Raw genomic sequence first — 115,343 nt, 5'->3', positions numbered from 1 at the left:
GCCGCGCCCAGTTCGACGTCCTGTACGTCCCGCCGGACGTCTGGCCGGACGAGGTCAAGCTCGACCGGCTCACCTACGGCTCACTGCTCCCGCATCTGCCTGCCGAGGAACGGCTCCCGGTGCTGGACCGCGAACGCGCCGGCTATGTGTCGTACTCCTACGAGCAGCTCGCCGCCGCGTACCGTACGGCGGGCGACGAGTCCGCCGCCCGCACCGTCCAGCTGGCCAAACTCCGCCGCCACCGCCGCACACTGCCCCGGTACGCCAGGGTCTGGGGCCATCTCCAGGACGCCACCGTCGGGTACGGCTTCCGCCCGATGCGCGCCGCCGGCTGGTTGCTGGCCCTGCTGCTCGTCGGCGCCCTCGCGTTCGCGCTGCATCATCCGCGTCCGCTGAAGACCGACGAGGCCCCCGACTTCAACCCCTTCTTCTACACGCTCGATCTGCTGATGCCGATCATCGGCTTCGGGCAGGAGGGTGCCTTCGCCCCGCAGGGCTGGTACCAGTGGCTCTCCTACCTGCTGGTCGTCACGGGCTGGACGCTGGCCACGACGATCGCGACGGGCATCACCCGCTCGCTGACCCGCCAGTAGCCGACGCCCTCAGGCAGGCGTCAGGCAGGCAGGGTCCGCCACTGTGGCGACGGCGCCGGGCGCGGAGAAGCCCGCCACCGTCACGGACCGCGTTCACGCACTCGGGCCACCGGCCTGCGGGTCAGCCCATCATCCAGGGCCGGAGCTTGTCGGGGTTGCGTACCGCCCAGATGTGCTGGATCCGGTCGTCGCCGACCTCGAATGCGTACACCCCCGTGGTGGAGCCCTCTCGCCGGACCATCAGGCCGGGCCGGCCGTTGACCGAACGCTCCAGAATCGTCGCGTCGTCGGGTGTCCTCTTGGCGATATCGACGAGGTAACGCGCGATCCGTTCGCCGCCTTCGACCGGGCGGAGCGCGGCGCTGACGATGCCGCCGCCGTCTGCGGTGAGGGTGGCGCCGGGGTCGAGGAGGCCGATGAGGGTGCCGATGTCCCTGGCTTCCCAGGCTTGTTTGAAGTTCCTGACCAGGCCGGCCTGGTGGGCTGCCGGGGCCTCGGGCGGTCCGGAGGCGCGGATGCGGCGGCGGGCCGAGGAGGCCAGCTCGCGGCATGCCGCCGGGGTGCGGCCGGTGATCTCGGCGATTTCGGCGAAGGAGTAGCGGAAGACGTCGTGCAGGATGAGCGCGACGCGCTGGGCCGGGGTCATCGATTCGAGTACGACGAGAAAGGCCATGCTGACCGACTCGTCCAGCGTGACCCGGTCGGCCGGGTCGGCCGGCTCGGCCGCGGCGCTGCCCGGCCGTCCGCCGATCCACCCGTTTCGGTCGGGCAGCGGCTCGGGGATCCATTCGCCCACGTACGTCTCGCGCCGGGCCCGCGCCGAGCCGAGCAGGTCCAGGCAGATGCGGCTGGCGACCTTGGTCAGCCAGGCGCCGGGCGATGCGATGGCGTCCTGTTGCTGCCGGGACATGGCGTACCAGCGGGCGTAGGTCTCCTGGACGGCGTCCTCGGCCTCGGCCAGTGAGCCGAGGAGCCGGTAGGCGAGATTGATCAGTTGACGCCGTTCGCTGATGATCGCGCTCAGGCCCGCGTCGGACCGGTCGTGTGCCGGCTCGGATTGGTCGTGTGCCGGCTCGGATTGGTCGTGTGCCGGCTCGGATTGGTCGTGTGCCGGCTCGGATTGGTCGTGTGCCGGCTCGGATTGGTTGGTCATGGTTCCGGAAGCTCCCTGGTCGGATCCGCCCTCACCCGTCCGACGAGACGGCGCACCGAATCGTCAGGTCGCCCCGCCTCCTGACATTACGGCGGCTTGTGTCGTCGTACCGCTCGAAGGATCACGCCCTTCAGGAAACTCAGGCGAGACATGAGGGAGAGACAGACCGATGAGCGACCTTGAGACCATCGCCGACCGGGTCGAGATCGAGGCACTGCGCGGCGAGTTCACCGATGCCGTGATGATGCGCGACTACGACCGTCTTGCGTCTCTGTTCGCAGCCGACGGCGTGTGGCGCATTCCCGAAGCCCATGTGGAGTTCACGGGTCCGCAGGAGATTCGTGCCGGGATCGAACGGCTGCAGCGTCAGTGGGAGTACTTCGTGCAGACCACGCACCCCGGCGCGATCCAGTTGGAGGGCGACACCGCGTCCGGCCGTGCCTACGTCCAAGAGCTCGGGCACCTGCGCGACGGCAAGTCGGGGTCGAACTACTCCCTGTACCACGACCGCTACCAGCGCACCCCGGACGGCTGGAAGTTCACGGAGCGCGTCTATGAGGTCCGATACCTCGACACCACGCCGTTGGCCGGCTCGGGTTCGTCGCCGGAGCCGTCCTGACCGCGTTCGAGAATTGCACCGCGGAGCACCGCCCTCGCGCCGCTCCCCCGCTGACCGTCGTCTGAAGCCCGGAGGCCCGCCCCGGCGGAGCAAGTCGAGCCGCTGCGGCCGGTAGCGACCCGCCCCGGCTCTCCGCCCGGGGCGGGCCGACCCGCCGGGTCCGTCGGCCCGCCCCGCGCTCAAGATCCACTGAAGGTTGGCGCGCAGCAGCCCGGCGCAGGTACTCGTCGATCAGCCACAGTTCCGGCAGGTGCTCCGGGTCCCGGGTGTAGCCGGCTGGCGACGGGAGGCGCGGCGGTCTTCATCCCCGTACGGGCTTCGCCGGTACGCAACGCCACGCGAGGCAGGCGGCGATCAGATAGGCGAGTGCGCCGATGGCCATGCTGGTGCGCGTTCCCGCGTTGTAGTCGGTGGCCGTGGCGAGCAAGGTGCCGCCCAGTGCCACGCCGGTGGCGCTGCCGATCTGGCGGGTGGTGTTGAAGAGTGCGGAGGCGGTTCCCGAATACGCCGCGGGCGCGGCGCCCATCACGGTGGAGGTCGAGCCGGTGAGGGCGAAGGAGGTGCCGAAGCCGGCGGCCATCATGGGCGCCACCAGGAGCGGGTAGGCCGGCTCTGATCCCGCCGCGGCCCAGCCCGCCAGCCCCGCCGCGGCGAGGAGCATGCCGGCGACCACCAGCGGACGATCGCCGGTGGTCCGGGCCAGCCGCCCGGACAGGACGGAGGCGAACATGGTCATCGCCACCGCCGGGAACAGGGCCACGCCGGTGCCGAGAGCGCTGAAGCCGCGCTGGTGCTGGAAGTCCAGGCTGGCGGTGAACACCATGCCGTAGAAGCCGAAGTTGAACAGCAGGCCGATCGCGGCTCCGCCGCTCAGCGCACGCGAGCGCAGCAGGCTCGGCGGCAGGGCGGGAGACCGGGCCAGCCGCTCGCGCACCGCGAGCGCCGAGGCGGCCATGACGGTCAGGCCCAGCCCGGCGAGTACGGCCGGATCGGACCAGCTGCGCCGTCCGGCCTCGTTGAGGGCGGCCGTAAGCAGCGCCACCGCCGCCACGACCAGGCATTGCGCCGGCCAGTCCAGGGCCCGGCCGGGGCGCCGCGGAGAGGGCGCCACATACCGCAGCGTCAGGAGAAGGCAGACCACTCCGACGGGCAGGTTGATGAGGAACACCCATCGCCAGCCGGCCGTGGAGACCAGCAACCCGCCCAGCAACGGCCCGGCGGAGGCCGCGATGCCCGCCATCGAGCCCCACAGCCCGAAGGCCCGTGAGCGCGCGGCGGGCGCCGGGTAGGACTGCTGCAGCAGAGCCAGGGAGCCGGGCACGATCAGCGCCGCGCCGAGCCCTTCCACGAGCCGGGCGACCACCAGGAACGGGGCGCTGGGCGCCAGCGCGCACGCGGCCGAGGAGGCGGTGAACACGGCCACGCCCGTGCAGAAGACCCGACGGTTCCCCAGCCGGTCACCCATCGCTCCGCCGGTCAACAGGAACCCGGCGAAGACCAGGGTGTACCCGTCGGTGATCCATTGGATTCCGGTGAGCGAGGCCGACAGGTCCCGGCCCACCACCGGCACGGCGACGTTGATGATCGTCACGTCCAGGATCACCATGAAATACCCGGCGCACACCGCCAGCAGCGGGGCCAATCGCCGTCGCCCCGGCCCCGGAGCCCCCGCAGGAGGGGGTACGGAAGCGCCGCCACCGGCCGTCTCCGCGAACTCCACGGTGCCCACTCCATCCCGTTCGCGGAGGATCTCTACCTAGCGGGCGGGGGAATGCCCTGGAAGGACAATAGCGACCCGTTAGTAGCAGTAAGTAGCAGTAAGTAGCAGTAAGTAGCAGTAAGTAGCAGTATGGAATCGTACGGTGCGTAGGGTTCGTATCGGGGTAACCGGGCTGTCTCGCCTCCGCCGCCGGGCGCGCCATCAACCTCGCGTCGGGTCGCCGCGCACCGTCCGACCCGGGCCGGACGGAGGCCGTGCGGGACATATCCTCGCCGGAGGGATGCCGAGGGGAGGATGGTTGAGGTGGCGGAGAGGTCAAGGGCCGGTGCGGCCGGTACGGAGGGCGCCGCCGCCCGCGGGGCCACCTCGATGAGCGCGCGGGCGCGGGAGGCCGTGCGGCAGCGCATCGTCGACCGCCGCTATGCGCAGGGCGTGCGCCTCGTCGAGCGCGAGGTGGCCGAGGAACTGGGCATGTCGCGGGTACCCGTACGCGAGGCGCTGCGCTCGTTGGTCGCCGAGGGGCTGCTGGAGCTGCTGCCCAACAGCGGCGTACGGGTGCGCACGCTGGCGCGGGCCGATGTGGACCATCTCTACGAGGTGTGGGAACCCCTCTCGGTCCAGGCGGCCCGGCTGGCCGCGCGGGCCGCGGCCGGTGATCCCGAGCGCCTGGCCGCGCTCGAGGCGACCCTCGGTCAGGCCGAACGGGCGGCCGCGGACGATGAGGGCGCGCGGGAGGTGGCGGCGCACACCGCGTTCCACGAGGGCGTCGTGGCGCTGGCGGGCAACCCGCTCCTCGCGCGCACGATGGAGCAGCTGAACTGGCAGCTCCAGCTTCTGTTCGGGCTGCGGGAGGAGCCGGCGCACATGCGGTCCCAGCACGCGGAGATGTTCCGGCGGATCGCGGCGGGCGACGAGGAGGCCGCGGCGGCCGTCACCCTGCTCCATGTGCGGGACAGCAGGGCCGTGGCGATGCGTTCCCTCTTCGGGCATGGCTAACCCTTTTTGTATACCAAAGGCCAGTGAAGCGACCGGACCGACGGGGATGCGGTAGGCAACTCCCCACTCCATCCCCACTCCCGTAGCCCATTTTTCGGCAGCCCTTGTCACCCTCAAAGGATTTGGTATACAAAACAGCCTACCCCCTGGACCGTACCTCCCCCTCCGAGGAGCTCCCATGTGTATTGACGCCGTACCGCCGCCCTCCCCCAGGCTGACCCGCCGGGGCGTACTCGCGGGTGCCGCGGCGCTGGCGGGCACCGCGGGTGTGAGCGGCGCGGCGCTCGCGACTCCGGCCTCGGCGGCCCCGCGGACCACCGCTACGCAGCGGAGCACCGCGCCCCGCGGGGGCAACCTCGTTCTCCGGGGCGGCACGCTGCTCGATCCGGCGACCGGTGACGTCATCGAGGACGCCGTCGTCGTCATCGAGGACGGGACCGTGCGCGCGGCCGGCGCCCGGGGAGAGGTGGCCACCCCCGAAGGCGTGACGGTGCTCGACGCACACGGGAAGTGGATCCTGCCGGGGCTGGTCGACGCCCATATCCACCTCAGCACCGTCGCCGAGGCCCGCGACGCGGTCCGCGGCGGCGCCACCACCGTCCGCAGCGGTTCGACCAGCTTCTACCAGGACATCGCCATAAGGGAGCTGGCCCGTCAGGTCCCGGCGCAGGCACCTCGGCTGAAGGCCGCGGGCGTCTTCGTCACGCCCGACCTGGGTGACACGGTGCTGGCCGATCCGGATCTCACCCCGCTGGCCCGTCTCCGGGGCGGTGTGCGCTCACCCGAGGCGCTGCGCCGGGTGGTCGAGGTGAACCTGGCGCGCGGCGCCGACGTCATCAAGACCCGCGTCAACGAGCGCGCCGGGCTGCCCGAGCAGGACCCACTCACCCAGGTGTACTCCTACGAGCAGCTGTCCGAGATCGTGGGCGCCGCGCGGCGCGGCGGCAAGGGCGTCCTGTGCCACAGCTACAGCGAGAAGGGCTGCCACGACGCCGTCACGGCGGGCATCCGCTCCCTGGAGCACGGCGTGTTCGTCGGCGAGCGCACCCTGCACGAAATGCGGCGCAGGGACACGTACTTCACCCCCACGCTCACCGCGATCGCCGGCCTGGTCGAAGAGTCCGACCCCGTGCTGGCCGAGCGGGGCCGCACCTATCTCCCGGTGCTCAAGCGTGCGGTGCGCGCGGCCCACGAGCTGGGAGTGCCGCTCGCGGCGGGCACGGACTCCTCGGGCGGGAAGGTCGACCGCATCGGCCGCGAAGTGGAACTGATGCGGGAGGCCGGCCTGCCGGCACTCGACGCGATCCGCACGGCCACGACGGGAGCCGCGCGGCTGCTCGGCCTGGACAAGCGGGTGGGCCGCCTCGCGCGCGGGTACGCGGGAGACGCCATCGTCGTGGACGGGGACCCGCTGGCGGACATATCGGTGCTGAAGAACCCGGTACGCGTCGTGCGCACCGGCATCCCGGTCTGACCGTACGGCCGCACCGCCCTCGCGCCGCTCCCCCGCGGCCCCTCCCCTTTCCCCTCTCCTCCCCCTTCACGTCCGAAGGAGCCCGCATGAGGTCGTCCTCCACCTCTCCTCCCGGGGCATCCCGGCGCAGCGTCCTCGCCGGTGGCGCGGCGGCCCTGTCCGCTGCGGCCGCACCGGCCCGGGCGGAGCCCGGCGCCGGCCCCCGGGGGCACGCCGACCGGCCCGCCCACGCCGTGGTCTTCCGTAACGTCCGTCCGAACGGCGCGCGGTCGCCCGTGGACCTCACGGTCATCGACGGCCGGATCACGCACCGCCCGGCGCCGCCCGGCGCCGACGTCGTCGAGTGCGACGGCCGCATCGCGCTCCCGGCGCTGGTGAACACGCACATCCACCCCGACAAGACGACATGGGGCGGCTCCTGGGTGTCGCGCAGGCCCGCACACACCATTGCCGACTACGCCGAGCAGGACGCCGAGCTCTTCCGCAGCCAGCACCGCTCCGTCGAGGAACGCGCCCACGGCCTGATGGCCCATGCCGTCACCCGCGGCACCCGGGCGATGCGTGCCCACGCCGACCTGGCCCCCGCCTACGACCTTGCCTGCGTCGAAGGCGTGGGCAACGCCCGCGAGCGGCTGCGGAACGCGCTCGACGTCCAGATCGTGGCGTTCCCGCAGCACGGCGTCATCCGCGCTCCCGGCACCGCCGAGCTGCTGGAGGAAGCCGCGCGCACCGGCGCGGTCGACATGATCGGCGGCATCGACCCGATCGGGTTCGACCAGGCCCTCGACGAACAGCTCGACCTGGTCTTCGGCCTCGCGGACCGGCACGGGCTGGGCGTCGACATCCATCTGCACGACCAGGGCAAGCCGGGAACCACGGCGCTGCGCGCCATCATCGACCGCACCCGGGCGCTGTCCTTGCAGGGGAAGGTGACCGTCAGCCACGTCTTCTGCCTGCCGGCCCTGTCCGATCGCGAACTCGGCGCGATCGCCGAGGACTTGGGGCAGCTGGACATCTCTTTGACGACGGTGGCGCCGTCCGACTCCCTCGTGCTGCCGATCGCGCGGCTGCGCGAGCACGGCGTACGCGTGGGCCTGGGCACCGACGGAGTACGCGACGCGTGGAGTCCCTTCGGCAACGCGGACATGCTGCACCGCACGCATCTGCTGGGCTGGGTCACCGACGTCCGCCTCGACGACGAGCTGACCGACTGCTACCGCGTGGGCGCCCACGACGGCGCGGACCTCCTGGGCCTTCCTCAGGTGGACTTCACGCCCGGCTCCCCGGCTGACTTCATCCTCGTACGCGGCGAGTGCCTGCCGCAGATCGTGGTGGACGTGCCCGAGCGCGACATGGTCGTCCACGGCGGCCGCGTCGTGGCCCGGAACGGGGAGCTGACCCGCCAGGTCCAGTGAGCCGGTTGTGCGTTCCCGAGCGGCCATGTGACGCGGCGGGCACGCTTGGGCCCCACTCCCCGGTGCTTGGGGGGTGGGGCCCGCGTCTGTTGGATTGCGTGTTCAGCGGGAATAGCGGAATCCGTTTCGGTATTCCGTGGGCGTGGTGTTCAGCTTCCTGCGGAACGCGCGTACGAGGGTGGCGGTCGTGCCGAAGCCGCAGGTGGTGGCGATGCGCTCCAAGGTGGCGTCGGTGGACTCAAGTTGGTTGCGGGCGAGTTCGACCCGGGCGGATTCGACGTAGGTGGCCGGGGTACAGCCGAGTTCCGCGGCGAAGATGCGGGTGAGCTGGCGTTCGCTGATGTGCGCGTACTCGGCCAGCTCCGGGACGGTCAGCGGCCGCTGCAGATTGCCCATGATGTACTGCCGCACGTCGTCGATACGCCGGGTCGTGGCGGCCGGCTCGGTGGGAACGCTGAACTGGCTCTGTCCGCTGGAGCGCTTGAGGAACATCACGAGCTGCCGCGCGACCCGCAGCGCGACCTGTTCGCCGAAGTCGTCGGCGACCAGGGCCAGGGCGAGGTCGAGGCAGGAGCTGATCCCCGCACCGGTCCACACATCGCCATCCCTGATGAAGATCGGATCGGCGTCGACGGTGACGTCCGGGTGATCGGCGGCAAGCTGCGCGGCCGTCGACCAGTGCGTGGTGGCGCGGCGCCCGTCGAGGAGTCCGGCGGCGGCCAGCAGATGCGCCCCCACGCAGACGGAGGTCACGCGGCGGGTGGTGGCGGCGAGGGCCTTCACCCGGGCGACCACGGCGTCGTCGGTGAGGGCTTGGGCGCGGCGCCGGTCATCGACCCGGACGGAGCCGGGGACGAGGAGCGTGTCGATGCGGTGGCCGGTGATGGCGTCGAAGGTGGTGTCGGGCAGGACGCGCACGCCGGCGGCGGTGGTGACGGGGTCCGGGGTTTCGGCGGCCAGGACGACGCGGTAGCCGGTGTCGGTGTCCATCTCGGGCTGGGTGAGGGCGAAGACTTCGGGCGGGCCGGTGACGTCGAGGAGGTCGACGCCGGTGAACAGGACGATGACGATCAGCCGTTCCATCTCGGCCGCCTTCTCGATGTCGGTTTCTGCACGCTGGATGACCTGGCAGACATTCTGGGTGGGTCATAGCGTGGCATAAAGCCACCGACGCGTGGCCACCTCTTTCCTTCAACCCCCGCCCTAGGAGGGCTTTTCCATGTCTTCGACGACCCTGCGCCGGCTCAGCGGCCTCACCGAGACCCCGGCCACGCTCGCGGACGCGACGCTGATCATGGTCGACTTCCAGAACACCTACACCCAGGGCGTGATGGAGCTGACCGGCTGGCAGGCCGCCCTGGACTCCGGCGCCGCGCTGCTGGCCCGGGCGCGGGAGGCGGGCACACCGGTGATCCACATCATCAACGACGGCGGCGAGGGCACCCCGTACGACATCCGCGCCGAGATCGGCTCCCTCCACCAGGCCGTGGCCCCGGCCGAGGGTGAGCCGGTGGTGGTCAAGGCCGTGCCGAACGCCTTCCACCACACCGACCTGGACGAGAAGTTCAAGGCCGCCGGTCGCCAGAACGTCATCATCTGCGGATTCATGACGAACATGTGCGTGCAGTTCACCGCCGAGGGCGCGTTCCTGCGCGGCTACACCCCGACCGTGGTCGCCGACGCCTGTGCCACCCGGCCCCTGAAGGCGGCCGGGACGGAGCTGACCGCCGAGCAGATCCACCAGGGCGCGCTCGCCACCGTCGAAGACCTCTACGGAGTCGTCGTCGCGAACGGTGCGTCCATGACGTGAAGCCGCGCGCTTCGGGCGCGCACGTAACACCACGGGGACGACGGCACGGGGGACAACGGGGTCGTCGGGGAGGGCGTCGCCCCGTATACGGAAGACTTCCGCCGTCGTCCGCCGCCGCCGCGCCTCCGGCGTGGATCAGAAGGCCGTATGGGCGAACCAGTGGTCGAGTACGGTCCGCTCACCCGAGACGTCGAACGCGCTCTCCTCGTACGACCGCCGGCCGTAGAGCAGCAGCAGGAGGTCCGCCGCCCGCCCCCGTACGGCCGCCTGCGCCTCGGCCGGCGCGGCGTCGGCGCCCGCCCGCGGCAGCAGGCGGAACCCGTCCGGCTCCAGCCGCACCCGCCACTCCTCGACGGTGTCGTCGGCGGCGTCCGTGCACCGGAAGGCGAGGGTCTCGCCGGTACCGCGCAGCTTCGTCACGGCCGGTGCGAAAAGGCCCGCATAGGGCAGGTTGACGAGGAACTCGTCCACCCCGTCCGCCGCCAACGCGTCGTCGATGCCCGGCTCCCGGCCGAGGGCACGCTCCGCGTCCACCCGGTGCACCAGCGTTTCGAACAGCATCCGGCGGGCCCAGAACCGTGCGTGCTGGTCCTCGCCCCAGGCCCACATCGCCGCCTGGGGATCCGTGTCCCGCAGTACGGCGGCCACCCCGGGTACGCCGTCAGCCACCCAGTCGGCGTACTCCGCCACGCGTTCCGGCAGACCCAGTTCCACGTCGCGGCTGCGCGGCGGCTCCTGCACCAGCCGGGTCAGCAGCGCGGAGAACCAGCGCTGCAGCGCTCCCACGTGCTGGGCAAGCTCGGCCACCGTCCAGTCGGGACAGCAGGGCACGGCGGTCGCCGGGTCCGCACCCTTGACCACCTCGGCGAAGAGCAGGGTCTCCCGCTCGATCGCCTTCCGGTAGGTGTCGTACGGCAAGGGGTGTCCCGCCCGGCTCGTCGTCGCCATCAGCTGACGCCTTTCTGTCCACAGCACGCATCCTGTCGTGATCAGTGTGGAGGCTGGAGTCCACTCGAAGGCAAATCCACCGCCGAGGGCGCGAGCTCGTGACACGCCGGTGCCTACGGTGCGGTGCCGGGGGCGTGGCGGCCTCAGTCGGTGAAGCGGCGGACGTAACGCTTCTGCCAGGGGGTTTCGACGGCGTGGCGGTCGTAGTTCCGGCGGACGAAGTCCACCGCCCGGCCGGCCGGCACTCCGTCCAGGACGGCGAGGCAGGCCAGGGCCGTGCCGGTGCGGCCACGGCCGCCGCCGCAGGCGATCTCGACGCGTTCGTCGCCGGCGCGGGACCATGCCTCGCCGAGGACGGCTCGGGCCTCGGTGCGGCTGCTGGGCAGCCAGAAGTCCGGCCAGCGCAGCCAGCGGGCCTCCCAGGGGACCTCGGGAGGCCGCCTACCGAGCAGATGGACGGCGTAGGTGGGCGTCGGTCCGGCGGGCAGCGGTCGGCGGAGCGCGCGACCTCGCACCAGGCGTCCGGAAGGAAGCCGCAGGACACCGGTGTCGGTCGCCTTCCAGGTCTCGGCCATCGGCTCACCGTAGCCGAGGGGCTCGCCGCGCGTCCCAGGTGTGCGTTCATGGCCGCCCGGAGCGGCGGCCGGAGTCCGGCTCGGCGTCCGGCGGCCTCAGGGGGTCGGCAGACGCATCGCCAGCAGGGGGCCGTGCTGCTGCGCCCCGTAGACGTCGCTTTCACCGACGTTCCCGGAGACGAGAGGGCGGCGCAGGTTGATCTTCACGGCCCGCGCCGGATCGTAGAAGATCGGCTCGCTGACGTCGTCGACGGGGACCCGGTAGAGCTCTGCCACCAGGGCGCGGTTGATGGCCCGTTGCCGTTTGACCAGGTCGTATTGGTCCTGGCCGGTGAAGATGATGTCGAGGGTGAGTTCGTACGGTCCCGAGTTCTTGCTGCGGATGACGTCGGCGAGTTCGGTCAGTGGCGCGGTCGACGGAGCGGTCACGACGGGTCTCCGGGGTAGTCGAGGTAGGTGATCGGGAACAGCGCGAGCGGATCGTCGGCCGTCATGAGGTGGTAGACGCTCCACTCGTAGACGGCGCCGGCGTGGAAGTCGGACGGGGAGTAGGGGAAGGCGAGATTGCCGGCCGTGGACAGGCGTCCGGGGTAGCCGAAGTGCAGCATCGTGGAGCGGGCGAAGCCGCAGAGGGTGTCGGCGAGGTCCTGGCTGTCGGCGACGGCCTCGATGACGATGCCGACCTCGTGGCCTGGTGGCCTGGGCGACGGTTCGAGCGGGCCCATGCAGCCGTCGGCCCCGTAGACGCGGACGAGCAGGTCGTAGCTGCCGGGCGGGATGTCGGGGAAGTTGTCCGCCACCCGGTCCCGTACGCCCTGGACGATCGTGTCGATCTCGCGGATGAAGAACGGGTCCCGGGCGCCGGCCACCGACACGGTGCGGTATCCGCGCAGCCGGGCGCCTTCGAGTTTGACCGCGAAGGGCTGAGCGATGTGGCGGGAGCCGGAGACGCGCACGCTGTGCTCGTCCTCCTGCGTGAAGACACAGTCGCCGAGGTCCAGATATCCGCCGGGCCCGGGCAGCCGGCAGGGGTCGCTCTTCTCGTAGAGGGTGTGCGCGGCCACCGACGTGGGGGTGCACCGTCGAGCCGGGTTCAAGGGCTCGAGGACGAAGTGGTCGCGGCGCAGCGTGCCGAGCATGCAGTCGCTGCCGCTGCCGGGCACGGCGGCGATTGCGGCGCACTCCAGGATCTTGCTCATATGCAGGGCCAGTCCCTCGTCGAAGCCGTGCAGCAGCGGCATCGCGGCGAACACCGCCGGATCGTAGGCGCGCCCGGCGAGGACCACGTCGGCGCCGCCGCGCAGCGCGGCCACGAGCGGCGCCGTGCCCATCTGCGCCACCAGGTGCGTACTGGCGTGGATGTCCTCGGCGGTGAGCTGCGGGCCGTGCGGGACCGCGTCGATCCGGCCGTCCCGCAGGGCCTGCAGGACGGTTTCCCGGTCGATGTCGGCGGGGATGACGGCCGCGCGCAGCCGGAGCCCCTGCCCGGCGGCGATCTCATCGACGATTCCGCGGAGCCACGCCAGGTGCGGGGCGGCCCCGGCGCCGCCCGCGGACCCGATGACCACGGGGATGCCCAGGCGCCGCCCGGCGCTGATCATCCGCTCCAGATCGCGCTTGACCGCCGTACGGTCGGTGAACGATTCTCCGGCGCCCAGGTAGTACGGGCCGGGGTCGCTGGAGCCGGCGTCGGCGGCGATGACGTGGGGGCGGCGGGCCAGCCCGGCTTCGAACGACGCGTCGGGGAATCCGTAGCCCAGGATCGCCGTGGCGGACAGCACCCGGATCTCGTCCATCGCGTCTCCTGAAGATGGTGGGGGGACGCCGCGGCGCCCTGGGGGCCACGGCTCGGTGCGGACAGACGCGCCGTTGGCGCGGCCAGCGAACAGTACGTCGTCGACGGCTCCGTTGCCGAGGCGATGAGGGGTAAGTCACCAGGTGCGTCATGAACCCGGGGCGAGGTGCTGCACCTGCCGCAGGAAGGTCGCGTTGTCGGGCGTACGCCGGACCCTGTTGAGCAGCGCCTCCATGTTCAGGCGCTCGTCTCCGGAGCGCAGGGCGCGTCGCAGGCGACCGGTGGCGGTCAACTCCGCTGTCGAGAGCATCAGTTCCTCGCGGCGGGTGCCGGAGGCGGTGATGTCGATCGCCGGGTAAATACGCTTTTCCGCCAGCGTGCGATCCAGGCGGAGTTCCATGTTTCCGGTGCTCTTCAATTCCTCGAAGAAGTAATCGTCGGCCCGGGACCCCGTTCCCACCAGGGCCGTGGCGAGAATGGTCAGCGATCCGCCCTCCTCTGCGCGGCGCGCCGCCCCGAAGAGCCGCTTGGGTCCGTGGAGCGCGGCGGCATCGACGCCTCCGCTCAGTGTTCTGCCGCCCGATGCGGCGGCATTGTTGTGCGCCCGGCACAGCCGGGTGAGGGAATCGAAGAGGATGACGACGTCCTGCCCGCGCTCGACGAGCCGTTTGGCGCGTTCCACCGACAGTTCGGCGAGTGCGATGTGTTCTGCCGGCGACCGGTCGAAGGTCGACGCGAGCACCTCCCCGCGTACGGAACGACGCATCTCGGTGACTTCTTCCGGCCGTTCGTCGACCAGTACCACCATCAGCCGGCACTCGGGGTGGTTGTCGGAGACGGCGGCGGCGATCTGCTGCAGCAGCACGGTCTTCCCCGTCTTGGGCGGCGCGACGATGAGCCCGCGCTGGCCCTTGCCGACGGGCGCGATGAGGTCGACGATGCGCGGCGTGCTCCCGCCTGCCGCGCTTTCGAGGCGAATACGGTCTCGCGGATGCAGGGGCGTGAGGTCACGGAAATGCGGCCGGCCACGCAATTCCTCCGGCGGACGGCCGTCCACCGACTCGACCTCCGTGAGCATCCGCAGCCGACCGCACCCGCCCTCGACGAAATCGCCGTTGCGGAGGCCGAATTTGCGGATCAAGGAGGCGGGAACCCGGACGTCATCGGGTGAGGAGAGATACCCCTTCCCGCGAAGAAAGCCGAGTGCCTGCTTTTCGTTGACGATGTCCAGGGCCCCGGCGGCCGCCACGTAGGGGTGCGCCGCGGTCGGCTCGGCGAGGGGGTCGGACGTCATGGTCATGGTCATGGATGTGGGTGTCCTCTCGGGACGGACAGGGGAAATGGACTCGCGTGCCGGAAAGCCCGGTGCGGGATGGCGGGGCGGTGAGATCACGCCCCGCGCGCAGCGGCCCGTCAGATGGGCCGGGAACCGGAAAGAGTGTTACGCAATCGCCTGACTGCGAGCGCCGATACGGCCATACATGGCCAGTGCTTCGGTAGGCAGTCGGTGCTGCGGGGATCGCCGGTCGAGAAGGACCGTTGCGCAGCGACGATACGAAGGGGAAGGGCGGAACCGGCACCGGAATCGGGTGAGTTCAGGCCCGCCTCTCTCGCACAGTACCACTTACTCGGCGCGGCGGGACCGGCAGGGATCGGCCGGAACGGCCCGGTGCCGGGGTGACGTTGGCACGTAAAGGGTCTGTTTCACCATCAACTACAACTTTACCGATTCTTGGTGTAGTTGAATCAAATTTCACTCCAGTCTCAAACGCACAGCGACGAACACCACACTCGGAATCGTCGCTTCCACGCGACAGGGCGAGAGGCAACAGCAAGATGACCAAAAGCCGAACGATCCGCTACGGAAGCCGGTTGGTGGCGCTGTCCACCGCGGTACTGGGCCTGGCCGCGGCAATGGCCGTACCGGCCGCCGCCGCGGATGACCAGCCCACCCGGGAGCAGCTGATAGCCGACTGCGCTTCCGGCGAGGGGAAGTGCAGCTTCAACGAGCCGAAGCTCGGCACGGCGTACCTCGGCGACTTCCACCAGGTCTCCAACTCCCTTTACAACTGCAGCACTTCCGACGCTACACAGTCGATGGGCTGGGCGGACACCGTGGGTTCAACGGACTCCGTGGGCGTCTCCGTCACGGTCGGCGGAAAGATCGCCGAACTCATCGACCTGAGTGTCACGGCGACCTACAGCCACACCTGGTCGAGTTCGCACACCGAGAACAGCTCCATGAACATGACGGTCAAGCCCGGTGAGGTGGGCTGGATCTCCCGCGCGCAGGTGATGCAGAACGTCTCGGGCACCTGGCAGACCCATTACGACAGCCCGAAGTGGGGGCACTACTTCTGGTACGTGCCGGACACGGTCACCGGCCCCGCGCCCAATGGCACGGACGGGCAGAGCAATGCGGTGATCGTCAAGACGCGCAAGATGACCACCGCGGAGCAGAAGTCCTGCTCGTCCGACGCGAAGCAGGGCCGGGCATTCGTGGTCAAGCGCTGACCACGGAGCCGGCCGGCTGAGCGCGGGCGCGGCGCGCACCGCACCGCCCCGCGCCGGGACTTCGCGAACCGGCGCGGGGCGGTGTTGCGGGGAATGCGGGCGGCCCCGTCACGTCTGGCTGCGCAGCGGCCCTTCGCAGTCGAAGTCCGCCGTGCCCGTCCGGCCGTCGGAGGAGACGCCCACCTCGCCGAACGAGCAGTTCATGTCGGCGAAGTTGTTGTCGCCGTCCGCGGTGCGGTCCAGCAGGGTGCCGTCGAGGGTCTCGGACATGTCCTTGAAGACGGCGTCGGCGTTCCCGGCGTCGGTCAGGTTTGCCGTGATGCGACCGGTGCAGGCAAACCGCGGGCGGTCCTGTGAGCCGGCGGGGTCGCACTCCGGCGTGATGCCGGTCTCCGACGCGAAGGACGTACGCACCTCGGCGGCCGACGCGTCGCGCAGATCGCCGACGGGGACGTACTTGGTGTCGGGCACGAACAGGTCGTCGACGTGCGCGATCTGCTCGTCCAGGAAGGAGTCGTAGGCGTCCTGCAGGCCCGTGTCCTTGCCGAGCCGGTCGCGCCAGGCGTCGAAGGCGGTCGGGTTGTCGGCGCGCAGGAGGCCGTACATCTCCTTGAGCAAGGCGGGGCGTTCGGTCCACAGGAACTCGAAGAACGTGCCCGCGTAGTTGTAGAAGCGGAAGCCGTCGCCGTCGTAGGTGGCGTGCAGCAACTGGTCCACGGTCATCCGCGGGCCGCCGTTCGCGGTGTCCGAGATGATGCCCTTCACGAGGGACTTGCGGACCTTGATGCCGTCGTCCCGGGTGCCGCCGTCGAAGAACTCCGCGGTGCCCTCGTCCATCGCCGTGGTCCGGTCGCCCTCGTACCACGGGCCCTCACCGAAGGAGCCCGGCACCGCCCAGCGGCCGTTGAGGTAGTGCGTGTACTCGTGCCGGAACAGCTCCTCCAGGGTGAGCGTGGAGTCCTGCGGGACACGGCGCTGGTACGTGTAGAAGGTCGCGCCGTTCTCGATGTACATGCCGCCGTTGTTGGTGCCCAGGCCGGTCAGGAGCGGCTGGAAGTTCTCGTAGTCCGCCCGGGAGGCGTACAGGACGATGTGCAGGGTGGAGTTGGTGTCGCCCGTCAGCGGGGCCTCGGTGCCGACCACGCGGTGGAACTGCGCCTTGACCTGCTTACTGGCGTAGTAGAGCTGATCGACGGTGTCCCGGTCGAGGGCGGTGCGCACCGCGATGCCGTCCGTCCCCTCCTTTCCGTACGTGTAGGTGTGGGTGAAGAGGCGCTTTTCGATGTCGTCCTTGCACACCTGGTAGGGGGCGCAGGCGTCGAACTCGACGAGCCAGGTGGCGGCCTTCGCCCAAGGGGCGCTCAGGTCACCGAAGTTGGTTGCGAGGGTGGCGAGGAGCGGGCCGAGGCCCGAGACGATCTCGTCGCGGAGTTGGTCGATCTGACCGATGCGGCCGTACTCGCCGACCGCGTCCCGCACCACCCAGGCGTTGTCGGTGTCCTTGAGGTGGGTGTGGTCGGCGAACGCCTTGAAGGCGGCACGGTAGGAGGGGTCGGCCGCGACGGCGGCACGGAAGTCGCTGTCCTTGTTGCCCGGGTAGACGCCCAGGTAGTTGAGGGAGAGCGCGGAGAGCGCGGCGCCGCCCCAGGAGGCGTCCCGGGAGGTGTCCGGGTGGGAGGCGTCCATGGTGGCCAACACCCGCTTGATGAGCGGCAGTTGATGCTGACGCAGGCCCGGGGCGCTCGCTGCGGTCAGGGCCTCCCGGAGGGTCTCGGCGTTGCTGCGGGTCACGTCGAAGGTGCGGCCGGCCGAGCCGAAGGCGTCGATGGCCTGGCGCATGGCCTCCACCGTCGGCGCGTCCGTGATGTCGATCTCGTCGTGCGAGAAGTCCTGGTAGGCGACCGCGTGGAGGTAGGTGAACATCTCCAGGAGGTGGGTGCCGTTCTTGCCGTCGTGGTCGGCGGCGAGCTGGGTGATCCGGCGGGAGACGGCCTGGACGTGCTCGTCCGACATGATGGGGATCAGGCGCCGGTCCCAGGTCCAGACGAGGGCACGCAGACAGTCGTCGGCGGTGACCGCCGGGTCGGCGAGGAAGTCGGCGAACTCTTCCGGGGACAGGCCGGTGACGCCGTCCAGGGTGCACGGCACGGCGGTCCCGTTGACCGTGGCGTGCGGCGCTGCGGTCTTCGCCTTGCCCTTCGGGGTGTGCGCGCCGGGGATGCGGCCGGCCGTGAGGCCGCCGGGGGCGGGTATCGCGCGGGCCGACGGCGCGGGCGCCTTGGCCAGGTGGTCGGCCCGGTCGAAGCGGTGCGGCGCGGGCTCCGCCGTGCCGGATGCGGCGACCGGAGACGCCGCGGTGGGGGGCGGGTACGGGGCCGGGGAGGAGACGGTCGCACAACCCGTCCCGGCGGCCGTGACGCAGAGCGTCACCGCGGTCGCGGCGGCGAGCAGAGATCTGCGCAGGGTTCTCGAAGCGAACACTCAGGACTCCTGTGGTGTGGGGGTGTGTGAAGGGTGCGCGGGACGGCGGCGCCGAAGCTCCAACTGCCCTGCTGCGTACGGCACTCAGGAGTGCAGATGCCGCACCATGTGATGCGTAAAGTAGTAATGTGACATTGCACTGACAACCCCCCTGCGGTCGGTTCGCGCCGTTGTTCGCGCCGTCACCGGTCCCCGCGTTCGCACCGTCACGCCTGGCTTGGATGCGCCGTACGCAGGCGTCAATTGATGCCCGGTCAGGAGATCCCTTGGCAACGCGAGTGCAATGTGAAATATTACTCATGTGCTCACGGGAAACTCTCCGGACCTCATCGTTGTCGGAGCGGGCGTCGTCGGCGCCGCCTGCGCCTACTACGCGGCCCGCGCCGGGCTCTCCGTCACCGTGATCGACCGCGGCCCCGTCGCCGGCGGGACCACGGGGGCCGGCGAAGGCAATCTGCTCGTCTCGGACAAGGAACCCGGCCCCGAACTCGACCTCGCCCTGCTCTCCACGGAGTTATGGCGGGAGCTGGCGGACGAGCTGCCGCCGGGGATCGAGTACGAGGCGAAGGGCGGCCTCGTCGTCGCCTCCGACGAACGGGGCGCGGCGGCACTGCGGGGCTTCGCGGGGCGGCAGGCGCGGGCCGGGGTCATCGCCGAGGAGGTGCCGGGCGACCGGCTCAGGGACCTGGAGCCGCACCTCTCCCCCGGCCTCGCGGGCGGCGTGCACTATCCGCAGGATGCGCAGGTGCAGCCCGCGCTGGCCGCCGCCCATCTGCTGCGCGCAGGGGGTGAGCGAGTACGGCTGCGACTCGGCGAGGAGGTCACCGGGATCCTCACCGGTGCGGGCGGGCGGGTGCGCGGGGTGCGGACCGCGGCCGGTGAGGTGCACGCGGCGCATGTGGTGAACGCGGCGGGTACCTGGGGCGGCGAGGTCGCCCGGATCGCGGGCGTGACCCTGCCGGTGCGGCCCCGGCGCGGCTTCGTCCTCGTCACCGAGCCGCTGCCGCGCGTGGTGCGGCGCAAGGTGTACGCGGCCGACTATGTCGCCGACGTCGCCAGCGGCTCGGCGGCCCTGCAGACCTCCGCCGTCGTCGAAGGCACGCCGGCGGGCCCGGTACTGATCGGCGCGAGCCGGGAGCGGGTCGGTTTCGACCGTTCCCTGTCGGTGGAGGCGCTGCGCCGCCTCGCCGGGCAGGCGGTGCGGCTCTTCCCCTTGCTCGCCACGGTGCGGGCCATCCGGACCTACGCGGGCTTCCGCCCGTATCTCCCCGACCATCTGCCGGCGATCGGACCCGATCCGCGAAGGCCGGGGCTGCTGCACGCGTGCGGCCACGAGGGCGCGGGGATCGGCCTGGCCCCGGCGACGGGCAGGATCGTGGCCGAGATCGTGCGGGGCGGAGAACTGCCCCTGGATATCGGGCCGTTCAGACCGGACCGGTTCGGCTCGGGGGCGGGTGGTGGGCTCTCCTGCTGATCCTTTGCCGATCTCCTGCCGAATTCCGCCTGACCTACGGCCGATTCCCTGCCGATCTCCTGCCGATCTCCTCCTGCCCTCCGTTCTCCTCCGGAAGGAGCCGCGTCATGGCGCGTCGCCACAGCCCCGCCGACCTCGTCGGTGCGTCGCCCGGCGCGGCGTTCGAGATCACCTTCGACGGGCGTCCGCTCACCGCGCTGCCCGGCCAGTCCGTGGCCGCCGCGCTGTGGGCCGCGGGCATCCTGGCCTGGCGCAGCACGCGCGTCGGCGGGCGCCCGCGCGGTGCGTTCTGCGGCATCGGGCAGTGCTACGACTGTCTGGCCACCATCAACTCCCGCCCCAACAAACGAGCTTGCCTGATTCCGGCACGCCCCGGGGACGCGATCACCACCCAGGAGGGGCACGGTCATGCCGACCTCGGCGTCTGACGGTCCGGAGTACGACCTCGCGGTGATCGGCGCGGGCGCCGCCGGTCTGGCGGGTGCCGTCACCGCAGCCGAACTCGGCTTGTCCGTCGCCCTGTTGGACAGCGCCGCGCAGCCGGGCGGCCAGTTCTACCGGCATCCGGACCCGGCCCTTGGGGCCGTGCGTCCCGAGGCGCTGCACCATGACTGGTCCGCGTTCGTCCGGCTGCGCCGCCGCCTGGCGGCGAGCGCCGTCACCCATCTGGCCTGCCACCACGTGTGGGCGATCGGGCGGGAGGCCCCCCAGGAGGCCGAGGAGCCCGAAGAGGCCAACGCCCCCCAGGAGGCCAAAGCCGGGGACCACCGGTGGGCGGTGCACGCGGTCACCGGCCCGGACGGCGACGGGGAGCGGCCGGTCCGGGTGCGGGCCCGCGCGGTACTGCTCGCGACCGGCGCGTACGAGCGCCAGCTGCCCTTTCCCGGCTGGACGCTTCCGGGTGTCGTCGGCGCCGGGGGCGCACAGGCCATGCTGAAGTCCGGCCTGGTGCTGCCCGGCACTGGGGTCTCCCCTGTTCGAGCGAAGTCGAGAGCTGGGGGAAGGGTGGTGGTGGCGGGCAGCGGTCCGCTGCTGCTCGCCGTCGCCGCGTCGCTCGCCGCGGCGGGGGCCCGCGTCCCGGCGGTGATCGAGGCGTCCGGCTACCCGGGGTACGCGCGTCACCCGCGTGCCCTCGCCGCCAATCCGCACAAGCTGGCGGAAGCCGTGGGGTTCGGCGCGGCGCTGCTGCGGCACGGCGTGCGGCTGCGTACGCGCAGCGCCGTGACCCGTGTGCAGGGCACCGACCGGGTGGAGGCCGTCACGGTCTCGCGGCTCGATGGCGACTGGCGGCCCGTGCGGGGATCCGGCCGCCGGATCGCCTGCGATGCGCTGGCGGTCGGCCATGGCCTGGTCCCGGGGATCGAGCTGGCCACCACGCTCGGCTGCGCGGCCCGGCGTACCCAGGACGGCACGTACGCCCTCGTATGCGATGCCCGGCAGGAGACCTCGGTGCCGGGAATCTGGGCGGCGGGCGAGACCTGCGGTATCGGAGGAGTCCAACTGGCATGCGTGGAGGGTGAGTTGGCGGGGATGGCGGTGGCCGCCCGGCTGCGGGAGCGGCCGGCGCTCGCCGAAGGCGGCCGGGTGCGGGAACTGCGGCGCCGGCGCGGCCGGATGCGCGCCTTCGCGGACGTCATGGCCGCCGCACACGCACCGGGCCCGGGGTGGCCCCAGTGGCTCGACGACGCGACGGAGGTCTGCCGCTGTGAGGAAGTCACCGCGGGCCGCATCCGCGAGACGATCGCCGACTACGGCGCCCGGGACGCCCGGACCGTGAAGCTGATGACCCGGGCGGGCATGGGCTGGTGCCAGGGGCGGATGTGCGGGACGGCCGTCGCCCGCCTGGCCGCCGAGGCGGGAAAGCCGTCGCCGTCCCCGGAGCGCCGGCCGCTGGCCGTACCGGTCGCGCTGGGCCCACTCGGCGCACTCGGTGATCCGGCTCCTCCCGAAGCGGCCGCCACCGGGACGGATCCCGGTCCCGCCGGAACCGAAGATCCGGGACGCGCGGGCGAGAGCGCGGACTGACGCACGCCCCGGCCCCGCCACAGGAAATCCCCATCACAGAGAGGTTGCCTTCATGACCGTCCCCTCCCCCGCCGCCACCGCCTGGAGCTCCGATCGCCCCTGGCGCGGCGTCATGGTCGCCACCGCGCTGCCGTTGCGCGACGACCTCTCCATCGATTACGACGCCTATGCCGAGCACGTCCACTGGCTCATCGCCAACGGCTGCGACGGTGTCGTGCCCAACGGGTCGCTGGGCGAGTACCAGACCCTGACCGACGACGAACGGGCCCGCGTGGTCCGTACCGCCGTGGCGGCCGCGGGCGACGGCGCGCGCGTCATGCCAGGAGTGGCCGCGTACGGCAGCGCCGCGTCCCGCCGCTGGGCCGAGCAGGCCGCCGAAGCGGGCGCCGGGAGCGTCCTGTTGCTGCCGCCGAACGCCTACCGCGCCGACGAGCGGGCCGTGCGCGGCCATTACGCGGAGGTCGCCAAGACGGGACTGCCGATCATCGCCTACAACAACCCCCTCGACACCAAGGTCGATCTCACCCCGGCGCTGCTCGCCCGGCTCCACGGCGAGGGCAGTGTCGTGGCGGTGAAGGAGTTCAGCGGCGATGTGCGCCGCGCCTACGAGATCGCCGAACTCGCCCCCGATCTCGATGTGTTGGCTGGCGCGGACGATGTACTGGTGGAGCTCGCGCTGGCCGGCGCCGTGGGCTGGGTCGCCGGCTATCCCAACGCCTTCCCCGCAGCCTGCGCCACGCTCTACCGCGCCGCCGCCGCCCGGGACCTGGACACCGCACTGCCGCTGTACGCGTCCCTCCACCCGCTGCTGCGCTGGGATTCCAGGACCGAGTTCGTACAGGCGATCAAGCTGTCCATGGACATCGTCGGGCGCCCCGGCGGGCCCACCCGGCCGCCGCGCCTCCCCCTGCCCGCCGAGAGCGGGGCCGGGGTGCGTGCCGCCACCGAGAAGGCCGTCGCCGCAGGGCACCGCTGACCAGCAAAGGACCCACATGCGCACCCGTCATGTCTTCCACGCAGTGGACTCGCACACCGAGGGCATGCCCACCCGGGTCATCACCGGCGGCGTCGGAGTGATCCCCGGCACCACCATGGCCGAGCGCAGGCTGCACTTCATCGAGCACCTGGACCATCTGCGCACCCTCCTCATGTACGAGCCGCGCGGGCACGCCGCGATGAGCGGCGCCATCCTGCAGCCGCCGACCCGCCCGGACGCCGACTACGGGGTCCTCTACATCGAGGTCTCCGGCCTGCTGCCGATGTGCGGGCACGGCACCATCGGGGTGGCCACCGTCCTGGTGGAGACCGGCATGGTCCCGGTCACCGAGCCCGTCACCACCGTCCGCCTCGATGCGCCCGCTGGCCTGATCAGCGTCGATGTGCAGGTCGAGAACGGGCGGGCGAAGGCGGCCACGCTCACCAACGTGCCCGCCTTCTGCGTGGGCCTGGACCGCAAGGTGGCGGTGCCGGGACACGGCACGATCACCTACGACCTCGCCTTCGGCGGGAACTTCTACGTCATCGTCGAACTCGACGCCCTGGGGCTGCCGTTCGACCGGACCCGCAAGGACGACCTGCTCGCCGCCGGGCTCGCCATCATGGACGCGGTCAACGCGTCGGCGGACCGGCCCGTCCACCCGGTCCGGCCGGAGATCCACGGCGTCAAACACGTCTACCTGGCCGCCCCCGGCTCCGACGCGCACCATTCCCGGCACGCCATGGCCATCCATCCGGGCTGGTTCGACCGCTCACCGTGCGGCACCGGCACCTCCGCGCGCATGGCGCAGCTGCACGCCCGCGGCGCCCTGCCGCTGCACCGCGATTTCCGCAACGAGTCCTTCATCGGTACGGAATTCACCGGCCGCCTCGTCGCCGAGACGGAGGTCGGCGGGCTGCCGGCCGTCGTACCGCGGATCACCGGGCGCGCCTGGATCACGGGCACCGCGCAGTACCTGCTCGACCCGGACGACCCGTTTCCCGCGGGCTTCCTCCTCTGAGCGTCGGCGCGAACAGAGGCGCGCCGGGCGGGACTTGGCCGCCCCGGAGCCCACCTGCGCCTCGCCCCATGCGCTCTCCTGGCCACCTGCGAAAACAACGTGACATTGTACGCTGGAGATCCGCTCGGCCACGAGGGACGGGGCACAGGGACGGGCACGAAGGGAACACCACCACCATGGGCCACCTCCAGCAGCGCAACCTCAACACCACCAGGGAGCGCCTGCGCGACCAGGTTGCCCACCATCTGCGTGCCGCGCTCATCTCCGGTGAACTCAGGCCCGGCGAGGTCTACTCGGCGCCCGGCCTCGCGGAGGACTTCAGCATCTCCGCGACGCCGGTGCGCGAGGCGATGCTCGACCTGGCCCGCGAAGGTCTGGTCGAGCCCGTGCGCAACAAGGGTTTCCGGGTCACGGAGGTCAATGAGCGCGACCTCGACCAGTACACGGAGATCCGCACCCTCATCGAGGTCCCCATGATCGGCCGGATCACGCGGACCGCCTCGCGCGCGGACCTGGAGGCGCTGCGCCCGGTCGCCGAGGAGATCGTGCGCGCCGCCCGCGAGCACGACCTCGTCGGCTATCTGGAAGCCGATCGCCGGTTCCATCTCTCGCTGCTCGCGCTCTCCGGCAACGAACGCCTCGTCGAGACCGTCGGCGACCTGCGCAAGCGCTCGCGCCTGTACGGCCTGACCGGCCTCGACGAGCGCGACCAGCTGATCCCTTCGGCCGAGGAGCACATCGAACTCCTCGATCTGATGGTGGCGGGCGACGCCGAGGCCGCCGAGAAGTGCATGGCCCGCCACCTCGGCCATGTGCGCTCGCTGTGGGCCGACGGCGCCGAGCGGCGCCCGCCCCTCCCGCGCGGCCCCCGGCCCGTCCGAACGGGGCCGGAGACCGCGGCGGGACGCGGCTAGAAGTTGCCGTAGTTGACCTGCCAGGTGGGCAGGCCCATGCGGCGCCAGACGGCGACGACGCGGTCGCGGTCGTCCAGGGAGACGCGGACCGCGAAGCGGTGACGGACGTGGCGGTCGAAGAGTTCGGCCTTCACGACGTCGTCCCGGCGGCCGTCGCCGGCGGCACGCATCCACAGTTCGTCGTAAGGGACTTCGTGGCGGCGCAGCCACTCCTCGGTCAGCGCCCTGTGCTCCTCGCCGCGCCCCGACAGCAGGACGAGGACGTCTCCGTCGGCGCGCTGGAAGGAGCGCAGGGCGTCCCGCACCGACACATTGAGCAGGTCCTCGCCGCAGCGGCTGAAGTCATAGGGACCGCGGTCGCCCCGGATGGCGAGCGTGCCGTCGATGTCACACATCACGGCCGCCGGGAGGGCCGGGTCGGCGGTGTACGCCTCGACCGGGGGCTCGTCGTTGAACCACTCGTCGGTGAGCTGCCAGCCACCCCGCCGGGCCTTCGCGTGCTTGTCGGCCAGGATCCGGATGATCTCCTCACCGACCGCTCGCTCCCGCCCGGCGTCGCGCCGTATGCACTCCTCCACCGGTACGTCGGTGAAGTCGTGCACGACGAAGGCGGCCTGTCCGGCCACCGCCGCCTTCAGGCGCTTGGGGATGTGGGGCGTCAGGTGCGTGTTGTCCACGACGACGTCGAAGCCGCCGTCCACGGCGGCCCGTACCGCCGCGTCCTGGGTCGCCAGGACGGTCTGCTCGTGTGCGTAGGACCGGCCGCGCTCGGGCGCCGGGATGTCGAGCATGGTCCGCAGGTCGTCGAGGTTCACCCGCCGCATCCGGCCGTCGGACTCCGCCTGCAGCTTGCGCGCGGCGGTCGTCTTTCCCGAGGCCGGGAGCCCCGTCATGACGTGTACTACGGGCACGGTCAGTTCTCCTCGTCGGTTGCGAAAGGGTCCGCTGTCTCGGGACGGACGGAACGGTACGTCACCAGCTCGGTGGGACGCCCGTCCAGGCGCTGGAACATGGCGGGGCGGACGGCGGCGTCCGGCAGCGCCTTCGCGGCGCGGGCGAAGGCGCCCCGGTCGGCGGCGAGCGGGGCGAGGGAGGCATACGCCTCGTCGATCGCGCGCTCGCGGTCGGCCACGTCCTTCTCGATCCGCGCGATCACCTCGCGCACCCAGGCGTCGAATTCGTCGGGTACCTGCTCCAGCAGCGCGTCCAACGGCCTGCCCCCGGACTCCTCGATGTCGGACGCCGAGCAGCCCAGCGCCTGGGCCACCTGCTTGGCGGGCAGGCCGGCGAAGCGCTGGATGCCGTGGCCGCGCCAGATGTCCCGCTCGCTCACGCCGGTGAGCACCTTGTGGAGGCGTATGTACTCGGAGAGCTTGGCCTTCGCCCGCACGCCCGAGGCGAAGCGCAGCACGAAACCCTCCGCGTCCGTGCCGGTGGCGGCGCGGCCGCCGGGCAGTTGGTTGGACTCCGCCAGCGCGAGGAGTTCGGCGAGCGGCATGCCGGGCCAGACGGTGACGACCGAGCCGATGCCCTGCCAGCAGGCCGCGGCGTCGGCCAGGGGTATCTCCGTGCCGTCCTTGGCGATGGCGGCGAGGAGCACCAGGTCCCGGCGGTCGCCGTAGTCGACGACGATGCGGTTCTGCGGGTACAGGATCTCGGCGAGATAGGTGACTCCGGGCACCAGGGCACAGGTGTCCTTGCTCTCCAGCAGGCGCTGGGCCCATGTCGCCTGGGTGCTGGTGAACGATCCCCTGGTGGCGACGTGCCACCGGCCGGCGTAGTGGAAGAGCACCGCGAGGCTGCCGTCGACCTTGTCGTACACCTCGAACGGCTCGTCCGGCAGCGCCGGCGCGTACGGCTGACCGGTGCCGTGCTCACCGACGTTGAAGAACTTCGCCAGCGGCAGCGCCACGATCTCGCCGGTGACGTCATCGGCGACCAGGCCGCGGCAGCGCAGCGTCGCCTCGTTCCACACGCGCTCGTACTGGCAGGCCCTCGTGTACGAGTAGAGGGACAGCGGCAGTTCGGGGTGGCGCTTGCGGGTGATGTGCCCGGCGTCGAGGGCGGCGGTCAATTCCTGCGGCGGCAGCAGTTCGTGGAGAGTCAGGTACGCCTGGCTCATGTGTTCCTCCTGGTAGTGGACCTTGATTGTCACGTGCAGGAGGGCCGGGCGAGTACCGATTTTCGGCGGCTACGGCGCTTCGTGATCGGGATCATGCGGATCCGGGCGGCGCAGCAGTCGCAGTTGCAGCCAGCACGAGAGCCGGTCGTCGGGGTGGCCGAGGTCGAGGTCGAACAGTTCGCGGGCGCGCCGCAGCCGGTACTTGAGGGTGTTCGGGTGGATGGTCAGCCGCTGCGCCGCGTCCGCGATGTTGCCGGCGGCGTCCAGCCAGGCGGTGATCGACGCGGCGTAGTCGGTGTGCCGGGTGCGGTCGTGCTCGACCATGGCGTTGATGCCCGGGTGGTGGAGCCGGGGGTGGCGCGTCAGTTCGTCGGCGAGGTGCAGCAGGAGCACGCGGGCGTGGGTGTCGGTGAGGTCCGCGACCGGCCGGGCGTCCGGGTCGGCGGTGGTGACCCGGAGGATGTCGTCCACCTCGGCGCGCAGTGCGGGCAGTTCGGCGGGGTCGGCGACGGTGGGGCTGACGGCCGCGCGCAGGGTCTCGCCCAGCGACCGGCCGAGGGCGGCGACCGCCTGGTCGGCGAGGCGGCGGACGTCGCCGGGGGCTTCGGCGGGCAACAGCGCATAGACGGTACGGCCGATGGCGGCCACCGACGCCTCGGCATGCACCGCGGCCCAGTGCCGGGTCGCGGCGGCGGCGAGGCGGACCACGGCGGGCGCTTCGCGGTCCGGGCGGTGTGCCGGGGCGAAGCCGAGCAGCGTCAGCCGGGGCCGGTCCGGCAGACCGAGGTGGAAGCGCACTTCCGCCGCCCTGTGATGGCCGCCCAGCGCGCTGCGCAGCGCGTCTTCGCGGGCCTGGAGATCGAGTTCGGCGGCGCTGCGGTGGCGCAGCATGTGCAGCGCGGCGAGTCGGGCGCCGTCCAGCAGGGCGCGTTCGCCGGCCTCGTTGATCGGGGTGTCGCCTTCGATCGCCCAGATGGTGCCGAGCGGCATATCGCCCGCCTTGATCGCGACGGCGACGCGGGGCAGCTCGTCCGGGGCGAGGGTGGGCAGCCGGACGACGCCCGACGTGGCGAGGACGTCGCGGTACTGGCGGAGCTGCTCGGGCTGGTCGGGGACGCGTCGTTCCAGGATGCCGCGGCGGCGCAGTTCGTCGATGCGCTGGCCGGGGAGGGAGGAGTAGGCCAGGACGCAGTGCTCGAGGTCCTCGATCGCCACCGATCCGCCGATGACCGCGGCCATGGCGTTGGTCAGGGCGAAGAGCTCCTCGCTGGTGCCACCAAAGCTTGGCGTATTCGGCAGATCCATGGGCCGATCGTAGGCGATCGCGACAAAGACGCCGAGGGGTGCGGCCTCTGAGCATGGTGCGCACCGTCCCCGAAGGCTTTCCGGGAGCGGACCACACCAGCATGCGGCGGCCGGCAGCCCGCGGCGCGGGGCCCTCCGCGCCGGGCGACCGAACCGGCCCGCCCCCTCAGTCAGCAAGGAGAGGTCCATGTCATCCCGGACCGCGACGCCCGGATACCCCGCCGACCAGCTTCTCGGGCTCTTCCCGCCCGGCACCGTGATCGGCGAGGACGGCGGCCTCGTCATCGGCGGATGCCAGGTGGCCGAGGTGGCCGAGCGCTTCGGGACGCCGGCGCTGCTCGTCGACGAGTCCGCGCTACGGGCGCGGGCACGCCGGTACGCCGACGGGCTGGCCGCCCGCTGGCCGGACTCCCGCGTCGCCTTCGCCTCCAAGGCGTTCCCCTGCACGGCCGTCTACCGCCTGCTCGCCGAGGAGGGCCTGAGCATCGACGTGGCCGGCGGCGGCGAACTCACCCTCGCCCTCGCCGCCGGCGCCGACCCGTCCGGTCTGGTCGTGCACGGCAACGCCAAGACCGAGCGGGAACTGCGGATGGCCGTCGAGTCCCGGGCCGGCCTGATCGTCATCGACAACTTCGACGACATCGACCGCCTGGAACGGATCCTCGCCGAGTACCCCGGCCGCGAGCAGGCCGTGCTGGTACGGGTCACCCCGGACATCCGGCCCGACACCCACGAGGCGGTGGCCACCGGGCAGCGCGGCTCGAAGTTCGGGCTGCTGGTGCCGCAGGCGCGCGAGGCCATCGCCCGCCTGCGGGGCAGCGACCGGCTCCGCCTGGACGGCGTGCACGTCCATGTGGGGTCGCAGATCCTCGACACCGAGCCGTTCGCCCGGGCGGTGGCGGCGGTCGCGGAGCTCGGCGAGTTCGCGGTGTACGACGTCGGCGGCGGGCTCGGCGCCCGCTACACCTACGACGACCGGCCGCCGAGCGTCGAGGAGTATCTGGACGCGGTGGTGGACGTGGCGAGGGCGCTGCTGCCGTCCGATGCCCGCCTGCTGATCGAGCCGGGCCGCTCGATGGTGGCCGAGGCGGGGGTCTCCCTCTACCGCGTGGTGACCGTCAAACGCAGTGGCGGCGAGACCTTCGTGGCGGTGGACGGCGGCATGGGCGACAACCTGGAGGTCTCGCTCTACGGTCAGCGTTTCGAGGCCACCGTCGCCACCCGGGTCGGCGGCGGGGAGCCCTGCCGCCTGGTGGGCCGCCACTGCGAGTCCGGCGACACCCTCAGTACGGGCGTACCGCTGCGCGACCCCCGACCGGGCGATCTGATCGCCGTACCCGTCACCGGCGCGTACACCTACTCGCTCAGCAACAACTACAACGGTGCCGTGCGGCCCCCGGTGATCTTCTGCCGGGACGGCGAGTCGCGTGCCGTGGTCCGCCGCGAGACGTATGACGACCTGATGCGGCGCGACCTTCCCTGACGCGCCGACGCCTCCCCCTCCCGGAAAGAGACCGCCCCCGTGCCGCCACACATGACGCCCCGTCAATTCCCTCCGCCCCACCCCTCCCCCCAGCTCCGGCAACAGCTCCTGCGACGCAAACCGGTAGCGGCCTTCCTCACCGATGCCGCGGCGCCCGCGGGCGGCGGGGGCCTGCGCCGTACCGTGGGCGCCTTCCAGCTCACGATGATCGGCGTCGGAGCGACCATCGGCACCGGGATCTTCTTCGCCCTCAACAGCGCCGTGCCGGAAGCCGGACCCGCCGTCGTCCTCTCCTTCGTCATCGGGGCGATCACCGCCGCCCTGACCGCGTTGTGCTACGCCGAGTTCGCCTCCGCGGTACCGGTGTCCGGGTCCTCCTACTCCTACGCCTACGCCACGCTGGGCGAGTTCGCCGGCTTCGCCGTCGGATGGTGCCTGCTGCTGGAGTACGCGGTCTCCGGCGCGGCGATCGCGGTGAGCTGGGGCCAGTACCTGAACGATCTGACAGAGCGTCTGTTCGGCTTCCAGATGCCCGCCGTCATCTCCGCGCCGCCGGGCGGCGGCGGCGCCCTGAACCTGCCCGGAGCGGTCCTGGTCGCCCTGTGCACCCTGCTGCTGATCCGCGGGGCGAAGGAATCGGCCCTGGTCAACACCGTGATGGTGCTGCTGAAACTGGGGGTGCTGGCACTCTTCGTCGTGGTCGGCGCCACCGGCTTCCACGCGGGGAACCTCCATCCGTTCGCCCCGATGGGCATGGCCGGCGTCGGCGCCGCGGCCTCCACGGTGTTCTTCTCCTTCATCGGACTCGATGCCGTCTCCACCGCGGGCGAGGAGGTACGCAATCCACGGCGGACGCTGCCGATCGCGATCATCTGCGCGCTGGCCGTGGTCACCGCCGTCTACGTCCTGGTGGCGCTGGTCGGCGTCGGCGCGCAGCCCTGGACCGCCTTCACGGGTCAGGAAGCGGGACTGTCGGCGATCCTGGAAAAGGTGACCGGCGCGGGCTGGCCGGGCGCCCTGCTCTCCGCCGGCGCGGTGCTCTCCATCGTCAGCGTCACGCTGATCGTGCTGTACGGCCAGACCCGCATCCTGTACGCGATGGGGCGCGACGGCATGCTCCCCGCCGCCTTCCACAAGGTCAGCCTGCGCACCGGCACGCCCGTGCGGGGCACCCTCCTCGTGGGCGCGTTCGTGGCGCTGCTCGCCGCGGTCGTTCCGCTGGATGTGCTGGCCGACCTGACCAGCATGGGAACGCTGGTGGCGTTCGCCGTGGTCTCCGCCGGCGTGATCATCCTCCGCCGCCGGGAACCCGGCCTGGACCGCGGCTTCAAGGTGCCCGGCTACCCCGTCGTACCGGCGCTCTCCGTCGCCTTCTGCGGCTACCTGCTCCACGGGCTCCCGCCGGCCACCTACCTGCTGTTCGCGGGCTGGCTGGCCGTCGCCCTGGTCCTCTATGTCTTCTACAGCCGCCACCACTCACGGCTCCAGCCGACCTCGTCGGGGGAGCCGGAGGAGTCCCCCTTGGTGGTGTGAACAGGGCCGTCGCTACGGTGTGTGCGTGCAGCCGAACCGGCCGTAATACCACTCGTACTGGCCCCGCACCCATGAGTCCGCCGTGATCGCGAAGGTGCCGCGCGGGTGCGGGCAGTGGAACGTCACGGTGGCGGTGTCGCCGCCCGGCGGGGGCGTCGGCGAGGCGGTGGCCGCGGAAGCGATGCCGGCGCCGCCGGCGCTGAACAATACGGCGACGAATGCCGTCGCGATGGCCTTCTTCATGGCTTCTCCCGTTTCCCACGCGTGCGTGAACGAGGCGCACAGAGACCATACAAGCAACCGCCCAAAATCGGAACAATGGTAAAATTCGACAGCCTTCCGGCACGGCTGTCGCGCCGGTTGCCGCGATCGGCGCCATGGGCCCGGCGTGCACGGAGGGAACCGGGCCGCCCGCGTCGGGCGTGCGGCCCGGCTTGGCCCTGACACCGCGTCAGGGCTGGGCGCTCGGCGGCTCGGAGCGGTAACCCGATGTCGGCGCGGCCCCGTCGTGCCGGTCAGCGGCGCTCGGCGGGGGCGTACTCGCAGAGCAGCAGTGCGATGTCGTCCATCCGGCTCGGGGACTGACGGGCGTCCAGCAGAAGCTTGTCGGCCAGCTCCTCCAGGGAACCCGCGCGCACATGGGCCAACGAGGCCCGCAGCCGGTCGATGCCCGTGGCGACGTCCGAACCGCGCCGCTCCACCAGCCCGTCCGTGTACAGCGCCAGGATCGAGCCGGGCGGGAAGTGCAGATCGGATTCCGGGTACCGGTCCACGTCCGCGGCGCCGAGCAGGGGACCGCACGGCAGGTCAAGGGCCTCCGTATAGCCGCCGGGCCGGCGCAACAACGGCGGACAGTGGCCCGCGAGGACCACGCGCGCGACGCCCGAGCCGGGGTCCAGGCGGACGTAGCAACAGCTGGCGAGGGGCCCGGGGTCGAGGTCGAGGAGCAGCCGGTTGGTACTGGAGATCACATCGCCCGGCTGGTGACCCGCCGTGGCGAACGCCCGTACCGCGCTTCTGAGTTGGCCCATGACTGCCGCGGCGGCGACGTTGTGCCCCTCGACGTCGCCGACGACGAGGGCGACACCGTCACGCGTGGGGATGACGTCGTACCAGTCGCCGCCAATGTCCATGCCGCGCGTTCCCGGGAGATAGCGGCCGGTGACGCGGACGTCGGGCAGGGTGGGCAGCCGGTGCGGGAGCAGTGCGTCCTGGAGACCGTGGGCGACGGCGAATTCGGCGTCGTAGAGCCTGGCGCGTTGCAGCGCATGGGCGATCACCCCGCCCAACGCGGTGAGGAGATCCCGCTCGTCGCCCAGAAAACGGTGAGCGCCGTCGAAGCCGAGGACGCAGGCGCCCACCGGACGACTCGAGGCGATGAGCGGGAGGAACGCCGCGGAGCCGGACTCGCTCGGGTGGATCCCGGGATAGGCCCGCGCGAACTCGTCCCGTGACTCGATGAACAGAGGGGCCCCGGAGATCAGCGCGTCCGATACGGGCAGGCCGCGGCGGAGCGTTGAGCCTTCGAACCGGTCGAGAAAGCCCTTGCGGTAGCCGCGCTGCAAGAGCAGATGCAGGCGGCGCTCGGTCACCACGTAGAGCGCCATCCGCCGGCCGCCGAATGCGGGCAGGAGCTGCTCGGCGACGACTTCGCACACGCCGCGGGCGGTGACCGCCTCGGTCAGCGCGCTGCCGAGCTGGAGAACGCGGTAGAGAGTGCCCAGGCGAGGGGCGACGGGAGGCGACGACGCGCCGGCCGCCACCTCTTCCGCGACCGCTGTCCCGGGTCCGGCATCAGCGGGGACCGAGCCCCGGACACGGGCTGCCCAGCCCGTCATGCCTTGCGAGCCCGGGTGGAGGGAGAAAACGAGCCATTGGTCGGGCGGGCGGCGGGCGAGGAAGGAGACGGGCTGCTGGGAGATCATCGCGGCCCGGTACCGGTCCTCGTATACGGGATCGGCCAGCCATGGCAGGACGTCCCAGGGTCGTCGGCCGAGCAGTTCGTCCTGGCGGACCCGCAGCAGGCGCTCGAGGCCGTGGTTGGCGTAGGTGACGCGCCCGTCCGGGGCGAGCGCGAAGAAGCCGTCCGTGAGCCGTTCGATCGCCTCGACGGCCGCCATTCCGGTTCCGGAGTCGAGGACGGCGCCCACCAGGTGGGACCGCATCCGCCGACCGCCGGGAGTCTCCGGTACGCGGCCCCACAGTGCGACGGTGCGGTCACCCCCGCCGTCCCGTATGCGCAGGCCATGAGCCAGTACATGGCCCTCCTCGACGGCGGTGCGGGCGGCGGACCGGAAGCCGGGAAGGCCGGCGTCGTCGATCTTGGCGGCCAGTGTGGCCGCCCGGCCGTCGAACTCGCCGGGGTCGATTCCGAAGATCGCGCACAGCTCGTCATCCGCCACGAGGGCGCCGGTGTCGAGGTTCCAGTCGAACAGGCCCACTCGTACGGCCGGGGCCGACCGCACGGGGACCACCAGCGGGGCGCTTACGGTGTCGCTCTCGCCCAGGGCGCCGCGCTCCTCCAGCCGCGCGAGCGATGCGCCGAGGCGGTCGGCCGTGGCGCGCAGCCGTCGCCGCTGCGCTTTCGACAGCCCTTCCCCCTCCGGCCCGGCGGCCCACACCACGGCCATCGCCCCGAAGACGGATTCCGCCGCCTTCACCCGCACCGAGGCGGATCCGAAAGAGTAGGGCAACGCCATGGCGAGCTGGGGAAACCGCCGCATGGTCTCGTCGGCGCCGGCCAGATGGACCGTACGCCCGGATCGGTATGCCACCGCCACCGGGATGGCACCGCTCACCGGAATCCGCTGCCAGCCACCGAGCAGGGAGGGCGGCGTTCCGCACACCGCGCTGAGCACCAGCGAGCGGCGGTCGCGGGAAACCAGGAACACGCTCGCGGCATGCGCCCCGGTCACCTCGACGGCCCGGACAACCGCGTCGACCAGGACATCATCACGCTCCGGTGCACCACCGGGACGCACCGTGCCGGACGGTCGCGTGCCCGGCTCCGTACCGCTGGGTGGCATGGCGCCTTCTCGGGTTGCCGTACTCCCCCGTTTACTCCCGTAACTCCTGTTACCTCACATTTTAGGCGTCGGCCCCGCCCCTCAAGGAGCGCCGGCCCTGACGGGCGGACGATTGCCTCGCGATAACCGGAGGCCCACCCCCCGTTACGGCTCCGGCCGACGGCCCGCTCCCCCGGCACGCCTGGCACCCCCCGGACTCCCGCGCCGACGACCAGGCCCGCCGCCGGTGTACGCCGCCGGGGTCGCGGACGTCGCCGGCCCCGCCCCCACCGAACCACCACGCAGTCACATCCGGGTACGTCCCGGCCTCATCAGCTCCTGACTTCGCGTCATGAAGCGACGGAAACTGTGAAATTGCTGTTTCTTACCTGTTGAAGATCTGTCAAAACAAGTCAACTAGTGGCACGCTTCCCTCAATTCACTTCCGCTCCACCGGGCACCCCACCCCTCGGCTGCCCGGCCGCCTCTTGGGACCGCGACCCCGCGGCCCTCACAAGGGAGACAGAGTTGAGACGGATCTCGTCCACCCCCCGCAAGAACACCCTGCGCGCTGCCGCCCTGGTCGCCTCCGCCGCCATGGTCGCGGTCGGTGTCCAGGCCGGTTCGGCCAGTGCGCAGCAGGACCGCACGATCGGCGCCTCGGCGGTCCAACTCTCCGCCACACAGCGGGCGTCCGCGTTGCAGGATGCCCAGAACGGTGCCTCCGCCACGGCCGCGAAGATCGGCCTCGGCGCGCAGGAGAAGCTCGTCGTCCGGGACGTCATCAAGGACGCGAACGGGACGGTGCACACCCGGTACGAGCGCACCTACGCCGGTCTGCCCGTTCTCGGCGGTGACCTGGTGGTACACCAGGCCACGAACGGCACCCACAGCGTCACCAAGGCGACCAACGCCCGGATATCCGTGCCCAGTACGTCCGCCGCCCTCGCCCCCGCCGCCGCGAAGCAGAGCGCCCTCGGCGCCGCCGCCGCGAAGAAGGACGCCAAGGCCGACGCCTCCGCCGCGCCGCGCAAGGTGATCTGGGCCGCCACGGGCAAGCCGGTTCTCGCCTACGAGACCGTCGTCACCGGCGTCCAGAAGGACGGCACGCCCAGCGAACTGCATGTCGTCACCGACGCGACCACCGGCAAGAAGCTGTTCCAGAACGAGGCCATCGAGACCGGCACCGGCACCAGCACCTACAGCGGCAAGGTCCCGCTCACCACCACCAAGAGCGGATCGACCTACCAGCTGACCGACGGCGCCCGCGGCGGCCACAAGACGTACGACCTCAAGCAGAAGACGTCGGGCAAGGGCACGCTCTACGCCGACGCGGACGACGTATGGGGAGGCGGCCGCCAGACCGCCGGCGTCGACGCGCACTACGGGGCGGCCGTCACCTGGGACTTCTACAAGAACACCTTCGGCCGCAACGGCATCCGCAACGACGGCAAGGGCGCCTACTCCCGCGTCCACTACGGCAACAGCTACGTCAACGCGTTCTGGGACGACGGCTGCTTCTGCATGACGTACGGCGACGGCGAGGCGAACTCCCACCCGCTGACCTCCCTCGACGTGGCCGCCCACGAGATGAGCCACGGCGTCACCTCCGCCACCGCGGGCCTGGAGTACAGCGGCGAGTCCGGCGGCCTCAACGAGGCCACGTCCGACATCTTCGGCACCTCGGCCGAGTTCTACGCCAAGAACGCCTCCGACCCCGGTGACTACCTCATCGGCGAGAAGATCGACATCAACGGCGACGGCACCCCGCTGCGCTACATGGACAAGCCCAGCAAGGACGGGGCCTCGGCCGACTACTGGTCGAGCAACGTCGGCGACAAGGACGTGCACTACTCGTCCGGTGTCGCCAACCACTTCTTCTACCTGCTGTCCGAGGGCAGCGGCGCCAAGGTCATCGGCGGCGTCAGCTACAACAGCCCCACGTACGACGGCTCCAAGGTCACCGGCATCGGCCGGGACAAGGCCGAGAAGATCTGGTACAAGGCCCTCACCACGTACATGACCTCCACCACCAACTACAAGGCCGCGCGTACCGCGACCTTGAAGGCGGCGGGCGACCTGTACGGCACAACGAGCGCCGAGTACAAGGCAGTTGGCGCCGCCTGGACGGGCCTCAATGTGAAGTAAGCGCCCCTGGCGCACAGCGTCCCGGCGCCGATGTCGGTGTCGGCGCCGGGACGCATGCCGGTCCGCTCAGGCCTGATATTCCGTGAGATCGATGCTGTGGATGGCCAGCTCATGCCCGAATTCCGGGTGTACGGTCTCCCGCTCGAAGACCATCCCGAGCTTGTGCATCACATTCTCGGAGGCCTTGTTGCCCGGCCGGTCGATGGCGACGACACGGTCCAGACCGCGGTCCTGGAGGGCGAACTCCAGCACGGCCTGGGCGGCTTCGGACGCGTAACCCTGCCCCCAGTACTGACGGCCGAGGCGCCAGCTGATCTCGATTCCGGGGAGCGCGTCCGGCAGGTACTCGGGCACGGACAGACCCACGAACCCGGCCAGCTCACCCGAGGCCAGCAGCTCGACGGCGAAGAGGCCGAATCCTTCGTCGTCCCACTCCTCCTCCCACCGTTCGATGGCCTGCGCGGTCCGGTCCGGGTCGAGGACGGTGCCATCGCCGATCCAGCGCATGACCAGCGGGTCGGCGTTGATGTCCGCCATGGGGGCGAGGTCGTCGTCCTGCCAGCGGCGCAGGAGGAGGCGGGGGGTATGGATCTCGGTCATGCCGCCCATCCTGTCGAATGCGGGGGCGGATCGGTAATCGACCGCTGCCCTCACGCCCGGGCCGCAAGGCGGTCGCCGAGCTGGGTGGCCGATGCCCCCTCCAGGACTAGGCCTCGTCGGCTACGGTCTCGCGGTTGGCCTGGCGGGCTTTTCTGCGCCGGTACACCAGCACGCCGCCCACCACGAGGACGAGGGCGGTGACCGCCGCCACACCGAGCACCGTCTTCTCGGCGAACAGCTTCGCCAGCAGGTCCAGTGCGCCGATCCCGACCGTCGCGTAGACCAGCGCCCAGCCCGCTCCCCCCACGAACAGCGCCGGAAGGTAGCGGGGCAGGGGCATACGCATGCTCCCCGCGAGGAAATTGGCAGCGGTCTGGAAACCGACGGTCAGGAAGGAGAGGGCCACAACCGGTGCGCCCCACCGCTGGATCGCCCGTTCCGCCCTTTGGAACTTGGCAGAGGAGATCCGCTCCGCGAGCCTGCCGCGCCTGACGCCCGCACCGGCGAGCCACCCGACGGCGAATGTCCCGCCGGCCCGTAGCAGGACGATGACGTAGAGGCCGGCGGCCGTGAGCACGACCTCATCCACGACGCCTCGCTCCCGGAGCCGGGCCTCCGCCGGGGACCGCTGCTCCCGTCACCCGCTCTCGCGGTTCTCGCCGTAGCGGGCTCACAACGGGCACGCGACTGGCCTCCATACCTCACCTGTATCTGCTTCTGCTGGTCCGTCCCCCCTTGTCAGGGCACCCGACGCATCCAGGTTAGCGAACACCCGTGCCCCGGGTGGTAGACGGTGCCGGCCACCGAAGCAGGCCAAGATCCTCCTCCAGGGCTCGCACCGCCGACCGGCCCAGCGGGACGATGTCCTCCGGCGTCCGGCGAGGCCCCGGTAGACGTACCGCGCTGTGACCGGTTCGGTTCGCCCTGCGCGTGGATTTCCAAGAGACCCGGGAACGGGCCGGAGCACGGACTGCCGTGCGGACGGGCGGGCAACCGCGCCGGCATGTCGAGAAACACTCCCGGATCTGGCCGGAACGACCGCGCCGGACGCAAGGCAAGCGGCTCGTCGCTCCCTCCTCCACGGTCAGGTCGCGGCGCCCCGCCCGGCGGCGGGGTCGCCCGCGTGGCGGCCTGCGGCGAGGTGACCCGCTGCGCGGGTTCCTGATGACGGTGTTGCGTAAGGCGTGACGCCCACGGGCGCGGGGGCGTTGGTCAGGGCGTGATCACTTGGCGCCGGTCCCCGGCGGTGGAGAAGTCCGGCCGGTATCCCGGTGCGCTGCCCGTGGTGCGGTCGTGGGTGTTCGGGGCGGCACGGGGGCGCGCCCTGGTGGCGCTGACGCTCGCAGGGCTGTGCGGCTGCACTGTGGTGGGGCCGGGACCGGGCGGCCTGCGGACGGCACCGTCGCCCTCACCACCTCACACCATTGCTGCGGCTCCGTCGGAACCGGACGTCTCCGGCCGTCCGGTGCGGGAGGGGCTGGTCACCACTCGGCCCGAGGGTGCGAAGACGCCGAGATCACCAAAGGCGTCGAAGGCAGCGAGGGCGGCGAAGGCCGAGGGGCGTGCGCGCGGGCGCGGGGCACGTCGGCCGACGGCGCCGGCCGTACCGTCGCGCCCGGCGGTGGGCTTTCCGCCGCCGGTGAGTGCGCCGAGGGAGGCGGAGCATCCGAGGCGGGTCGCGCCGCCGCACCGCGGGGTGATGCGGCCGCACAAGAGGGTGTGGGTGGCGCCGCGACCGCAGACGGGGCGGCAGGGTGCCGCTCCCGTGAGCGGGCGGGCCATGGCGCCCGTTTGCCGCGCCGCGATGGGGCGGGTTCGCGCGGACATCGTGGCGCTGTGCCGACAGCTGGCGCGGTGAGGAAGCACGGGAGGACTCGGCGGGCCGGGGCAGGACGACGAGCAGCACCGGGACCGGTGAAAACGCCGGACGGCCCCGCCCGGTGATCTTGTAGCGTGCGTGCGGCCGTGCCGGCGCAAGGGGGAGGCGGGGAGACGACATGTCCGCAGCGGGCGAGAGCTATGCCGAGTGCACGGAGCGGAAGGTCGTCAACTTCCATCTGCGCTGTATCGCCGCCCTGTTGCCGTACCACGTGCGGCTGGCGGCCCTGGAGGCATGGCACACGGTCGATCCGTCGCTGTTCCTCATGGACCACGGCCCTCCCGCCGCGGTGGTGGAGCGTGTCCTCTAACGGGGCAGCACACGGGGCACGCGGACGTCAGCCGCGCCGCGTGGAGCGGACGCGCCGCGCTCCACGTGGCGACCGCGGCACTGATCGCACGCTGGGCGGCGGGGCAGGTGCCGGCCGAGCAGTGGGCTGCGTTGCGCCGGATGATCCGGTCGTTCCAGGGGCCGTTGCCCGAACTGCTCGACGCCGTGCGCCAAGCCGGCTGACTCGCGCCCTGCCAAGGGGACGCGGGCAATCGACGCGGACCTGCCCGGCGCGTGCCGCGCGCGTCGGTGTCAGGCCAGCAGCGCGGCGGCCTGCTCGCGCGCCTGCTGCAGCCAGGAAGCGCGTGCCTCATCGGTGGAATCGGTGACGGTACGGAAGACGACCCGGCGAACGTCGGTGACTCCTACGTACGGCAGAACGCACGCCGACCAGATCCTGTGCAGCGGGTCCCCGAACTCGCTGTCTTCTCGGTCTGCGGGGGTGTCCGAGGTGTTCAGGACGAGCGCCCGGCCGGCCTTCAGCAGCCCCGCGGGCTCGCCGTCCGCCGCACTGAGTTTGTAGGCAACGCCGGGTGCCAGTACCCGCTGTACCCAGCCCGTGAGAACGGCGGGCGGCATGCCCCACCAATTCGGGTGCACGAACACCATGGCATCGAGCGTGGCCACCTCCGCCCGGTGCAGCGCCACCTGCGACTCGGCCGGGTACGCGGAGGACTGCGCCGACTGGACCGTTCCCGTCTCATCGGCGGTCAGCACGGGCGGGAAGCCCTCGGCGCAGAGGTCGTGCGCGAACACCTGGCAGCCACGAACGCGCAGTTCGTCCACCACGGCGTCGAACACCGCATGATTGAAGCTGCCCGGTCGCGGGTGCGCGAGATAGACCCCGGTACGCATACGCATTGCTCTCCCCCAGAGACGTTCGGCGTTCGTCGGCCGACAACCGCGGGAAGTTTACGCATCCCCGGCGGCCCGGCGTCGCACCTCCTGCCCGTCAGCGAGGAAGGCAGGGCGCCCGCGACGATCACACCGTCAGAAGTCGGTTGCGCAGCTGGGCGATCAACTCGTCGTCCGCTCCGAGGTGGTCGGCGGCGTAGCGGCGCAGGGAGCCGTGGCGGGCGGTCAGACCGGCCATGAACAGGCGGATGATCTCGGCCGGGGCCCGTCCGTATCCGGGCCATCGCAGCGGGCGGCCCGGATGGGCGGCACGCCAGTCGGCGATCAACCGTTCCGTGGCCAGTTCGGTCAGGGCGAAGTCCTCGGCGATCTTGTCCTCGGAGACGCCCAGCAGGGCGAGCACGAGGGCGGCCAGGAGGCCGGTGCGGTCCTTGCCCGAGGCGCAGTGGAAGACGAGCGGGCCATCGGCGGCGGCGATGACGTGCAGCGCCTGTGTCAGTTCCGCGACGCCGTCGAGAGCCACCTCGGCGTACCGGTCGGCGAGAAAGCGCCAGGGGTCGACATCGGGGTCGATCTCCGCCTGGTCGTAGGGCCGATGCTCGATGCTGAGGTTGAAGTACGCCAGTCCGTCGCTCTGCGGCACGCGTCCCTTCGCCGCTATCTCCCACGGATACCGCAGGTCGATCACCGTGCGGACGCCGAGCGACTCGAAGCGCTCCCGGTCCCCGTCCGCAAGCTTGGCGAGCGAGTCGGAGCGGTACAGCAGCCCCCACCGGACCGTACGGCCGGCGTCGGCGCAATACCCGCCCAGGTCGCGGAAGTTGTGCAGACGCTCGAAGGCGAGATGTCTTCTCATGCCGGTCAACCTATGGGCCCCGTCGTATGTGGGGGGCGCGGGGGTCAGCGGTCGGCGATCAGGCCGGGCTGGGCCGCCTCGTGCCGCCTCCGTCGGTCGTTGTCGTCGGTCTTGGCCGTTGCTCGGTGCGACGCTGCGATTTCGATGCGTAGCCGGATGTCGACCAGGGCGGTAGAGCATCGGCGCCGGACGGCTACCCGGCGTATCGGCCGCTCGGCGGGGCCCGTGGCGCCGCGATGCCCGTCGTGACCGCCCCCGCGGCGTGCCGTTCCGGCGGTATGCCGTTCCGGCCGATAGGGGACAGAGTGTGCGGTCGGCCGGTCCGGGGGGACCATGGAAGCCGAAGCACTCACCCGCCGAGGGCGCAGGCCACGCACGCGTGGGCAGCCACGGCCCCGGAGCGAGGGGAGTGCCCATGTGGTCCGTGGAGCGGAAGGAGGGCCCGGGTGAGCACAGCCGATGGGCTTCCGGCTGACCCCGGCGAACCGGACGACAGGCCGCCGCAGCCGAGCGGGCTGCTGGACCTCCTCGGTGTCGCCGCGGTGCTGGTGGACGCCGAGGGGCGGATCGTCCTGTGGAGTCCGCAGGCCGAGGACCTGTACGGCTACACGGCCGCGGAGGCGCTCGGGCAGTACGCCGCGCCGCTGCTCGTCAACGAGGAGCACTGGGACCTGGTGATCAAGAAGTTCGCCGAGGTCATGGAGAACGGCGCGAGCTGGGGCGGCGTGTTCCCCATCCGGCGCAAGGACGGCAGCTCGCGGCTGGTGGAGCTGCGCAATATGCGGCTGCTGGACGACCGCGGCGACTTCTACGCCCTGGGGCTCGCCACCGACTCCTCGACGCTGCGCGAGGTGGAACGGGACGTGGCCCTGTCCACCCGGCTGATCTCCCAGTCCCCCATCGGGCTGGCGATCCTCGACACGGATCTGCGGTACGTGGCCGTCAACCCCGCCCTGGAGCGGATGCACGGCATCCCCGAGGAGGACCACCTCGGCCGGCACTACCGCGAGATCATGACGGCCGCGAAGTTCGAGGTGCCGGAGGCCGCGATGCGACGGGTCCTGGAGACCGGGGTTCCCATGGTCGACCAGTCCACCATCGTCGGCCGCACCCCGGCGGATCCGGGTCACCAGCACGCCTGGTCGATCTCGTTGTACCGGCTGGACGACCCGCAAGGGCGCGTACTGGGAGTGGCCGACCTGGTGGTGGATGTCACCGACCGTTATCAGGCCGCCATGGAGGCCGCCGAGGCCCGGCAGCGGCTGGCCCTGATCGCGGATGGCTCCGCCCGTATCGGCACCACCCTGGAGGTGGACCAGACCGCCCGGGAGCTGGCCGAGGTCACCGTTCCCGAGCTCGCCGACGTGGTCACGGTCGATGTGCTCGACTCCGTACTGGACGAGCACCGTCCGGCCAGCAGGGACGGCCCCGCGGTCTTCCGCGCCCTCGCGGTCAAGGCCGCCTACCCCACCGAAGCCGTCCAGGCCGCCGATCCCCCCGGGCAGATCGCCTCCTTCGACGCCGACCGCCTGGCCACGCAGTGCGTACGCACCGGCCGCCCGATCCTGATCTCCCACGCCGGCGACGCGGACCTGGCCCGTATCGCCCGCGACGACCACGCCGCGACGCTGCTGGCCCGCGCCGGGGTGCATTCCTACATGCTGGCGCCGCTCACCGCCCGCGGCCACATCCTCGGCTTCCTGGGCCTCAGCCGCGCCCGCAACCCACTGCCCTTCGACGAGGACGACCTCGCCCTCGCCGCGGAGCTGGCCTCCCGCGCCGCGGTGTGCATCGACAATGCCCGCTCGCACCAGAGCGTGCGCAACGCCGCCGTGACCCTCCAGCGCAGCCTGCTCCCCGATCACCCGCCCCGTCTCCCCGGTCTGCAGATCGCCTCCCGCTACCGGCCCGCGCAGGCCACCTACGAGATCGGCGGCGACTGGTACGACGTCCTCCCGCTGGAGGGGGACAAGACCGCCCTCGTCGTGGGCGACGTGATGGGCAGCGGCATCGACGCCGCCGCCACCATGGGCCGGCTGCGCACCGCCACCAGCGCCTTCGCCGACCTCGACCTCGAGCCGGCCCAGGTCCTCCAGCACCTCGACAAGATCACGACAGGGCTGGAGCACTACATCGCGACCTGCGTCTACGCGACCTACGATCCGCACCGCGGCGAATGCCATATCGCCACCGCCGGGCACCTTCCCCCGGCCCTCGTACGCAGCGGCCGGCCCCCCGAGCTCCTCGACCTGCCCACCGGTACCCCGCTCGGGGTCGGCGGCGTCCCCTTCGTGACCACCCGCTTCCCCCTCGCCCCCGGTGACCAGCTGGTCCTCTATACCGACGGCCTGGTCGAAACCCGCCATCACGCCATCGACGAACGCCTCGAAACCCTGCGCCGGCTGCTCGACGCCCCCGACCACACCCTGGAAGAGACCTGCGACCGGCTCCTTCGCGAACTCCGGCGCCCCGACGACCCGGACGACGTCGCACTGCTCATCGCCCGCACACAGCCCTTCCCCGCCGGCTCGTAACGCCCGGACGGCACGGACGCCGGCGTCGCCCGCCCACTACTCCCCCACCGCACCCCTCACCGCGAGGCCCGCGCTCGGAAGAGACCGGCTATGCGACGGCGTCCAGCGCCGGGGCGATGACCGCGAAGGCCCGGTCGATCAGTACGGCGGGGTCCTCGGCAGCGTCGCTGCCGCTCCAGCGGTGCAGCACGGCGTCGAAGGCGGTGAGCGCCATCCCTGCGGCGAGCCGCGGGTACAGATCGGTGTCGGGGTCGAGCCCCTGGCGGCGCGCCAGCTCCGCCGTCAGTTCGTCGCGCCACTGCGCCTGGCGCTCGAGGAAGCGGGCGTGCAGGGCGGGGGTGCGCAGAATCAGCTGGACCACTCGCAGCGCCCGGTCGGAGTGGCCGGCGCAGGCGTCGAGGGGCACCCGGACGGCGTGCCGCAGGGACACGGAGGGGCGCTCCTCGACGGGGCGGGCCGCCAACTCGGCGTGGATGCCGGTGCCCATGTCGGCCAGGAACTGGACGACGACGTCTTCCTTGGACGCGAAGTACCGGAAGAAGGTCCGCTTGGACACTCCGGCGGCGGTCACGATCTCGTCGATGGTGACCGCGTCGAACCCGTTGCGCGCCAGTAGTTGCAGCGCCGCTTCGGTCAGCTCGTTCGCGACGAGCTGACGTTTGCGCTGGGCCAGGCTGCCTTCAGGGCGGGAGATCACCCGGCAATCGTAGCGCCACGCTGCCTCGTATGACACTCGGTAGCGGATTGATACCGAGTGTCATAGACGGCAGTCCGTGGCGCCGCATGGCAGAGGAGCAGCGGTGGACCGTCGAGCTCCACCGGCGGCGCGCCGAGGCCGGCCGTCGCGTGCTATCCGCCCAGTCCGGCCGGCCCACCCAATCCGTCCAGCAACTCGGCCATCTCCTGGGCGTTTTGCGGAAGGTCCGCTTCCTCGTACGCCGACCGGGCCTGTTCCCAGTGGCGGCGCGCCGCGGCCGGGCCGTCCGTGGCGGCGAGGTGTCCGAGGTGTTCCAGGGTGCGGGCCCGCCCGGCGGAGTTGCCGAGACGGTGGTAGATGTCCAGGGCGCTCCGGTAGTGCCCCTGGGCCGCCTCGCGGTGGCCCTGATTCCGGGCGGTGTGCCCCAGGTTGAAGAGGGTGTGGCCCGTTGCCGCATGGTCTTCGAGCGCGCGGAAGAGGGGCAGGGCGGCGGCGTAGCGGCCCTCCGCCTCCGCGTAGCGGCCGATGCGCCGGGCGACCGTGCCCATGCTGTGCAGGGTCCTGGCTTCGCCGATGCGGTCACCGAGCCCGCGGTAGAGGTCGAGCGCCTCGGCGAATACGGGCAGCGCCTCGTGGAAGTCCTGCTTGTGTTTGAGGAAGTCGCCCTTGTTGTAAAGGGCCAGTGCCTGCTGCGCGCCGTCGGCAACGGAGCCGGCGAAGTACACGGCCATATCGCACACCTCCAGGCCGGCGTGCCAGTCCTGCTGGCGGCGGAGGAACCAGCTGACGTTGTGGGCCAGGGGCAGGGCCATGGCGGGCCGGCCGTGCCTCTGCGCCAGATGCAGGGCCGATCGCAGGTTCAGGCGCTCGGTGTCCAGCCAGTCCTCCGCGGCGTCGTCACGCTTGCGGAGGCGGGCCGCCGTCACGATGCGCTCGGTGGCGTCGCCGGCGGCGTCACGGTAGTGGGCCAGGAGCCGGTCGACGGCGGCCTGGACGCTCGCCGCGTCGTCCTCCTCCTCGCGGCGTCGCTCCGCGAACAGCCGCAGCAGGTCGTGGAAGCGGACCCAGCCGCGTGGTCTGCCGTGCTCGATCATGTGGACGTCGCGCAGCGCGCGGAGCAGCTTTCTGGCCGCGGGCACGGGCCGTCCGGTGAGCGCGGCGGCCGCCTCCACACTCACCTGCTGCCCCGGGTTGAGGGACAGGTACCGGAACGTCCGGGCCTCGTCGGGGGTGAGCCTGGCGTAGGACAGGGCGAAGGCGGCGGTGACCGAGCGGCGGTCACCGTAGGTCAGCTCCTCCAGACGGGTGGCACGGTCGCGCAGCGCCGCGGTGAGTTCGCCGACCGACTGCTCGGGGTCGCCGGCCAGTATCGAGGCCACGACGACAAGCGCGAGGGGCAGATGGCCGCAGAGGTCGGTGAGGTCCTGGACGGCCTCGGGCTCGGCCTCGGCACGCCTGTCATCGGGGCGGCGCATGCGGAGCGTACGGGCGATCAGGGCGGCGGCCTCGGGTGGTTCCAGTACGCCGAGGTCCACGATGCGGGAGCCGGGCAGGTCTCCGAGGGTGTGACGGCTGGTCACGACGACCCGGTGAAGGGGGGATCCGGGCAGCAGGGCGCGGATCTGTTCCGTCGACGAGGCGTTGTCGAACACGATCAGGGCCGCGCCGCGCCGGTCGGCGAGTTCCGCGAGCTTCGAGCGGTACAGCGCCAGTCGCCCTTCGAAGGTCGAAGGGAAGCTCTCGTCGGGGACGCCGAGGGCGCTCAGGAAGACGGAGACCGCGATATCGGTCCGTACGTAGCGGTATTCGTCGTAGCCCTGGAGGTTGATGAAGAGCACGCCGCCGGGGAACCAGCCCGCAGCCACCGCGCGATGGGCGGCGTGCAGCGCCAGGGCGGTCTTGCCGACGCCGGCCGTGCCCGCGAGCGTGGACACCACGAGCGTCGAGGAGCCGGAGCCGGGATGCAGCGCGGCGGTCACTCGGCTCAGGGCCTCGTCCCTGCCCGTGAACTCCGGTATGGCCGGCGGCAGACCGGCCGGCGCGGTGGGCTCGAGGGCCGCGAGGTGCAACTGCCCTGCGTGGCCCGCTGGGACGACCGGGCCGGTGGCGTTCCCGCTCAGGTCGTTGGGTGACTGGTTCACCGTCCTTTTCTAACCCAACAGCCGGGCGGCGAGGAGCCGCGTCCGTGGATTCCGCCGCCAAAATGCCGTGCGCCGACACGCCCGCGTATGTAAAGTCTTCTTCAATTACGCCCGGGCGTCGTGACATTCGACACGCTGTCCGCATACCGGGCATCATTCCCCGAGAAGCGGGTGACGCCTGCGAATGACAGGCAAGGACTCGCTCTGGCCCACATGTTCACCGGGTCGTGTCCGTAATGCCCCCGCCCCTTGGTGGAGTTGGCGTTACCGGTCCGTAAACATCCCGTGATCGACAATCCGGTCTTCTCGCTAAAAGATGTCGCTCGAACAGCACCGCCCCCACCTCAGCCGCAACGCGCTGATGCGGTGCGTAAGAGGGAGAGGCATTCGAAACATGGGCCGATATCTGCTGCGCCGACTGGCGAACTATCTGGTCCTGGTGGTCGTCGCGGCGGCACTGACCTACTTCCTCGCGGGGCTCAGCCTCAATCCGCGCGCCAAGTTCGAGGGCCGCAACCCGCCGCTGCCCGCAGCGTCCATCACCAAGACGCTCGACGAGTACAACATGAACCCGGACACGCCGATCCTGACGCGGTTCGGGCACTGGGCGGACGGCGTCGTCCACGGTGACCTCGGCAAGACCATCGACGGCGACAGCGTCAATGACGATTTCGGCCGACGGGTGGGCGTCTCCACCCGGCTGCTGCTGCTCGCCACGATCGTCGGCTCCCTGGGCGGTGTCGCCCTCGGCGCGTTCGGGGCCATTCGCCAGTACCGGCTCTTCGACCGGTTCACCACCCTGGCCTCGTTCTTCGTGCTGGCCATGCCGGTGTTCGTGATCGGTGTCGCGCTGAAGATCGGTGCCACCGCCCTCAACGACGGAACGCAGACCATCAAGGTGCTTGGCGAGTACGACTCGCAGTACGCGGGGCAGTGGAACTTCGACGCCCTCGTCAACCGCGCCCAGCACATGCTGCTCCCGGCGCTCACCCTGATCATCCTTCAGGTCGCGCTCTACAGCCGCTACCAGCGCTCCAGCATGCTCGACGTCCTCGGCAGCGATTTCCTGCGGACGGCCCGCGCCAAGGGTCTGCGCCGACGAAAGGCCCTGGTCAAACACGGCCTGCGGACCGCGATCCTGCCCGTGGTGCCGCTGCTGGTCTACAACATCGTGCTGCTGTTCACCGGTGCCACCTTCACCGAGAAGACCTTCGGCTGGCACGGCATGGGCGAGCTGCTCGTCGACTCGATCCAAAAACAGGACGTCAACTCCGTGGCGACGGTGGGGCTTTTCACCGCCGTACTGGTACTGATCGCCGGGTTGCTGTCCGACCTGCTGTACGCGGCGCTCGATCCGCGCGTACGGGTCCGCTGAGACCCTCCCCGCCGGCCGAACCCCACCCACCGCACCTCAGGAGAGCGCGCGATGAGCGTCCAGCTGCCCCCTGCCACCGAACCCACCCCCGGCCCCATCCCGGCCGATGCCGCAGAAGTCCGCCCCGAGAAGGGCCGTACCTCTCGTCTGCGGCTGACCGTCCGCCGCTTCACCCGTAACCGCCTGGCGCTGTTCGGGCTGTTCCTCCTCGTGCTGCTGTTCCTCGGCGCCTACGGCGGCCCGTTCCTCACCAAGTGGGACTACCAGCAGCACGACTACATGAACTTCCTCGCCGACCCCTCCGGGGAGCACTGGTGGGGCACCACACAGGGCGGCGTCGACCTCTTCGCGCTCACCATGCGCGGTCTGCAGAAGTCACTGGTCATCGGGCTGCTGGTCGGCGTCATCTCGACGTTCCTGGCCGCGACCGTCGGCGCCTTCGCCGCGTACTTCGGCGGCTGGACCGACCGGGTGCTGATGTGGATCGTCGACTTGCTGCTGGTGATGCCCTCGTTCCTGATCATCGCCGTGCTGTCGCCCGCGTTCCGCGGCGCCACCTGGCTGATTTTCGTCGTCCTGCTCGGCGCCTTCAGCTGGATGATCACCGGCCGCGTCGTACGGTCCATGACCTTCACCCTCAAGGACCGCGAGTTCGTCAAGGCCGCGAAGTACATGGGCGTTCCCGCGCCGGTCATCATCTTCCGGCACATCCTGCCCAGCATGGCCTCGATGCTGATCATCGATACGGTCATCCAGGTCGGCGCCGCGGTCATCGGCGAAAGCAGCCTGTCGTACTTCGGATTCGGCGTGCAGGCGCCCGATGTCTCCCTCGGCACGGTCATCGCCGACAACACCACCAACGCCACCACCTACCCCTGGCTGTTCTTCTTCCCGGCCGGCTGTCTGGTGCTGATCGGCGTCTCCATCTCCTTCATCGGCGACGGTCTGCGGGACGCGCTCGACCCCAACGCCAAGGGCGCGAAGGCCCGTTCGCCGCGCAAGAAGAAGCAGACGAAGCCGCGGCGGGCGAACGCGGCGGTCCCGGCGCAGGCCGCGGACGGCCAGGGTGCCGCCTCATGACACGCGCCGTCCCCACCCCCCACCACCACCCCGCGCACGGCGCACACCAGGAAGGACCCCGACGGTGACCGAGACCAGCCCGGCCCAGCCCACCGAGGCCCTCGACGCGACGCAGCCCGTCCTCGAGGTCAGCGACCTGACGGTCTCCTTCCCGAGCGAAGCGGGCGAGGTGCAGGCCGTACGCGGCGTCTCCTACGCCGTGCGTCCCGGCGAGGTCCTCGGCATCGTCGGCGAGTCCGGCTCCGGCAAGTCCGTCTCCTCCATGGCCGTCCTCGGACTGCTCCCCGAGAGCGCCGAGGTCTCCGGGTCCGCCAAGCTCGCCGGACGCGAACTCCTCGGCCTCGGCGATGCCGCGCTGTCGAAGATCCGCGGCAAGGACATCGGCATGGTCTTCCAGGACCCGCTGTCCGCCCTGACCCCCGTCTACTCCGTCGGCGACCAGATCATCGAGGCCATCCAGGTCCACCAGTCGCTGGACAAGGCGGTCGCCCGCAAACGGGCCATCGACCTCCTCGACGTGGTCGGCATCCCCGACTCGAAGCGCCGGGTGGACGCGTTCCCGCATGAGTTCTCCGGCGGTATGCGGCAGCGCGCGATGATCGCCATGGCCATCGCCAACGACCCCAAGGTGATCATCGCCGACGAGCCCACCACCGCCCTCGATGTGACCATCCAGGCTCAGGTCCTGGAGGTGCTCAAGACCGCCCAGGAGGTCACCGGCGCCGCCATCGTCATGATCACCCATGACCTCGGCGTCATCGCCGGCTTCGCCGACCGGGTGCAGGTCATGTACGCGGGCCGGCCGGTCGAGGCGGGCCCGGTCGACGACGTGTACTACACGCCGCGGATGCCGTACACCATCGGCCTGCTGGGAGCGATCCCCCGGCTGGACGAGGTACGGGCGGACGGCACCGCGCGCCGCGCACTGACGCCCATCGACGGGAATCCGCCCACGATGGTCGACCTGGCGCCCGGCTGCCCCTTCGCGCCGCGCTGCCCCATCGCGATCGACCGATGCCGCACGGTGGAACCGGAGTTGGCGGTCGTCGAGGGCGCCGGCCTTCCCCAAGCTCTCCACTCCGTTCGAGCAGGGGAGACCCCACTCACCGCCTGCCACCGCGCGCACGAGATCGGCGCCGGGCTCGACCGCGACGCGGTCTATCCGCTGCCGGTCCTGCCGGAGGCCGCCGCCATCGAGCGGCTGCCGCGTGCGGAGCGCGCCACCGTCCTCGAACTCGACGGCCTCGTCAAGCACTTCCCGCTCACCAAGGGCGCGATCGTCAAGCGCACGGTCGGCACCGTCCGGGCGGTGGACGGCATCAGCTTCGACATCCGCGAGGGCGAAACGCTCGGCCTGGTCGGCGAGTCCGGCTGCGGCAAGACCACCACCCTGCTGGAGATCCTCGACCTGCCCAGTGGCCAGGCCGGCACCGTCACCGTCTTCGGCAAGGACATCCGCGGCCTCGGCCGGGCGGACCGCAAGGGACTCCGCCGCGATATGCAGATCGTCTTCCAGGATCCGATGGCGGCGCTCGACGCCCGGATGCCGGTCGGCGACATCCTCGCCGAGCCGCTGAAGACCCATGGCTGGGACAAGGCGCGGATCGCCGCCCGTATCCCCGAGCTCCTCGACATGGTCGGCCTGGAGCCCGAGCACGCCGACCGCTATCCGCAGGAGTTCTCCGGCGGGCAGCGCCAGCGCATCTCGATCGCCCGCGCCCTCGCGCTGGAACCCAAGCTGGTCATCCTCGACGAGCCGGTCTCCGCCCTCGACGTCTCCATCCAGGCGGGTGTCCTCAACCTCCTCGACGAGCTGAAGACCCGCCTGGGGCTCAGCTACCTCTTCGTCGCCCATGACCTGTCCGTCGTACGGCATATCGCCGACCGCATCGCGGTCATGTACCTCGGCCGGATCGTGGAGCTCGGCGCGGCCGACGACGTCTTCGCCGCGCCGTCCCATCCGTACACGCAGGCGCTGCTGTCCGCGGTCCCGCTGCCCGACCCGCGCAAGGAACGCGAACGCAGCCGGATCCTGCTCAGCGGCGATCTGCCCAGCCCGGCGGACGTACCGTCCGGCTGCCGGTTCGCGGGCCGCTGCCCGAAGTACGCCGGGCTCGGCGAGAGCGAGCAGGCCCGCTGCCGGGACGAGGACCCCGCCACGGCCGTCCTCGGACCGGACCACACAGCGGCCTGCCACTACGCGGCGGCGGTCGACGTCGTCGAGCCGGCGGCGGCGCAGTGAGGCGCCGCCGCACCGACCCGGCGTCGCGCTGACCGCCCGGACGCCTGCTCCACCCCACACACCGGTGGCCGGCACATCACCGGCCACCCAGGAAGAGGAACTCGTGAAGGTCTCCCGATATCCACTCGCCCTCGTCGCGACGCTCGCCGTGTCGTCGCTCGCGCTGACCGCCTGCGGCGGCTCGGACGGCGACGACGCGGAGCAGAAGGCCCCGCAGAAGTCGACCTCCATCAACATCAAGGCGACCGACCCCGCGAAGCTCAAGCAGGGCGGGACGATGAACTGGGCCATCCAGACGTTCGCCACCCAGTGGAACATCGTCGAGATCGACGGACTCCAGGCCGGCCCGACCGAGGTGATGAAATCCCTCATGCCGAGCTTCTGGACCTCGCAGGCGAACGGCGAGCAGATCCCGAACAAGGCGTTCCTGCTGGACGCCTCGACCAAGACCGTCAAGGGCAAGCAGGTCGTCACCTGGCATCTGAACCCCAAGGCCAAGTGGTCCGACGGCACGCCGATCACCTGGAAGGACATCGCCGCCAACACCCGCGCCCTGAGCGGGCATGACAAGGCGTTCAAGGTGACCTCCACCGTCGGCTTCGACCAGGTGGCGGATGTCAAGAAGGGCAAGGACGACTACGAGGCCGTCATGACCTTCGACAAGCCGTTCGCGGACTGGAAGGGCATGTTCAACTCGGCGGCCAACCAGCCGCTCTACCCGGCGAAGTACGTCTCCGACGCCAAGGGCTTCAACACCGCCTACGTCAACAAGATCCCGGTCACCGGCAACGCCTTCAAGGTGGGCAGCATCGACAAGTCCGCCAAGACGGTCACCGTGGTGGCGGACCCGAAGTGGTGGGGCGACAAGCCCAAGCTGGACAAGATCGTCTTCCATGCGATGGACCAGGCCTCCATGCCGGGCGCCTTCGCCAACGGTGAGGTCGACTACTTCGACATCGGCGGCGACGCCTCTGCATTCAAGCAGGCGTCCAAGGTGGCGGCCGGTGAGATCCGGGAAGCGGGCGGCCCCAACTACCGCCAGTTCACGTTCAACGGCCAGAGCGACAAGCTGAAGGACCCCAAGGTCCGCCACGCGCTCTTCATGGCCACCGACCGCGCGACGATCGCCAAGTCGGACCTCAAGGGCCTGGGCTGGAAGCCGTCCACCCTGGACAACCATCTCCTCGTCGACAACCAGAAGGGGTACCAGAACAACGCGGGCGAGCTCGGTAAGTACGACCCGAAGGCGGCCGGGAAGCTGCTGGACGAGGCGGGCTGGAAGCTCAGCGGCAAGATCCGCAAGAAGGACGGCAAGGAGCTGTCGCTGCGGTTCGTCATCCCGTCCGGCACTCCCGCGTCCACCAACGAGGGCTCGATGCTGACGCAGATGTACCAGCAGATCGGCGTGAAGCTGCAGGTCCAGACGGTGCCGACCAACGACTTCTTCGACAAGTACATCACCCCGGGCGACTTCGACATCACGCCCTACACCCTGCTCGGCACACCGTTCGCCGCGAGCGGATCCACCAACATCTACGCGGCCAAGGGCGGCAACAACACCGCCCGCATCGGCAGCAAGAAGCTGGACGACCTCCTGATCGCGGCCAGCACGAACGCCGCCGACCCGGCCGGCGCGCTCAAGCAGACCAACCAGGCCGACGCGGAGGCCTGGCAGGTCGCGGGCGTTCTGCCGCTCTACCAGCGCCCCGACATCGCGGCCATCAACAAGAAGCTCGCCAACATGGGCGCGCTCGGCATGACCGACCCGGTCTACGAGCGCATCGGGTTCCTCAAGTAGCCAGTTGAGCGGCTGACCCCCGCGCAAAATGGGCCGGACTCGTACGGGACGAGTCCGGCCCTTTTGCGCGGCCGAATCCGCCCAGCGCCGCCGCGCCGTGAGTCGTGCGGTGTGGTGCTGGAGGTCCCGAAGTCCGGCGAACCGGGCGCCCGCGGTATGGCCTGTGTGCCGGCTCTCAGGCCACTGAGCTGAGTCCCCCACGGCCATGGCGCGCGAGGGTCGCGCGGACCCACTTGCCGCCACCGGGATCCACGCCGCAGGTCCAGGACTCGGCGAGCGCCGCGATGATCACCATCCCGCGTCCGCAGTCCTCGTCCCGGCCGGCCGCGCGCTGGACGGGCAGGACCGCGGACGCGTCGTGCACCTCGATGTGCAGCACATCGACTTCCAGCACCAGCCGGAGAGTGATCACGGAATCCGGCCCTCGCTCGCTCCCGCACGCGGCCGGCGGTCGTGCCCCGTGGCAAATGGCGTTGGTGGCCAGCTCGCAGACGATGAGCACGGCCGCTTCGGTGGATTCTTCACTCTCGCCCCACAGCCGCAGCGACTCCGCCGTGAAGGTCCGCGCGTGCCGGGCGGAGGGCAGGACTGCGGGCAACGTGAGCGAGACGGAAGCCATTTCGACATCACAGGGGATGGCGAGATCAGCCACAGCAGTCATTGGATTAACCCTTCAAGCGGGCAAGTGCGTCATCGGCACGGCCATCACATCAGCACGGCCATCAACGTGGCCGCATCCGCATTTTGCTCAAATGAGCACATACAGCTCATATATGCAATTTCCCTTCCATTAAAGATCCGCAGAAAGCAATGTCAACGATTTGCGAGGGCTCATTTCAAAGATGAGCGAATTGCGCTCACACGAGCATCTGACCTTGCTTTTCGTGACTGTGCGCAGTGGACCGACGATGTCCGGTGAGATGCCTGGCCGGGCGATCAACCGCTCATTTCACGGCGCCGAGGGAGAGGCCCTGGACGAGTTTGTCCTGGGCGGCGAATCCGGCGATGAGTACGGGGAGGGAAATGACGGTGGCGGCGGCGCAGACCTTGGCCAGGAAAAGGCCCTGGCTGGTGACGAAGCCGGTCAGGAACACCGGCGCGGTTCCGGCGACGACGCCGGTCAGGACCCGGGCGAAGAGCAGCTCGTTCCAGCTGAAGATGAACGAGATCAGCGCCGTGGCGGCGATGCCGGGCAGCGCGACCGGCGCCACGATCCGGGTCAGGGTGGTGGCCAGTCCCGCGCCGTCGATCGAGGCGGCCTCGAGGATCTCCACCGGGATCTCGGCGAGGAAGGAGCGCATCATCCATACCGCGATCGGCAGATTCATCGAGGTGTAGAGGATGACCAGCAGCCAGATGTTGTCCAGCATCCCGGTGTTCTGCGCGACGAGGTAGACCGGCAGCAGCCCGGCCACCAGCGGCAGCATCTTCGTCGAGAGGAAGAAGAAAAGGACGTCGCTCCACTTACGTACCGGCTTGATGGAGAGGGCGTAGGCGGCGGGAACTGCCAGGGCGAGAACCAGGAGCGTGGAAAACACCGACGCCGTCAGCGAATTGATCAGCGGCGGCCAGGGGCTCACGCCGCTGCCCTCGCCGAAGAATTCGCGGTAGCCGTGCAGGGTCAGGGGTGCGCCGAGGCTGGGCGGGTTGGTCGCCGCGTCCGTCTCGCTGTGCAGCGAGGTGAGCACCATCCAGGCGACGGGCACGAAGAAGAGCAGCGCGCACCACCAGGCCAGCAGGCCCAGGTACGCGTTCCGGCGACGCCGGCGGCGGACGGGCGCGGGCAGCCGGCGCGCGGCCCGCGGCGCGCGGGTCATCGGGTTCCCTCCTCGCGCAGCAGGGACGAGACGGTGCGCAGTGCGAAGGTCGCCACCAGCAGCGAGCACAGCACGACCACGACGCCCTGCGCGGACGCCCGTCCGTAGTCATGGGCCTGGTAAAAGGTCTGATAGATGGTGTACGGGAGGTTGGCGGTGCCGAGGCCGCCGGAGGTGATGGTGAAGACCGCGTCGAAGTTCTGCACGACGTAGATGGTCCCGAGCAGGGCGGCCAGCTCCAGGTAGCGGCGCAGATGCGGCAGGGTCAGATAGCGGAAGATGTCGAAGGGGGAGGCGCCGTCCACCAGGGCGGCCTCGACGGCGTCGGCGGGTCGGCTCTGCAGTCCGGCCAGCAGGATCAGCATCATGAAGGGCGTCCACTGCCAGATCAGCGCCACCTCCACGGCGGCGAGCGGGGTCCTGGTCAGCCAGTCCGGCTGCGGTGGACCGGCGCCGCCGAACAGGCTCCACAGCCAGGTCAGCGTGCCGTTGAGCAGGCCGTAGGAGGGATTGAACAGGGCGTGCTTCCACAGCAGGGCCGCGGCGACCGGCACGATCAGGAAGGGCGTGATGAGCAGCGTCCGGACGATGCCGCGGCCGCGGAAGCCGCGGTTCAGCAGCAGCGCGAGGCCCAGCCCCAGCAGCAGGCTGACCAGCACCACGGTCACGGTCAGCAGCACGGTCGTGGCCACCGAGGCGCGCAGGGCCGGATCGGTGACGACGGCCCGGTAGTTGGCGAGGGCGGCAAAGCCGCGGTTTTCGGGGGCGAGCGCGTTCCAGCGCAGGAAGGAGATCACCACCGTCGCCACGAACGGGAGCTGGGTGACGACGATGAGGAAGACGAGGGCGGGCAGGAGGGGCGCGCGGCGGGCCCGCGCCCCGGCGCGGTCCAGGGCCGTGCGGCGGCGGGCGCGAGGTGCGCCGTTGGGGCCGTGCGGCGAGGCCTCAGTGGCCTTGGTAGGCACGGGCCACCTCTTCCGCCAGTCGCTGGCTGTGGCGGAGTGCGGCGGGCACGCTCTGTTTGCCGGCGATGGCCGAGCTGATCTCGTGGGAGACCTTGGTCCCCAGGTCGGAGAACTCGGGGATGTCCACGAACTGGATGCCGGGTACGGGGCGGGGCTGGACCCCTGGGTCGTCGGGCCGGGCCGAGGTGATGGCCCGTTCGGTCGGACCCGCGAAGGCGCGGGCGGACCGGGTGTATTCCGGGTTGCGGTAGAGGGAGGCCCGCTTGCCGCCGGGCACCTTCGACCAGCCCAGTTCCCGGCCCACCAGCCGCTCGTACCCCTTGCCGGAGGCCCATCGGATGAACTTCCAGGCCGCGTCCTGGTGCGTACCGGCCTTCTGCACGCCCCACGCCCAGGTGTAGAGCCAGCCGGATTCGGCGGTCCGCTCCACCGGCGCCGGTGCGTAGCCGACCTTGCCCGCGACCTTGGAGTCGCCGCTCTCCAGGGATCCGGCGCCGGCGGTCGCGTCGTACCACATGGCGACCTTGCCCTGCTGCATGTCGTTGAGACACTCCGTGTAGCCCGCCTGTGGGGCGCCCGCCTCGCCGTGCTTGCGGATCAGATCGACGTAGAACTGGGTGGCCTTGGTGAACTCCGGGCTGTCCAGCCGCGCTTTCCAGTCCTTGGTGAACCATGTCCCGCCGAAGGTGTTGACGACGGTGGTCAGCGGGGCGATGAGCTGGCCCCAGCCGGGCTGGCCGCGCAGGCAGATCCCCTTCATCCCCTTACGGAATCCGTCCAACTTGGCTGCCATATCAGCGACTTGGTGCCAGGTGGGGCGGGCCGGCATGGTGAGCCCCGCCTCTTTGACGAGGTCCTTGCGGTACATCAGGAACGATGACTCGCCGTAGAACGGCTCCGCGTAGATCTTGCCGTCGGCGGCCGTGAGGGACTTCCGGACCGGCGGCAGGATGTCGCTCTGATCGAACGAGGGGTCCTTGGCGGCACGCGCCCCCAGCTCGGTCAGCCAGCCGTTACGGGCGTAGATCGGCGTCTCGTAGTTGCTGAGACTTGCCACGTCGTACTGCCCGGCCTGGCTGGAGAAGTCCTGGCTCATCTTGTCGCGCAGATCGTCCTCCGGCAGCACGGTGAAATTCACCTTGATGCCGGTCTCCTTGGTGAAGTGCTCGGCGGTCAGCCGCTGGAGGTCCACCATCTGCGGGTTGTTGACCATCAGCACATTGATGGTGTGGCGGCCGGCGTTGCCGACATCGCCGGCGCCCCGGTAGCAGCCGCCGGCCGCCACGACGACGGCCAGGGCCACGGCCGCCGCTCCGGCAGCGCGGCCGGAGCGGCTTCGGCCGCTCGCTCCATGGCGTCCTGCTCTCACGGCTGGCACCTTTCACCCCGCTCCGGGCAACAATGCGGGAATCCTTCCGCACCACGGCCAACGGAGCAAAGACCCCGCGCCCACGGGCGCAGCGCGCGGATGGCGGGCCGTGAATGCCGTCCTCCTAGAGCAGGCTCTCGGCGACCCTGGCGTCGGTGACCAGGCCGTTGAAGAGGCCGGTCTTCAGCGCGGCCGAGGCGGCGGTGGCCCGTTCGATGCCGTCGGCCATGAGGATGACGTCGGGGACCTTGCGCAGTTCGTCGTAGCTGATGGCGATGATCCGTTCCGTGAGCTCGGGGACGATGTCGCGGCCCTCGGCGTCGAGCGGGCGGCCGGCGACCTCGGCGCAGACGCCGCGGCGCCGGTAGTCCTCGCGTTCGGCGTCGCTGAGCGCGTCGTAGACGGTGGAGAGCCCCGGGCCCCAGCCGCCGACCGTGACCACGGCCTTGGTCACGTCGCCGAAGCGGCGGACCGCGTCGACGACGCCGGGCTGCTCGCGCAGCATCCGGGCCGCCGTGGCATCGGGCAGCAGCAGCGGCGCATAGATGGGGTGGACCACGCCCCTGGCTATGGTGGCGGCCCGTCGCACCGCCTCCACGGCGGTCACGTTGACCGGACGCAGCGGGGTGACTCCGCAGAGCTGGACGACCGTGCACCGGGCGAGCGTGGTCAGTTCGAGGCCGACGGCTTCGACCTCGGGGCCCCAGACGAGCCCGAGAACATCGTTGTCGGTGACGATCTCGGCCAGCAGGTCGGCGGTGACCGCACCGAGGCGGCGGGTGGCCTGGACCGTGTCGTCCACGACCTCCTGCCGTGAGTCGATGACGATGGCGTGCCGCAGGCCGTAGCGCGTGCGCAGGGCGTCGGAGAGGGTGGCGTCGAGTTCGGCGGGCAGGCGTATCTCCAGCCGGATCAGGCCGTCGCGGAGGGCGGACTCCAGCGTCCTGGCCACCTTGAACCGGCTGATGCCGAACTCCTCCGCGATCTCCATCTTGGATTTGCCCTCGAGGTAGAACCTCGTCGCCATCGCGGCGGTCTGCACCAGGTATTCCGGGCCGGTGTGGTGGGTGCGCATATCAGCCCTGGCCTTTCCGGGTGCCGCACTCAGTGCTCGAATGAGCACATACGTCTCATATGCACCTTTTCCCCATTAAAGCTCCCTTGAGGGCGCTGTCAACGCCCCCACCGTCTGCCGCTCCGCCCGGTGCGCGACGGCATGCGCACCGTCGTCCGCGCGCGGCTCGGGCGTCTTCATGCACAGCACGAGGACGGCGCTGAGCAGATGCAGGGCGGCATAGATCCCCATGACTCCGCCCATGCCGATCACGCCGATGAACACCGTGCCGATGAGCGGGCCGAAGGCCATGCTCGCGCCGGCGCCCAGCGTGTACGCCGACATGATCTGCCCCTTGCGTTCCGGATCCTGCGAGGTCATGAGCGGCGGCAAGGGGACGTACCCGGCCATGCCGACGCCCAGCGCGCCCGCGGCGATCGCGACGAGCAGGTAGTCGTGGCCCGCGGCCTCGGGTACGTAGTACAGCGCCAGACAGGCGAGCGCCGAGACCACGCCGCCGAGCCAGGCGACGGTCTTGCGCCGGCTCCACCTGTCACCGAGCGCGCCGAAGGTCACGACGCAGGCGAGGTTGCTGACCATCATCACGATCAGCAGCGAGGCCCACTCCTGCGCGCTGAAGCCGATCCGGTCGACGAGGAAGAGCGGCATGAAGACCCACACGCCGAACTGCGAGGTGGTGTTGATGAGCCGGACCAACGCCCCCATGCCGACGCGCGGCTTGGCGAACATGACGGTGAAACAGCCCAGGAAGGTACGCGCCAGGCCGGCCCGCTCCGGCCCCCTGGACAGGCCCTGGAATCCGGTGCGTTCGCGCAGCAGGAGGATGACGACCAGGGCGCCCGAGACGATCATCGCCAGCGATACCCACAGCGTGCGGTAGAAGCCGATCGTGGGCTTGAGGAGCGAGACCAGGGCCGAGCCGATGACGGGGTAGCCCATGGTGAAGCAGAACCAGAACCAGCCGAGCGCCTTGCCGAGCTGGCGCTCCGGGGCGCCCGCCATGATCCAGACCATGAATCCGTAGGCGAACAGCGGATACCCGAAGCCGCGCAGGCCGTAGCTGACCAGGATCAGCGGGTAGGAGTGGGAGGGCACGGCCACCGCGAGCAGAAAGGCGTGCGGTACCGCCCAGCAGACGGCGCCGGCCATCATCACCCGGCGCGGCCCCCACAGATCGCAGAGCCCGCCGGCCAGGAAGGCGCCCACGGCGGCGGTGACCCCGTACACCGTGAAGATGACGCCGACGCTCGCCTCCGCGAAGCCGAGGTCGGTCTTGAAGTACGTGGGCAGATAGCTGGTCTCCACACCGTCGCCGATCATGAAGAGCAGGACGCCGACATAGCCCCATATGAGGGCCCGGGGGATCCCGAGGACGGCGGGGCGGGGCAGCGAGGGATCGCTCTCTTGGGGTGTGCGCAGCACTGCGGGGACCTCCTGAGGGGCCGGGCGTTCGCCCGGAGATGGCCATCAGACTGAACAACCTCACAGAGAATTTCAAGAGCTTCACATAAAGTGTGTGATGTTCTAGGGTGAGAGCACGCCGGCAGACCGCCGCGGAAACGAACGGGGGTGCCCACGTTGAGAGCGAGTCGCGGCTCCGAGGCCGAGGTCGAGGAGCGCCGTCAGGCGGTGCTGCGCCATGTCGCCCAGGAAGGCGAGATACGCATCGCCGAACTCGCCGGGCGCATGCACGTCAGCGTGATGACCATGCACCGGGACCTGGACAACCTCCACGAGCGGCAGCTGCTGCGCAAGGGCCGCGGAGTGGCGACGGCCTTCTCCAACGTCGCCATGGAGAGCGCGCTGCGCTTCCGGGAGAACGCCCAGGTCGAGGTCAAGACCGCCATCGCCGATGCGCTCGTGGCGGAGGTCGCCCCGGGCGACACGGTGCTGATCGACTGCGGCTCCACGCTCTTCCCGCTCGCCCGCCGGCTCGCCACCGTCGACGGGATCCGGGTGATCACCAACTCGCTGCGCATCGCCTACCTCCTGGCGGCGTCGCCCGCCGAGGTGACGCTGCTGGGTGACCGCTTCTACGAGGACTTCGAGTCCTGCGCCGGCCCCGGGACCCGGCGCCAGCTGCAGGACATCCGCGCCACCGTCGCCTTCGTCACCGCCACATCGATAAGCGCCGGCCGGCTCTTCCACCCGGTGCGCGAATACGCGGACAACAAGCAGGCGTATCTCCAGGCGGCCGACCGCGCCGTACTGGCCGTCGACCACAGCAAGTTCGGCCGCACCGCCACCTACCCCTACGGCGACGTCGGCGGCTACGACCTGCTGGTCACCGACTCCGCAACCCCGGAGAGCGAACTGCGCCCCGTCCGCGACCTCGGCGTCGAGGTCCGCACCGTCGAGGTCCGCGCCGACGGCCCCCAGAACTGAGCCGACCCGAGACTCCCCCGCCCCCGAACGCGTCCGCTCGGGCGCATCCCCCTTGAGCGCATCCCCGAGAAAGGCCCCGATCCATGCGTGCTGTCGTCATCCACACCCCCGGGCACTACGAGGTCACCACCGTCGATGACCCCACCCCGGGCCCCGGCGAGGTCATCGTCGCGCCCGCCGCGGTGGGCATCTGCGGCACCGATGTGCACATCGTCCAGGGGGAGTTCGCGCCCACCCCGTATCCGATCGTTCCCGGTCATGAGTTCACCGGCGAGATCGTCGCGCTGGGGGCGGGAGTGAGCGGTCTGCGCACCGGGGAGCGGGTCGCCGTCGACCCGTCGCTGTTCTGCGGCGCCTGCCACTACTGCTCGATCGGGCACGGCAACCTGTGCGAGAACTGGGGCGCGATCGGCGACACCGTGGACGGCGCGATGGCCGAGTACGTCAAGGTGCCGGCCGCCAACTGCTACCGGCTGCCCGAGAACGTCGACGTCGCGCAGGGCACGCTGATCGAGCCGCTGTCCTGCGCGGTACGCGGCTTCGACGTCCTGCCGCGCCGCCTCGGCGATCACTACCTCATCTACGGCGCGGGCACCATGGGCCTGATGATGCTCCAACTCGCCAAGGCCGCCGGTGCGGCGTCCCTCTCGGTCGTCGACATCAACAAGGACCGGCTGGAGATCGCCGAACGGCTCGGTGCGGACGCCACGGGAGCGAGCGCCTCGGCGCTGGACCGGCCGCAGGGCTGGGAGACCGTCATCGACTGCACCGGCGTCATCCCCGTCATCGAGGACGGCCTGACCCGGGTGCGCCGCGGCGGCACCTTCCAGCAGTTCGGCGTCGCGCCCTCGGCCGCCAAGGCGTCGTTCTCGCCGTTCAGCGTCTACAACGACGAGATCACCATCGTCGGGTCGATGGCCGTCCTGCACAGCTTCGGGCGTGCCGTGGACCTGATGGCGAAGGGAGTCATCGACGCCGACACGATGATCACCCACAGCTTCGGACTGGACGAATTCGGCGCCGCCCTGCAGACGTTCCGGGACGGCTCCGGCCGCAAGATCCAGATCCGCCCGCAGGCCTGAACTCCCCTTCCCTCACGTCCCGTTGCACGAAAGCGGAAGCGAAAGACAACGTCATGCCCACAGTTGCCGGGGTGGACTCCTCTACCCAGTCCTGCAAGGTCGTCGTCTGCGACGCCGACACCGGGAAGGTCCTCCACCGGGGCCGCGCCGCCCACCCCGAGGGCACCGAGATCACCCCCGAGGCATGGTGGCGGGCGCTCCGCGAGGCGGACGACGGCCTCCTGGAACACGTCGATGCCCTCGCGGTCGCCGGGCAGCAGCACGGCCTGGTGGCCCTCGACGCGGCCGGGCGGCCGGTGCGCGATGCGCTGCTGTGGAACGACACCCGCGCCGCGCGGGCCGCGGCGGATCTCGTCGAGGAGCTCGGCGGGCCGGAGAAGTGGGCCGAGGCGGTCGGCACCGTACCGGTCGCGGCCATCACCGTCGCCAAGCTGCGCTGGCTGGCCGAGCACGAGCCGCACCACGCGGACCGTACGGACCGGGTGCTGCTGCCGCACGACTGGCTGACCTGGCAGTTGTGCGGCGGCCCCGGTACCCGCGCCGAACCGGTCACCGACCGCGGGGACGCCTCCGGCACGGGCTACTGGTCACCGGCCGAGGGCGCCTACCGCCGCGACCTGCTCGCCCTCGCCTTCGGCGGCCGTACTCCCGAACTGCCCCGTGTGCTCGGCCCGTACGAGGCGGCCGGGCGCACCCCGCACGGCGCCCTGGTGGCAGCCGGGACCGGCGACAACATGGGCGCCGCCCTGGGCCTGGGCCTCCAGCCGGGCGACGTGGTCATCTCCCTGGGCACCAGCGGCACCGCCTTCGCCCTCTCCCCGCACCCCGTGGCCGACCCCACCGGCGCCGTCGCCGGCTTCGCCGACGCCACCGGCCGCTTCCTGCCGCTGGTGTGCACCCTCAACGCCGCCCGGGTGCTCAGCTCCACCGCCCGCATGCTCGGCATCGCACTCGACGACCTCGACCCGCTCGCCCGCCAGGCCGAACCCGGCGCCGGCGGCCTCGTCCTGCTCCCCTATCTGGGCGGCGAACGCACCCCCAACCTCCCCGAGGCCGCCGGGAGTCTGATGGGCATGCGCAAGGCCAACATGCACCCGCCGAACTTCGCCCGCGCGGCCGTCGAGGGCATGCTGTGCAACATGGCCGACGCCCTCGACCGGCTGCGCGCCCAGGGCGTCAGCGCCCGGCGCGTCCTCATCATCGGCGGGGCCGCCAAGGCACCCGTGGTCGGCGAGATCGCCGCCGACGTCTTCGGTACGCCGGTCACCGTGCCCGAACCCGAGGAGTACGTCGCCCTGGGCGCCGCCCGCCAGGCCGCCTGGGCGCTGGCGGGCACCCCCGAGCCGCCGCACTGGCCGCTCGCCACGGCGCGACGGATCCCGGTCCCCGCCGACGGCTCCACCGGCCGACGCATCCGTGCGGCCTACGCGCACGCCCGGTCGACGGTCCACGGGTGAGTCACCGCCGCCGGCCTCGGGCGCGATGAGTTCACCTCGGCACTTGCCCCGGTCCCGGACTTGGTCCAGTCCAAAGTGTTGACGCACTCATGACGAGGGGCCACTCTGTGGGCGATTGGTCTGGACCACTCTCGCTCCTGGGAGGGCATGTGCCATCTCGCAACGTCAGAACTCTCGCCGCCGCAGCCTCGGCGGCATGCCTCGCGCTCGCGGCGGCCGGCACGGCTCTCGCCGCCGGCCACCGCGCCGCCGCCCCGGCCCCGAAAGCCGTGGGCAGCAACTGGTACGCGGCGGCGCCCTATCTCATGCCGCTCGACAACGACCCGCCGGACGCCAGGACGGTGATGGACGCCACCGGCCTCAAGGCCTTCCAGCTCGCCTTCATCCTGGCGCCGAACGGCGGTGGCTGTTCGCCGACTTGGGACGGTACGAGCCCCGTGGGTTCGGACACCGCGGTCGCCGGCGTGATATCCGCGATCCGCGCCAAGGGCGGAGACGTCTCCGCCTCCGTCGGCGGCTACGGCGGCACCAAGCTCGGGCAGAGCTGCGCCACCCCCGAGGCGACGGCCGCCGCGTACCAGCAGGTCGTCGACAAGTACGGCCTCAAGGCGCTCGACTTCGACCTGGAGGAGCCGGAGTACGAGAACGCCGCCGCCATCCACAACGAAATCGGGGCCGCCAAGATCCTTCAGCAGAAGAACCCCGGCATCTACCTCTCCATCACCACCGCAGGAACGGCCGACGGCACCGGCTGGTTCGGCAAGCAGATGCTCAACGAGGCCAAGTCCCAGTCCTTCACCCCGGACAATTTCTCGATCATGCCCTTCGACGGCGGCTTCAACGGGGCCGCTGCGCAGACCGCGGCCCTGACGAACTTCAACTCCCTCCTGCGGTCCACCTTCGGCTGGGACGAGGCCACCGCGTACGCCCACGAGGGCATCTCGCAGATGAACGGCCGCAGCGACACCGGGGAGTACTTCACCCAGGCGGACTTCCAGACCGTGCTGGACTTCGCGACCGGCCACCACATGGCACGCTTCACCAACTGGTCCGTCAACCGCGACCGGCAGTGCTCCCCGCCGGACAACAACGGCAGGACGTCCGGCACCTGCAGCAGCGTTCCGCAGGGCGCGTACGACTTCACCAAGTACTCGGTGAAGTTCGCCGGGGCCACTCCGCCCACCACCCCGCCGCCCACCACACCACCGGGCAACGGCACCTGCACCGCCGCCGCCTACAGCCCCGGCACCGTCTACGTGGGCGGCGACAAGGTCTCGGACAACGGCCACACCTGGCAGGCCAAATGGTGGACCCAGGGCGAGACGCCCTCCACCGGCGGCTCGGGGGTCTGGCAGGACCTGGGCCCCTGCTGATCCCGCAGGAAAGGAGCGGTCCGCCCGGCCGCTGCTCTCCGGATACCCGGGTGCGGCGGGAGTACGAAGTCCCCGCCGCACCCGGGAACGCCACGAACCGCCCCTGCCGTCACACCTCGGACGCCCTTCCCCGGTTAGCTTCGCACCATGACAGCGACTCGGATCATCAGCGAGAACGGCCTCCTGCGCGCACTGCCGATGGCCGCCGCCATCGACGCGCTGCGCGCCGCCCTGCGGAGCGGGACGGACCCCGAGTCCGACCCGCCCCGGACCATCGTGCCCGTGGAACACGGCCAGCTGCTCCTGATGCCCGCGCACCGCAACCGGTACGCGGGGGTCAAGATCGCCACCGTCGCGCCGGACAACCCGGCCGCCGGACTCCCCCGCGTACAGGGCCAGTACCTGCTGTTCGACGCCCCGACACTCGCCCCGCTGGCACTGCTCGACGGGATCGCGCTGACCACCGTGCGCACCGCCGCCGTATCCGCCCTCGCCGCCGACATGCTCGCCGCACCCGACGCCCGACACCTGGTGGTGTTCGGCACCGGACCCCAGGCGCACCGGCACCTGGAGGCGCTGCGCGTGGTCCGGCCCCTCACCCGTGTCACCGTCGTGGGGCGCACTCCCGCGAACGTCGGGCGATTCGTCGAAGCCGCCCGCCGGGACACGGGGCTCGACGTCGGACCCGGCGATCCCTCCGCCGTCGCGACCGCCGACCTCGTCGCCTGCTGCACCACGGCCAGGACTCCGCTGTTCGACGGCACCCTGCTGATGCCGCACGCCACGGTCATGGCGGTCGGATCCCACGAACGCGGCAGCCGCGAGGTCGACAGCGCCACCGTCCGCGGCTGCACGGTCGTGGTCGAGTCCCGGTCCGCCGCCGTACGCGAAGCCGGGGACCTCATCCCGGACCTGGACAGCGGCCACCTCGACCGGGAGTCGCTGGTCCCGCTCGCCGACCTGGCCACCGGAGCCGCGACCGCGGACCCGGCGCGCCCCCGGCTCTTCAAGAGCGTGGGCATGGCGTGGGAAGACCTCGCCGTGGCGGGCGCCGCCTACGAGGCCGCCGAGGAGGAGCACTCGGCCCCGCCCGCGCACGGAGGCTGAGCGGGAGACGAATCCGGGCGGACCGCCCCGATCCGGCCGACGGCGGCCCCGGCCAGGCGTCATGCGATGCTGGGGGCGCCCGGCCGAGGGTGCGCATGGCCTCGGCCGATGCCGAAAATGGGGAGCGTACGGCAGCGTGATAGCAGCGATACGACGGACCGGTACCGGCACCTGGAACCGCTTCGCGGCATCCGACCCCGGGCTGCTGCGGCTGATGGCGGGGCTGCGGACGGTGGGGGCGATCGTGCTCACCCTCGTCGCACTCGCGCTGCTCCACACCGGCGTCACCCTCATGGTCGCGGGCGCGATGGCGGCCATGGTCGCGACGTTCGCCATCAGGGAGAAGGAAGTGCGCGGCCAGGCGGTCACCCTCGCCCTCGGCCTGCCCGTCGCGCTCGCCGCCGTGACGCTGGGGTCCTTGCTCCACAGCAAGGTCATCGCCGGCGACCTGTTCTTCCTCGCCCTGATCTTCGGCGCCGTCTACGCCCGCCGCTTCGGCGACCGCGGCATGGCGCTGGGACTGATCGGCTTTCAGGTCTACTTCATCTCGCTGTTCGTCCACGCCACCGTGCCGGCCCTGCCGGAGCTGTTCGTGACCCTGGCCATCGCGTTCGCGTGCAGCGCGGTCGTACGGTTCGCCCTCGTTCCCGACACGCCCGAACGCACCCTGAGCCGACTGCGGGAGGCCTTCCGGGCGCGCCTCGCGCAGCTGGTGGCCACCCATCTGGAGCTCGTGGACGCCGGGCCGAAGCAACTGGACAACGTCCTCGACGACCTGCGGCGGCACACCTCCCGGCTGCACGAAGCGGCGCTGATGATCCAGGGGCGCCTGGAGGAGGGAACCCGTGACGCGACCACCGCGGGGCTGCTGCAGCGCCGGGTCGCGGACGCCGAGATCGCCGCCGAACGGCTGGGGATGACGCTGCTCAACGCCCGCAGCGCGGAGCGCACCGACACCCTCACCATGCATCTGCCACATGCGACCGTGCCGGCCACGGCGAACCGTATGCAGGCCGAGGGCGATGCCCTGACCACGCTGCGCCGGGACCTCGAAGCGCTCCATCTGCTGGTCGCCCGGCGGGCACCGGATGACCGCGGCACCGCGCTCGCCCACGTACGGAACAGGCTGCTCGGCTATCGCGACGAGGACAACCTGCCGCGCGCCTCGCCCGCCGTTCAGGACGCCTTCCGCGGTCTCGGTGAGGCCGCACGCGCCGTCCTGGGCCTGCGGCTGGCGCTGGACGGGCCGCAGGACGAGTCCGATGACACCTCGGCCACCACCCGCTCGCGGGAGGAGTTCGACGCCGAGGACCTCGCGATCGTCGGAGCGGAGGAGAGCGAGGACGACCGCACCGGGCTCCAGCGGCCCACCACCCGGGCCGCGTTCCAGGTCGCGGTGGGCTCCGCGCTGGCCATCGTCGGTGGCGAGTTCCTCTCCAGCCAGCGCTGGTACTGGGCGGTCCTGACCTGCTGGGTGGTGTTCCTCAACACCGCTTCCACGGGCGAGATCCTGGTCAAGGGCTACCGCAGGCTGCTGGGGACGGCGCTCGGCGTGGTCGCCGGTGTCGGGCTCGCCGGCCTGGTGGGCAATCACACCTGGACCGCGTTCGCCCTGGTCCTGCTCTGCGTCTTCGGGATGTTCTTCACCGCGCCGCTGTCGTACGCGCTGATGTCCTTCTTCGTCACCGCGATGCTCGGCCTGCTCTACACGCTCCTCAACACCTACAGCCTGGCCACGCTGGTGCTGCGCATCGAGGAAACGGCACTGGGCGCGGCCTGCGGGATCGTCGCCGCGGTGGTGGTGCTGCCGGTGCACACGGACCGCCGTACGGACGAACACCTGGGCACCGTTCTGGTGCGGTTGCGCGAGGCGGTGTCCGCGGCCGTGGAGCAGCTCAGCGGCGGCCCGGCCGTCGACCTGCTGAGCCAGGCGCGTGACCTGGACACCGCGCTGAACGATCTGCGCGACTCCACCCAGCCGTTGATGCATCCCATCACGCCGCTGCGCGTACGCCGGCAGACCGCCCGCTATCTGGTGGCGCTGCTGGAGACCTGCGCCTATCACGCCCGTTCCCTGGCGGCGACGGCCGAACTCCTGCCGTCCAGCAAGACGGTGGCGGCCGACCCCAGGCTCGAACGCGTCGGCGGGCGCATCGCACGCAACATCGACCTCATCGTCGCGCGCGTACAGGACGAAGACGCCGAGGGCGAAGTCGCGGCCGGCGCCAGCATCGCCTCGATGCTGGAAGCGGGCGGCTCCCCGGGGGCGCAGTCGGGCACCGTCACCTTCCGCGTGCTGCGGCACCTCCAGCGGCTCGACGAGGGCGTGGTGGGTATCGCGCGCGCCCTCGAGGTGCCGGTGGCGGGGCGCGGCGGGCGGAAGAACGGCTGACGGCGGCCGTCGGCCCCGCCCCCGTCGCGGCGGCCGGGCGCCCTACGGCGTCATGTCCAGCGTTCCCCGCTGGTGCGGAATGGCGATCTCGTCGGACTGTTGCAGCGCCACGGTCCGCGTCGGCGCGGGAATGCGGATGCCCTCGGCCCGATAGCGCTGGTGCAGGCGCTTGATGAACTCGTGCTTGATCCGGTACTGGTCGCTGAACTCGCCGACTCCCAGGATCACCGTGAAGCCGATCCTGGAGTCTCCGAAGGTGTGGAAGCGGACGGCCGGTTCATGGTCGGGGAGGGCGCCGCTGATATCGGTCATCACGCTTGCGACGACCTCGGTGGTGACCCGCTCGACGTGTTCGAGATCGCTGTCGTAGCCCACTCCGACCTGTACCAGGATCGACAGCTGCTGTTCCGGCCGGGTGAAGTTGGTCATGTTGGTACCGGCCAGCTGGGCGTTGGGGATGATCACCAGGTTGTTCGAGAGCTGGCGCACCACGGTGTTCCGCCAGTTGATGTCGACGACATAGCCCTCCTCGCCGCTGCTGAGCCGGATGTAGTCACCGGGCTGCACCGTCTTGGAGGCGAGGACGTGCACGCCCGCGAAGAGATTGGCGAGGGTGTCCTGCAGCGCCAGGGCGACCGCGAGGCCGCCCACACCGAGTGCGGTGAGCAGCGGGGCTATGGAGATGCCCAGGGTCTGCAGTACGACGAGAAAGCCCAGCGCCAGCACGACGATGCGCGTGATGTTGGCAAAGATGGTGGCCGATCCCGCCACGCCGGATCTGGACTGCGCGAGGGACTTCACCAGGCCGGTGATCACGCGGGCCGCGGTGAGCGTGCCCACCAGGATGAGCAGTACGGTCAGCGTCCGGTTGACGTTGCGTCCGACCGTCGCGGTGAACGGCAGCGCCGCGGTGGCCGCCGCCAGGCCGCCGCATATCGCGGCCCACGGCACCACGGACCGCAGCGCATCCACGATGACGTCGTCGCCGCTCCAGCGCGTCCTGCGCGCGTGCTTCCCCAGCCACCGCAGGGCCACTCGCAACAGCAGGCCTGCCGCGATGCCGGCGGCCAGCGCGGCCCCGGCGACGATGATGTCGTGCAGTGTGAGCGTGCGGTTCACCGGCCGGCTCCCACGGCCCGGATAAACGGTACTGCTGAGCGCCGGAAGTGAAGTTTCGTCACCTTGCCACCTGCTTGTCTCTAGGGCTGCGAATGCGCCGAGACATCCGTGGACGCCCCGACACGAGCTGCCATCCTGCCGCACGCGGCCCGGCACACCGCAGGTGCCCCAGGGAGGAGCACCTGTCAGATTCCCTGTGCAGGTGGAGAGTTCAGTGCCGGGCGCGTGACTTCTCCATCGTCGCCCTTGGCAATCCCCTCCGCCACCCCCACACCGACAGGCAATGCAACCCGACTTTCGCACTACACGATTATCGCAATGTTCCGTGAATCAGGAGCGTACGGCGGAACCCGGCCGACCGGCCCGCCGGATTGCCGCTGTCCCGTTGCCCGTTACGGCGCGCCGGCCATACGGGAGGCGCACGGGACGGATTAATCGGCCCTGCACGCGCCGGAGTGCGGAAGTGCTGCGGATAACCCGATGCACGCCGATTTACATGAAAGGGAATGGTTAGGCGTAGGGGTGAGAGAACTGCCATGCATCGCGGGATTTGTGGTCTTCCGGCGCCATAATGACCTTGAGCGTGAGGAGGTGGCGAGTGGGCCGCCCCACTCCCCGAAGCATCTGAGCTTTCCGCCCTTCCGGCATTTCTCATCCCCCGAAGAATCACGGAAGAGCGTGAACGGCGGCAGCCGCGCCAGGGTGCCCCTCGGGTCACCCGCACTGCCGCGGAAATGGCAACAGAACACACCGCGAACACAACAGGAGTAGAGATGGACAATCGCAGGGCTGGAACCGTACAAGCAGTCAGCGAAGGGCGCCAGGAGGCCGTCATCCGGGCGGACGAAGACGGCGCCGATATTCTGGCGCCGTACGCGGAATTGCGGGATTCCAACGGGGACCCGTCGTACCTCAGGACGGGTGAACGAGTGACGTACACACGAGAGGAGCAACCGCGCGGACCGATCGCGCGTGATATTCGCCGGTAACGGCGGGGGAAAAGGTGTTGCTCCCGAGCTCTGGGCACCACGAGATATCGGCGAGCCGCGTTCATCCCGGTTCCGCGTCCCTCAGGTGGCGCTGTGGGGATGGCCGGCCGTCGCCGAGCGCGGTGGCCAGGTCTGGGGGGCGAGGATGCCCAGGACGTAGGCGCGCGCGACCAGGGCGCAGCGGGTCGGGGCGTCCAGCAGGTCCCGCAGGCGGCTGAGGTGGTAGTCGACGGTCTGCCGTGAAAGGTGGAGCGAGGCCGCGATCTCGGCGTTGCTGCGGCCGGCCGCCAGCAGGGCCAGGATGCGGACCTGAGCGGCCGTCAAGGGCGGATAGACCTCATGGGCGAGGCTCTGGTGGGTGACCAGCGCCCAGACGCTGGTGGCGCGCTCCGCGCTGCGGCCCACCGTGGTGAGGTGCAGCCGGGCGCGGCGCTGCCGGCCGCGGGCGTCGACGAGGACCGCGGACGTCTGGATCCGCCGGCTGCGGCGGCCTATCAGCGCGTGCCAGCCGCGCCGGAGCGCCAAGAGCTCCGGCGCGGGCGCCAGTAAGGTGTCCGCCCGGCGGCCGACGAGGTCCGACAGCCGGGTCCCCAGCAGTTCGGCGGCCGCGGCGCTCGCCTGCAGGATCCGGCCGCCCGCGGAGATCTGCGCGCACGGCAGACCGCTGTGGTCGCGCAGCGCGCACAGGCTCTCCTCGGCCTCCCGGCGTTGCTGCAGCGCTCGGGTGTAGTCGCTGATGTCGATGTAGATCCCGGCCACGCACATCCGGGTGCCTTCGCGTACGGGGAAGCGATGGCCGGCCGCGTGCCCGCTGGTGCCGTCCGCGCGGTGGTAGGTGAGGGTGTGGCGCACCGGTTTGCCGCGTTCGAGCACCTCCTGGTCGAGCGCGAGGACCTGCTCGGCGTCGGCGGGGGCGTCGATGTCGTGCACGTACCTGCCGATGACCCGTGCGCGAGTGGTGCCGTACAGGTGGGCGTAGGCGTGGTTCGCCCAGAGATAGCGTCCGTCGGCGTCCCGTATGAAGGCCGCGGCGGGGGCCAGGTCGGCGAACCAGGACACCGGGAGGTGTGGGAGCAGCGACGTCAGACCGGTTTCGTCCACGACTGCCTCTCTGTGGGAACTGCGCGGGGAGCAGCGCGGGGCTGCGTGGGGCGCGGGGTGCGCCCTCGGCATGCGTATCCCCCCGTGCGACGGCGTATGCCCGGTTCTCGGCCGATCTGGACGGGGTCCGGGCGGGGCCCGGGCGAGCCTGAACGTTGCGTGAACGGTGCCCGAACAGGGTGGGAACACATCATCGCGGGCGCCCGACTCCCATACGGCATCACACAACCTTCACTCTTGATCCACGAAGTCCGCAACTCTGGCATTTGCCTGAGCGGTTGGCGCTCCTCGCGGCCAACCGGAGGCCCCCCGGCTGGTTCGCTGGAGGCAGGGCGTCCGGCCGTGCCGGTACGGGCGTCACCGGCCGTCCCGACGGCCCCACCCACCTGCGAAGGAGACGGATTCCAGTGAGCTCGGTGCTGTTTGTGTACGCCCAGGGCGGCCCGCCCTTGGGGTATGCCCTGTCACGGGTCGCCGCACGGTCGGCAGTGCACCTGCTGGCGCTCAGCACGCTGCCGCCCACCGTCGCCGCGTCGGCCGGACGGCAATGCGCCTCCGTGCTCACGGCCACCGGCCCGGAGCGCGGCGACCTGGTGTCCCTGATCGTCTCCCGGGCCCGGACCGTGGGCGCCGACGCGGTCGTCACGTTCTCCGAGTACGCGGTCGTCGCGGTCGCGGAAGCCTGCGAGAAGCTCGGCCTCGCCGGTGCCGGCGCCTCCTGCGCGCTGGCCCGCGACAAGCGGCTGATGCGCCGCACCTGGGAACAACGGGGCATCTCCCAGCCCCGGTTCCGTCCCGTCGCCGACGAGCGGGAGCTGCGGGAGGCGGCCGGCGCGCTGCGTCTGCCGCTGCTGCTGAAGGCCGCCTGGAGCGCGGGCTCCACCGCGCACCGGATCATCCGCTCCGCCGACGAGGTGCCGGCGGCCTGGGAGCGGGCGCAGGAGGTGATGGCCGAATCCGCCGGGCTGGGCTACGCCGAGCTGCATGTGGCGGGCGCCGGCGCCGACTTCCTCGTCGAGGAGATCGTGCCGGGCACCGCCGACGGCTGGTTCGGCCAGGAGGGCTGGGGCGACTACGTCAGCGTCGAAGGCGTCGTCGTGGACGGGGAGTTCCGCCCGGTCTGTCTCACCGGCCGGATGCCGACGGTGGAGCCGTTCACCGAGCGCGCCGGAATCACCCCGGCCGCGCTCCCGGACGACGCCCAGCGGCGCGTGGTGGCCCTGGCGCGCGAGGCGGTCGACGCGCTGGGCCTGGAGAACTGCGGTACGCACACGGAGATCAAGCTCGGCGCGGACGGCCGGATGTGGCTGATCGAAACCGCCGCCCGCTTCGGCGGCGCGATGACCGTCCCGCAGATCGAGGAGGTCTTCGGGCTGGACCTGATCGGCATGCTCGTCGACCACCTGCTGGAGCGGCCGGTCGCCTGGCCGGAACAGTCCCTCACCTCCCAGGAGGCGCGCGGCGCGGCCGGCTCGCTCGTCGTCCTGGCCGTGGACGGCGCGGGTGACGCCTGGCCGGACCGGCGGCGGTGGGACTTCCCTGCCGTACGGGACGCGGTGGCCCTCGACGCCGACAGCCGGCTGTCCGTGGTGGCCGAGAATTCGCTCCCGGACGGCACGTTGGTGCCGGTGTACGACCCGGCGGCGGGCGCCAACACCATGGCCGCCCTGTGCCTGCTGTCCGCCGCCACCCCGGAGACCGTCCTGCACGACTTCCGCACCCTGGTGGACGCCCTGCCGCGGGTCCTCCCGGCGGCGACGGCGACCGCAACCACCGCCACGACCACGACCACAGCGATGACCACGGGAGCGCGCTCATGACCACCGCCGTCCTGCCCGCCGACGCGCCGCGCCCCGGCACCGACCGCACGGCCATCGGCGAGCACCTGTCCCTGCCGCTCTTCCACACCCTCTCCGGCACCTTGGCCGGTCACCCCTACCTCAAGGTCGTGGTGGACCGGGCCGAGGGCACCTGGCACCTCCTCGACACCGCCGTCCACCCCTTCCACGTCGACTACATCGCCACCCGCGTCCTCGGCATGGAACTGGCCGCGCTGGACTCCGTCCTGGACGCCTTCAACGCCTCCGTCTACATGGACCCCCGGCGCCGCTTCCTGCTGGGCGTGCTGTCCCTGCACACCGACGAGGACGCCGCCGGCCGGGAGCGCCCGTTCCTCGTGCTGGAGACGACCGAGGCGGACACCATGCCCGGCCCGCTGCTGGAGGAGTTCTACACGTTCGTCCGGCACCGCCTCGACGGCCGCCTCGCGCTGCTGCTGAAGCCCGCGAACCACGGGCAGGAGAGCGAACTCGCCACGATCAGCGACATCCGGGTCCCCCGGATCCTCAGCCATGAGCTCTTCGGCAACCGCACCCGCACCCCGCTCAACCCCGGCGAGACCACCGGCCGGCTCCGCTGCTTCCGTACCTTCGAGGAGTACGCCGCCGAATCCGGCAGCCTCGGCCGGTCCGACATCGTGGCCATGCCCGCGCTGCCCGACGACGTGCCCCGGGTGGCCGGTTTCATCAGCACCGCGCCCACCACCCCGCTGTCGCACACCAACGTCCTCGCCTCCGGCTGGGGCATCCCCAACGCGACCGTCCGCGACCTGGCGCGGCTCGTCGAGGCGGAAAACCTGGACGGCGCATGGGTCCGCTACGAGGTGACGGACCACCACATCACCCTCGTACGCCTCGCCCAGGCCCCGGCCCCCACGGCACCGGACCGGCACCGGGAGCGGATCCGGCTGCGCACCCCGCTGCTGACGGACGTGCCCGCGCTGCCGCTGCACCGGCTGCGCCGCACCGACGACAACCGTTACGGGACCAAGGCGGCCAACCTCGGCGAGCTCCATCACGTCCTCGGCAGCCGTACCGCCGACCTGACCGCGTACTACCAGCGGCCGCGGCCGCCCCGTGCCCACCTCCTCGGCCATCTCGCTGCCCGGCTCGGCGCGAACGACCCGGCGCCCGTGGCCGGACTCCGCTCCGCGGCCGCCGCCTTCGCGGTCGGCACGGTCACCGCGCCCGACGGGGTCGCCCTGCCCTTCGCCCTCCAGCACCGCTTTCTCACCTCGTCCCCGGCCATCCAACAGGCCATCGGCCGGCTGAAGACCGCCCTGGCCCTCGACACCGTCGAGGCGGTGGATCCCCTGTGCCGGGAACTCCAGCGCCTCATCGGGCAGGCCCCCTTGCCCGACGCCGTGACCCGCCCGATCATCCAGGCACTGCCCACGGGTCCGGCCGCCGGGAGCCGGCTGGTGGTGCGCTCCTCCTCCAACGCCGAGGATCTGCCGGGCTTCTCCGCGGCCGGGGTCTACGACTCGGTCACCTCGGTGCGCGGAGCGGACGAACTCCTGGCCGCCGTGCGCCGGGTGTGGGCCTCCCTGTTCTCGCCGCGCAGCGTCCGGCTGCGCCACCAGGCGGGCATCTCCCCCGACGACACCTACATGGGCGTGATCATCCAGCGGTATCTGCCCGCTGACCTCGGCGGCGTCCTGGTGACCTGCAACCCGACCCGGCGCGCGGACTTCCGCAACGTCTGCCTCAACTGCTCCCCCGGCTCCCCCGAGACCGTCGTCGACGGCACCGCGCTGCCGCTGCAGTACCTCTACAACACCGTCGAGGGCGGCGGCCGCACGGTTGCGCTCGGCTCCTCCGGCCGGGACCTGCCCGCCGCCACCCGGGAGCGGCTGGGGCAGCTGGCCCTGACCGGCAGGCTGCTGCAGTCCCACTTCAGCGAAGCCGACGTGGACGATCCCCTCGACATCGAATGGCTGATGACCGATCAGGGCGCCTTCCACCTGGTCCAGATCCGCCCCTTCGCACGGTGACCCGCCTCCGCACCGGCCCGTCGCGCGGCCGCCGGACCGGCGCCCCGGACACGCTGCCCGTGAAGCCCGTCGCCCCTCTCGCCCCCCGCGCCCCCCGCATCATCCGCCTGAACAACGGCTTCCAGCTGCTGTTCAACCTGCTGTGGTGGATGCCGGTGTTCTACGCCTACCAGCGGCAGGCGGGCCTCTCCGACGGACAGATCTTCGGCATCCAGAGCATCTACTACATCGCGTTCTGCCTGTTCGAGATACCGACCGGGCTGATCGCCGACCGCATCGGTGCCCGCAACTGCCTGCGCGCCGGCGCCGTCGTGATGACCGCGGCGAACCTCGCTCCCCTCCTCGCTCCCACGTACACCGGCTTCCTGGCGCACTTCCTGGCGATCGCCGCCGGTCGCTCGCTGGCCTCCGGCGCCGCCAGCGCCTACCTCTACGACGGCCTGCGCGCCCAGGGCGCGGACGAGCACTACCTCAAGGCCGAGGGGCAGGCGAGGGCGTGGGGCCTGGGCGCGAAGGTGCTGTGCTGGCCGCTGGTCGGCCCGCTCATGGACCTCGCGCACGGCGCACCGTACGCGCTGAGCGCCGTGAGCGCCGCGGGGTCCCTGTTCTGTGCGCTGGTCCTGCCGGGCCAGGCCGCCCCGTCCCCGGACGCGGCCGGGCCGCGCCGCCGTCCCACGGTCCTGCACGGCGCCGCGGCGGCGCTGCGCACGGTGCGCGTCACCCCGTGGCTCGCGCTGGTCATGGTGCAGGGAGTGGCGGTCTTCACCCTCTCCCGCATCTGCCAGGTCAACCTCTTCCAGCCGGTGCTGCTGCACCACGGCGTCGGCGAGGGCTCGCACGGTGCGGTACTGGCCGCCATGACGGTCGCGGAGGCGGTGGCCTCGGCCCGCCCGCAGTGGCTCACCGCACGGCTGCGGCCGGCGTCATGGGTGACCCTGCTCAGCCTCGCGATGGCCGGGGCGCTGGCGGGTCTCGCCCTCGGCGGCCCGTGGACGGTCATCGTTGTGCTGTGTCTGTTCGCCGCCGTCTGCGGCTTCGTCTATCCGCTCCAGCGCAAGCTGGTGAACGACGCCATTCCGGCGGGCGCGCCCCGTGCCACGCTGCTCTCCGTCGAGAGCATCGTCGACCGTGCGGTCTGCGCCCTGGCCGCCGTCGCCGCGGGCGGCTATCTCGCGGCGGGCCGCCTGGATACGCTGCTCTGGCACAGCGCACTGGCTACGGGTGTGCTGATGGCGGCCCTTCAGCTGTTCGTGCGCCGCCACCGTCGCGCCTCGGCGCCGCGTCCCATCCAGCGGATCCGCCCCGAGAACCGCGGCAGCGGTGCCGCCGGCTCACCGCGTTGTGGCACATCGAGCCAGGTGACCGACGAGTCAACTGACCCGACGGGTCGAGTGGCTCATTCCGTCCGGTGACTCAGCCGAACGCGGACGTCGCATGCGACGACATCCGGGGCGCCGGCACGCCGGCGTCTCCCGCGGCAGGAGAGGGCTGCGCCACAACCCGGTGATCCAGGTGGCTCTCGGCACCGCCCGTCGCGGCGGGAGCGGCATGGTCGGCCATCATCTGGTGGTGCTGAGCGGCTGCACCGTCCGCGTACGAGCGGCTCCACTCCGGCGCGTGGGGAGTCAACAGTCGCGCCGCGGCTTCCTGGAGTTTGGCAAGCGCGTCGCCTCGCTCGGCGACAAGAGCCTCATAGATGGGCGTATTACTCGTCGTCATGTTTGCAGAACTCATGTCGGTCGCGATTCCCCCGTTGTCGTCTCGGCGTGCCAGGTGATGGCCCCTCGTGTCTACCACGGAGACCGCTCGGAGTTCGCCCCCGATCCGGTCTCTGAGATGTCCACCACAGCGAACCGGCCGGGTCGGCACCGCTCCGGGCGACGCGAGCGGTCACGATACGCCAACGGGACGACCGACACGGTACGTTGCGGTGCGAGGCGGCGATACAGCGGGGTTCACCTCAGTCGCCCCGCCAAATGTTGTCGAAGGCCGCCTCTTCGATGGCCCGGCGTTGCCGTACCGCCTCCAGCTCCATCAGCGCGTCATGGACGGCGGCCAATACCGTCTCCACCCCGTCGTCGTCGACGCCCGGGGTCTCCCCGCCCGGCCGGCCACCGATGCCAACAGCCGTCGCAAGGGCCGCGAGCACGGGCTCGTTCGATGTCCAGCGGTCGGCGGCCTGGCGACGGGCGGGCGAATCGGCCAGCACCATCTGACCGGCCCGGAACGGCATTCCGCGGTGCCGTTCCCGGGTGAGCTGCCCTTCCGCCTCGAAGGCGGCCAGATAGGCCGTGGAAAGGCCCTGGCCCCTGCGCCACAGCCAGTCGTCGACCGTCTCGTACGGCGCTTCCCTGACGAGCGACTCCGCGGCCTGGCCCAGCAGACGATCGGCAATCGCCGGCCGGTAGCCCGGCACGATGTGATCGCCGTCCAGGCTGATGGCCTGCGCACCGAGGAGGTCGATCGCCTCGGCCCCCGCCAGCGCGAGCGAGAGGTCGCCCCGCTCGACAGGAGAGCCGGAGGCCGTGTCCATGGCGACGATCATCAGGTCCCGCGGTGTGGTCATCAAGGGCTCCACGTCACAGGCATCGGGCACCGAGAGCGATGCGAGGCTCGGCGGCCAGGCCGGCCCTGGCGCCTCATCTACATATACGAGCTTACGAAGCACGGGCGGCGGCTGCATCCCGCATCGGCCTCCTCTCCCGGTAACCGAAAGCGATCCATGACCACTCCAGGTCACCCGGCGTTCCGACCGGAAACGATCACCGGATGGCGGTGCCTGAGGGATCGGCTCAGCCTTGCCCCTCGCCGCCGACCGCGGCTTCGTACGCGAGCAGCGTGTCGACGAACAGCTGCCGCTGATCCGGTGTCAGGGGGGCCAACGCCTTGCGCCAGGCGGCCGCACCCGGGGCGAGCCAGGCGGCGATCGCGGGTTGTTGGTCGGCCGCAATGCCGACGATCCGCCGGCGTCGGTCCGCCTCGTCCTCGCGCCGTTCCAGGATCCCCTTCCGGCTCAGGTCGCCGACCAGCAGGCTCACCGTCGTCGGCGCGACCTGCAGTCGGGCCGCCAGCTCGTTCACGGTCATCGGCCCGTCGAAGAGCAGGTAGGAGAGCAGCGAGAGGTGGCGCGGCGCCAGCGCGAAGGACTGGAGCGCCTCGGGCACCGGGATCTTCTTGACCCGGCCCACCATCCGGGGCATGAGCAGCAGCAGGGCCCTGACGGCATCATCGACCCCGCTCCCGCCGCCCGCTGCGGCGTCGCGCGCGCTGGGCCTTGACATCACACACTCCCCTCCATTTACCTTTGCCTTCAAAGGTATTTTGCTTTGCTGACAAAGCGAGCTTCCCTCCAGCCTACGTACCGGCGTGAACGGAGTCGTCACCATGCCTCACATCAGCGTGCACATCCGCGAAGAAGCCCTCGACGGGACGGTGGAACCGAAGTTGATCGGCGCCCTGGCCGACGCGGTCGGCGTCGTCTACGGCGAGGGGTTCCGCCGCCTCGTCGCGGTGGATCTGATCGGCATCCCGCAGCACCGCCGGGGCATCGGCGGCAACCCGACGGACAACGATGCACCGCTCGTCACCCTCAGCATGCGCGAGGCCGCGTATCACCAACCCGAGGTCCCGGATGCGCCGGCCCGCCTGGTCGCCGCGATCACCGACGCACTGGCCGACGTGCTCGGCGAGGCCGTCCGCAAGCAGGTCATCGTGACGATCGCCGGCGTCCCCGACGGCCGCACCGGAGTCGCCGGCACGGTGGCCTGACGGGCCTGCGCAGGCCGGGGCACCCGCTCCGGCCTGCGCGGAACCCACGTCGGAAAACCCAACCGGCGCAACGCGCCACGGGTCAGGAAGCGAACGGCAACCCGGCAGCCCGGTGACCCCCGCCACCGGTCGCGGCGGGGCAACCATGGCGGTGGGAGCGGAAGTTCAGTCCCGGGGGACGCTCCGGGGCGGCCGCACACCAGGGCCCTTCAGCTCGGGCCGGACCAGCACCTTCACATGATCATCGGGGGCGGCCAGCGTGGCGATCGCGTCGGCCACGCCCTCGAAGCCGACTTCCCCGGTGATCAGCGCGGCGGCGTCCACCCGTCCGTCGGCGATGCGGTCCAGCGTCGCGGCGTACTGCTCGGGCGGGTAGGTCAGACACATCTTGACGGTGAGGTCCTTGTAGATGCCGACGACCGGCCGGAAGGTGTCCTCGGTCATACAGGCGCCCAGCAGCAGCACCGTGCAGCCGTGTGGGGCGCGGTGGATGACCTGGTTGAACATGCCCGGCTTACCGGAGCACTCGACCACGGTCAGCCGCTGCCCGCGCTCGGCGGCCGCGCGCCAGGCGTCGAAGGGGTCACGTTCGGCCGGGTCGACCACGAGGTGCGCGCCGAAGCGGCGGGCGAGTGCACGGCGGCGCGGCGACGGCTCGGAGACGACGACGGGGGCGGCGCCCCGTTCGACGAGCCCCGCGACCGCTCCGAGGCCGATGGGACCGGCACCGATGACGACCGCTCCGGAGCCCTTCTCGGCCCCGGAGCGCGCGATGTTGCCGAAGCCGACGGCCAGCGGCTCGGTGAGCGCGGCGACCGGCGGCGGAAGGTGCTCGGGCACCGCGATCAGGGCGGCGGCCTGCATGACCATCAACTCGCCGAAGCCGCCGGGGAATTCGTTGGAGTAGCCGATGGTGCGCACCGTTCCACCGGAGTCGACGGCCCACGGCAGGCCCACCACGACCTGGCCTTCGGTGAAGCCTTCCACTCCGGGGCCCGGCCGGACGACGCGCGCGCACAGCTCGTGCCCCATCACCAGGTCGGCGGCGCGGTCGAAGAGGAAGGTGGGCGTGCCGGAATCGATCGACGCCTGGAGGAAGTCCTCGGTGTGCCGGTAGGCGGAGAGGTCCGATCCGCAGATGCCACAGGCCACCGTCCGTACCAGGACCTGGCCGGGGCCTGGTGCGGGGTCGGGGACCTCGTCGAGGGTGAAGGCGCCGTTGCGCAGGACTGCTGCTCGCATGAGTGCGCTCCTTGGTTATTTCTCGCAGGCGGCGGCCACGGCGGCGTGCATCGCCCCCATGAACGTTTCGCTGTTGGCGTGGGCCCAGCCCAGGGACGCGGCGCGTTGCCGGTTGGCGCCGGTGAAGTGCGGGATGACGTACTCGGCGAACAGCTCGTAGCTGCGCCGCTTGGCCTCGGGGGCGGCGGCGGGCAGGTCCATGAGGAGCAGCGTGCCGAAGCCGCCCGACCGCTCGGCCATGGCTTCGATGCGGGCGATGGCGTCGTCCGGGGTGCCGATCGTGGCCACACCGAAGGTGGGGAAGCCCTCGGTGGTCCACCGCTCGACGGCCGTCGCCGCGTCGGTGCCCCACGGCAGGGTCATCCCGGACAGCCCCTCGCTGTAGCGCACCAGATGGAGCGCTCCGTACTCGGCCTCACGACGCGCCTGCTCGGCGGTCTCGGCCAGGTGCAGGGGGACGACCAGACGCCAGCTGTCGCGGTCGGCCGGGTGACCGTGCTCGGTGCAAGTCTGGTCGTAGATACGCCAGTTGGCGTCCAGCGCGGCGAAGCCGCCCGGGTCGCCGGCGGCGAGGGAGAGCAGCGACAGACCATGGCGGCCGGCCTGCACCGAGCCCGAAGGGGAGACGGTGGAGGCGACGGCGACCTCGATCCCCCCGCGCTGGTACGGGGCCAGCTGCAGACGGGCGTGGTCGAGCCGGAACCAGTCGGCCTTTCTGGTGACGGTCTCGCCGCGCAGCAGCGCCACGACGGCCTCCAGCGCCTCGGCCATCATGTCGCGCTGGCGCATCGGGTCGATGCCCATCATGAAGGCGTCGGAGGGGAGTTGGCCGGGTCCGGCACCGAGCATCACCCGGCCCATCGTCTGGTGGTCGAGCTGGACGATGCGGTCGGCGAGGAGCAGCGGATGGTGGTACGGCAACGAGTTGACGCCCGTGCCGAGCCGGATGCGGCGGGTGCGCTCGGCCGCGGCGGCGATGAAGACCTCCGGGGACGCGATCGTCTCGTAGCCGGCGGAGTGGTGCTCGCCGATCCAGGCCTCGTCGAAGCCGAGGCCGTCGAGATGCGCGACGAGATCCAGATCGCGGCGGATCTGGAGGGACGGGTTGCCGTTGATGTCGTGCCAGGGGGCGATGAACGCTCCGAATCGGCTGGGCCGGAGGGGGCGCGTTGTCTGCACTCGCATGCCTTTCGACGTGCTGGGGTAGCGGCCCGCCCATAGTGAGACACAAAAATCGAGAGTTCAATATTTATGTCTCATTAGGGTTCGCACCGCATGCCGCCCCGCTCGCCGCATCGCAGGTCGCACCGCATGCCCCACCGCAGGTCATCTGGCGTGCCGCACTGCCTAGGATCGGGGGCATCGGGTCGTACGAAGGCCCCACGGCGAGGGAGGACCACGATCGACACCCCGGCCCCCGGTCTCGGGCCCGCCCGGCCCCGCACGCGCCGGCGCAGCGACGGCAGTCCCAGCGCCCGCGCCCTGCTGCTCACCGTGCTCGGCGAGTATGTGCGCTGGCCGGGCCAGGACCGCGTGTGGTCGACGGCGGTGGTCGCCGCGCTGCGCGCCTGCGGGGTGGAGGGGACCGCCGCCCGGCGCGCGATCACCCGGCTCACCAACGAAGGCTGGCTGACGACCGAGCCCACCGGTCGCTACACCCGGCTCGTCCTCACCCCGCGCCTGGTCCGCCTGCTCACCGGCTGGACGGAGCGGCTCACCCGCGCCATGCGGGAGACGCCCTGGAACGGGCAGTGGCAGCAACTCCTGCTCCAGGCCCCGGCCGGTCCCGAGCGAGCGATCGTGGAGGAGCAACTGGCCTTCGAGGGCTTCGGCCCGCTCGGCCATGGCGTATGGATCGCCGCCGACCCCGGGGGCGTCGGTGCGCTGCGGGCGATGCTCACCGAACTGGGGCTCGCCGAGGACGCCACCTGGCTGGTGTCCACGGTCGCCGACGACCCGGCGCGCGAGCGGGCGCTGGTCGCGCGGGCATGGGACCTGGCGGCGGTGCGGCGGTTGCACGAGGACTTCCTGAGCCGCTTCGCGGGTGCCCAACCCGGCGGCGACGCCGAGGCGTTCGTGCTGCGCACCCGGTTGGTGCACGCCTGGCGGCTGACGTTCGAGGGCGACCCGCGGCTGCCCGCGTGGCTCCTCCCCCCGGACTGGCCCGGAGGGGAGGCCACCACGCTGTTCCGGCACACCTGGGAGACCTGCCACGAAGCGGCTGACCGCTGCTGGGCCGAGCTGTCGCGCGATCCCCGCTGACGCGCCCCCGCCGGCGGTCGACCAGGTCGCCGCGGGTGGCGGCGCATTCCCGCGGCGGTGCGGAAGAACGGGCCTACTGCCGCTGGGTGGTGAGTTCCTTGAGGGTCTTGAGCAGGTCGACGGTGTCATTGGCCGGCGGAGCCTGCACCGATGCCTTGGTTCCGTAGTCGGAGTAGGCCGCGGTGGTGTGGACCGTTCCCTGCGGCGTCTTGATGTCCACGTCCATCTTCACCGGGTAGTCGGCGCCGTTGACCCAGACGTCGTAGTCGTAGCCCTTGATGCCGGCCTTCTTGATGTTGGCGAGCAGCGCCTTGCGTTCCTCGGGCTTGAGGGCCTTGACGCTGTTGTTGGACTTGAGCCCTTCCTCCGCCGTCAGAGAGCCCTTGTAGTGCTCGGCGCGCCGGCCGTCGACCTCGCCGGTGCCCAGGTGCTTGACGTCCGGCGAGTTGAGCAGCATCGCCAGCTGCTGGGCCGGGTCCTGCTTCATGTCCTCCAGGCCCGCGGTCATCTGCTTCATGAGCGCGGCATCACCGGACTGCTCGGCCGCGGCCCCCAGGTCGAACTTGCCCCACTTCTTGCCGTCGAACTCCACGGGCCGCTCGCCCATGTCCATGTAGACGGCGTTGTCGACCCAGATCATGTGCGTCTTCTCGGCGCCGCCCGCCGGCTCCCCCGCCTGCTTCTCGCTCATGGTCACGTCCATGACGAACGGGTCCCAGCCCATGACGCCGGACATCTTGGTCTCGCCGCCGTCCGCCATCGTCGCCGGCACCGACATCGTCATGGTGACCTTCGCGGACTTCGCCGCCGCGGTCTTCTTGTACGCCGCCGTCAGCGCCTGCGTCGCCGCGAGCGTGCCCGACTTCGGCTCGGCGCCGGCGGCCTTGTCCGAACCGTCCCGGCAGCTGGTCACGCCGACCAGAACCGTCACGGTCGCCAGCGAAACTCCCACGCGCCGCGCGATGGCCTTGCGCATTCCCACCCCAGTGTTCTTTTCTTCACGATATTTTCACTCACTGTAAGGCATTGCCCTGACATTCCATGATGAATAAGCCGCCGCCCGCCATGACGGGCGCTCGGTTTTCAGGACCTGGCCTCCACCTCCGGGGTCACGGTGACCGTGACCCGGCTGCGCCATGGCGACAGCACGGTGACCACGGCCGGCCTGCCCGGCGGCACGGTGCGGGTATCGCTCCATGCCCCGCCGTGCACCACCACACGGCGGTACCGCGGGTCGGACGGCAGCGAGATCTCGGTCCGTCCGCCCCGGCGCGCGTCGTAGACGAGGCGGTAGCGGCCGCTCGCGGGGTCGAGGGTCTGCGCACGCGCCCGTCCCGCGACCGCTGCCGCGTACGGGCCGGCCGTCCGGTCCTTGTTGGTGCGGAGCCTGCCGTCCTTGTCGGCCGCGCAGTATCCGCCGCCGTAGCACCACACATAGCCGGCCCAGCCCGAGCCGTAGCGGGCGAGGGACGCGAGCGCGTCACGGTAGAAGCGGCCCATGTTCGGCAGCTCGTTGTTGAGCGGACCCCACTCGCCGATCACCACGGGGATCTGCCGGCGCCGCGGATAATCGGTGACGGCCCGCTCGTAGGACGCGATCCATCCGGCCTTCGGGTCGTAGTCGGCACCCGCCTCCATGGCGGAGTTGTAGAAGTGCGGCGCGTACACGACGTGGCGGTCCCGCACCGTGCCGAGGCCGGTCGGTACGCCCTCGCCCACGATCGGGGTCGGCTCGATGAACAGCCGGCTGTCGCGGTCCACGGCGCGCACCTCGCGCGCGATGCGGTTGTACATCGGGGTGATCTGCTCTGCCTCGATGCGGCGGGCCGCGGTGGGCAGGTCCTCGCCGCTGCGCAGCTCGCCCATCGGCTCGTTGATCAGGTCGTATCCGAACACGGCGGGGTGGTCTCCGAAGCGGTCGGCCAGCAGGCGCCACATGTGCCCCTGTGCGCGCTGGAGGTCCGGATCCGTATAGAGGTGGGTGAAGGCACGCTGGACGGCGGGTTCGAAGTATTCGCCGAACCAGTCGCCGGGGTGCGGGGTGAAGGGCAGCCCGTCGGTCCGGGTCGCCCAGCCGGGTATGCCCCGGTGCCCGAACGCCGGGCCGAAGACGTCCTGGTGGGCGTCGATGACCACCTCGACGTCGTACTTGTTCGCCCAGTCCAGGATCCGCTCGATCTTGCCGAGGTAACGCGTGCTGTAGTGGCCCCGGCGCGGTTCGAGATCGTCCCAGAAGACCAGCAGGCGGGCGAAGTTGAAGCCGTGGGAGCGAAGATCGCGGAAGTGGCGTTCCGTGATGGCGGACAGGGCGGCGTCCCCACGGTGTTCCTTGTCCTCTACGTTCCAGCCGTGCAGGGTCAGCTCCCGGCCCGCGTCATCCGTCAATCGCGGGATGCCCGACGCCGGCGCCGCCCCCGCTCCCGACCCCGATGCCTGGCCGCTGCGGACGGCTTCGGCGGAGGCGGGAGCGGCGCCCGGCGTCAACGTCAGCACGGCCGCGCAGAGCACGGCGAGCGCACCGCGGAAAACCGTCCCGGACTTGCCCATGTCAGCTCTCCCCCGTCGTCGGTGATGATCCGGCGGAGAGCCAAGCAGCGCGGCGATGAACTCACAAGAGACTCGGGAGGACCGGTGGCGATACGGCCTGGATAGGGTGAGGAACGTTCCCGTCGCTGCAGAGGAGGTGGGCCGGGTGCCAACCCTCGCGGTGACCGGTCATATGGACCTGGCGCCAACGGCACGCAAGCTGGCGGGTGGAGCGCTGCGCGAGCTGCTGGCCGGGTATGCGGGCGAGGAGTTGGTCGGGGTGTCATGCATCGCTCCCGGTGCCGATGCCCTCTTCGCCGAGATCGTGCTCGAGGCCGGGGGCACGCTGGTCGTGGTGCTGCCCTCCCTGGACTACCGCGCCGCGCACGTCGAACCCGATCACGAGGCGCTGTTCGACCGTCTGGCGTCGGCCGCCTCGGAGGTCGTGGTGCTGCCCTTTCAGCGGGCGAGCCGGCGGGCGTACGAGGCCGCGAACGCGGAGCTGATCAGACGCGCCGACGCGCTGATCGCCGTATGGGACGGAACACCGCCCTCCGGCCGGGGCGGGGGTACGGCGGACACCGTCCTCGCCGCCCGGGCCGCGGGCGTTCCCGTTCATGTGGTGTGGCCGGCGGGCGCGGTACGAGGCCCGGCGTAGCGCTTGTCGGCGACCTCGGCCGGGCGCCGCGGACGGGTCAATTCCGCGTCGGCAGTGCGGCCAACCGGTCCATGACGGGCTGGAGTTGGCGCCTGACCAGGCGGCGCAGCGTCAACGGGCTCGGCAACCGCAGTGTCGTCGGATCGAATCGGATGAAGGTCGCCCGCCAGTCCGGAGCGAAGGTGACGAGGCCCTTGAGGGCGAAGTCCCAGCGCAGCCGCTTCCGGCCGCCGTTCAGCAGCACTTCCCAGCGTGGCCGCCGGGGGCGAACGGGGGACGGGAAGTCCGGCAGGGCGGGCAGTGGCGGCCAGAGTCCCGTGCCCGGTGTCCCCGGCTCGGTGCGTGACCGGCGGGCGTACTCCTCGGCGACGGCCTCGCGGAAACGGTCGTAGACCACAGGATCGCAGTAGGCCGGCAGCACCAGCCGCTCGGGCGGCAGCAGTCGTACGGCCTCGATGAACTCCCACACCGTCCCCGGTCCTGGGCCCGCCGACAGCAGCACCACTTGCGCACGCGAGAGGAGCCCGCTCACGGTGTCCCGCCAGTCGTCGAGGGGCAGATACGCGCGTGCCGCACCGGGCAGCGGGAGGGGCTCGTCGGGCCTGCCGATCGCGATCACGCGGCCGAACGGCCGGAAGCGGCGGACCAGGGCCTCTTCGTGGGTCAGCCCGGAGATGAAGAAGAGGTTCTCGGCGGTGGCGCCGCCGCCCGTGACGTCGTCGGGCAGAGCGGCCATGCCCGAGTCGTTCGAGAAGGGGCGCAGGTAGAGGACGTAGCGGGTGCCGGCCAGTCCGTGGAAGGCGTCGATGGTCTCGGCGGTGTGCTGCTTGCCGCGCACCACGAGGCGGCGACCGGCTCCAAAGACCCATCCGCCGGTGAGGAGTGCCGCCATTCCGCCCAGCTCACCCAGCCACCAGTGGGGCTGGGTGAAGCCGGACGGTACATGGTCGCTGTTGAGTCCGCCCTTGAAGAGCAGGGCGCCTGCCAAGCCCACGGCCGTCCCCGCAGCTCGCAGTGCCCACCCGCCGGTGAGCAGAAGGCGCCCCGTGGCCATCCGTTGCGCACCGCGCGGAGACGGCTTGCCTTCCCCTGAGAAGTACGGCTTCCCCTTCATGCCCGCTCCCCCGCTCCCCCGTGATCCCGCCGGCCATCGACGCCGTGCGGTGCCCCGGCCGGCGCGACGCCGAAGCCCGGTCCCGGCAGCACGTGTTTCATCTTGGCACCGGGTTCGCCGACCCGCCCAGGGGTTCCGCCCCACCGCCCCCGTCCACGACCGGGCCTCGGTCAACTGGCTTTGCGCGCCTGGCAGGGTAGGGCCATGAGCGAACTGGTGGAGCAGGTGGACGAGCGGGACCGCGTGGTCGGCGTGGTGGAACGGGATGCGGCGGTCCGGGGATGGCTGCTGCACCGCATAGCGGTGGTGGTCTGCCGTGATGACGCGGGCCGGGTCCTGGTGCACCGCCGCGGTGACGGCATGCGGCGGTACCCGGGCCGCTACGACACCGTGATCGGCGGTGGCGTCGATGTCGGTGAGAGCTACGAGCAGGCAGCCGCCCGGGAGTTCGAGGAGGAGATCGGCGTCCGGCTGGCCGAGCCGCCCCGGATGGTGTTCAAGCGGATCTACCAGGAGGAGCACGGCCCGTACTGGATGGCCGTGCACGACGTGCGGCTGGATCCGGCCCAGATCCCGTCGATCGCCCCGAATCCGCGCGAGATCGCCTGGTGGGGCTGGATGACGGAGGAGGAGATCCGCGTCGCCCAGGAGCGCCTGCCGTTCATCGGAGGGGGCGAGAACGTCCTGTGGACGTTCCTCCGCCAAGCGGACCGTACGGGCCCCGACGGCGCCCTGGAAGACGGCGCCGGCGAGTGATCGCAGCCCGCTCCCCGCCCCGGCGCGGGGCGGGGCGGGAGGGCGGCGGTGTTCCTACCGGGCGTCGTAGGCCGCCCACGGCCCGAGGCCGAAGCGCTCGCCCTCCCGGCGGACCTCGAGGGCGCCCGCGCCGCCGAAGTGCGCCGGGACGACCAATTCCTTCTTCTCGGCGGCCCGTTCAAGGACCCGTCGGCGGCTGGCGGCCGCCTGCGCCGGGTCCAGGCAGAAGCAGCTGTTGCAGGACGGGTCGAGGATCTGCACCGGGCTGTGCAGCAGATCCCCGACGAAGACCGCCCGGTCACTCCCGGACGCGAGCCGCAGCACGGACGATCCGGGCGTGTGGCCGGGCGCGGACTCCAGGGTGAGGTGTTCGTCGATGCGGTGGGCGCCCTCCCAAAGCGTCACCTGTCCGGCCCGGTGGATGGGCGCGACGCTGTCCTCGTAGATGAGCCGGTCGGTTTCCCGTACGCCCCTCCCGTAGGCGTTGTCGGGGCCGAAGTGGAAGTCGTCGGCGGCCGGCATGAGGTACTGGGCGTTGGGGAACGTCGGCTGCCAGCCGTCTTCGGTGCCGGTGGTGTTCCAGCCGACGTGGTCGCCGTGGATGTGGGTGTTGACCACGACGTCGACGTCCTGCGGGCGGACGCCGGCCCGCGCCAGCGCGCCGAGGAAGTCGCCCCGCCAGTGGTGGAAGGGCGAACCGGGCCGCTCGCGCCCGTTGCCCACCCCCGTGTCGATCAGGACCGTCCGTCCGCCGCTGCGCAGCACCCAGGTCTGCAGCGTGCACATGAACCGGTCGCTGTCCGGCTCCCAGTGGTCCGGTGCCAGCCAGCTCGCGTTGTCCTGCCACACCTCCGCGCCGGACCCCGGAACGATGTCGCGGGCGGGCGCGAACGGCCCCTGCCACTCGATGACCCGGATGACCTCGACGTCGCCCAGCACGATGGTCTGCGTGTCCGTCTGCGCCTTGCTCTGCATGCCGGTCTGCACGTTGGTCCGCATGCCGGTCTGCGCGTTCTCGCTGTTCATGGCTTCGACTCTAGAAGTGGCGGGGTGAGCCTCTCAATACTGCTCCGGCTCATACAGATACGCGTTCCTCTCATGTCTGAGGTCCTGGATACGCTGAGGCGATGGATGTGGTGAGTGACGCGATCTCGGCCGTACGCAGGGGTACGCCCTCCTCCAACCGGGTGTGGGTGAGCGGCAGTTGGTGCACGCGGCTCGACCCGTATGACGGCGCGGGGTTCCATGTCGTACTGGAGGGCGGCTGCCGGCTGCTGCCCGACGGCGGTGCCGCGGTATCGCTCGGCGCGGGCGACGCGGTGCTGCTGCCGCACGGCACCGGGCATGTCATCGCCGACTCCGGCGCCGATGCGTGGGCCGTGGAACGGGCGGTGCCGTTCGACCGCTGGCACGACGGGAGGCAGCCGCGCCGGCCCTCCCGGCCCGCTTCCGACGCGGTGGAGCTGCTGTGCGGCAAGTACCGGCTCGACACCAGCCGTGCACACCCGCTGATGGCGGAGCTGCCGGAGGTCATCCATCTGCCGAACAGGGTCGGCGGTCATCCCGAACTCCGGCTCGCCCTCGACCTGTTGGGCCGGGAGCTGGACGCACCCCGGCCCGGTTCCTGCATCGCGGTGCCGGGCCTGCTCGACCTTCTCCTCGTCTACATGATCCGTTCCTGGATGGCCGAGAGTACGACCGGAGCCTGGCCGGCCGTACTGGGCGACCCGGTGGCGGCCGCCGCCCTGCGGGCGCTGCACTCGGACCCGTCCGCCCCGTGGACGAACGACCGGCTGGCCGCCGAGGCGGGCGTCTCCCGCCCCACGCTGGCCCGCCGGTTCACCTCCCTGGTAGGCCGCCCTCCGATGGCCTACCTCACCTGGTGGCGGCTCACGGTCGCGGCCGCCCTCCTGCGCGACACCCCCGACCCGCTGGCCGCCATCGCCCGCCGCGTCGGCTACGGCACGCCGTATGCCCTCTCGCACGCCTTCAGCCGGGAGTTCGGCACGACACCGGGGCGGTATCGCGCGGAGGCCAAGGGCGCGGCACCGGACCCCGTCAGGTCAGGGTGAACCCCGTCATGAGGGTGGCGGCCGAGCTGTTGCCGGCGTAGATCTCGAACTCCCCCGGCTCCACCAGGAATTCGCCGCGGGGATCGTTGGTGTGGAAGCCCAGTTCCGGCCGGCCGAGGGTGAAGCCGACCGTCCGCCGCTCCCCCGGCTTCAGATGGACTCGGGAGAAGCCGACGAGCCGGCGTACCGGCTGGACGACGCCGGCGACCTTGTCGCGGAGGTAGAGCTGGACGACCTCGTCGCCCGCTCTGGTGCCGGTGTTCTCGACCCGCACGGTGGCCCGGACCGTCGCGCCTGTGTGGGCGACGCCGTTCGCCGGCAGGACCTCCGCCGTCAGCTTCAGGCCGGAGAACGTGAACGTGGTGTAGCTGAGGCCGTGCCCGAAGGGATAGAGCGGGGTGTGCGGGATGTCCAGGTACTTCGAGGTGTACTTGTTCTCCGGGTCGAAGGGGCGGCCGGTGTTCTCGTGCCCGTAGTGGAGCGGGAGCTGGCCGACCGAGCGGGGGAAGGTGGCGGGCAGTTTGCCGCCGGGGTTGACCTTGCCGAAGAGGAGGTCGGCGACGGCATGGCCGCCCTCGATGCCGGGGTGCCAGGCCTGGAGGATCGCGTCGGCACGGTCGGCGATGTCGGTGAGTGCCAGGGGGCGGCCGGAGAGGACCACGACGACCACCGGCTTGCCGGTGGCGGCGACCTCCGCCACCAGCTGGGCCTGGACGCCGGGCAGGGTGATGTCGCTGCGTGCGGCGGCCTCGCCGCTCTGGGCGGCCTTCTCGCCCACGACGACGACCGCCGCGTCGGCAGCGCGGGCCGCGGCGACCGCCTCGTCGAAGGAGCCGGTGTCGTCGCCCTCCACCGCGCATCCGCGGGCGAACCGCACCGTGGCGGAGGGGGCGGCCCGCTTGATGCCGTCCAGTACCGACACTGCGGGGAAGAGGGCGGCGCCGATGCTCGCCCACGTACCGTGCAGTTCCTTGGTGTCGTCGCCGAGCGGGCCGATGACGGCGAGGGAGCCGGTCTTCGGGGACAGCGGCAGCGTCTTGTTCTCGTTGCGCAGCAGGACCATGGAGCGCGCGGCCGCGGTCCGTGCCGCCGCGCGGGCCGCGGCGCTCGGCTCGGTGATCTCCGCGGCCTCGTCGGCGTAGGGGCGGTCGAAGAGCCCGGCGCGGAACTTGACCCGCAGCACCCGGGCGACGGCGTCGTCCAGCCGTTCGCGACTGATCTTTCCGGCGGCCAGCAGCTTCTTGCCGTGCTCCGCATAGGTGGTGGAGACCATCTCCATGTCGACGCCGGCGCCCAGGGCGAGGCGGGCGGCGTCGGCGCCGTCGGCCGCGATGCCGTGGGCGATGAGTTCCTGGACGCCGGTGTAGTCGCCGACGACGAAGCCGTCGAAGCCGAACTCCTCGTGCAGGATGTCGGTCAGGGTGTGCCGGTTGGCGTGTGCGGGCACGCCGTTGACGGTGTTGAAGGACGCCATGACGGTGGCGACGCCGGCGTCGACGGCGGCCTTGAAGGGCGGCAGACAGACATCGCGCAGCCGGCGCTCGGAGACGTCGGCGGTGTTGTAGTCGCGGCCGCCCTCGGCGAAGCCGTAGCCGACGAAGTGCTTGGCGCAGGCGGCGAGCCGGTCCTTGGCGCCGTAGTCCGCGCCCTGATAGCCGCGCACCTTGGCGGCGGTCAGCTCGGCCGTCAGATACGGGTCCTCGCCGCTGCCTTCGGCCACCCGGCCCCAGCGCGGCTCCCGGCTGACGTCCGCCATGGGCGCGAACGTCCAGTGAATGCCCTGGGAGGCGGCCTCCCGCGCGCTGGTCTCGGCGTCGGCGGCGACCACGTCCGGATCGAAGCTGCTGCCCTGGGCGAGGGGTATCGGGAAGGTGGTGAGGTAGCCGTGGATGACGTCCTGGCCGAAGATCAGCGGGATGCCCAGCCGCGACTTCTCCACGGCCGCGCGCTGGAGGTCGTTGCACTTCTTGGCGCCGGTGAGGTTGAGCACCGAGCCCAGCAGCCCTTTCGCGGCGAGTTCGGCGCACTGCTTGTTCTGGCCGTCGCCGGGTCCGGTGTCCGCGTGCCATGTCAGCTGCTGGAGCTGCCCGAACTTCTCCTCGACGGTCATCCTGTCCAGCAGGGCCCGTACCCGGCGTTCGGTCCCGGGATCGCGGGGCGGCCGCGCTGCGGACGGGGGCGCCGCGGCCGCGGCGGGCGCCGGGAGCGACACGGAGGCGCCCGTACCCACGAGGACCGCGGCTCCCGCGGATGCCTTGAAGATGTGACGACGGCTGATGGATCCGGAACCGGACACCGGCGACTCCTCACTGCGTGCGCACAGCGCCGACGTGCGTCGGCGTGGCGTATCAACCCGCTGATGGCGTACGGCAGTTAAGCCATCTCCCCGTCATGGCGTCAATAGGTTGAACGTCGAACGAGGGGGGCGACCCTGGGTCGCTTCATGGCGTGTAGCAACTCCGACGATGGCCGATGACTGACCAACGCACCGTCTATACATTCGGTTTATACGTCCCGTATATAGTCTCGAACATGCCTGTTGATCTCGACTCCGGAGCCACCGCCGCTATGGGACGGCGGGCCATCCAGCCCCCCGCGGGAGCACACCGGTGGCCGGGCTGGGTGGTTACCGCAGTGCCCGCGTTGCTGGCACTCGCGCTGAGCCTGTGGGGACTGCTCCGCCAGGGCGCCATATGGCGGGACGAGGCCGCGACATGGACGACGGCCGAGCGCTCGCTACCCGAGATAGGGCACCTGCTCGAGCATGTGGATGTCGTCCACGGGCTCTACTACCTGCTGATACACGCCATATTCGAGGTCTTCGGACCGAGCGTGACGGCGATGCGGCTCCCGTCGGTCGTGGGCATGGTCATCGCCGCGGCCGCCACCGCGGCAATCGGCCGCCGGCTCGCCGGACCCATGGGCGGCCTCTCGGCGGGACTGGTGCTGGCCCTGCTGCCGGCGATGCAGCGCTACGCCCAGGAGGGCCGCTCCTTCACGCTGGTGGCGGCGTTGGTGGCGGTGGCGACCCGGCTCCTGGTGGGCGCGGTGTGCCCGCCGGAGCCCACGAATGCGCGCGACGGCCGGGTGCGGCGGCTCGCGTGGGGGTGGCGCTGGGGCGGCTATACGGCGGCCATGCTCGGCGCCGCACTGCTCAACTGGCTCTCGCTCTTCGCGCTGGCGGCGCACGGCGTGACCGTCGTGATCGCACACCGGACCGGTCAACGCCCCTTGTCGGCGCGGTGGTTGGTGAGCGCCCTAGTGGTCGCATCGGGGACGCTGCCACTCATTCTCGCCAGCCGGCCGCAGGCGGGTCAGGTGGCGTGGATCCGGCCCGCCTCGGCCTCCAGCCTGCTGGGGGTGACCGTGATGCTGGTGGTATCCCTGGCATGTGCCCGAATACCGCGCCGCGAGGGTACGGGGCTGTCCCAGGTCCAGGTGGGTCTGTCGCTGCTCGCCGTGCCGCAACTCGGGCTGCTGCTGGCTTCCTGGCTCGTTCAGCCGCTCTACGCCGACCGCTATGTGCTCTTCTCCTACATCGGGCTGTCGCTGCTGGTCGGCCCCGCCGTCGCCTGGGCGGTGCGGACGGCGGAGTCGCACGGCCGCGCCTCGGGCCGTCGCCGGCGGCGGGTGCGCGGCGAGTTCCTGCTCGCCGGCGTGGTGGCGGTCGCGTTCGTGGCGCTGCTGCCCCTGGAACTCGGCCTGCGGTCCCCGACGAGCCGGACGGATGACGTGCGGGCGGCGGCCACCGAGGTCACGGCGCTCGCCCGCCCGGGGGACGGGATCGTCTTCGTCCCCGACCAGCGGCGTGACGCCGCACTCGTCACGCCCTCCGCGTTCCGCGGCCTCGACGATGTCGCGCTGGTCCAGAGCCCGTTCGCCTCCGGAACCCTGTACGGCATCGAGGCCGCGCCCGCACGCATACGGGCCGCCATGCTGGCCCACAAACGCATCGTCCTCGTCACCGACGGCGCCGGCAGCGGCACCAGCGGTTCCTCCGCGTCATCCAGCCGCCGCGACCTGGTCAAACGCACCGTCCTCGCCCGTCACTTCACCCTCATCGCCTCCGCCGACACCGGGGGACGCCGGGTGACGGTGTACGAACGGGTGAAGTGACGGGCGAATCGCACCGGTTCGGTCAGCGCAGGGGCAACGCCAGCTCGGCCGGATCGGCCGGGGTCGAGCCGAACGACACCTCGCTCCCCCGCGGGGTGCGGCCTCCGTACAGCGGGTCCTTGGTGTCCACGACCAGCGCCATCCGGTGGCCTGCGGGCAGGTCGTACGCGGTGGTGAAGAGCGGGACGTCCAGCGGGAAGGCGCGCCCCGGCTTCTTGCCGGACCAGCTCTGCGGGCCGTGCGAGATCAGCTTCCCCACGCCCAGGGCGTTCACGTCGTAGAGGTAGGCGAACGCCGTGCCCTGCGGTGCGGACGCGGTGACCTGCGTGTGCAACCGCGCGGCGCCGCGCAGGTGTTGCGCCGCCGCGGCGGGCGCCGACTGCCACACGGCGGCGGACCTGCGGGGCAGCAGCGGAAGGAAGACGGTCGGCGGCAGGCCGACGGCCTGGTCGAGGGCGCCGGACAGTTCGGCGACGCCGCCGTCCGCGCCCGAATCCGTGCCACCGGCGATCGGTTTGCGCCAACCGGTCCCGGCCGTGCCGCCGAGCGCTCCGGTGCCGGCGAGGTCAGGTCCGCCCAGCCGCAGGTGTACGGTCCGGGAACTGACGGTGCGCCAGTCCGGGTAGCTCTCGTGCGTCCCGTTCGGCCGGACCTCCAGTTCCACCGGCTTGCGTGGGTCGTCGCTGCCGCCGGTGCCCTTGAGGTGGTGGCCGAGCCATGTGCGCGCGCTCGCCCAGGTGGCGTTGTCCAGCCCCAGCAGGCTCGTCAGCTCCTGTGTGGCGTGGTCTCCGGGGCGCAGTTCCAGCCGCTTGGGAACGGTCAGCCGCTGGTAGAAGGCCGTCATCTGGCTGGGGTTGAAGATGCTGTCGCCCCAGGCGTTGGCCAGGAAGACGGCCGTGCCGTGGGCGTTGATCCGGTCCACGTACGTGGCCGGGGACCTGGTGTGTGCCCAGGCCACGACCTTGGACAGATCTCGGTCGGCGAAGAGGTCCGCCAGCATCCGGGAGAGCTCCGGGCTCTTGCGGCCGGTGGGCGTCTCGACGGCGTCCAGCAGGGCGGCGGCCTGGAGGTGCCGGGTCCGCCCGCTGTAGAGCGAGTCGGTCAGGTCGCCCCAGCCACTCAGCGAGGCGACCGCCTTGATCCGCGGGTCGAAGGCGGCGCCCATCAGGGTGAGGCCGCCGCCCAGGGAGAGCCCCACCATGCCGATGCGCTGCCGGTCGGCGGGTGTGTGGGCGAGGGCCCAGTCGATGACCGCGGACACATCCCCCACGTCCTTGGGCCCGGCGACGTCCACCTCACCGCCGGAGCCCCAGAAGCCGCGCACGGTGTAGGTGACGGCGATATAGCCGTCGGCGGCCAGCTGCCTGCCCTGGGCGATGTACTCCAGGTCGTTCTGTCCCCAGCTGGCGGGCTGCACGACCAGGGGGTAGCGGCCCTTGCGGTCGGCGCCGGGGGTGCCGGGAGCGGGGGTGAACACATCGGCCTTGAGGACGGTGCCGTCCTTCATCGGTATGTCGGCCCTGCGAAACGAAAGCCCAGGGGACGCGGCGGTGGCGGCGGGACCGGAGCGGGGGGCCGCTGACGCGGGCCCCGTGGCGAGGGCGCCACTGAGGGCAAGTGCCGTGACAAGTAAGGACGTTGTCATTCTGCGCCGGCCGTGCTGTCGGCCGGCGGTGCGGCGGGATCGCGCCATCGATGCTCCATCAGGATCTGACCGCGGTGCCACTGCGGCACCCGTGCGGTGCGGTGGTTCGGAGCGTATGGGCGCGCCATCGGTCCTGGTGAGACCATGATCAGCCAAAATTACTCACGGGTAACGCGTTGTCGCTCACGGCCCCGCGAGCGATCGCACGGGCCGGTGGATGGGGGTGTGCGCGCCCGAGAGGGCGGCTCCGCTGCCGCCGCGGCGGTCGGCGACGATCTCCGCGGCGATCGACAGGGCCGTCTCCTCCGGCGTACGGGCACCGAGGTCGAGGCCGATCGGGCTGCGCAGCCGGGCCAGTTCGTTTTCGGTGACGCCGGCGTCGCGCAGCCGCTGGTTGCGGTCCTCGTGGGTGCGGCGGGAGCCCATCGCGCCGACGTAGGCGACCGGGAGCTTCAGGGCCAGTTGGAGGAGCGGTACATCGAACTTGGGGTCGTGGGTCAGTACGCACAGCGCCGTACGGGAGTCCACCTCCGTCGCCTCCAGATAGCGGTGGGGCCACTCGACGACGATCTCGTCCGTCTCCGGGAAGCGGGTCTTCGTGGCGAAGACGGGCCGGGCGTCGCAGACCGTCACGCGGTAGCCCAGGAACTTCCCCACCCGCACCAGCGCCGCCGCGAAGTCCATCGCGCCGAAGACGATCATGCGCGGCGGTGGGACGCTCGTCTCGACGAGCAGCGTCAGCGGACGGCCGCAGCGGCTGCCCTCCTCGCCGATGACGACGGTGCCCGTGCGGCCCGCCTCCAGCAGCGCGGCCGCCTCGTCCGCTGCGGTGCGGTCCAGATCGGGGTGACCGCCGAGGGTCCCGTCGTACGAACGGTCCGGGCGGACGAGCAGGGCGCGGCCCAGCAGTTCGGCGGGGCCGTCGGCGATTCTGGCCAGGGCCGCCGGCCGGCCGCTCGCGGCGGCCGCCAGAGCGGCGGGCACGACCGGGCCGCGGACCGGGGTGACGAGGACATCGATGACGCCGCCGCAGGTCAGGCCCACCGCGAAGGCGTCCTCGTCGCTGTAGCCGAAGCGTTCGCGCACGGCCTCGCCGTCCTCGAGCGCCTGTTGGCACAGGTCGTACACCGCGCCCTCCACACACCCTCCGGAGATCGACCCGATCGCCGCGCCCGTCACGTCGACGGCCAGCGCGGCACCCGGCCGCCGGGGCGCGCTGCCGCCGACTGACACCACGGTGGCGACGGCGAACTCGCGGCCCTGCTCGGCCCATCGGTTCAGCTCGTCAGCGATGTCCAGCATCTCGGTCTCCCTTGCCGGGGCGGGGCGCGGCCGGCCGTCGGCGCGTTCACAACAACCCGTCGAGGGTGAGGGGCAGGGAACGGATCCGCTTCCCCGTCGCGTGGTAGACGCCGTTCGCCACCGCGGCCGCGACGCCGACGAGGCCGATCTCGCCGACTCCCTTGGTGCCGATCGGACTGCCGCGGTCCGCTCCGCCGACGAACACGACGTCCATGTCGGGGATGTCGGCGTTGACGGGGATGAGGTAGTCACCGAACGTTCCGTTGGCGATCCGGCCGCTGGGCGCATCGGTGACGGTGTCCTCGAACAGCGCCATGCCGATCCCGCCGACCGTGCCGCCGACGATCTGGCTGCGGGCGGTCTTCTCGTTGAGGATGCGGCCGCCGTCGATCGCGGACACGATCCGGGCGACGCGGATCAGCCCCAGGTCCGCGTCCACCCGGACCTCGACGAACTTGGCGCCGAAGGCTCCCGACAGCGCCATCCCCAGGTCGTCCTGGGACGCCGGCGTGCTGCTGCCGTCCGCCGTCAGCTCGGGCAGTCCGTGCCGGCCGAGGATGTCCGTGTACGACTCGCCGCGCGCGGGCCGCCCGGCCAGATGGATGCGCCCCTCGGTGACCTCCACCATCTCGGGCGACGCACCGAACAGCGGGGAGTCGCCGTCCTGGCCGGCGAGGCCGACGAACAGCCCGACGAGCCGCCGGCACGCGTCGAAGACGGCATTGCCGAGCGCCGCCGTCAGACCGGAACCGCCGGCCTGGGGCGCGAAGGGCATGTCGGAGTCACCGAGATCGAAGCGGACCCGCTCCAGCGCGAGGCCCAGACACTCCGCGGACAACTGCGCCATCACGGTGTACGTTCCGGTGCCGATGTCGGTGGCGGCACTGCGTACCAGGGCGCTGCCGTCTCGCCTGACCGTGGCCTGCGCACGGCAGTCCGTCGCGTACCACGGGTAGCTGACGCCGGCCATGCCGTACCCGACGAGCCAGTTCCCCTCCCGCATGGAACGGGGTTCGGGACGGCGGGCCGACCAGCCGAACCGCTCCGCGCCCACCTCGTAGCACTCGCGCAGCGCGTTGCTGGACCAGGGCAGCCCCGACTGCGGGTGGACCTCGGCATAGTTGCGCATCCGCAGCTCCAGCGGATCGATGCCCAGCACGTAGGACAGCTCATCGAGAGCGGACTCCAGCGCGAAGTTGCCCTGGGCCTCGCCGGGGGCGCGCATCGACGTCGGGTCGGGGATGTTCAGCCGGGCCTGGCGGTCCTGGGTGCGCACATGGGGGCATGCGTAGGCGAATCCCGACCCCGCCGCGAACGGCTCGAAGTCGTCGTCCTCCATCGCCACCGAGGAAATGCTGCGGTGGTCGATACCCACCAGCTCCCCGCTCCGCGTCGCGCCCAGGGTGATCCACTGGACGCCCCCGGGCCGGTGCCCCACCGAGGTGAACATCTGCGGGCGGGTGAGGACCAGCTTGACGGGCCGCCGCAGCAGCCGGGCCGCGGCGACGGTGAGAATCACATGCGGCCACACGCGCAGACCGCTGCCGAACGCCCCGCCCACATAGGGAACGAGCACCCGCACCGCGCTCTCGGGCACCTTGAAAACGGCCGCCAGTTGGCTGCGCACCAGCGACGGCCACTGCGTCGTGTCGTAAACCGTCAGCCGGTCGCCCTCCCAGGCCGCGAGCGTCGCGAACGGCGCCAGCGGATTGTTGGTGTTGTCCGGCGTCCGGTAGGTCGCCTCCACCGTGATCTCGGCCGTCGCCAACGCGGCGGCGTCGCCCCGGCTGTGGTCCATCCCCCAGGGATCGCTGATCTGCGGAGCCCGTGGGTCCAGCAGATCCAGCAGGGGCTCGGTGCGCTCGTAGTCGACCTCCACCAGCCGGGCGGCGGCGGTGGCCCGCTCCTGCGTCTCCGCGACCACGAACGCAATGTGCTGGCCGTGGTGCAGAATCCGGTCGTCCTGCATCGGCGCGGGAGGCGACGGCCCGATGTCCGTCATCGGCCCCCGATCCAGCCCGGGCATGGTGGCGTGCGTCAGCACAGCGAGCACACCGGGCGCCGCCTCGGCCGCCGAGGTGTCCATCCGTACGATCCGGCCCGCCGCGATGGTGCTCTGCACCAGCGCCCCGTACGTCTGCCCCGGGATGTCGAAGTCCGTCGGATAGGGCGCGGCGCCGGAGACCTTGCGGGGACCGTCCACGCGGTTGACCCCGGCGCCGACCACCGGAGCGCTCTTGACCGTACTCATGCCGCAACTCCCGCCACCGTCTCCAGCGCACGGACCAGGGTGCGCTTGGCGAGCTCCACCTTGAACGCCGTACCCGGCACCGTCCACGCCCCGAGCACGGCCGACTCCGCCGCCCGGCGGAGCGTCCCGCGGACAGCCGGCGCGCCCCGCAGCTCGCGCTCAACGTCCCAGGCCCGCCAGGGCTTTGATCCCACACCGCCCAGGCCCGCCCGAGCGTGCACGATCATGCCGTCGGACACCACCAGCGCCACCGCCGCCGACGTCAGCGCGAATTCGTACGACGCCCGGTCGCGCACCTTCACATAGCTCGTCCTCGCCCCGGCCGGCAGCAGCGGAACATCCACGCCGGTGATCAACTCGCCGTGTTCCAGGACGTTTTCCGACTCCGGGCTTTCCGCCGCCGTGCGGTAGAACTCCGTCAGCGGCACCGCCCGCCGGCCCGACACCCCCTGGATCTGCACCACGGCGTCCAGCGCGACCAGCGCGACCGCCAGATCGGACGCATGCGCCGCTATGCACCGCTCGCTCACTCCGAGAATGGCGTGCATACGCGCCGTGCCGGCCACCGCCGCGCATCCCGAGCCGGGAGCCCTCTTGTTGCACTGCGGCACGGCGGGGTCACGAAAGTAGCGGCACCGCGGACGCTGCAGCAGATTCCCGCCGATGGTCGCCATGTTCCGCAGCTGCGTCGACGCCCCCGCCAGCAGCGCTTCCCTGACGAAAGGAAGCCGCGCCCCGACCACCAGATCGGCCGCCAGCTCCTCCATCGTCACCAGCGACCCCACGTGCAGCACCTCGCCATGGGGCTCGATTCCGTGCAGCGGCAGCCGCGTGATGTCCACCAGAAGCCCCGGGTCCAGCACCCCGTCCTTCATCAGATCGAGCTGCGTCGTACCGCCCGCGAGAAACGCCGCCCGCGGATCACCGGAAACCAGCCGCACGGCCTCACCGGCATCCCCCGCCCGCACATACTCAAGCGTGGACATCGCCACCACCTTCCGCGGCCTCGCGAATGGCGGCCACCATGTGCGGATAGGCGCCACACCGGCACAGATTCCCGCTCATGAACTCGCGGATCTCCTCGTCCGAACCGGCTCGCCCCTCCTTCAGCAAGGCCACCGCGGACATGATCTGCCCCGGAGTGCAAAAACCGCACTGGAATCCGTCGTGGTCCACAAATGCCGACTGCACCGGATGCGGCCCGTCCGCACCGCCGATCCCCTCAATGGTCGTGACGGCGCGCCCCTCACACTGCGCCGCCAGCGACAGGCACGCCAGCACCCGCTTCCCGTCCACATGCACCGTGCACGCCCCGCACGCCCCCTGATCGCAGCCCTTCTTCGTGCCCACCAGCCGCAAACGGTCACGCAGGGCATCCAGGAGCGTCATCCGGGCATCCAGTCCCACCGTGTACGACCGCCCGTTCACCAGGAGCGTGACCACCCGCTCACCGGGACGTGCCGCGGCCTCCGTACCCGTCGCGTCCGCCATCACGCGTCCTCCGAATCCCTCGGAAACAACGCCGGCGCTGCACTCGCCTCATCAATCCCGCGAAATTCCCCGTCCCACCGATATACGAGCCGTTATGCGAACACGCCTGGGCCGTGAAAGACCGGCCGGGCGGCACAGAGAACTCGGCCGGCTCTTCTCACGGTACGCCCGACAATCCCCCCCGGCACGGTGTGCGGGGAGTCACTCACTCAGCTGGGACGTGAGGAGGTGGGCCCGCTCCCCCGCGTCCTCCGGCAACGACGCGACGAGGTGCCGGAGCGGCTCCCGGTGTTCGCCGATCAGGTGCGGGTACGTGAGCCCGATCGCCCCCTCCACCTGGATCGGCGGCTCGGCGCAGCGGCTGGCCCGTACCAGGACCGCGGACGCCTGGGCGGAGGCCTCCAGGCCGAACAGGGCTCTGACCGCGTCCGTGCGCAGGTCCATGTCCAGTGAGCCGTCGAAGATCAGCTGCTCGAGCGCCGCGACGAGCCGCTCGTCCGGTGCCTGCGATCGTTCGAGGCAGCCCCATGCCGCCTGTACGGCGCATGCGCGGACCGCGGGCGCAGCGTCCTGCGTGCGCAGCGCAACGGTGACCGCTTCCGCGTCCTCGGGCTCGCCGAGCTCCGCCAGGACGTCGAGCGCGCTCGCGTGGTTCGCGCCGGCGCCGGTCCCCGGGCTCAACGCGGCCGCGGACGGTGGCTGGGTGAGGACGCCGCGGGCGATGGCGAGCGCCTCCGGCGCGTGCTCGCCGTCGTCCAGGCCGAACCGGATGAGCCCGTCACCGTGGTGGAAGTGGTCGAGCGCGATCCCGACGGCCACCGGCCGACCGCTGTGCAGCATGGTGCGGAACGCCCGGCGATGGGATGTCTCGCCGGTGGGTGACCGCAGCTCACCGTGCGCCGCGCGCAGCTCCGCGCTCTCCGCCTCGCACCCTTCCCAGTGGACGCTGTGCGGTCCGGCGGCCAGCGCCTCGCGGACCTCATCGGCGGCGGTGGAGCGTTCGTCCCGCGACCAGGCCTCGACGAGGCGTGCCAGCAGGGGCCGGTGGGCGTAGAAGCGCATGCCCGACGCCAGCGCCGCGGCGGCCTCCTGCCGCACCCGCCACTCCGCGTCCCCGGTCGCGCGTACCAGCACCGCGGTCGCCTCGGCTCCGGGCGTATCGCGCAGTGCGGTGACCGCCTCCAGGCGCTCACCGCACTCCTCCGACCGGGCGACCAGCGCGGCCAGCCGGTCATCGGGGGTCTCCTGGTCCTCCAGGATGTCCCGCGCCGCTTCCAGGGCGTTCTCCCGCAGCCACCCGTCCGGCATCCGTTCCAGAACCGCGGCGATCGCCGGCGCGTCCCCGTCCTCCAGACCGCCGCGCAGCAACGCGCCCAGCGCGCTGGCGTGATTCGCGCCCTCGATGGTGCGCTCGTCCCTGGGCCGGGGAGGGTCCCGGAGCAACTGCCGGGCAACCGCGAACACTTCCTCCGCATGGTCCTCGAGCGCATTGCCCCCGACATACCGCTCCGTCATCTCGGCGCGGTCGTAGAAATCCAGCGCGATGCCTCTGGCGACCGTGTCGTCGCTGCGCAGCAGCGTCAGGAACCCCCGATGGAATTCCTCCGCGGTCGAGGGGGGTTTCATCGCCCGGTAGGCGTCGCGCAACTCCGGATCGTCGAAGTCGGCGCGCCAATGCCACGACGTGAACTCCAGCAGGAAGATCGTAGTGAACACGGCCCGATGAGAACATCTCACGTTCCTTGTGTGCCAGTGGAATTCGCCCTGCCTCGGCCGGCCGCCGAAAGGGGCCGACGGGAGTCCGCTTCGTCGACGGACGTGCCGCGGGTCGCGTCGGCCGTGACGCGCCGGGGCCGGGGCGTAAACGGCTTGCGGCGGGAAAGGGTTATAGGGCCACACCGACCTTGATCCGCATTCCTCGCAGGGGAGGAACGCCTGGGATGAACGGTGTCCCGATACGCCTGGATCCACGACTGGAACCACCGCTGGCATCCCTACTGGAGTCCACGGACTTCCTCCATTCGCTCGTCGATGCGCTGGGATCGCCGCTCAATGTCGTGCTGCCCGACCAGATCGCGGCGAACGTCGAGCGCTTCCGCTCCGCCTATCGCCGGCACCGCCTCTCCGGCCAGGTCTTCTTCGCGCACAAGGCGAACCGGTCCAGCGCCCTGGTGCGACGCCTCGCCTCGACCGACGCGGGTATCGACGTCGCCTCGCTGAGGGAGCTGCAGCACGCCCTCGGCGCCGGCTTCACACCGGACCGGATCGTGGCAACGGGGCCGAAGGATCCGGAGTTCCGGTGGCTGGCGGCCCGCACCGGGGTCACCATCAGCGCCGACGGGCCGGGCGAGCTGGAGGACCTCTCCGCGTTGGTGCGCAAGCACGGCCTGCCCCGGCTCCGGGTGGTGCTGCGCCTGTCCGGCTTCGAGGCAGCGGGGGTCAAGGTGCTGTCCCGGAAGAGCCGGTTCGGCTCCTCCCCGCGGTCGCTGGACCGGCTGCTGGACGCCGTCGAACGCCATGCGGACGTCCTGTTGCCGATCGGCGTCGCGTACCACCTCGACACCACCAGTCTCGAGGAGAAGGCGACGGCCCTGGACGGCTGCATCCGCGCCATGGCCGAGCTGTCACGCCGGGGCCTGCGCCCTCGGGCGATCGACATCGGCGGCGGCTTCGGCGTCAACTACCTTGCCGACCGGGCACAGTGGGACCGCTACACCACCGAACTGACCCATGCCGTTCTGGGCAGGCGCCCGCCCATGGCCTGGGGCGGGCACGGCTACGGTCTGCGCGCCGAGCACGGCACGCTCCGCGGCTCCTTGAGCCTCTACCAGGCGCACCGGCCGCTCGCCGGCGCCGATTACCTCGACCGGCTGCTGTCGCTCCCCGCGCCGTCACTGGGGCGCCCGCTGGGGACCCTGCTGCTGGAGAACCTCTACGACCTGTACACCGAGCCCGGCCGGGCGCTGGTGGACCAGTGCGGGCTCTCCCTGGCGAGCGTGCTGGAGGTTCGCCGTACGGACGCGGGCGAGCGGCTGGTGCGTCTCGCCATGACCGCGAGCGACGTCAGCCTGGAGGAGCACGGCGTCCTCATGGATCCCGTACTCCTCCCTCGTACGGGCGGGCCGGCCGGCGCCGTGAAAGCCGTGGAAGCCACGGACTCGGCGCGCACCGAAGAAGCCGAGGGGCCGGTGGGTGTGTATCTCGGCGGGAGCCTGTGCCTGGAGGCGGACCTGATCAGCCGGAGGCTGGTGTTCCTGCCGCGCCCGCCGCGGCCCGGTGATCTGCTGGCCTTCGCCAACACCGCCGGATACTGCATGGATTTCGGCGCCACGCACGCGCAGCAGCAGCCCGTCGCGCGCAAGGTCGCCGTCCATCGGGACGCCGGCTCCTGGCGGTGGTGCCTCGATGAGCAGTACTGGCCGATCACATCTCCTGGGGGGCAACAGGCATGAGGTACGACAGCATCACCGAAGTCATCGGCAACACTCCGCTGGTGCGCCTCGACCCCGCCGTGCACGGTCTGCGCCACATCGACCTCTACGCCAAGCTGGAGATGCTCAATCCCTTCGGATCGGTCAAGGACCGGGCCGCCTGGAGCATGGTGCGGCCGGGTCTGTCCGGGGCCGGGGAACGCGGGGAGACGATCGTCGAGCTCTCCAGCGGCAACACCGCGAAGGCGCTGGCCGTCATCGCGGGCATGCACGGGCTGTCGTTCAAGAGCGTCACCAACCGGATGCGGGTACCGGAGATCAAGGACCTGCTTCTGCTGCTCGGCGCCGAGATCGAGGAACTGCCCGGACAGACCGAGTGCCTCGACCCGTCGAGCACGGACGATCCGCTGACCGTGTTCCACCAGGAGCTGTCCAGACCCGGCAGCGCCCACCTGCACACCGACCAGTACTTCAACGCGCTCAATACCGAGGCGCACGCGGCGGGCACCGGCCCGGAGATCGTCGCGGACCTCGGCGGCCGCGCCCCGGACTGGTTCATCGCCTGCGTGGGCACCGCCGGTTCGTCCACCGGGGTGGCCAGGGTGCTGCGCGAGCACGATCCGGGGGTGCGGGTCGTCGGGCTGGTCGGGCAGAAGTCGGACTTCATTCCGGGGATCCGCAATGTCGACGAGGTGCACGAGGTCGGGCTCTTCGACCCGGCCACGTACGACGCCATCGAAGCGGTGAGCGCGGACGAGGCCATCGACGGGATGCTGGCGCTGGTCCGCCGCTGCGGCATGCTGGCCGGGCCCACGGGCGGAGCGGCGTACCACGGGGCGGTACGTCATCTGCGCGCGGCCGATGCGGAGCTGGCCGGCACGGGCCGCCGCGGTACGGCCGTCTTCATCGTCTGCGACCGCGTCGAGAGCTATCTCAGCTACGTCCGGCAGCGCCGGCCCGAGCTGCTGGGTCTCGCGCCGGTGCGGAATTCCGTGGCCACGCTCACCGACGCCGAGGTGCGGGCCGCCACGGTCATCGACGTCGCCGACGCCCAGAAGTGGATCGCGACGGAACGGCCACTGGTGGTCGATCTGCGCGGCCCGTTCGCCTACGCCGCGCTCCATATCGAGGGTTCGGTCAATATCGTCGATGAGCTCTTCGACGAGCTCCTGCGCGGCGGGCTGCCGTTCGGCAAGCGGCAGCCCGTGCTGCTGGCGTGTCCGGTCGGCGAGAAGTCCGTCCGCTATGCCGCTCTGCTGACCCGCATGGGCCATCCGGACGTCCGCAGCCTGGCCGGGGGCATCATCGCCTGGCGGGACGCCGACGCGCCGCTGGTGCGTGACTGACGTGGTCTCGCCGCTCGACGACCTCAGATCCTGGCAGCGGGCGCTGCGCGAGCAGTTCCCGATCATCGTGGGGCATCCGGGACTGGCCTATCTGGACAGCGCGGCCACCGCACAGAAGCCGGGGGCCGTACTGGATGCGGTACGCCGCTACCTCACCACCTCCAACGCCAATGCGGGCCGGGGCACCTACCCCTGGGCCAACGCGACGACGGCGCTGGTGGAGCGGACCCGCGACCGGGTCAAGGAATTCCTGGGTGACCCGGACCCGGACCGCTCGGCCGTGCACTTCACCAGCGGCGCCACCGAAGGGCTGCGGATCGTCGCGCGCGACTGGCTGACCTCCTGCCTCGGTGACGGGGACGAGATCGTCGTGCCCTTCGGCGACCATCAGGCGAATCTGTCGCCGTGGCTGGAAGCGCGCGACCAGCTGGCTCGCCAAGGCGTCGGCATCCGGGTCCGGGAGCTTCCCTACCAGGCGGCGTCCGGCGACTACGACCCGGCGGCGCTCGCCGGGGCGGTCGGCCCGCGCACGCGCTTCGTCGCGGCCACCCATGTGCACCACGTCTACGGCGGCGACATGAACGTGCGGCGCATCCGCCAAGCGGTCGGGCCGAAGGTGCCGATCTGCCTGGACGCCGCGCAGAGCGTCGGCCATCTTCCGTTCTCCCTGGCCGGTCTCGATGTGGACTTCGTGGTCTTCTCCGGGCACAAGGCGCTGGCCCTGCCGGGCTCCGGTGCGATCTGGTCCCGTGACGTGCGCGGGCCCGCGTTGCGTCCCGGCGGCTGGAGCGGCACCCCGAACACGGTCGGCATCGCCAGTCTGGAGGCGGCCCTGGACTGGCTGGACGCGGCGGGGCTGGAACGGATCGAACGGTGGACCGTCGCCCTGGGCACCAGGCTCACCGACGGACTGAGCCGGCTGCCCGCCTACGAGGTCCTGGGCTGCCGGCTGAGCCTGGCCGCCGCGTCCCAGGCACAGCGGCGCCGCAGCATCGTCACCTTCCGTCATCACAAGATCGACTCCAACGACCTCGGATTCATCCTGTTCAGCCACGGTTTCATGGTGCGGTCCGACGGCCACTGCCAGGCCGGTTCGGAGGGACGGGACGGCGCCGTACGGGTCAGCCTGCACATCCACAACACGGTCGAGGAGATCGACTCGTTGCTCTCGGTGCTCGCCAATCTGCAATGATTCCCAATACCATTAGGTGGGGGCTGAGCGAGAGAACAGGGGCTGCACGACGGCATGGGACTGAGCATGGCGACGGCCGCGCACTGGGTGGAGCGCTGGGAATGCCAGCAGCAGCGCTACGCGGTCGATCGCGAGGAGAGATTCACGGTCATCGCCGATGTGGTCGAGCATGTGACAGCGGGTCACCGCGATCCCCTGGTCGTCGATCTCGGCTGCGGCCCCGGTTCGCTCGCGGCGCGCCTGGCCGGGCGGCTGCCGGACGCGGAGATCGTGGCCGTCGACGCCGACCCGCTGCTGCTGGAACTGGGCAGGACCCATTACAGCCACGCCGCGCGGTACGTCGACGCGGTGATCGGGGCGCCCGGCTGGCTCGATGCCCTCGGCCTGGACCGCCCGCTCGATGCGGCGGTCTCCACAACGGCACTGCACTACCTCGACGAGCCCACGCTCCGGCGGGTCTACGGTCAGCTCGCCGCCGCGCTGCGCCCCGGCGGCGTGGTCATCAACGGCGACCACCTCCGCCCGGACGGCGTGCAGGTCCGCGAGATCGCCGCGGACGTCGGACGCCGCCGGGCCGAGCGACAGCGGGCCTTCGCCCACGAGGACTGGGCCGACTGGTGGACGGCCGCGGGGACGGACCCGGAGCTGGCCGACCTCCTCGCCGAACGCGGCGAGCGCCCGCCCGTACACGCCCAGGACAACGACGTGACGTCCTCGGCACACATCGCGCTGCTCCACGAAGCGGGGTTCGAACACGCCGGGTCGGTGTGGCAGTTCGGCAACAGCCACGTCCTGGTCGCCGTCCGATGAGCGGCAGGCCGGGCGCCGCCCGCGCGGGCTCGGCCCGGCGTACGGGAGGATCCTCGGCCGCCCGCTGACGGCGGGGCCCGCCGCCGCCCCGCGGACGGACCGCATCCGCACGGTCACGCCCGGCCGGTACCGGCGGCGACTCCCGCGCGGCGTGCCGCGCGCCGTAGGTGTAAGCAGGAGATATGCGCTTCCGGCACGGCCGCACCTCCCGGCCCGGCAGGGCCTGGCGGAAGGGTCATGGGTTGCTCATCATCCCGTTGGCGATCATCGCGGCGGTCACGATGATCGACATCAACTCCCCGACGACCATCCATCTGGGTCCGTTCCTGGTCGCGGCGCCCGCCATCACCGCCTCCTTCGCCGGCGCGGTGCTCACCGGCGCCATCGGCGCCCTCGCCGTGACCGCCCAGGTCGTCATCGGCCTCCTGCACGGCGGCCTGATGACGCCGAACCACCAGGCGCAGATCGCCGCCCTCGTCGTGATCTCGGTGCTCGTCACGCTCTTCCGCTATGTGCGCGACCGGCGCGAGCGGCAGCTGGGCCAGGTACGGTCGGTGGCCTTCGCGACGCAGCAGGTCCTGATGCGGCCGCTGCCCGGCAGGATCGGCCCGTTGCGGATCGCGTCCGTCTACATCGCGGCGGAGGCGGAGGCCGAGATCGGCGGCGATCTCTACGCGGCGGTGCCGGCCCCGGGCGCGACCCGCCTGGTCATCGGCGATGTCCGCGGCAAGGGTCTGCCCGCGATCGACGAGGCCGCGCTGCTGGTCGGGGCCTTCCGCGGCTCCGCCTACCGGGACCTTCCGCTGCCCGGCATCGCGGCCCATCTGGGGAACTCCGTGTACTGGAACATCGTCCACCTCGCCGACGGCGAACCGGAGAGCCAGGAGTCGTTCGTGACCGCGCTGGTGTTGGACATCCACCACGACGCCCCCGCCCTCAGCATGGTGACCTGCGGACATCCGCCGCCCCTGCTGCTACGGGACGACACGGTACGGACGCTGGACGCGAGCGAGCCCGCGCTTCCGCTGGGCCTCAGCGCCACCTCGGCCGGCGAGTACAAGGTGGAGACGTTCGGCTTTGAGCCGGGCGATCTGCTCCTGCTCTACACCGACGGCGTCATCGAGGCCCGCGACCGCACCGGAACCTTCTACCCGCTGACCGATCGGGTCGCGGTCTGGGACGGGTCCGGCCCGCAGTCCCTCGTGCGGCACCTCCATGACGACCTGCTCCGGTACGCCGGCGGCAGGCTGGGCGATGACGCGGCCATGATCGCGATTACCAGGTGCCGCTGAAGCGCGAGGGCGTCAGGCGCCGCCGCCACCGGGGAGCGGCCGCGAGCGGCGCGCACCCCCGGCCGCTTGCGCGCCGCTGCCGCAGGCTCAGCGCCGGCACTTCTCCAGCGCGTCGATGTAGTTGTGGATGAAATGGTCACGGACGCCGTCGGAGGCGGGTGCGAGCATGTCGGCGGTGTAGCCCTTGGCGTGGTCGAGGAGGCCACCGATCACGGGCATGGCGTCGTGCAGCTTGCCCTTGGAGTCGATGTAGCGCAGGGCGTCGACGTGGTGGAAAGCCGGCTCCGGCGGGAGCTGGGCCACGACGTCATTGTTGTTCACGAAGCGGTACATCCGGTTGGCGAAGGCCGTGTTGAACTCCTGGGCCAGCAGCCGGTCGCAGGTGCGCGGCTGGCCGAAGGTGTAGATGCCGTCGGCCGTCAGACGCGGCTCCTCGAAGTGCAGGCGGGCGCCGGCGAGCATCGCCAGCGCGCCGCCGAGGCTGTGACCGGTGAACCAGATGCTCTGGCCGTTGTCGCGGAACTCGCCGAGGGCCTTGCGGACCTGCGGCCAGATGGAGTCCAGCGCCTCGCCGAAGCCGTAGTGCATGAACCCCTTGCCGCCGGGGCCGGGGCAGGGCGGGGTGGTGGCGTCGGACAGCCAGTCGCGCATCTGCTCCGGTTCCGTCCCGCGGAAGCCGGTGATGATCATGTGGTCCCCGGCAATGGTGTACGCCTGGGTGTCCTCCAGCGGGAACGGGGGCCGGAACTGGGTGTGGTGGTGGCGCACCCGGTCGAAGCCCCATTCGCGGGCCTTGCTCTCGATGGTGCTCTCATCCTTGTAGGCGAGATCGGCCGCGTGAGCCATGCACAGGGCGTGGCCGATGCTGTAGCCGGTGGCCTGGTGGTCGAACGTGACGGCGGTCAAGGGGGTGGCTCCTCGGGGCAACGGGGGCGCCGGCCCGCGGCCGGCACCGACAGCGACGATTACGCAATGGCGTGTACCGACTACAGAAAGTAGCCCCTGCGCGTCTCCGCGCCCCTGATTTCCCAGGCGTGGCGCCACCCGAACCGCACCGGAGCCGCCAATGGCCGCGATGCCGCCCGCGGGCGGTCGGAGGCGTGGGCGCGGGGCCGGACTGACGACTTCTCAGGGGCTCGAGCGGAACCGGAGATCATCGCACATTCTTGCGATTTCGGCGTGGTGCGTATGGGGCACAACAGTGCGCGAGGTACAAAGGAGCATGGCCCGAATCTCCGGCCGCTTCTCCTGGCTACCCTTGCGGCGCTGGTTCAACGGTCGGCGCCCGGACGGCGACGGCCGGGGTGAGCTGCGCAAAGGCTCGCCGAAGCCCTCGTCGCGACGCCTGCACTTGCCGGCGAGCGGGCGCAGCGTGGCCGGCCAGATGTTCCTGCTGCAGGTACTGATCGTGGTGCTGCTCATCGTCGCCGCGGTGGCCACATTGCTGCTCCAGTCGCGGAGCGACAGATTCCAGGGGGCGCGCGATCGCTCGCTCGCCGCGGCCGAGGCCTTCGCCCACAGCCCGGGGCTGGTGGAAACGATGCGCGGCCCGAACCCGAGCGCGGTGCTCCAGCCGCTGACCGAGGCCGCGCGCAAACGCGGCGGTGTCGACTTCCTCGTCGTCATGAACCGGTCCGGCATCCGCTACACGCACCCCAAGCCGGGGGAGATCGGCAAGCATTTCGTCGGCACCATCAAGCCTTCGCTGGCCGGCAAGGTCACCATCGAGAGCGTCCACGGCCCGCTCGGACGTGAGGTGCAGGCGGTCGTCCCGGTCATGGACGCGCACGGCAAGGTCGTGGGCATGGTGTCGTCCGGCTTGAAGGTCCGTCGCGTGAGCAGCGCCATCGACCGTCAGCTGCCGGTCGTACTCGGCGCCGGAGCCGCGGCGCTGGCCCTGACCACCGCCGGCACGGGGCTGGCGACCCGACGACTGCGGCGCCAGACCCACGGGCTGGGCCCGGCGGAGATGACCCGCATGTACGAACACCACGACGCGGTGCTGCATGCGGTACGCGAGGGCGTGCTCATCGTCGACGCGGACGGGCAGGTCCTGCTGGCGAACGACGAGGCGCGCCGGCTGCTCGGACTGGCCCCCGACGTGGAAGGGCAGCTGGTCACCAGCCTCGGACTCGCCCCCCGCACCGCCGAACTGCTCGTCTCCGGACGCGAGGTCACCGACGAGGTACTGCCGGTCGGCGACCGGCTGCTGGCGGTGAACAACAGGCCCACGGACAGCCGGGGCGGCCCGCCCGGCAGTGTGGCCACGCTGCGGGACTCCACCGAGCTGCTCGCCCTCACGGGAAAGGCGGAAGCCGCCCAGAGCCGGCTGCGGCTGCTGTACGAGGCGAGCGTGGCCATCGGAACCACCCTCGATGTGCCCCGCACCGCGGAGGAGCTGACCCAGGTCGCCGTGACCTGGTTCGCCGACTATGCCACCGTCGACCTGGCCGAACCCGTCCTGAGCGGCGAGGAGCCGCCTGCGGGGTCGTACGCCGAGGCCCCGGAACTGCGCCGCGTGGCGCTCGCCGGCCTGCGCGACGACCATCCCCTCTACCGGGCGGGCGAGCTGCACAAGTACGCCGAGCCCACCCCGATGGCCACCGGCTTCGTCAGCGGACAGTCCGTGCTCGTACCCGACCTGCGGACCGCGGACAACTGGCGCGCCCAGGACCCCGAACGCTTCCAGCAGGTCCTCAACCACGGATGCCGGTCGCTCATCACCGTGCCGCTCCAGGCGCGCGGTGTGCTCTTGGGGGTAGCCAACTTCTGGCGGTCCCGGGAAAACACCCCCTTCGAGGAGGGCGATCTGTCCCTGGCCGAGGAGATGGCGGCCCGGGCCGCCGTCTGCATCGACAATGCACGCCGCTTCACGCGCGAGCACGCCGTGGCCGTCACCCTGCAGCACAGTCTGCTCCCGCGTGGTCTGCCCGAGCAGAACGCCCTCGACATCGCCCACCGCTATCTGCCCGCACGGACCGGGGTGGGCGGCGACTGGTTCGACGTCATTCCGCTGCCGGGCGCCCGCATCGCCCTGGTCGTCGGTGACGTGGTCGGGCACGGTCTGCACGCCGCCGCCACCATGGGCCGGCTGCGGACGGCGGTGCAGAACTTCTCCACCCTCGACCTGCCGCCCGATGAGCTCCTCAGCTTCCTGGACGAGCTGGTCAACCGCATCGACCAGGAGGCCACGGCGGCGAACGACGAGGCCACCGTCGCGGGTGCCACCTGCCTGTACGCGATCTACGACCCCTCCACCGGCCGCTGCGGTCTGGCCCGCGCCGGCCACCTCCCGCCGGCGCTCGTCCGCCCCGACGGCACCGTGGAGATGCTCAGCCTCCCCGCAGGCCCGCCGCTCGGCGTGGGCGGCCTGCCCTTCGAGGCGATGGATGTGCACCTGCCCGAGGGCAGCAGCCTCGTCCTCTACACGGACGGCCTCGTCGAGGACCGCAACCACGACATCGAGTCGGGAATGCAGAACCTCGCCACGGCCCTGGCACACTCCGGCCGGACGCCGGACGACACCTGCGAAGCCGTACTCGGCGCCCTGCTCCCCGACCGTCAGCGCGACGACATCGCCCTGCTCGTCGCGCGCACCCACCTGCTGGATCCCGAGCGCATCGCCACGTGGGAGGTCCCCTCCGACCCCGCGGCAGTGGGCGAGGCACGCGCGAACGTCACCCGGCAGCTCGCGCTGTGGGGCCTGGAGGAAACGGCCTTCACCACCGAGCTCATCCTCAGCGAGCTCATCACCAACGCCATCCTCTACGCCACCGGCCCGATCCGGGTACGGCTGCTCCACGACCGCACCCTGATCTGCGAGGTCTCCGACACCAGCAGCACCTCCCCCTATCTCCGCTATGCCGCAGTGGAGGACGAAGGCGGCCGCGGCCTCTTCCTCGTCTCCCAGCTCGCCCAGCACTGGGGCACCCGCTACACACCCGAAGGCAAGATCATCTGGGCGGAACAGACTCTTCCCTGAACGGCGCGGGAGGGCTGGAGGGGTGGAGGGCTACAGGGCTACAGGGCTACAGGGCTACAGGGCTACAGGGCTACAGCGAAGAGGACCAGAGGCTTCCGCCGGGAGCGATGGCGAGGATGGCGACGTCGTCGTGGAAGACGCGGGTGTGGCGCGGCAGGTCGGTGTTGAGGAAGTCGATGACGTCGGCCGGGCCCGGTGCCGCATCGCCGGTGAAGCGATGGCGGAGCCGGTCGAGGAGCGGGTAGAAGGCGCCGGTGTCGTCCCGGGCTTCGATCAGGCCGTCGGTGCACAGCAGCAGCACGTCACCGGGGGTGAAGCTGTGGGAGTAGGCGACCGGCCGTTCGTCGGCCAGACCGCCCAGGCCGAGCGGCAGGGCGGGCGGTCCGATCAGAGCGGTCACCTCGCCATCGGAGATCAGGACCGGTTCGATGTGCCCGTGGTTGACGATCGTCAGCCGCTGGGCCGGTGCGTCGTACTCGATCAGGGCGGCGGTGACGAACAGCTCGTCGTCACGGATCTCTTCGGCCGCCCGGGCCATGCTCCGTTCCATGCGCAGGGCGACGGACTGCAGGTCTCCGTGGTCGTAGGCGGCCTCGCGGAAGGTGCCGAGGAGGTCGGCGACGGTACGTACGGCCTTCAGCCCCTTGCCGCGGACATCGCCGATGATGGCGCGCTCACCGGTCTTGGTGGCGCGGATGTCGTAGAGGTCGCCGCCGACCATGGTGCCGACCTCACCGGACCGGTAGAGGCCGGCCGCGAGCACATGTCCCACCTGGTGCGGCACCGGCCGCAGCAGGGTGCGCATCAGGGCTTCGGCCACCGAGTTGGCCCGCACCAGGTGCCGTTCCTGCCGCTGCCGGTGGGCGGCCAGCGCCACACCGAGGATGCCGACCAGGGCGGTGGCGATGTACGCGGCGACATGGTGACTCGCCCACAGCTGGTGGACGTTGCGGCCGGCGCAGCATGCGGTGCCCGCGAGAACACCCTCGAAGACGACGGCGAAGACCGTGACGGCGGCGACGCTCGCGGGACCGAGCGTATAGGCGGCGGCCACCGGCAGCGCGACGAGCAGGGAACTCACCGGCCACTGGGTGGGAGTTACCGGTTCGAGCACGAGGACGAACACGACGTAGGCGGGCGGCAGCCAGCGCATCCACGCGGGCGGACGGAGCACCTCGAAGCCGTTGTCATCCGCGAGCGCCACGCGCCGTGCGGCCAGTTGGCCAAGGCCGGGGCGCCTCACGGCGTGCCCCGGCGTCGTGAGCCACCCGCCGGCTCCGGTGGCATGCCCCGCCCGGGCGGCGGCTTCCTCAGCGTCGCAGGAACAGCACACGCCAACGCCTTCACCACCGTATTCCGCGACGCCTCGTCCCACCGGGCCGGCGTCCGCCCCGGGACCGGATGGTGCAACCGGGGATCATGGCGGATCCGCTCTAGGTACACGCCCGGGAGCTGTGCGCACGGATCCTGGCACGACCGTGACCAAGGGCCACAGCCTGACCGAGCCGAAGAGCCCAACCCGGTGATTACGCCGTCAGCGGCGTGTCACACGCAGCCTCCGTCACCGGCCGGCTGGCCGACCCGCCAACCGGCCGGCGAAGTTGCCGGGGCCCGGCGCGTCGGCCGGGCGACTGCGGCGGCATACTTGCCCCTCGGCGCGACGCGATCATTCCCGCAGATGAGGAGCAGTCATGGCCGACCAGCCCGCCGCCGAGAAGACAACCTTCAAGACCGTCTTCGAGGTGGGCCCCGCCGCCCTGGAACAGGCGCAGGGCATAGCCGACACGTTCCAGCACGCGATCGCTCCGGCGACCGTGGACTACGACTTCGGTGAGATCAGCGGCGCGGCGAGCGCCGTCCCCGACAGCTCGACGGTCAAGATCATCCGCGGCTGGGGACTCCAGGAGACCGCGCCCACCGGCGTCATGGTCCTCTCCCTCAAAGAGGCGGTCCGCCAGGCACTGACCCACCCCTTCGGCAACCCCGCCTTCTGGGAGAAGACCGAGGCCGCGCTCACGGACGCCTTCACCGGCCTCGGAGAACAGGAGGGCACGCACCTCTCGTTCTACGGGGACTCGGCCGACAGCACGAGCTACTACTACAACCTGCTCTTCGCGCTCCAGGACGAGGAAACCGAGGACCACGTCTACGCCGTCGCCTTCTGCGCCAACATCACCGTCGCGCTGGACGCGGCGAAGGCCCGCATGCTGACCCTCGATGACGTCGCGCAGTACACGATCCGGCTCAACGCGATCGCCCTGCGCCAGAAGCTCCGCCCCGCTGCCTGATCGACGCTCAGGGCGTGGAACGGCACTCCTGCGTGCCGCTCCACGCCCTGACCCGTCGCGCACCTTCAGCCCGTTCGACACGCACCGCCCTCGTTGCTCACTCCCTCACCCGCCTCCTCACCTCATCACCGCTTCCCGCCCTTGACGTCCACCGGTCGGTCGTCATGGAGCTCGCGGAACAGCCGCCTCGCCCGCGCCGTGTCCCAGACCACGGCGCTGCCCTTGGAGGTGGGAATGCCGACGCCGGACACGGGAGCGTTGATCTGCTTGCCGCGCCCGCCCGTCACGTTGCCGATCGCCCGGAACATCGCCAGGAGGTCCAGCAAGCCGGTGTCCCGGTCGGCAACGAGCGTGTCCAGACCGGCGTTCAGGGCGGGATAGAGCGCGAACGGGTTGAGCATGGTGTCCGGCGCTCCGGCACGGTGGGCGAGGGCGGAGAGGAACTTCTGCTGATTCCGGGTACGGCCCAGGTCACCCTGGGCCTCCTGGTGGCGCTGGCGGACGAAGGCGAGCGCCGCGGTGCCGTCGAGGGTCTGGCAGCCCTTCTTGAAGTCGGCTCCGGACTTCTTGTCCTTGAGGTTCCGATCGAGGCAGATCGGGACCCCGTCGACGGCGTTGACGAGGTTCACGAAGCCCGCGAAGCCGACCTCCACGTAGTGGTCGATCGTCAGCCCGGTGCTGTGCTCGATGGTTCCCACCAGCATCTTGGGGCCGCCGAGCGCGAACGCCGCGTTCAGCTTGTTCTTCGCCGGGGGGTGGCGTTTGCCCGTCATGGGGCTGGTGTAGCCCGGGATGGTCAGCCAGGAGTCGCGCGGCAGGCTCACCATCGTGGTGCCGCCCGCGCCGGTGTGCAGCAGGATCATCGAGTCCGTGCGCCGGCCGCCGGCCGATCCGGTGTGCAGGTCCTGCTTCTCCCGGTCGGTGAGGCCTTCGCGGCTGTCGGACCCGACGAGGAGGTAGTTGGTTCCCTTGCCGGTCCGGTCGGACCGTTCCGGCGCACCGAGGTCGACCGTGCTGTTGAGCATGCTGTCGGCCCAGGCCAGGGTGCCGGCGGGGATGGCCAGCAGTGTGACGAGCAGGGCCACGGCGATGCGCCGCAGTGGCCGCCGTCGCCGGGAGCGGTGGGACCGGCGCCTCGGGGCGCGGCCGGGAGGGGCGGGGGGGGGGGGGGGCGGGGGGCGCCCCCCCCCCCCCCCCCCGGGCGGGGGGGGGGGGGTGGGGGGTCGATCGCAGGGGACTAGTGGGAGAGG

At 71.2% G+C, this 115,343-nt stretch carries 92 protein-coding genes (1 of these 92 cut by a window edge); 44 read left to right on the top strand and 48 right to left on the bottom strand.

Annotated features, from left to right (window positions below; genetic code table 11):
• On the top strand, positions 1-593 hold the 3' portion of the coding sequence (locus ACIRPT_RS05815; RefSeq protein ID WP_403822750.1) for a membrane-associated oxidoreductase. The gene continues 883 nt to the left of window position 1, outside the view; the window shows 593 of its 1,476 coding nt (coding positions 884-1,476); the start codon falls outside the window, past its left edge; the stop codon is at positions 591-593.
• Between the two features lie 121 nt (positions 594-714).
• Here ACIRPT_RS05815 and sigJ read toward each other — a convergent pair whose 3' ends face one another.
• A complete protein-coding gene (sigJ, locus tag ACIRPT_RS05810; RefSeq protein ID WP_403822747.1) occupies positions 715-1,746 on the bottom strand; it encodes an RNA polymerase sigma factor SigJ in 1,032 nt (343 codons plus the stop codon).
• A gap of 169 nt (positions 1,747-1,915) precedes the next feature.
• On the opposite strand from sigJ, the gene ACIRPT_RS05805 reads away from it, so the two are divergent.
• On the top strand, positions 1,916-2,365 hold the full coding sequence (locus tag ACIRPT_RS05805) for a nuclear transport factor 2 family protein (protein ID WP_403822744.1): 450 nt from the start codon (positions 1,916-1,918) through the stop codon (positions 2,363-2,365).
• Between the two features lie 301 nt (positions 2,366-2,666).
• Here the strand turns inward: ACIRPT_RS05805 and ACIRPT_RS05800 are convergent, their stop codons facing one another.
• Positions 2,667-4,085 carry an MFS transporter gene (locus ACIRPT_RS05800; protein WP_403822741.1) on the bottom strand — a complete coding sequence of 473 codons (1,419 nt, stop codon included), beginning with the start codon at positions 4,083-4,085 and terminating at the stop codon, positions 2,667-2,669.
• A gap of 294 nt (positions 4,086-4,379) precedes the next feature.
• Here ACIRPT_RS05800 and ACIRPT_RS05795 point away from each other — a divergent pair, with 294 nt between their 5' ends.
• The 3 genes from ACIRPT_RS05795 (at position 4,380) to ACIRPT_RS05785 (ending at position 7,970) form a co-directional block, all read left to right on the top strand.
• Positions 4,380-5,081, top strand: a complete 702-nt coding sequence (locus ACIRPT_RS05795; protein WP_403822738.1) for a GntR family transcriptional regulator — start codon at positions 4,380-4,382, stop codon at positions 5,079-5,081.
• 178 nt (positions 5,082-5,259) lie between these two features.
• Positions 5,260-6,555 (top strand): amidohydrolase family protein, encoded by a 1,296-nt coding sequence (locus tag ACIRPT_RS05790; RefSeq protein ID WP_403822735.1) that lies wholly within the window; start codon positions 5,260-5,262, stop codon positions 6,553-6,555.
• A gap of 86 nt (positions 6,556-6,641) precedes the next feature.
• The gene (locus ACIRPT_RS05785) at positions 6,642-7,970 is read left to right on the top strand and encodes an amidohydrolase (protein ID WP_403822732.1); all 1,329 of its coding nucleotides are present in this window, start codon (positions 6,642-6,644) and stop codon (positions 7,968-7,970) included.
• Positions 7,971-8,072: 102 nt separating this feature from the next.
• Here the strand turns inward: ACIRPT_RS05785 and ACIRPT_RS05780 are convergent, their stop codons facing one another.
• Positions 8,073-9,053, bottom strand: a complete 981-nt coding sequence (locus ACIRPT_RS05780) for a GlxA family transcriptional regulator (protein WP_403822729.1) — start codon at positions 9,051-9,053, stop codon at positions 8,073-8,075.
• A gap of 136 nt (positions 9,054-9,189) precedes the next feature.
• Here ACIRPT_RS05780 and ACIRPT_RS05775 point away from each other — a divergent pair, with 136 nt between their 5' ends.
• Positions 9,190-9,780, top strand: a complete 591-nt coding sequence (locus ACIRPT_RS05775; RefSeq protein ID WP_403822727.1) for a cysteine hydrolase family protein — start codon at positions 9,190-9,192, stop codon at positions 9,778-9,780.
• 135 nt (positions 9,781-9,915) lie between these two features.
• On the opposite strand, the gene ACIRPT_RS05770 is transcribed toward ACIRPT_RS05775, so the two are convergent.
• From ACIRPT_RS05770 to rho, 5 genes are all read right to left on the bottom strand, one after another.
• Positions 9,916-10,728, bottom strand: coding sequence for a maleylpyruvate isomerase family mycothiol-dependent enzyme (locus tag ACIRPT_RS05770; RefSeq protein ID WP_403822724.1), 813 nt, complete (start codon positions 10,726-10,728; stop codon positions 9,916-9,918).
• A 143-nt stretch (positions 10,729-10,871) separates the two neighbouring features.
• Positions 10,872-11,303, bottom strand: a complete 432-nt coding sequence (locus ACIRPT_RS05765) for a protein phosphatase (protein ID WP_403822722.1) — start codon at positions 11,301-11,303, stop codon at positions 10,872-10,874.
• A gap of 96 nt (positions 11,304-11,399) precedes the next feature.
• The gene (locus ACIRPT_RS05760) at positions 11,400-11,732 is read right to left on the bottom strand and encodes a DUF4387 domain-containing protein (protein ID WP_403503282.1); all 333 of its coding nucleotides are present in this window, start codon (positions 11,730-11,732) and stop codon (positions 11,400-11,402) included.
• The gene (locus ACIRPT_RS05755) at positions 11,729-13,099 is read right to left on the bottom strand and encodes an acyclic terpene utilization AtuA family protein (RefSeq protein WP_403822719.1); all 1,371 of its coding nucleotides are present in this window, start codon (positions 13,097-13,099) and stop codon (positions 11,729-11,731) included. The genes ACIRPT_RS05760 and ACIRPT_RS05755 overlap by 4 nt, the downstream gene beginning before the upstream one ends.
• A 147-nt stretch (positions 13,100-13,246) precedes the next feature.
• On the bottom strand, positions 13,247-14,404 hold the full coding sequence (rho, locus tag ACIRPT_RS05750; protein WP_403822717.1) for a transcription termination factor Rho: 1,158 nt from the start codon (positions 14,402-14,404) through the stop codon (positions 13,247-13,249).
• Between the two features lie 530 nt (positions 14,405-14,934).
• Here rho and ACIRPT_RS05745 point away from each other — a divergent pair.
• Positions 14,935-15,612 (top strand): hypothetical protein, encoded by a 678-nt coding sequence (locus ACIRPT_RS05745; protein WP_403822714.1) that lies wholly within the window; start codon positions 14,935-14,937, stop codon positions 15,610-15,612.
• 108 nt (positions 15,613-15,720) lie between these two features.
• On the opposite strand, the gene ACIRPT_RS05740 is transcribed toward ACIRPT_RS05745, so the two are convergent.
• The gene (locus tag ACIRPT_RS05740; protein WP_403822712.1) at positions 15,721-18,093 is read right to left on the bottom strand and encodes a collagenase; all 2,373 of its coding nucleotides are present in this window, start codon (positions 18,091-18,093) and stop codon (positions 15,721-15,723) included.
• A 301-nt stretch (positions 18,094-18,394) separates the two neighbouring features.
• On the opposite strand from ACIRPT_RS05740, the gene ACIRPT_RS05735 reads away from it, so the two are divergent.
• The 6 genes from ACIRPT_RS05735 (at position 18,395) to ACIRPT_RS05710 (ending at position 24,503) form a co-directional block, all read left to right on the top strand.
• The gene (locus ACIRPT_RS05735) at positions 18,395-19,567 is read left to right on the top strand and encodes an NAD(P)/FAD-dependent oxidoreductase (protein ID WP_403822709.1); all 1,173 of its coding nucleotides are present in this window, start codon (positions 18,395-18,397) and stop codon (positions 19,565-19,567) included.
• 107 nt (positions 19,568-19,674) lie between these two features.
• Entirely contained in the window at positions 19,675-19,995 is a 321-nt protein-coding gene (locus ACIRPT_RS05730; RefSeq protein ID WP_403822707.1) for a (2Fe-2S)-binding protein, read from the top strand.
• Positions 19,976-21,592, top strand: a complete 1,617-nt coding sequence (locus ACIRPT_RS05725; protein ID WP_403822704.1) for an FAD-dependent oxidoreductase — start codon at positions 19,976-19,978, stop codon at positions 21,590-21,592. Before ACIRPT_RS05730 ends, ACIRPT_RS05725 begins: the two co-directional genes overlap by 20 nt.
• Positions 21,593-21,644: 52 nt before the next feature.
• Positions 21,645-22,568 carry a dihydrodipicolinate synthase family protein gene (locus ACIRPT_RS05720; protein ID WP_403822700.1) on the top strand — a complete coding sequence of 308 codons (924 nt, stop codon included), beginning with the start codon at positions 21,645-21,647 and terminating at the stop codon, positions 22,566-22,568.
• A 16-nt stretch (positions 22,569-22,584) separates the two neighbouring features.
• Positions 22,585-23,589 carry a proline racemase family protein gene (locus ACIRPT_RS05715; RefSeq protein ID WP_403822697.1) on the top strand — a complete coding sequence of 335 codons (1,005 nt, stop codon included), beginning with the start codon at positions 22,585-22,587 and terminating at the stop codon, positions 23,587-23,589.
• 176 nt (positions 23,590-23,765) lie between these two features.
• On the top strand, positions 23,766-24,503 hold the full coding sequence (locus tag ACIRPT_RS05710) for a GntR family transcriptional regulator (protein WP_403822694.1): 738 nt from the start codon (positions 23,766-23,768) through the stop codon (positions 24,501-24,503).
• Here the strand turns inward: ACIRPT_RS05710 and ACIRPT_RS05705 are convergent.
• The 3 genes from ACIRPT_RS05705 to ACIRPT_RS05695 form a co-directional block, all read right to left on the bottom strand.
• A complete protein-coding gene (locus ACIRPT_RS05705) occupies positions 24,500-25,414 on the bottom strand; it encodes an AAA family ATPase (RefSeq protein WP_403822691.1) in 915 nt (304 codons plus the stop codon). The genes ACIRPT_RS05710 and ACIRPT_RS05705 overlap by 4 nt on opposite strands.
• A gap of 2 nt (positions 25,415-25,416) precedes the next feature.
• Positions 25,417-26,625: an RNA ligase gene (locus ACIRPT_RS05700; protein WP_403822688.1), complete on the bottom strand. Its 1,209-nt coding sequence runs from the start codon at positions 26,623-26,625 to the stop codon at positions 25,417-25,419.
• A 69-nt stretch (positions 26,626-26,694) separates the two neighbouring features.
• On the bottom strand, positions 26,695-27,930 hold the full coding sequence (locus tag ACIRPT_RS05695; protein ID WP_403822685.1) for a PucR family transcriptional regulator: 1,236 nt from the start codon (positions 27,928-27,930) through the stop codon (positions 26,695-26,697).
• A gap of 187 nt (positions 27,931-28,117) precedes the next feature.
• On the opposite strand from ACIRPT_RS05695, the gene lysA reads away from it, so the two are divergent.
• Both lysA and ACIRPT_RS05685 read left to right on the top strand, forming a co-directional pair.
• Positions 28,118-29,413, top strand: a complete 1,296-nt coding sequence (lysA, locus tag ACIRPT_RS05690; RefSeq protein ID WP_403822682.1) for a diaminopimelate decarboxylase — start codon at positions 28,118-28,120, stop codon at positions 29,411-29,413.
• A gap of 51 nt (positions 29,414-29,464) precedes the next feature.
• Positions 29,465-30,946 carry an APC family permease gene (locus ACIRPT_RS05685; protein ID WP_403822679.1) on the top strand — a complete coding sequence of 494 codons (1,482 nt, stop codon included), beginning with the start codon at positions 29,465-29,467 and terminating at the stop codon, positions 30,944-30,946.
• Between the two features lie 12 nt (positions 30,947-30,958).
• Here ACIRPT_RS05685 and ACIRPT_RS05680 read toward each other — a convergent pair whose 3' ends face one another.
• Together ACIRPT_RS05680 and ACIRPT_RS05675 are read right to left on the bottom strand one after the other, a co-directional pair.
• Positions 30,959-31,189, bottom strand: coding sequence for a hypothetical protein (locus tag ACIRPT_RS05680; RefSeq protein ID WP_403822676.1), 231 nt, complete (start codon positions 31,187-31,189; stop codon positions 30,959-30,961).
• 272 nt (positions 31,190-31,461) lie between these two features.
• Positions 31,462-33,972: a SpoIIE family protein phosphatase gene (locus ACIRPT_RS05675; protein ID WP_403822674.1), complete on the bottom strand. Its 2,511-nt coding sequence runs from the start codon at positions 33,970-33,972 to the stop codon at positions 31,462-31,464.
• Between the two features lie 576 nt (positions 33,973-34,548).
• Between ACIRPT_RS05675 and ACIRPT_RS05670 the strand changes: the two genes are divergently transcribed.
• Positions 34,549-36,099, top strand: a complete 1,551-nt coding sequence (locus ACIRPT_RS05670) for a M4 family metallopeptidase (RefSeq protein WP_403823390.1) — start codon at positions 34,549-34,551, stop codon at positions 36,097-36,099.
• 66 nt (positions 36,100-36,165) lie between these two features.
• Here the strand turns inward: ACIRPT_RS05670 and ACIRPT_RS05665 are convergent, their stop codons facing one another.
• The 3 genes from ACIRPT_RS05665 to ACIRPT_RS05655 form a co-directional block, all read right to left on the bottom strand.
• On the bottom strand, positions 36,166-36,699 hold the full coding sequence (locus ACIRPT_RS05665) for a GNAT family N-acetyltransferase (protein WP_403822671.1): 534 nt from the start codon (positions 36,697-36,699) through the stop codon (positions 36,166-36,168).
• Between the two features lie 106 nt (positions 36,700-36,805).
• The gene (locus tag ACIRPT_RS05660) at positions 36,806-37,288 is read right to left on the bottom strand and encodes a DedA family protein (RefSeq protein ID WP_403822669.1); all 483 of its coding nucleotides are present in this window, start codon (positions 37,286-37,288) and stop codon (positions 36,806-36,808) included.
• 827 nt (positions 37,289-38,115) lie between these two features.
• Positions 38,116-38,526, bottom strand: coding sequence for a hypothetical protein (locus tag ACIRPT_RS05655; RefSeq protein ID WP_403822666.1), 411 nt, complete (start codon positions 38,524-38,526; stop codon positions 38,116-38,118).
• A gap of 170 nt (positions 38,527-38,696) precedes the next feature.
• Here ACIRPT_RS05655 and ACIRPT_RS05650 point away from each other — a divergent pair, with 170 nt between their 5' ends.
• On the top strand, positions 38,697-38,888 hold the full coding sequence (locus ACIRPT_RS05650) for a hypothetical protein (protein WP_403822664.1): 192 nt from the start codon (positions 38,697-38,699) through the stop codon (positions 38,886-38,888).
• A 272-nt stretch (positions 38,889-39,160) separates the two neighbouring features.
• Here the strand turns inward: ACIRPT_RS05650 and ACIRPT_RS05645 are convergent, their stop codons facing one another.
• Positions 39,161-39,769, bottom strand: coding sequence for an NAD(P)H-dependent oxidoreductase (locus ACIRPT_RS05645; protein WP_403822661.1), 609 nt, complete (start codon positions 39,767-39,769; stop codon positions 39,161-39,163).
• Between the two features lie 121 nt (positions 39,770-39,890).
• The gene (locus ACIRPT_RS05640; protein WP_403822658.1) at positions 39,891-40,619 is read right to left on the bottom strand and encodes a tyrosine-protein phosphatase; all 729 of its coding nucleotides are present in this window, start codon (positions 40,617-40,619) and stop codon (positions 39,891-39,893) included.
• Between the two features lie 446 nt (positions 40,620-41,065).
• Between ACIRPT_RS05640 and ACIRPT_RS05635 the strand changes: the two genes are divergently transcribed.
• Positions 41,066-43,153, top strand: coding sequence for a SpoIIE family protein phosphatase (locus ACIRPT_RS05635; protein ID WP_403822655.1), 2,088 nt, complete (start codon positions 41,066-41,068; stop codon positions 43,151-43,153).
• Between the two features lie 88 nt (positions 43,154-43,241).
• On the opposite strand, the gene ACIRPT_RS05630 is transcribed toward ACIRPT_RS05635, so the two are convergent.
• Together ACIRPT_RS05630 and ACIRPT_RS05625 are read right to left on the bottom strand one after the other, a co-directional pair.
• Positions 43,242-43,850, bottom strand: coding sequence for a TetR family transcriptional regulator (locus tag ACIRPT_RS05630; protein WP_403822652.1), 609 nt, complete (start codon positions 43,848-43,850; stop codon positions 43,242-43,244).
• Between the two features lie 152 nt (positions 43,851-44,002).
• Entirely contained in the window at positions 44,003-45,991 is a 1,989-nt protein-coding gene (locus ACIRPT_RS05625; RefSeq protein WP_403822649.1) for a tetratricopeptide repeat protein, read from the bottom strand.
• Between the two features lie 394 nt (positions 45,992-46,385).
• On the opposite strand from ACIRPT_RS05625, the gene ACIRPT_RS05620 reads away from it, so the two are divergent.
• The 4 genes from ACIRPT_RS05620 (at position 46,386) to ACIRPT_RS05605 (ending at position 52,486) form a co-directional block, all read left to right on the top strand.
• Complete coding sequence (locus tag ACIRPT_RS05620; RefSeq protein ID WP_403503351.1) at positions 46,386-47,366, top strand: ABC transporter permease; 981 nt, start codon at positions 46,386-46,388, stop codon at positions 47,364-47,366.
• A 51-nt stretch (positions 47,367-47,417) separates the two neighbouring features.
• A complete protein-coding gene (locus ACIRPT_RS05615) occupies positions 47,418-48,446 on the top strand; it encodes an ABC transporter permease (protein WP_403503354.1) in 1,029 nt (342 codons plus the stop codon).
• 64 nt (positions 48,447-48,510) lie between these two features.
• Positions 48,511-50,688, top strand: a complete 2,178-nt coding sequence (locus tag ACIRPT_RS05610) for a dipeptide ABC transporter ATP-binding protein (protein ID WP_403822644.1) — start codon at positions 48,511-48,513, stop codon at positions 50,686-50,688.
• Between the two features lie 103 nt (positions 50,689-50,791).
• Positions 50,792-52,486: an ABC transporter family substrate-binding protein gene (locus ACIRPT_RS05605; protein ID WP_403822641.1), complete on the top strand. Its 1,695-nt coding sequence runs from the start codon at positions 50,792-50,794 to the stop codon at positions 52,484-52,486.
• Between the two features lie 175 nt (positions 52,487-52,661).
• Here ACIRPT_RS05605 and ACIRPT_RS05600 read toward each other — a convergent pair whose 3' ends face one another.
• The 6 genes from ACIRPT_RS05600 to ACIRPT_RS05575 all read right to left on the bottom strand — a co-directional run bounded on the left by ACIRPT_RS05600 (position 52,662) and on the right by ACIRPT_RS05575 (position 59,134).
• Positions 52,662-53,147 carry an ATP-binding protein gene (locus ACIRPT_RS05600; protein ID WP_403822639.1) on the bottom strand — a complete coding sequence of 162 codons (486 nt, stop codon included), beginning with the start codon at positions 53,145-53,147 and terminating at the stop codon, positions 52,662-52,664.
• A gap of 283 nt (positions 53,148-53,430) precedes the next feature.
• A complete protein-coding gene (locus ACIRPT_RS05595; protein ID WP_403822636.1) occupies positions 53,431-54,303 on the bottom strand; it encodes a carbohydrate ABC transporter permease in 873 nt (290 codons plus the stop codon).
• Entirely contained in the window at positions 54,300-55,268 is a 969-nt protein-coding gene (locus ACIRPT_RS05590) for a carbohydrate ABC transporter permease (protein ID WP_403822633.1), read from the bottom strand. The genes ACIRPT_RS05595 and ACIRPT_RS05590 overlap by 4 nt, the downstream gene beginning before the upstream one ends.
• A complete protein-coding gene (locus tag ACIRPT_RS05585) occupies positions 55,249-56,637 on the bottom strand; it encodes an ABC transporter substrate-binding protein (RefSeq protein WP_403822630.1) in 1,389 nt (462 codons plus the stop codon). The genes ACIRPT_RS05590 and ACIRPT_RS05585 overlap by 20 nt, the downstream gene beginning before the upstream one ends.
• A gap of 124 nt (positions 56,638-56,761) precedes the next feature.
• A complete protein-coding gene (locus ACIRPT_RS05580; RefSeq protein WP_403823387.1) occupies positions 56,762-57,712 on the bottom strand; it encodes a sugar-binding transcriptional regulator in 951 nt (316 codons plus the stop codon).
• 75 nt (positions 57,713-57,787) lie between these two features.
• Positions 57,788-59,134, bottom strand: coding sequence for an MFS transporter (locus ACIRPT_RS05575; RefSeq protein ID WP_403822627.1), 1,347 nt, complete (start codon positions 59,132-59,134; stop codon positions 57,788-57,790).
• Positions 59,135-59,290: 156 nt separating this feature from the next.
• Here ACIRPT_RS05575 and ACIRPT_RS05570 point away from each other — a divergent pair, with 156 nt between their 5' ends.
• From ACIRPT_RS05570 to ACIRPT_RS05545, 6 genes are all read left to right on the top strand, one after another.
• On the top strand, positions 59,291-60,097 hold the full coding sequence (locus ACIRPT_RS05570) for a DeoR/GlpR family DNA-binding transcription regulator (RefSeq protein WP_403822624.1): 807 nt from the start codon (positions 59,291-59,293) through the stop codon (positions 60,095-60,097).
• A gap of 83 nt (positions 60,098-60,180) precedes the next feature.
• Positions 60,181-61,179, top strand: coding sequence for a zinc-dependent alcohol dehydrogenase family protein (locus tag ACIRPT_RS05565; protein WP_403822621.1), 999 nt, complete (start codon positions 60,181-60,183; stop codon positions 61,177-61,179).
• Positions 61,180-61,232: 53 nt separating this feature from the next.
• Positions 61,233-62,636, top strand: coding sequence for a xylulokinase (xylB, locus tag ACIRPT_RS05560; protein WP_403822618.1), 1,404 nt, complete (start codon positions 61,233-61,235; stop codon positions 62,634-62,636).
• Between the two features lie 149 nt (positions 62,637-62,785).
• Positions 62,786-64,009 (top strand): chitinase, encoded by a 1,224-nt coding sequence (locus ACIRPT_RS05555; RefSeq protein ID WP_403822615.1) that lies wholly within the window; start codon positions 62,786-62,788, stop codon positions 64,007-64,009.
• Between the two features lie 147 nt (positions 64,010-64,156).
• Positions 64,157-65,116 (top strand): ornithine cyclodeaminase family protein, encoded by a 960-nt coding sequence (locus tag ACIRPT_RS05550; RefSeq protein ID WP_403822612.1) that lies wholly within the window; start codon positions 64,157-64,159, stop codon positions 65,114-65,116.
• 214 nt (positions 65,117-65,330) lie between these two features.
• Positions 65,331-67,508: an FUSC family protein gene (locus ACIRPT_RS05545; protein ID WP_403823385.1), complete on the top strand. Its 2,178-nt coding sequence runs from the start codon at positions 65,331-65,333 to the stop codon at positions 67,506-67,508.
• Between the two features lie 42 nt (positions 67,509-67,550).
• On the opposite strand, the gene ACIRPT_RS05540 is transcribed toward ACIRPT_RS05545, so the two are convergent.
• Both ACIRPT_RS05540 and ACIRPT_RS05535 read right to left on the bottom strand, forming a co-directional pair.
• Positions 67,551-68,627, bottom strand: a complete 1,077-nt coding sequence (locus tag ACIRPT_RS05540; RefSeq protein ID WP_403822609.1) for a mechanosensitive ion channel family protein — start codon at positions 68,625-68,627, stop codon at positions 67,551-67,553.
• Between the two features lie 1,070 nt (positions 68,628-69,697).
• Complete coding sequence (locus ACIRPT_RS05535) at positions 69,698-70,717, bottom strand: helix-turn-helix transcriptional regulator (protein WP_403822606.1); 1,020 nt, start codon at positions 70,715-70,717, stop codon at positions 69,698-69,700.
• 407 nt (positions 70,718-71,124) lie between these two features.
• Here ACIRPT_RS05535 and ACIRPT_RS05530 point away from each other — a divergent pair, with 407 nt between their 5' ends.
• From ACIRPT_RS05530 to ACIRPT_RS05520, 3 genes are read left to right on the top strand one after another with little or no spacing between them, the layout of a single operon-like run.
• Positions 71,125-72,537 carry an acetyl-CoA carboxylase biotin carboxylase subunit family protein gene (locus tag ACIRPT_RS05530; protein ID WP_403822603.1) on the top strand — a complete coding sequence of 471 codons (1,413 nt, stop codon included), beginning with the start codon at positions 71,125-71,127 and terminating at the stop codon, positions 72,535-72,537.
• Positions 72,534-74,549, top strand: coding sequence for a PEP/pyruvate-binding domain-containing protein (locus ACIRPT_RS05525; RefSeq protein WP_403822601.1), 2,016 nt, complete (start codon positions 72,534-72,536; stop codon positions 74,547-74,549). Before ACIRPT_RS05530 ends, ACIRPT_RS05525 begins: the two co-directional genes overlap by 4 nt.
• Positions 74,546-75,961: an MFS transporter gene (locus tag ACIRPT_RS05520; RefSeq protein ID WP_403822598.1), complete on the top strand. Its 1,416-nt coding sequence runs from the start codon at positions 74,546-74,548 to the stop codon at positions 75,959-75,961. The genes ACIRPT_RS05525 and ACIRPT_RS05520 overlap by 4 nt, the downstream gene beginning before the upstream one ends.
• A 1-nt stretch (position 75,962) precedes the next feature.
• On the opposite strand, the gene ACIRPT_RS05515 is transcribed toward ACIRPT_RS05520, so the two are convergent.
• The 3 genes from ACIRPT_RS05515 to ACIRPT_RS05505 all read right to left on the bottom strand — a co-directional run bounded on the left by ACIRPT_RS05515 (position 75,963) and on the right by ACIRPT_RS05505 (position 77,830).
• Positions 75,963-76,268: a hypothetical protein gene (locus ACIRPT_RS05515; protein WP_403822595.1), complete on the bottom strand. Its 306-nt coding sequence runs from the start codon at positions 76,266-76,268 to the stop codon at positions 75,963-75,965.
• Between the two features lie 241 nt (positions 76,269-76,509).
• Positions 76,510-77,115, bottom strand: coding sequence for a GPP34 family phosphoprotein (locus tag ACIRPT_RS05510; protein ID WP_403822592.1), 606 nt, complete (start codon positions 77,113-77,115; stop codon positions 76,510-76,512).
• 226 nt (positions 77,116-77,341) lie between these two features.
• Positions 77,342-77,830, bottom strand: coding sequence for a MarR family transcriptional regulator (locus ACIRPT_RS05505; protein ID WP_403822589.1), 489 nt, complete (start codon positions 77,828-77,830; stop codon positions 77,342-77,344).
• A gap of 103 nt (positions 77,831-77,933) precedes the next feature.
• Here ACIRPT_RS05505 and ACIRPT_RS05500 point away from each other — a divergent pair, with 103 nt between their 5' ends.
• Entirely contained in the window at positions 77,934-78,317 is a 384-nt protein-coding gene (locus ACIRPT_RS05500) for a tautomerase family protein (RefSeq protein ID WP_403822586.1), read from the top strand.
• A gap of 165 nt (positions 78,318-78,482) precedes the next feature.
• On the opposite strand, the gene ACIRPT_RS05495 is transcribed toward ACIRPT_RS05500, so the two are convergent.
• Together ACIRPT_RS05495 and ACIRPT_RS05490 are read right to left on the bottom strand one after the other, a co-directional pair.
• Positions 78,483-79,559, bottom strand: a complete 1,077-nt coding sequence (locus tag ACIRPT_RS05495; RefSeq protein ID WP_403822583.1) for a zinc-binding dehydrogenase — start codon at positions 79,557-79,559, stop codon at positions 78,483-78,485.
• A 15-nt stretch (positions 79,560-79,574) separates the two neighbouring features.
• Positions 79,575-80,744, bottom strand: coding sequence for an LLM class flavin-dependent oxidoreductase (locus tag ACIRPT_RS05490; RefSeq protein ID WP_403822580.1), 1,170 nt, complete (start codon positions 80,742-80,744; stop codon positions 79,575-79,577).
• 90 nt (positions 80,745-80,834) lie between these two features.
• Between ACIRPT_RS05490 and ACIRPT_RS05485 the strand changes: the two genes are divergently transcribed.
• Complete coding sequence (locus tag ACIRPT_RS05485) at positions 80,835-81,821, top strand: PaaX family transcriptional regulator C-terminal domain-containing protein (protein WP_403822577.1); 987 nt, start codon at positions 80,835-80,837, stop codon at positions 81,819-81,821.
• A gap of 73 nt (positions 81,822-81,894) precedes the next feature.
• Here ACIRPT_RS05485 and ACIRPT_RS05480 read toward each other — a convergent pair whose 3' ends face one another.
• A complete protein-coding gene (locus tag ACIRPT_RS05480; protein ID WP_403823382.1) occupies positions 81,895-82,797 on the bottom strand; it encodes a hypothetical protein in 903 nt (300 codons plus the stop codon).
• Between the two features lie 107 nt (positions 82,798-82,904).
• Positions 82,905-84,368: a glycoside hydrolase family 5 protein gene (locus ACIRPT_RS05475; RefSeq protein ID WP_403822575.1), complete on the bottom strand. Its 1,464-nt coding sequence runs from the start codon at positions 84,366-84,368 to the stop codon at positions 82,905-82,907.
• Between the two features lie 145 nt (positions 84,369-84,513).
• Between ACIRPT_RS05475 and ACIRPT_RS05470 the strand changes: the two genes are divergently transcribed.
• On the top strand, positions 84,514-85,005 hold the full coding sequence (locus ACIRPT_RS05470; RefSeq protein ID WP_403822572.1) for a hypothetical protein: 492 nt from the start codon (positions 84,514-84,516) through the stop codon (positions 85,003-85,005).
• Positions 85,006-85,042: 37 nt separating this feature from the next.
• Here the strand turns inward: ACIRPT_RS05470 and ACIRPT_RS05465 are convergent, their stop codons facing one another.
• Positions 85,043-85,999, bottom strand: a complete 957-nt coding sequence (locus tag ACIRPT_RS05465) for a hypothetical protein (protein WP_403822569.1) — start codon at positions 85,997-85,999, stop codon at positions 85,043-85,045.
• Positions 86,000-86,323: 324 nt separating this feature from the next.
• On the opposite strand from ACIRPT_RS05465, the gene ACIRPT_RS05460 reads away from it, so the two are divergent.
• Positions 86,324-86,875, top strand: a complete 552-nt coding sequence (locus ACIRPT_RS05460) for an NUDIX domain-containing protein (RefSeq protein ID WP_403822566.1) — start codon at positions 86,324-86,326, stop codon at positions 86,873-86,875.
• A 54-nt stretch (positions 86,876-86,929) separates the two neighbouring features.
• Here ACIRPT_RS05460 and ACIRPT_RS05455 read toward each other — a convergent pair whose 3' ends face one another.
• A complete protein-coding gene (locus ACIRPT_RS05455; protein ID WP_403823379.1) occupies positions 86,930-87,850 on the bottom strand; it encodes an MBL fold metallo-hydrolase in 921 nt (306 codons plus the stop codon).
• Positions 87,851-88,002: 152 nt separating this feature from the next.
• Here ACIRPT_RS05455 and ACIRPT_RS05450 point away from each other — a divergent pair, with 152 nt between their 5' ends.
• Positions 88,003-88,947 (top strand): AraC family transcriptional regulator, encoded by a 945-nt coding sequence (locus ACIRPT_RS05450; RefSeq protein ID WP_403822563.1) that lies wholly within the window; start codon positions 88,003-88,005, stop codon positions 88,945-88,947.
• Here the strand turns inward: ACIRPT_RS05450 and ACIRPT_RS05445 are convergent.
• Positions 88,934-91,057, bottom strand: coding sequence for a glycoside hydrolase family 3 N-terminal domain-containing protein (locus ACIRPT_RS05445; RefSeq protein WP_403823376.1), 2,124 nt, complete (start codon positions 91,055-91,057; stop codon positions 88,934-88,936). The genes ACIRPT_RS05450 and ACIRPT_RS05445 overlap by 14 nt on opposite strands.
• Before the next feature lie 422 nt (positions 91,058-91,479).
• Between ACIRPT_RS05445 and ACIRPT_RS05440 the strand changes: the two genes are divergently transcribed.
• Complete coding sequence (locus ACIRPT_RS05440; protein WP_403822561.1) at positions 91,480-93,063, top strand: hypothetical protein; 1,584 nt, start codon at positions 91,480-91,482, stop codon at positions 93,061-93,063.
• 22 nt (positions 93,064-93,085) lie between these two features.
• Here ACIRPT_RS05440 and ACIRPT_RS05435 read toward each other — a convergent pair whose 3' ends face one another.
• The 6 genes from ACIRPT_RS05435 to ACIRPT_RS05410 all read right to left on the bottom strand — a co-directional run bounded on the left by ACIRPT_RS05435 (position 93,086) and on the right by ACIRPT_RS05410 (position 101,468).
• Positions 93,086-94,708, bottom strand: coding sequence for a CocE/NonD family hydrolase (locus ACIRPT_RS05435; protein ID WP_403823373.1), 1,623 nt, complete (start codon positions 94,706-94,708; stop codon positions 93,086-93,088).
• Positions 94,709-94,891: 183 nt separating this feature from the next.
• Complete coding sequence (locus tag ACIRPT_RS05430) at positions 94,892-96,010, bottom strand: XdhC family protein (RefSeq protein ID WP_403822558.1); 1,119 nt, start codon at positions 96,008-96,010, stop codon at positions 94,892-94,894.
• Between the two features lie 46 nt (positions 96,011-96,056).
• Positions 96,057-98,261, bottom strand: coding sequence for a xanthine dehydrogenase family protein molybdopterin-binding subunit (locus ACIRPT_RS05425; RefSeq protein ID WP_403822555.1), 2,205 nt, complete (start codon positions 98,259-98,261; stop codon positions 96,057-96,059).
• Positions 98,258-99,247 carry an FAD binding domain-containing protein gene (locus ACIRPT_RS05420; protein WP_403822552.1) on the bottom strand — a complete coding sequence of 330 codons (990 nt, stop codon included), beginning with the start codon at positions 99,245-99,247 and terminating at the stop codon, positions 98,258-98,260. Before ACIRPT_RS05420 ends, ACIRPT_RS05425 begins: the two co-directional genes overlap by 4 nt.
• Positions 99,234-99,752: a (2Fe-2S)-binding protein gene (locus ACIRPT_RS05415; protein ID WP_403822548.1), complete on the bottom strand. Its 519-nt coding sequence runs from the start codon at positions 99,750-99,752 to the stop codon at positions 99,234-99,236. The genes ACIRPT_RS05420 and ACIRPT_RS05415 overlap by 14 nt, the downstream gene beginning before the upstream one ends.
• A 201-nt stretch (positions 99,753-99,953) precedes the next feature.
• The gene (locus tag ACIRPT_RS05410; protein WP_403822545.1) at positions 99,954-101,468 is read right to left on the bottom strand and encodes a hypothetical protein; all 1,515 of its coding nucleotides are present in this window, start codon (positions 101,466-101,468) and stop codon (positions 99,954-99,956) included.
• 224 nt (positions 101,469-101,692) lie between these two features.
• On the opposite strand from ACIRPT_RS05410, the gene ACIRPT_RS05405 reads away from it, so the two are divergent.
• From ACIRPT_RS05405 to ACIRPT_RS05385, 5 genes are all read left to right on the top strand, one after another.
• Positions 101,693-103,204, top strand: a complete 1,512-nt coding sequence (locus tag ACIRPT_RS05405; RefSeq protein WP_403822543.1) for a Y4yA family PLP-dependent enzyme — start codon at positions 101,693-101,695, stop codon at positions 103,202-103,204.
• On the top strand, positions 103,201-104,529 hold the full coding sequence (locus ACIRPT_RS05400) for a pyridoxal-phosphate dependent enzyme (RefSeq protein WP_403822540.1): 1,329 nt from the start codon (positions 103,201-103,203) through the stop codon (positions 104,527-104,529). The genes ACIRPT_RS05405 and ACIRPT_RS05400 overlap by 4 nt, the downstream gene beginning before the upstream one ends.
• Positions 104,522-105,721: an aminotransferase class V-fold PLP-dependent enzyme gene (locus ACIRPT_RS05395; RefSeq protein ID WP_403822537.1), complete on the top strand. Its 1,200-nt coding sequence runs from the start codon at positions 104,522-104,524 to the stop codon at positions 105,719-105,721. The genes ACIRPT_RS05400 and ACIRPT_RS05395 overlap by 8 nt, the downstream gene beginning before the upstream one ends.
• 54 nt (positions 105,722-105,775) lie before the next feature.
• Positions 105,776-106,531, top strand: a complete 756-nt coding sequence (locus ACIRPT_RS05390; RefSeq protein ID WP_403822534.1) for a class I SAM-dependent methyltransferase — start codon at positions 105,776-105,778, stop codon at positions 106,529-106,531.
• Positions 106,532-106,713: 182 nt separating this feature from the next.
• Positions 106,714-107,823, top strand: a complete 1,110-nt coding sequence (locus ACIRPT_RS05385) for a PP2C family protein-serine/threonine phosphatase (protein WP_403822532.1) — start codon at positions 106,714-106,716, stop codon at positions 107,821-107,823.
• Between the two features lie 87 nt (positions 107,824-107,910).
• Here ACIRPT_RS05385 and ACIRPT_RS05380 read toward each other — a convergent pair whose 3' ends face one another.
• Positions 107,911-108,729: a lipase family protein gene (locus ACIRPT_RS05380; protein WP_403822529.1), complete on the bottom strand. Its 819-nt coding sequence runs from the start codon at positions 108,727-108,729 to the stop codon at positions 107,911-107,913.
• 316 nt (positions 108,730-109,045) lie between these two features.
• Between ACIRPT_RS05380 and ACIRPT_RS05375 the strand changes: the two genes are divergently transcribed.
• On the top strand, positions 109,046-111,805 hold the full coding sequence (locus ACIRPT_RS05375; RefSeq protein ID WP_403822526.1) for a SpoIIE family protein phosphatase: 2,760 nt from the start codon (positions 109,046-109,048) through the stop codon (positions 111,803-111,805).
• Positions 111,806-111,875: 70 nt separating this feature from the next.
• On the opposite strand, the gene ACIRPT_RS05370 is transcribed toward ACIRPT_RS05375, so the two are convergent.
• Positions 111,876-113,009 carry a PP2C family protein-serine/threonine phosphatase gene (locus ACIRPT_RS05370; RefSeq protein ID WP_403503466.1) on the bottom strand — a complete coding sequence of 378 codons (1,134 nt, stop codon included), beginning with the start codon at positions 113,007-113,009 and terminating at the stop codon, positions 111,876-111,878.
• 487 nt (positions 113,010-113,496) lie between these two features.
• On the opposite strand from ACIRPT_RS05370, the gene ACIRPT_RS05365 reads away from it, so the two are divergent.
• Positions 113,497-114,093, top strand: coding sequence for a Type-2Aa cytolytic delta-endotoxin (locus tag ACIRPT_RS05365; protein ID WP_403503469.1), 597 nt, complete (start codon positions 113,497-113,499; stop codon positions 114,091-114,093).
• Between the two features lie 125 nt (positions 114,094-114,218).
• Here ACIRPT_RS05365 and ACIRPT_RS05360 read toward each other — a convergent pair whose 3' ends face one another.
• Positions 114,219-115,178, bottom strand: a complete 960-nt coding sequence (locus ACIRPT_RS05360) for an LCP family protein (RefSeq protein WP_403822521.1) — start codon at positions 115,176-115,178, stop codon at positions 114,219-114,221.
• Between the last annotated feature and the right edge of the window lie 165 nt (positions 115,179-115,343).

Origin of the sequence: Streptomyces sp. NPDC101227 (genome assembly GCF_044767545.1) — a bacterium.
In the GTDB taxonomy this organism is placed as follows: domain Bacteria; phylum Actinomycetota; class Actinomycetes; order Streptomycetales; family Streptomycetaceae; genus Streptomyces.
This window is presented reverse-complemented; position numbering and strand designations above follow the sequence as displayed.

Bases quoted from the DNA above. Each gene is read 5' to 3' on its own strand.
- ACIRPT_RS05790 (WP_403822735.1), top strand. From the start codon at position 5,260: ATGTGTATTGACGCCGTACCGCCGCCCTCCCCCAGGCTGACCCGCCGG.
- ACIRPT_RS05485 (WP_403822577.1), top strand. From the start codon at position 80,835: ATGCCGCCCCGCTCGCCGCATCGCAGGTCGCACCGCATGCCCCACCGC.
- ACIRPT_RS05525 (WP_403822601.1), top strand. From the start codon at position 72,534: ATGACCACCGCCGTCCTGCCCGCCGACGCGCCGCGCCCCGGCACCGAC.
- ACIRPT_RS05565 (WP_403822621.1), top strand. From the start codon at position 60,181: ATGCGTGCTGTCGTCATCCACACCCCCGGGCACTACGAGGTCACCACC.
- ACIRPT_RS05795 (WP_403822738.1), top strand. From the start codon at position 4,380: ATGGTTGAGGTGGCGGAGAGGTCAAGGGCCGGTGCGGCCGGTACGGAG.
- ACIRPT_RS05495 (WP_403822583.1), bottom strand. From the start codon at position 79,559: ATGCGAGCAGCAGTCCTGCGCAACGGCGCCTTCACCCTCGACGAGGTC.
- ACIRPT_RS05780 (WP_403822729.1), bottom strand. From the start codon at position 9,053: ATGGAACGGCTGATCGTCATCGTCCTGTTCACCGGCGTCGACCTCCTC.
- ACIRPT_RS05365 (WP_403503469.1), top strand. From the start codon at position 113,497: ATGGCCGACCAGCCCGCCGCCGAGAAGACAACCTTCAAGACCGTCTTC.
- ACIRPT_RS05720 (WP_403822700.1), top strand. From the start codon at position 21,645: ATGACCGTCCCCTCCCCCGCCGCCACCGCCTGGAGCTCCGATCGCCCC.
- ACIRPT_RS05620 (WP_403503351.1), top strand. From the start codon at position 46,386: ATGGGCCGATATCTGCTGCGCCGACTGGCGAACTATCTGGTCCTGGTG.
- ACIRPT_RS05420 (WP_403822552.1), bottom strand. From the start codon at position 99,247: ATGTCCACGCTTGAGTATGTGCGGGCGGGGGATGCCGGTGAGGCCGTG.
- ACIRPT_RS05440 (WP_403822561.1), top strand. From the start codon at position 91,480: ATGCCTGTTGATCTCGACTCCGGAGCCACCGCCGCTATGGGACGGCGG.
- ACIRPT_RS05505 (WP_403822589.1), bottom strand. From the start codon at position 77,830: ATGTCAAGGCCCAGCGCGCGCGACGCCGCAGCGGGCGGCGGGAGCGGG.
- ACIRPT_RS05550 (WP_403822612.1), top strand. From the start codon at position 64,157: ATGACAGCGACTCGGATCATCAGCGAGAACGGCCTCCTGCGCGCACTG.
- ACIRPT_RS05725 (WP_403822704.1), top strand. From the start codon at position 19,976: ATGCCGACCTCGGCGTCTGACGGTCCGGAGTACGACCTCGCGGTGATC.
- ACIRPT_RS05455 (WP_403823379.1), bottom strand. From the start codon at position 87,850: ATGCAGAGCAAGGCGCAGACGGACACGCAGACCATCGTGCTGGGCGAC.
- ACIRPT_RS05415 (WP_403822548.1), bottom strand. From the start codon at position 99,752: ATGGCGGACGCGACGGGTACGGAGGCCGCGGCACGTCCCGGTGAGCGG.
- ACIRPT_RS05755 (WP_403822719.1), bottom strand. From the start codon at position 13,099: ATGGACGAGATCCGGGTGCTGTCCGCCACGGCGATCCTGGGCTACGGA.
- ACIRPT_RS05695 (WP_403822685.1), bottom strand. From the start codon at position 27,930: ATGGATCTGCCGAATACGCCAAGCTTTGGTGGCACCAGCGAGGAGCTC.
- ACIRPT_RS05715 (WP_403822697.1), top strand. From the start codon at position 22,585: ATGCGCACCCGTCATGTCTTCCACGCAGTGGACTCGCACACCGAGGGC.
- ACIRPT_RS05460 (WP_403822566.1), top strand. From the start codon at position 86,324: ATGAGCGAACTGGTGGAGCAGGTGGACGAGCGGGACCGCGTGGTCGGC.
- ACIRPT_RS05515 (WP_403822595.1), bottom strand. From the start codon at position 76,268: ATGACGACGAGTAATACGCCCATCTATGAGGCTCTTGTCGCCGAGCGA.
- ACIRPT_RS05670 (WP_403823390.1), top strand. From the start codon at position 34,549: ATGGTCGCGGTCGGTGTCCAGGCCGGTTCGGCCAGTGCGCAGCAGGAC.
- xylB (WP_403822618.1), top strand. From the start codon at position 61,233: ATGCCCACAGTTGCCGGGGTGGACTCCTCTACCCAGTCCTGCAAGGTC.
- ACIRPT_RS05545 (WP_403823385.1), top strand. From the start codon at position 65,331: ATGGCGGGGCTGCGGACGGTGGGGGCGATCGTGCTCACCCTCGTCGCA.
- ACIRPT_RS05595 (WP_403822636.1), bottom strand. From the start codon at position 54,303: ATGACCCGCGCGCCGCGGGCCGCGCGCCGGCTGCCCGCGCCCGTCCGC.
- ACIRPT_RS05805 (WP_403822744.1), top strand. From the start codon at position 1,916: ATGAGCGACCTTGAGACCATCGCCGACCGGGTCGAGATCGAGGCACTG.
- ACIRPT_RS05765 (WP_403822722.1), bottom strand. From the start codon at position 11,303: ATGGCCGAGACCTGGAAGGCGACCGACACCGGTGTCCTGCGGCTTCCT.
- ACIRPT_RS05400 (WP_403822540.1), top strand. From the start codon at position 103,201: ATGAGGTACGACAGCATCACCGAAGTCATCGGCAACACTCCGCTGGTG.
- ACIRPT_RS05710 (WP_403822694.1), top strand. From the start codon at position 23,766: ATGGGCCACCTCCAGCAGCGCAACCTCAACACCACCAGGGAGCGCCTG.
- ACIRPT_RS05685 (WP_403822679.1), top strand. From the start codon at position 29,465: ATGACGCCCCGTCAATTCCCTCCGCCCCACCCCTCCCCCCAGCTCCGG.
- ACIRPT_RS05785 (WP_403822732.1), top strand. From the start codon at position 6,642: ATGAGGTCGTCCTCCACCTCTCCTCCCGGGGCATCCCGGCGCAGCGTC.
- ACIRPT_RS05580 (WP_403823387.1), bottom strand. From the start codon at position 57,712: ATGCGCACCCACCACACCGGCCCGGAATACCTGGTGCAGACCGCCGCG.
- ACIRPT_RS05480 (WP_403823382.1), bottom strand. From the start codon at position 82,797: ATGCGCAAGGCCATCGCGCGGCGCGTGGGAGTTTCGCTGGCGACCGTG.
- ACIRPT_RS05390 (WP_403822534.1), top strand. From the start codon at position 105,776: ATGGGACTGAGCATGGCGACGGCCGCGCACTGGGTGGAGCGCTGGGAA.
- ACIRPT_RS05430 (WP_403822558.1), bottom strand. From the start codon at position 96,010: ATGCTGGACATCGCTGACGAGCTGAACCGATGGGCCGAGCAGGGCCGC.
- ACIRPT_RS05665 (WP_403822671.1), bottom strand. From the start codon at position 36,699: ATGACCGAGATCCATACCCCCCGCCTCCTCCTGCGCCGCTGGCAGGAC.
- sigJ (WP_403822747.1), bottom strand. From the start codon at position 1,746: ATGACCAACCAATCCGAGCCGGCACACGACCAATCCGAGCCGGCACAC.
- ACIRPT_RS05745 (WP_403822714.1), top strand. From the start codon at position 14,935: ATGACCAAAAGCCGAACGATCCGCTACGGAAGCCGGTTGGTGGCGCTG.
- ACIRPT_RS05770 (WP_403822724.1), bottom strand. From the start codon at position 10,728: ATGGCGACGACGAGCCGGGCGGGACACCCCTTGCCGTACGACACCTAC.
- ACIRPT_RS05655 (WP_403822666.1), bottom strand. From the start codon at position 38,526: ATGTCCGCGCGAACCCGCCCCATCGCGGCGCGGCAAACGGGCGCCATG.
- ACIRPT_RS05510 (WP_403822592.1), bottom strand. From the start codon at position 77,115: ATGACCACACCGCGGGACCTGATGATCGTCGCCATGGACACGGCCTCC.
- rho (WP_403822717.1), bottom strand. From the start codon at position 14,404: ATGACCATGACCATGACGTCCGACCCCCTCGCCGAGCCGACCGCGGCG.
- ACIRPT_RS05645 (WP_403822661.1), bottom strand. From the start codon at position 39,769: ATGCGTATGCGTACCGGGGTCTATCTCGCGCACCCGCGACCGGGCAGC.
- ACIRPT_RS05385 (WP_403822532.1), top strand. From the start codon at position 106,714: ATGCGCTTCCGGCACGGCCGCACCTCCCGGCCCGGCAGGGCCTGGCGG.
- ACIRPT_RS05700 (WP_403822688.1), bottom strand. From the start codon at position 26,625: ATGAGCCAGGCGTACCTGACTCTCCACGAACTGCTGCCGCCGCAGGAA.
- ACIRPT_RS05680 (WP_403822676.1), bottom strand. From the start codon at position 31,189: ATGAAGAAGGCCATCGCGACGGCATTCGTCGCCGTATTGTTCAGCGCC.
- ACIRPT_RS05675 (WP_403822674.1), bottom strand. From the start codon at position 33,972: ATGCCACCCAGCGGTACGGAGCCGGGCACGCGACCGTCCGGCACGGTG.
- ACIRPT_RS05445 (WP_403823376.1), bottom strand. From the start codon at position 91,057: ATGACCGTCGAGGAGAAGTTCGGGCAGCTCCAGCAGCTGACATGGCAC.
- ACIRPT_RS05435 (WP_403823373.1), bottom strand. From the start codon at position 94,708: ATGACAACGTCCTTACTTGTCACGGCACTTGCCCTCAGTGGCGCCCTC.
- lysA (WP_403822682.1), top strand. From the start codon at position 28,118: ATGTCATCCCGGACCGCGACGCCCGGATACCCCGCCGACCAGCTTCTC.
- ACIRPT_RS05475 (WP_403822575.1), bottom strand. From the start codon at position 84,368: ATGGGCAAGTCCGGGACGGTTTTCCGCGGTGCGCTCGCCGTGCTCTGC.
- ACIRPT_RS05405 (WP_403822543.1), top strand. From the start codon at position 101,693: ATGAACGGTGTCCCGATACGCCTGGATCCACGACTGGAACCACCGCTG.
- ACIRPT_RS05500 (WP_403822586.1), top strand. From the start codon at position 77,934: ATGCCTCACATCAGCGTGCACATCCGCGAAGAAGCCCTCGACGGGACG.
- ACIRPT_RS05600 (WP_403822639.1), bottom strand. From the start codon at position 53,147: ATGACTGCTGTGGCTGATCTCGCCATCCCCTGTGATGTCGAAATGGCT.
- ACIRPT_RS05450 (WP_403822563.1), top strand. From the start codon at position 88,003: ATGGATGTGGTGAGTGACGCGATCTCGGCCGTACGCAGGGGTACGCCC.
- ACIRPT_RS05730 (WP_403822707.1), top strand. From the start codon at position 19,675: ATGGCGCGTCGCCACAGCCCCGCCGACCTCGTCGGTGCGTCGCCCGGC.
- ACIRPT_RS05615 (WP_403503354.1), top strand. From the start codon at position 47,418: ATGAGCGTCCAGCTGCCCCCTGCCACCGAACCCACCCCCGGCCCCATC.
- ACIRPT_RS05490 (WP_403822580.1), bottom strand. From the start codon at position 80,744: ATGCGAGTGCAGACAACGCGCCCCCTCCGGCCCAGCCGATTCGGAGCG.
- ACIRPT_RS05650 (WP_403822664.1), top strand. From the start codon at position 38,697: ATGTCCGCAGCGGGCGAGAGCTATGCCGAGTGCACGGAGCGGAAGGTC.
- ACIRPT_RS05425 (WP_403822555.1), bottom strand. From the start codon at position 98,261: ATGAGTACGGTCAAGAGCGCTCCGGTGGTCGGCGCCGGGGTCAACCGC.
- ACIRPT_RS05375 (WP_403822526.1), top strand. From the start codon at position 109,046: ATGGCCCGAATCTCCGGCCGCTTCTCCTGGCTACCCTTGCGGCGCTGG.
- ACIRPT_RS05775 (WP_403822727.1), top strand. From the start codon at position 9,190: ATGTCTTCGACGACCCTGCGCCGGCTCAGCGGCCTCACCGAGACCCCG.
- ACIRPT_RS05640 (WP_403822658.1), bottom strand. From the start codon at position 40,619: ATGAGAAGACATCTCGCCTTCGAGCGTCTGCACAACTTCCGCGACCTG.